This window comes from Stenotrophomonas sp. AB1(2024) (genome assembly GCF_037482345.1).
GTDB lineage: Bacteria > Pseudomonadota > Gammaproteobacteria > Xanthomonadales > Xanthomonadaceae > Stenotrophomonas.
In genome coordinates this window covers 3,483,178-3,598,520 of record NZ_JBBHKO020000001.1, presented here as the reverse complement: position 1 = coordinate 3,598,520, position 115,343 = coordinate 3,483,178, and the positions used below count along the sequence as shown (strand labels likewise).

Annotated in this window: 99 protein-coding genes (2 of these 99 only partly in view); 52 read left to right on the top strand and 47 right to left on the bottom strand. The window is 66.5% G+C overall.

What is annotated here, in order from left to right:
• The 5 genes from smc to WIX41_RS16120 all read right to left on the bottom strand — a co-directional run.
• Positions 1-2,056: the 5' portion of a chromosome segregation protein SMC gene (gene smc / locus WIX41_RS16140; RefSeq protein ID WP_339449204.1), read on the bottom strand. Its footprint begins 1,448 nt before the window's first position; only the first 2,056 of its 3,504 coding nucleotides appear in the window; its start codon is at positions 2,054-2,056; its stop codon lies beyond the left edge, outside the window.
• A gap of 262 nt (positions 2,057-2,318) precedes the next feature.
• Positions 2,319-2,768, bottom strand: a complete 450-nt coding sequence (gene rplI, locus WIX41_RS16135) for a 50S ribosomal protein L9 (protein WP_339449202.1) — start codon at positions 2,766-2,768, stop codon at positions 2,319-2,321.
• A 151-nt stretch (positions 2,769-2,919) separates the two neighbouring features.
• On the bottom strand, positions 2,920-3,150 hold the full coding sequence (gene rpsR / locus WIX41_RS16130; protein WP_002804494.1) for a 30S ribosomal protein S18: 231 nt from the start codon (positions 3,148-3,150) through the stop codon (positions 2,920-2,922).
• An 11-nt stretch (positions 3,151-3,161) separates the two neighbouring features.
• Entirely contained in the window at positions 3,162-3,599 is a 438-nt protein-coding gene (gene rpsF / locus WIX41_RS16125) for a 30S ribosomal protein S6 (protein WP_339449200.1), read from the bottom strand.
• Between the two features lie 154 nt (positions 3,600-3,753).
• On the bottom strand, positions 3,754-4,092 hold the full coding sequence (locus WIX41_RS16120) for a HesB/IscA family protein (RefSeq protein WP_339449198.1): 339 nt from the start codon (positions 4,090-4,092) through the stop codon (positions 3,754-3,756).
• Between the two features lie 129 nt (positions 4,093-4,221).
• On the opposite strand from WIX41_RS16120, the gene asnS reads away from it, so the two are divergent.
• From asnS to WIX41_RS16065, 11 genes are all read left to right on the top strand, one after another.
• Entirely contained in the window at positions 4,222-5,616 is a 1,395-nt protein-coding gene (asnS, locus tag WIX41_RS16115) for an asparagine--tRNA ligase (protein WP_339449196.1), read from the top strand.
• A 22-nt stretch (positions 5,617-5,638) separates the two neighbouring features.
• Positions 5,639-5,944 carry a hypothetical protein gene (locus WIX41_RS16110; RefSeq protein WP_093532547.1) on the top strand — a complete coding sequence of 102 codons (306 nt, stop codon included), beginning with the start codon at positions 5,639-5,641 and terminating at the stop codon, positions 5,942-5,944.
• Positions 5,941-6,255, top strand: coding sequence for a hypothetical protein (locus tag WIX41_RS16105; protein WP_339449193.1), 315 nt, complete (start codon positions 5,941-5,943; stop codon positions 6,253-6,255). Before WIX41_RS16110 ends, WIX41_RS16105 begins: the two co-directional genes overlap by 4 nt.
• Before the next feature lie 7 nt (positions 6,256-6,262).
• Entirely contained in the window at positions 6,263-6,967 is a 705-nt protein-coding gene (locus WIX41_RS16100) for an FMN-binding negative transcriptional regulator (RefSeq protein ID WP_339449192.1), read from the top strand.
• Entirely contained in the window at positions 6,964-7,626 is a 663-nt protein-coding gene (gene can / locus WIX41_RS16095) for a carbonate dehydratase (RefSeq protein WP_339449191.1), read from the top strand. The genes WIX41_RS16100 and can overlap by 4 nt, the downstream gene beginning before the upstream one ends.
• Positions 7,627-7,647: 21 nt before the next feature.
• Positions 7,648-8,160, top strand: a complete 513-nt coding sequence (locus WIX41_RS16090; protein WP_339449189.1) for a 3-hydroxyanthranilate 3,4-dioxygenase — start codon at positions 7,648-7,650, stop codon at positions 8,158-8,160.
• A gap of 120 nt (positions 8,161-8,280) precedes the next feature.
• The gene (kynU, locus tag WIX41_RS16085; RefSeq protein WP_339449187.1) at positions 8,281-9,558 is read left to right on the top strand and encodes a kynureninase; all 1,278 of its coding nucleotides are present in this window, start codon (positions 8,281-8,283) and stop codon (positions 9,556-9,558) included.
• A gap of 32 nt (positions 9,559-9,590) precedes the next feature.
• Positions 9,591-10,958 carry an FAD-dependent oxidoreductase gene (locus WIX41_RS16080; protein ID WP_339449185.1) on the top strand — a complete coding sequence of 456 codons (1,368 nt, stop codon included), beginning with the start codon at positions 9,591-9,593 and terminating at the stop codon, positions 10,956-10,958.
• Complete coding sequence (gene sbcB, locus WIX41_RS16075; protein ID WP_339449183.1) at positions 10,958-12,397, top strand: exodeoxyribonuclease I; 1,440 nt, start codon at positions 10,958-10,960, stop codon at positions 12,395-12,397. Before WIX41_RS16080 ends, sbcB begins: the two co-directional genes overlap by 1 nt.
• Positions 12,394-13,080 (top strand): DUF2461 domain-containing protein, encoded by a 687-nt coding sequence (locus WIX41_RS16070; protein ID WP_339449181.1) that lies wholly within the window; start codon positions 12,394-12,396, stop codon positions 13,078-13,080. Before sbcB ends, WIX41_RS16070 begins: the two co-directional genes overlap by 4 nt.
• A gap of 133 nt (positions 13,081-13,213) precedes the next feature.
• Positions 13,214-13,753: a DUF2939 domain-containing protein gene (locus tag WIX41_RS16065; RefSeq protein WP_339449179.1), complete on the top strand. Its 540-nt coding sequence runs from the start codon at positions 13,214-13,216 to the stop codon at positions 13,751-13,753.
• A 155-nt stretch (positions 13,754-13,908) separates the two neighbouring features.
• Here the strand turns inward: WIX41_RS16065 and WIX41_RS16060 are convergent, their stop codons facing one another.
• The 3 genes from WIX41_RS16060 to WIX41_RS16050 all read right to left on the bottom strand — a co-directional run bounded on the left by WIX41_RS16060 (position 13,909) and on the right by WIX41_RS16050 (position 20,845).
• Positions 13,909-14,853, bottom strand: coding sequence for a 5'-nucleotidase (locus WIX41_RS16060; RefSeq protein WP_339449177.1), 945 nt, complete (start codon positions 14,851-14,853; stop codon positions 13,909-13,911).
• 16 nt (positions 14,854-14,869) lie between these two features.
• The gene (locus WIX41_RS16055) at positions 14,870-15,646 is read right to left on the bottom strand and encodes an NAD kinase (protein ID WP_339449175.1); all 777 of its coding nucleotides are present in this window, start codon (positions 15,644-15,646) and stop codon (positions 14,870-14,872) included.
• 252 nt (positions 15,647-15,898) lie between these two features.
• Complete coding sequence (locus tag WIX41_RS16050; protein ID WP_339449173.1) at positions 15,899-20,845, bottom strand: NAD-glutamate dehydrogenase; 4,947 nt, start codon at positions 20,843-20,845, stop codon at positions 15,899-15,901.
• Between the two features lie 294 nt (positions 20,846-21,139).
• On the opposite strand from WIX41_RS16050, the gene WIX41_RS16045 reads away from it, so the two are divergent.
• The 3 genes from WIX41_RS16045 to WIX41_RS16035 are packed head-to-tail and all read left to right on the top strand — an operon-like array spanning position 21,140 to position 26,256.
• A complete protein-coding gene (locus WIX41_RS16045) occupies positions 21,140-21,799 on the top strand; it encodes a TetR/AcrR family transcriptional regulator (RefSeq protein ID WP_339449171.1) in 660 nt (219 codons plus the stop codon).
• On the top strand, positions 21,799-23,070 hold the full coding sequence (locus WIX41_RS16040) for an efflux RND transporter periplasmic adaptor subunit (RefSeq protein ID WP_339449169.1): 1,272 nt from the start codon (positions 21,799-21,801) through the stop codon (positions 23,068-23,070). Before WIX41_RS16045 ends, WIX41_RS16040 begins: the two co-directional genes overlap by 1 nt.
• Positions 23,071-23,085: 15 nt before the next feature.
• Entirely contained in the window at positions 23,086-26,256 is a 3,171-nt protein-coding gene (locus WIX41_RS16035; RefSeq protein WP_339449167.1) for a multidrug efflux RND transporter permease subunit, read from the top strand.
• A 251-nt stretch (positions 26,257-26,507) separates the two neighbouring features.
• Here WIX41_RS16035 and WIX41_RS16030 read toward each other — a convergent pair whose 3' ends face one another.
• Positions 26,508-27,656 (bottom strand): acyl-CoA dehydrogenase family protein, encoded by a 1,149-nt coding sequence (locus tag WIX41_RS16030; protein WP_339449166.1) that lies wholly within the window; start codon positions 27,654-27,656, stop codon positions 26,508-26,510.
• A gap of 147 nt (positions 27,657-27,803) precedes the next feature.
• Here WIX41_RS16030 and WIX41_RS16025 point away from each other — a divergent pair, with 147 nt between their 5' ends.
• From WIX41_RS16025 to metH, 3 genes are read left to right on the top strand one after another with little or no spacing between them, the layout of a single operon-like run.
• Positions 27,804-28,733: an ArsR/SmtB family transcription factor gene (locus WIX41_RS16025; RefSeq protein ID WP_339449165.1), complete on the top strand. Its 930-nt coding sequence runs from the start codon at positions 27,804-27,806 to the stop codon at positions 28,731-28,733.
• 9 nt (positions 28,734-28,742) lie between these two features.
• The gene (locus WIX41_RS16020; RefSeq protein WP_409187420.1) at positions 28,743-29,825 is read left to right on the top strand and encodes a homocysteine S-methyltransferase family protein; all 1,083 of its coding nucleotides are present in this window, start codon (positions 28,743-28,745) and stop codon (positions 29,823-29,825) included.
• Complete coding sequence (metH, locus tag WIX41_RS16015; RefSeq protein WP_339449164.1) at positions 29,822-32,506, top strand: methionine synthase; 2,685 nt, start codon at positions 29,822-29,824, stop codon at positions 32,504-32,506. The genes WIX41_RS16020 and metH overlap by 4 nt, the downstream gene beginning before the upstream one ends.
• A gap of 295 nt (positions 32,507-32,801) precedes the next feature.
• Here the strand turns inward: metH and WIX41_RS16010 are convergent, their stop codons facing one another.
• The 6 genes from WIX41_RS16010 to WIX41_RS15985 all read right to left on the bottom strand — a co-directional run bounded on the left by WIX41_RS16010 (position 32,802) and on the right by WIX41_RS15985 (position 38,939).
• On the bottom strand, positions 32,802-34,859 hold the full coding sequence (locus WIX41_RS16010) for an acyltransferase family protein (protein WP_339449162.1): 2,058 nt from the start codon (positions 34,857-34,859) through the stop codon (positions 32,802-32,804).
• 62 nt (positions 34,860-34,921) lie between these two features.
• Complete coding sequence (locus tag WIX41_RS16005; RefSeq protein WP_339449161.1) at positions 34,922-35,647, bottom strand: DUF2058 domain-containing protein; 726 nt, start codon at positions 35,645-35,647, stop codon at positions 34,922-34,924.
• A gap of 13 nt (positions 35,648-35,660) precedes the next feature.
• Positions 35,661-35,900 carry a SlyX family protein gene (locus WIX41_RS16000; protein WP_068852947.1) on the bottom strand — a complete coding sequence of 80 codons (240 nt, stop codon included), beginning with the start codon at positions 35,898-35,900 and terminating at the stop codon, positions 35,661-35,663.
• On the bottom strand, positions 35,893-37,242 hold the full coding sequence (locus WIX41_RS15995; RefSeq protein ID WP_339449157.1) for a UDP-glucose dehydrogenase family protein: 1,350 nt from the start codon (positions 37,240-37,242) through the stop codon (positions 35,893-35,895). The genes WIX41_RS16000 and WIX41_RS15995 overlap by 8 nt, the downstream gene beginning before the upstream one ends.
• A gap of 23 nt (positions 37,243-37,265) precedes the next feature.
• On the bottom strand, positions 37,266-38,246 hold the full coding sequence (locus WIX41_RS15990) for an FKBP-type peptidyl-prolyl cis-trans isomerase (RefSeq protein WP_339449155.1): 981 nt from the start codon (positions 38,244-38,246) through the stop codon (positions 37,266-37,268).
• Between the two features lie 84 nt (positions 38,247-38,330).
• Entirely contained in the window at positions 38,331-38,939 is a 609-nt protein-coding gene (locus WIX41_RS15985; RefSeq protein ID WP_339449153.1) for a glutathione peroxidase, read from the bottom strand.
• Between WIX41_RS15985 and WIX41_RS15980 the strand changes: the two genes are divergently transcribed.
• The 7 genes from WIX41_RS15980 (at position 38,938) to WIX41_RS15950 (ending at position 43,832) form a co-directional block, all read left to right on the top strand.
• Positions 38,938-39,534 (top strand): hypothetical protein, encoded by a 597-nt coding sequence (locus tag WIX41_RS15980; protein ID WP_339449152.1) that lies wholly within the window; start codon positions 38,938-38,940, stop codon positions 39,532-39,534. The genes WIX41_RS15985 and WIX41_RS15980 overlap by 2 nt on opposite strands.
• Positions 39,535-39,536: 2 nt before the next feature.
• Positions 39,537-39,899: a GntR family transcriptional regulator gene (locus WIX41_RS15975; protein ID WP_070209529.1), complete on the top strand. Its 363-nt coding sequence runs from the start codon at positions 39,537-39,539 to the stop codon at positions 39,897-39,899.
• Complete coding sequence (locus WIX41_RS15970; protein ID WP_339449147.1) at positions 39,896-40,771, top strand: ABC transporter ATP-binding protein; 876 nt, start codon at positions 39,896-39,898, stop codon at positions 40,769-40,771. The genes WIX41_RS15975 and WIX41_RS15970 overlap by 4 nt, the downstream gene beginning before the upstream one ends.
• Positions 40,768-41,799 carry an ABC-2 transporter permease gene (locus tag WIX41_RS15965; RefSeq protein ID WP_339449145.1) on the top strand — a complete coding sequence of 344 codons (1,032 nt, stop codon included), beginning with the start codon at positions 40,768-40,770 and terminating at the stop codon, positions 41,797-41,799. The genes WIX41_RS15970 and WIX41_RS15965 overlap by 4 nt, the downstream gene beginning before the upstream one ends.
• Before the next feature lie 26 nt (positions 41,800-41,825).
• Positions 41,826-42,713, top strand: a complete 888-nt coding sequence (locus tag WIX41_RS15960) for a GIN domain-containing protein (protein ID WP_339449143.1) — start codon at positions 41,826-41,828, stop codon at positions 42,711-42,713.
• Positions 42,714-42,726: 13 nt separating this feature from the next.
• Positions 42,727-43,314 carry a DUF2884 family protein gene (locus tag WIX41_RS15955; protein WP_339449142.1) on the top strand — a complete coding sequence of 196 codons (588 nt, stop codon included), beginning with the start codon at positions 42,727-42,729 and terminating at the stop codon, positions 43,312-43,314.
• A 92-nt stretch (positions 43,315-43,406) separates the two neighbouring features.
• Complete coding sequence (locus WIX41_RS15950; RefSeq protein WP_339449140.1) at positions 43,407-43,832, top strand: hypothetical protein; 426 nt, start codon at positions 43,407-43,409, stop codon at positions 43,830-43,832.
• 202 nt (positions 43,833-44,034) lie between these two features.
• On the opposite strand, the gene WIX41_RS15945 is transcribed toward WIX41_RS15950, so the two are convergent.
• Positions 44,035-45,441, bottom strand: coding sequence for a class II fumarate hydratase (locus tag WIX41_RS15945; protein WP_339449138.1), 1,407 nt, complete (start codon positions 45,439-45,441; stop codon positions 44,035-44,037).
• Between the two features lie 263 nt (positions 45,442-45,704).
• Here WIX41_RS15945 and WIX41_RS15940 point away from each other — a divergent pair, with 263 nt between their 5' ends.
• From WIX41_RS15940 to lpdA, 7 genes are all read left to right on the top strand, one after another.
• On the top strand, positions 45,705-47,039 hold the full coding sequence (locus tag WIX41_RS15940; protein ID WP_339449136.1) for a hemolysin family protein: 1,335 nt from the start codon (positions 45,705-45,707) through the stop codon (positions 47,037-47,039).
• Positions 47,040-47,075: 36 nt separating this feature from the next.
• Entirely contained in the window at positions 47,076-48,443 is a 1,368-nt protein-coding gene (gene purB, locus WIX41_RS15935) for an adenylosuccinate lyase (protein ID WP_339449134.1), read from the top strand.
• A 224-nt stretch (positions 48,444-48,667) separates the two neighbouring features.
• Positions 48,668-50,098, top strand: a complete 1,431-nt coding sequence (locus WIX41_RS15930; protein WP_339449132.1) for a cupin domain-containing protein — start codon at positions 48,668-48,670, stop codon at positions 50,096-50,098.
• Position 50,099: 1 nt separating this feature from the next.
• Complete coding sequence (locus WIX41_RS15925) at positions 50,100-51,008, top strand: GNAT family N-acetyltransferase (RefSeq protein WP_339449130.1); 909 nt, start codon at positions 50,100-50,102, stop codon at positions 51,006-51,008.
• Positions 51,009-51,192: 184 nt separating this feature from the next.
• Positions 51,193-54,024, top strand: coding sequence for a 2-oxoglutarate dehydrogenase E1 component (locus tag WIX41_RS15920; RefSeq protein ID WP_339449128.1), 2,832 nt, complete (start codon positions 51,193-51,195; stop codon positions 54,022-54,024).
• A gap of 41 nt (positions 54,025-54,065) precedes the next feature.
• A complete protein-coding gene (gene sucB / locus WIX41_RS15915; protein WP_339449126.1) occupies positions 54,066-55,265 on the top strand; it encodes a dihydrolipoyllysine-residue succinyltransferase in 1,200 nt (399 codons plus the stop codon).
• Positions 55,266-55,325: 60 nt separating this feature from the next.
• Positions 55,326-56,762, top strand: a complete 1,437-nt coding sequence (gene lpdA, locus WIX41_RS15910) for a dihydrolipoyl dehydrogenase (protein WP_339449124.1) — start codon at positions 55,326-55,328, stop codon at positions 56,760-56,762.
• A gap of 146 nt (positions 56,763-56,908) precedes the next feature.
• Here lpdA and WIX41_RS15905 read toward each other — a convergent pair whose 3' ends face one another.
• From WIX41_RS15905 to WIX41_RS15875, 7 genes are all read right to left on the bottom strand, one after another.
• Positions 56,909-57,124 (bottom strand): hypothetical protein, encoded by a 216-nt coding sequence (locus WIX41_RS15905; RefSeq protein ID WP_339449122.1) that lies wholly within the window; start codon positions 57,122-57,124, stop codon positions 56,909-56,911.
• A gap of 197 nt (positions 57,125-57,321) precedes the next feature.
• Positions 57,322-58,746, bottom strand: a complete 1,425-nt coding sequence (locus tag WIX41_RS15900; RefSeq protein ID WP_339449120.1) for a replicative DNA helicase — start codon at positions 58,744-58,746, stop codon at positions 57,322-57,324.
• 203 nt (positions 58,747-58,949) lie between these two features.
• A complete protein-coding gene (locus tag WIX41_RS15895; RefSeq protein WP_339449119.1) occupies positions 58,950-59,510 on the bottom strand; it encodes an NADPH-dependent FMN reductase in 561 nt (186 codons plus the stop codon).
• 154 nt (positions 59,511-59,664) lie between these two features.
• Positions 59,665-61,608 (bottom strand): asparagine synthase (glutamine-hydrolyzing), encoded by a 1,944-nt coding sequence (gene asnB, locus WIX41_RS15890; RefSeq protein WP_339449118.1) that lies wholly within the window; start codon positions 61,606-61,608, stop codon positions 59,665-59,667.
• A 3-nt stretch (positions 61,609-61,611) separates the two neighbouring features.
• Positions 61,612-63,891, bottom strand: coding sequence for a thiamine pyrophosphate-dependent enzyme (locus WIX41_RS15885; RefSeq protein ID WP_339449117.1), 2,280 nt, complete (start codon positions 63,889-63,891; stop codon positions 61,612-61,614).
• 90 nt (positions 63,892-63,981) lie between these two features.
• A complete protein-coding gene (locus WIX41_RS15880) occupies positions 63,982-64,524 on the bottom strand; it encodes a GNAT family N-acetyltransferase (RefSeq protein WP_339449116.1) in 543 nt (180 codons plus the stop codon).
• Between the two features lie 114 nt (positions 64,525-64,638).
• Entirely contained in the window at positions 64,639-65,463 is an 825-nt protein-coding gene (locus tag WIX41_RS15875) for a glycine zipper 2TM domain-containing protein (RefSeq protein WP_339449115.1), read from the bottom strand.
• A 161-nt stretch (positions 65,464-65,624) separates the two neighbouring features.
• On the opposite strand from WIX41_RS15875, the gene WIX41_RS15870 reads away from it, so the two are divergent.
• Together WIX41_RS15870 and WIX41_RS15865 are read left to right on the top strand one after the other, a co-directional pair.
• Entirely contained in the window at positions 65,625-65,846 is a 222-nt protein-coding gene (locus WIX41_RS15870) for a DUF6116 family protein (RefSeq protein WP_339449114.1), read from the top strand.
• A complete protein-coding gene (locus WIX41_RS15865; RefSeq protein WP_339449113.1) occupies positions 65,843-66,607 on the top strand; it encodes a TatD family hydrolase in 765 nt (254 codons plus the stop codon). The genes WIX41_RS15870 and WIX41_RS15865 overlap by 4 nt, the downstream gene beginning before the upstream one ends.
• Before the next feature lie 66 nt (positions 66,608-66,673).
• Here the strand turns inward: WIX41_RS15865 and WIX41_RS15860 are convergent, their stop codons facing one another.
• Positions 66,674-67,474 (bottom strand): tRNA threonylcarbamoyladenosine dehydratase, encoded by an 801-nt coding sequence (locus WIX41_RS15860; protein ID WP_339449112.1) that lies wholly within the window; start codon positions 67,472-67,474, stop codon positions 66,674-66,676.
• 94 nt (positions 67,475-67,568) lie between these two features.
• Between WIX41_RS15860 and WIX41_RS15855 the strand changes: the two genes are divergently transcribed.
• A complete protein-coding gene (locus WIX41_RS15855; RefSeq protein ID WP_339449110.1) occupies positions 67,569-68,006 on the top strand; it encodes a hypothetical protein in 438 nt (145 codons plus the stop codon).
• A 121-nt stretch (positions 68,007-68,127) separates the two neighbouring features.
• Entirely contained in the window at positions 68,128-68,613 is a 486-nt protein-coding gene (locus WIX41_RS15850; protein ID WP_339449108.1) for a glycine zipper 2TM domain-containing protein, read from the top strand.
• 75 nt (positions 68,614-68,688) lie between these two features.
• Here the strand turns inward: WIX41_RS15850 and WIX41_RS15845 are convergent, their stop codons facing one another.
• Positions 68,689-68,901 carry a cold-shock protein gene (locus tag WIX41_RS15845; RefSeq protein WP_339449106.1) on the bottom strand — a complete coding sequence of 71 codons (213 nt, stop codon included), beginning with the start codon at positions 68,899-68,901 and terminating at the stop codon, positions 68,689-68,691.
• Between the two features lie 235 nt (positions 68,902-69,136).
• Here WIX41_RS15845 and WIX41_RS15840 point away from each other — a divergent pair, with 235 nt between their 5' ends.
• Together WIX41_RS15840 and WIX41_RS15835 are read left to right on the top strand one after the other, a co-directional pair.
• Positions 69,137-69,622, top strand: coding sequence for a DUF456 domain-containing protein (locus WIX41_RS15840; RefSeq protein WP_339449104.1), 486 nt, complete (start codon positions 69,137-69,139; stop codon positions 69,620-69,622).
• Between the two features lie 145 nt (positions 69,623-69,767).
• Entirely contained in the window at positions 69,768-70,928 is a 1,161-nt protein-coding gene (locus tag WIX41_RS15835) for a phospholipase A (RefSeq protein ID WP_339449102.1), read from the top strand.
• A gap of 102 nt (positions 70,929-71,030) precedes the next feature.
• Here WIX41_RS15835 and WIX41_RS15830 read toward each other — a convergent pair whose 3' ends face one another.
• Entirely contained in the window at positions 71,031-71,666 is a 636-nt protein-coding gene (locus WIX41_RS15830) for a glutathione S-transferase family protein (protein WP_339449100.1), read from the bottom strand.
• A 138-nt stretch (positions 71,667-71,804) separates the two neighbouring features.
• Complete coding sequence (locus tag WIX41_RS15825) at positions 71,805-73,322, bottom strand: fumarate hydratase (protein ID WP_339449098.1); 1,518 nt, start codon at positions 73,320-73,322, stop codon at positions 71,805-71,807.
• Positions 73,323-73,544: 222 nt separating this feature from the next.
• Here WIX41_RS15825 and WIX41_RS15820 point away from each other — a divergent pair, with 222 nt between their 5' ends.
• The 3 genes from WIX41_RS15820 to WIX41_RS15810 all read left to right on the top strand — a co-directional run bounded on the left by WIX41_RS15820 (position 73,545) and on the right by WIX41_RS15810 (position 76,930).
• Positions 73,545-73,988 (top strand): carboxymuconolactone decarboxylase family protein, encoded by a 444-nt coding sequence (locus WIX41_RS15820; RefSeq protein WP_313346165.1) that lies wholly within the window; start codon positions 73,545-73,547, stop codon positions 73,986-73,988.
• Positions 73,989-74,153: 165 nt separating this feature from the next.
• Positions 74,154-76,025, top strand: a complete 1,872-nt coding sequence (locus WIX41_RS15815) for an ABC transporter ATP-binding protein (RefSeq protein ID WP_339449090.1) — start codon at positions 74,154-74,156, stop codon at positions 76,023-76,025.
• Positions 76,026-76,150: 125 nt separating this feature from the next.
• On the top strand, positions 76,151-76,930 hold the full coding sequence (locus WIX41_RS15810; RefSeq protein WP_339449088.1) for a ferredoxin--NADP reductase: 780 nt from the start codon (positions 76,151-76,153) through the stop codon (positions 76,928-76,930).
• Between the two features lie 94 nt (positions 76,931-77,024).
• Here WIX41_RS15810 and WIX41_RS15805 read toward each other — a convergent pair whose 3' ends face one another.
• Entirely contained in the window at positions 77,025-77,510 is a 486-nt protein-coding gene (locus WIX41_RS15805) for a glutathione peroxidase (RefSeq protein ID WP_339449086.1), read from the bottom strand.
• A gap of 295 nt (positions 77,511-77,805) precedes the next feature.
• Here WIX41_RS15805 and WIX41_RS15800 point away from each other — a divergent pair, with 295 nt between their 5' ends.
• A complete protein-coding gene (locus tag WIX41_RS15800; protein ID WP_339449084.1) occupies positions 77,806-79,971 on the top strand; it encodes a M3 family metallopeptidase in 2,166 nt (721 codons plus the stop codon).
• Positions 79,972-80,122: 151 nt separating this feature from the next.
• Here WIX41_RS15800 and cfa read toward each other — a convergent pair whose 3' ends face one another.
• From cfa to WIX41_RS15785, 3 genes are all read right to left on the bottom strand, one after another.
• Positions 80,123-81,241, bottom strand: coding sequence for a cyclopropane fatty acyl phospholipid synthase (cfa, locus tag WIX41_RS15795; RefSeq protein ID WP_339449082.1), 1,119 nt, complete (start codon positions 81,239-81,241; stop codon positions 80,123-80,125).
• Between the two features lie 12 nt (positions 81,242-81,253).
• Positions 81,254-82,117: a DUF3298 and DUF4163 domain-containing protein gene (locus WIX41_RS15790; protein ID WP_339449080.1), complete on the bottom strand. Its 864-nt coding sequence runs from the start codon at positions 82,115-82,117 to the stop codon at positions 81,254-81,256.
• Positions 82,118-82,179: 62 nt separating this feature from the next.
• The gene (locus tag WIX41_RS15785; protein ID WP_339449078.1) at positions 82,180-82,479 is read right to left on the bottom strand and encodes a GNAT family N-acetyltransferase; all 300 of its coding nucleotides are present in this window, start codon (positions 82,477-82,479) and stop codon (positions 82,180-82,182) included.
• Positions 82,480-82,753: 274 nt separating this feature from the next.
• Between WIX41_RS15785 and WIX41_RS15780 the strand changes: the two genes are divergently transcribed.
• Entirely contained in the window at positions 82,754-82,930 is a 177-nt protein-coding gene (locus tag WIX41_RS15780; RefSeq protein ID WP_184126639.1) for a hypothetical protein, read from the top strand.
• A gap of 19 nt (positions 82,931-82,949) precedes the next feature.
• Here WIX41_RS15780 and WIX41_RS15775 read toward each other — a convergent pair whose 3' ends face one another.
• Together WIX41_RS15775 and WIX41_RS15770 are read right to left on the bottom strand one after the other, a co-directional pair.
• Positions 82,950-83,573, bottom strand: coding sequence for a rhomboid family intramembrane serine protease (locus WIX41_RS15775; protein ID WP_339449075.1), 624 nt, complete (start codon positions 83,571-83,573; stop codon positions 82,950-82,952).
• 8 nt (positions 83,574-83,581) lie between these two features.
• Positions 83,582-85,144, bottom strand: coding sequence for an oligopeptide:H+ symporter (locus tag WIX41_RS15770; RefSeq protein WP_339449073.1), 1,563 nt, complete (start codon positions 85,142-85,144; stop codon positions 83,582-83,584).
• Between the two features lie 164 nt (positions 85,145-85,308).
• On the opposite strand from WIX41_RS15770, the gene WIX41_RS15765 reads away from it, so the two are divergent.
• Entirely contained in the window at positions 85,309-86,154 is an 846-nt protein-coding gene (locus WIX41_RS15765; RefSeq protein WP_339449071.1) for an endonuclease/exonuclease/phosphatase family protein, read from the top strand.
• A 142-nt stretch (positions 86,155-86,296) separates the two neighbouring features.
• Here WIX41_RS15765 and WIX41_RS15760 read toward each other — a convergent pair whose 3' ends face one another.
• Positions 86,297-86,908, bottom strand: a complete 612-nt coding sequence (locus tag WIX41_RS15760) for a superoxide dismutase (RefSeq protein WP_339449069.1) — start codon at positions 86,906-86,908, stop codon at positions 86,297-86,299.
• A 181-nt stretch (positions 86,909-87,089) separates the two neighbouring features.
• Between WIX41_RS15760 and WIX41_RS15755 the strand changes: the two genes are divergently transcribed.
• Positions 87,090-87,569, top strand: a complete 480-nt coding sequence (locus WIX41_RS15755; RefSeq protein WP_339449067.1) for a ribonuclease domain-containing protein — start codon at positions 87,090-87,092, stop codon at positions 87,567-87,569.
• The gene (locus tag WIX41_RS15750; RefSeq protein ID WP_339449066.1) at positions 87,566-87,979 is read left to right on the top strand and encodes a barstar family protein; all 414 of its coding nucleotides are present in this window, start codon (positions 87,566-87,568) and stop codon (positions 87,977-87,979) included. The genes WIX41_RS15755 and WIX41_RS15750 overlap by 4 nt, the downstream gene beginning before the upstream one ends.
• 121 nt (positions 87,980-88,100) lie before the next feature.
• On the opposite strand, the gene WIX41_RS15745 is transcribed toward WIX41_RS15750, so the two are convergent.
• Both WIX41_RS15745 and WIX41_RS15740 read right to left on the bottom strand, forming a co-directional pair.
• Positions 88,101-89,867, bottom strand: coding sequence for a hypothetical protein (locus WIX41_RS15745; RefSeq protein WP_339449065.1), 1,767 nt, complete (start codon positions 89,865-89,867; stop codon positions 88,101-88,103).
• 9 nt (positions 89,868-89,876) lie between these two features.
• On the bottom strand, positions 89,877-90,476 hold the full coding sequence (locus tag WIX41_RS15740; protein ID WP_339449064.1) for an NfuA family Fe-S biogenesis protein: 600 nt from the start codon (positions 90,474-90,476) through the stop codon (positions 89,877-89,879).
• Between the two features lie 91 nt (positions 90,477-90,567).
• Here WIX41_RS15740 and WIX41_RS15735 point away from each other — a divergent pair, with 91 nt between their 5' ends.
• The 3 genes from WIX41_RS15735 (at position 90,568) to zupT (ending at position 92,291) form a co-directional block, all read left to right on the top strand.
• Positions 90,568-90,909 (top strand): 4a-hydroxytetrahydrobiopterin dehydratase, encoded by a 342-nt coding sequence (locus WIX41_RS15735; protein WP_339449063.1) that lies wholly within the window; start codon positions 90,568-90,570, stop codon positions 90,907-90,909.
• Between the two features lie 5 nt (positions 90,910-90,914).
• Complete coding sequence (locus WIX41_RS15730) at positions 90,915-91,346, top strand: energy transducer TonB (protein WP_339449062.1); 432 nt, start codon at positions 90,915-90,917, stop codon at positions 91,344-91,346.
• Between the two features lie 135 nt (positions 91,347-91,481).
• Positions 91,482-92,291, top strand: coding sequence for a zinc transporter ZupT (gene zupT / locus WIX41_RS15725; protein WP_339449061.1), 810 nt, complete (start codon positions 91,482-91,484; stop codon positions 92,289-92,291).
• Positions 92,292-92,807: 516 nt separating this feature from the next.
• Here the strand turns inward: zupT and WIX41_RS15720 are convergent.
• Positions 92,808-93,785 (bottom strand): RluA family pseudouridine synthase, encoded by a 978-nt coding sequence (locus WIX41_RS15720; RefSeq protein ID WP_339449060.1) that lies wholly within the window; start codon positions 93,783-93,785, stop codon positions 92,808-92,810.
• A 403-nt stretch (positions 93,786-94,188) separates the two neighbouring features.
• On the opposite strand from WIX41_RS15720, the gene rne reads away from it, so the two are divergent.
• Complete coding sequence (rne, locus tag WIX41_RS15715; protein ID WP_339449059.1) at positions 94,189-97,533, top strand: ribonuclease E; 3,345 nt, start codon at positions 94,189-94,191, stop codon at positions 97,531-97,533.
• 307 nt (positions 97,534-97,840) lie between these two features.
• On the opposite strand, the gene WIX41_RS15710 is transcribed toward rne, so the two are convergent.
• From WIX41_RS15710 to WIX41_RS15665, 10 genes are all read right to left on the bottom strand, one after another.
• The gene (locus WIX41_RS15710) at positions 97,841-98,683 is read right to left on the bottom strand and encodes an endonuclease/exonuclease/phosphatase family protein (RefSeq protein WP_339449058.1); all 843 of its coding nucleotides are present in this window, start codon (positions 98,681-98,683) and stop codon (positions 97,841-97,843) included.
• On the bottom strand, positions 98,680-101,814 hold the full coding sequence (locus tag WIX41_RS15705) for a discoidin domain-containing protein (protein ID WP_339449056.1): 3,135 nt from the start codon (positions 101,812-101,814) through the stop codon (positions 98,680-98,682). The genes WIX41_RS15710 and WIX41_RS15705 overlap by 4 nt, the downstream gene beginning before the upstream one ends.
• Before the next feature lie 47 nt (positions 101,815-101,861).
• Positions 101,862-102,698 (bottom strand): carbohydrate ABC transporter permease, encoded by an 837-nt coding sequence (locus WIX41_RS15700; protein WP_339449054.1) that lies wholly within the window; start codon positions 102,696-102,698, stop codon positions 101,862-101,864.
• A complete protein-coding gene (locus WIX41_RS15695; protein WP_068853081.1) occupies positions 102,695-103,576 on the bottom strand; it encodes a carbohydrate ABC transporter permease in 882 nt (293 codons plus the stop codon). The genes WIX41_RS15700 and WIX41_RS15695 overlap by 4 nt, the downstream gene beginning before the upstream one ends.
• Positions 103,573-104,859: a sugar ABC transporter substrate-binding protein gene (locus WIX41_RS15690; protein ID WP_409187519.1), complete on the bottom strand. Its 1,287-nt coding sequence runs from the start codon at positions 104,857-104,859 to the stop codon at positions 103,573-103,575. Before WIX41_RS15690 ends, WIX41_RS15695 begins: the two co-directional genes overlap by 4 nt.
• A gap of 42 nt (positions 104,860-104,901) precedes the next feature.
• Complete coding sequence (locus WIX41_RS15685) at positions 104,902-106,515, bottom strand: glucoamylase family protein (protein ID WP_339449049.1); 1,614 nt, start codon at positions 106,513-106,515, stop codon at positions 104,902-104,904.
• A gap of 156 nt (positions 106,516-106,671) precedes the next feature.
• Entirely contained in the window at positions 106,672-109,731 is a 3,060-nt protein-coding gene (locus tag WIX41_RS15680) for a TonB-dependent receptor (protein WP_339449048.1), read from the bottom strand.
• 93 nt (positions 109,732-109,824) lie between these two features.
• A complete protein-coding gene (locus WIX41_RS15675; RefSeq protein ID WP_409187419.1) occupies positions 109,825-110,889 on the bottom strand; it encodes a LacI family DNA-binding transcriptional regulator in 1,065 nt (354 codons plus the stop codon).
• Positions 110,890-111,037: 148 nt separating this feature from the next.
• On the bottom strand, positions 111,038-111,307 hold the full coding sequence (locus tag WIX41_RS15670) for a BolA family protein (protein WP_339449044.1): 270 nt from the start codon (positions 111,305-111,307) through the stop codon (positions 111,038-111,040).
• On the bottom strand, positions 111,304-111,603 hold the full coding sequence (locus WIX41_RS15665) for a YciI family protein (protein ID WP_339449042.1): 300 nt from the start codon (positions 111,601-111,603) through the stop codon (positions 111,304-111,306). The genes WIX41_RS15670 and WIX41_RS15665 overlap by 4 nt, the downstream gene beginning before the upstream one ends.
• A gap of 353 nt (positions 111,604-111,956) precedes the next feature.
• Between WIX41_RS15665 and WIX41_RS15660 the strand changes: the two genes are divergently transcribed.
• The 3 genes in view from WIX41_RS15660 to WIX41_RS15650 are tightly spaced (at most 15 nt apart) and all read left to right on the top strand, a layout consistent with a single transcriptional unit that may run on beyond the window.
• Positions 111,957-112,862, top strand: a complete 906-nt coding sequence (locus WIX41_RS15660) for a segregation and condensation protein A (protein ID WP_339449040.1) — start codon at positions 111,957-111,959, stop codon at positions 112,860-112,862.
• A gap of 15 nt (positions 112,863-112,877) precedes the next feature.
• Complete coding sequence (gene scpB, locus WIX41_RS15655; protein ID WP_339449038.1) at positions 112,878-113,915, top strand: SMC-Scp complex subunit ScpB; 1,038 nt, start codon at positions 112,878-112,880, stop codon at positions 113,913-113,915.
• A protein-coding gene (locus WIX41_RS15650) for a pseudouridine synthase (RefSeq protein ID WP_339449036.1) crosses the window boundary here: on the top strand, positions 113,908-115,343 show its 5' portion. 298 nt of this gene lie beyond the right edge of the window; the window shows 1,436 of its 1,734 coding nt (coding positions 1-1,436); the start codon lies at positions 113,908-113,910; its stop codon lies off the right edge, out of view. The genes scpB and WIX41_RS15650 overlap by 8 nt, the downstream gene beginning before the upstream one ends.

Here is a 115,343-nt window from a genome sequence, read left to right as displayed (position 1 = left end):
CACGGAATCCGGCCAGGCGGGTTTCCAGCTCGCCTTCGCGCTCCTGCAGGGTATCGATCTGTTCGCGCAGGCTGACGATTTCGCGTTCGCGCAGCAGCGCGCCCTGCTTGGCCGCGCCGGAGCGCGACACGCGCACCCAGCCCTCGCCCAGGCGTTCGCCGCCGCGGGTGATGACCGAGTCGCCCTCGCCCAGCGTGGCCTGCAATGCACGCGCCTGCTCCAGGTCCTCGGCGGCATGCAGGCGGGCCAGCAGGCGGCGGATGGCGGTGGGGCCCTGCACTTTGGCGGCCAGCGAGGTCGGGGCGACCTGCAGTGGGCTCTGGTCGGCCGAGACCAGCGCAATGCGCCCGTCGCCCAACTCGGCCAGTGCGCCGACCAGACTTTCCGGGGCGTCGACCAGCACGCCTTCGATCAGCTGGCCCAGCGCGCTTTCCACGGCGTTTTCCCAACCGTTTTCAACCGTCAGGCGTTCACCGACACGCGCGCCCGAATCCAGCCCGTGCTGCTTGAGCCAGGCCACGGCGGCCCCCTGCTCCTGGCCCAGCGCCGCCTGCTGCAGTGTTTCCAGCGAGGACAGCCGGCCGCGCGCGGCCTGGGCCTGCTTGCGGATGTCGGCCAGTTCGGTCTGGCCGGTGCGCTGACGGTCCTGCAGGCCGGCCACGGCCTCTTTGCGGGCTTCCACCTGCTCGGTCAGGCCGTCCAACGAGGCCTTCTGGGTCTCATGCTGGAGCTGCAGTTCCTCAAATACTTCGGCCAGTGCATCCAGGTCCAGCCCGGTGCGCTCGCCGCTCAGCGCTTCACGGCGGCGATCGGCTTCCAGCACCTGGCGGTCGAGATAGTCGACGCGGGTGCGCTCGACTTCACCGGCGCGCGAGGCTTCGGAGGTGCTGCGGGTATGCGCTTCCCAACGCGCCTGCCAGTCGGCCAGCCTGGCCTCGGCGTCGCGCAGGGATTCCTGCTTGATCTCGTTTTCTTCCTGCAGCTGTTCCAGTTGCGGTTCGGCCAACTCCACCGCTTCGCGCAGGACCGTCAACCTGGCTTCGTCGCCGCTGATGTGCTGGCCCAGTTCGGACAGGGCCTGGCGGGTTTCATCGCGGGCCTTGTTCAGGCGCTGCGACATTTCACGCTGGTGCTGGATCTGCTGCTCCAACCGGGCCAGGGTGCTGCCGACCTGGTAGACCTCGGCCTGGGCGGTGCTCAGGGCATCGGCGGCCTCTTCGCGGCGCACGCGGCTGGTTTCGATGCGGGCTTCGGCGTCGCGCTGTTCGGCGATGAACTGCTGCAGACGGGTTTCTTCCTGGGACAGCGCTTCACGCAGGCCGCCCAGGCGGGTATCGAGGTTGCGGAACTCCAGCGCCTTCCACTCGGCATCCTTGACCCGGCGTTCTTCCTGCAGGCCCTGGTACTGCTCGGCCTGGCGGGCCTGGCGCTTGAGGTGTTCGAGCTGCTTGCCGATTTCCTCGCGCAGGTCGCCCAGGCGGTCCAGGTTCTCGCGGGTGTGGCGGATGCGGGTTTCGGTTTCCTTGCGGCGTTCCTTGTATTTGGAGATGCCGGCGGCTTCTTCCAGGTACACGCGCAGGTCTTCGGGGCGGGCTTCGATGATCTGGCTGATCATGCCCTGTTCGATGATGGAGTAACTGCGCGGGCCCAGGCCGGTGCCGAGGAACAGGTCGGTGATGTCGCGGCGGCGGCACTTGGTGCCGTTGAGGTAATAGTTGCTGCTGCCGTCGCGGCTGACGGTCCGCTTGACCGAAATTTCGTTGAACGAAGCGTATTCGCCGGAAATGGCGTGGTCGGTATTGTCGAAAATCAGTTCGACGGTCGCCTGGGACACGGGCTTGCGTGCGGACGAGCCGGAGAAAATGACGTCGGTCAGCGAATCGCCACGCAGGCGGCTGGCCGAACTTTCGCCCATGACCCAGCGTACGGCATCGATGATGTTGGACTTGCCACAACCATTGGGCCCGACCACGCCGGTCATGTTGGTGGGCAGATGCAGGGTGGTGGGATCAACAAACGACTTGAAGCCGGAGAGCTTGATCGTGGACAGACGCATGGCGTGGTGGGCTTCCGGACAGTCGCGATAGGCCGAGTATAACGGGGCGGGTGTTCCACGGGCGTCTGTTGCCAGCCGGAGAGCCTTTGCTAGACCGAGGCACCAACGCCGTAGAGCCGGGCTCTGCCCGGCTCTACGGCGTTATCGCCAGGCGTTCCCAAGGCCGGCCAACGGCCGGCGCTACCGGGGTGTCAGACGCCAGAAACAAAAACGGGCGCCCTTGCGGGCACCCGTTTCAGCGATTCCGGCCTTGCGGCTGGGATCAGGCTTCGGCTTCCACCACCACCTTGACGGTGGTTTCGACGTCGGCGTGCAGGTGGATGGTCACCTCGTACTCGCCCACGTTGCGGAAGGCGCCTTCGCCCAGGATCACTTCGCTCTTTTCCAGCGGCAGGCCGGCCTTGGTGAAGGCTTCGGCGATGTCACGCGGGCCAACCGAACCGAACAGCTTGCCTTCGGTCGATGCATTGGCGGCCACGGTGACGCTCTTGCCTTCCAGCGCAGCCTTGCGGGCTTCGGCGTCGGCCAGGATCGAGTCAGCCTTGGCCTGGTACTCAGCGCGCTTGGCTTCGAACTCGGCCACGTTGGCGGCGCTGGCCGGAACGGCCTTGCCGGTCGGGACGAGGAAGTTGCGGCCGTAGCCCGGCTTCACGTCGACCTGGTCGCCCAGACCGCCGAGGTTGGTGACCTTCTGAAGAAGAATCAGCTTCATGGTGTTGCTCCAGTATGTGTATTCGTTAGCGAGGCAGGCCCCGCAGCGTTTGGCTGTCCGAATATCCGAACGGTAGACCCGGCACCGCCCGCTGCCACAAGGCGCGGGCGGTGGGGTCCACGAAAGCGGCGACCGGGGTCGCCGGCTTTCATCAGACGTCGTGGTTGTCGGTGTACGGAATCAGGGCCAGGAAACGGGCGCGCTTGACGGCCGTTGCCAGCTGGCGCTGGTACTTCGACTTGGTACCGGTCACGCGGCTCGGCACGATCTTGCCGTTCTCGGTGAGGTACTGGCGCAGGGTGTTGAGATCCTTGTAGTCGATCTCCTTCACACCTTCGGCCGTGAACTTGCAGAACTTGCGGCGACGGAAGAACTTGGACATGTCAGTGCTCCTTAAGCGGCCGAAGCGGCGTCTTCGCCGGCATCGTTGTCAGCGGCGGGGGTGGTTTCGCCTTCTTCGTCATCACGACGACGACGCTCACCACGCTCGGGCTTGTCGCCCTTCTCGTCCTTGCTCTTCATGATCAGCGACTGCTCGGTGTCGGCTTCGTCACGCTTGATGACGAGGTTGCGCAGCACGGCGTCGTTGAAACGGAAGCTTTCGGTCAGTTCGTGCAGCACGGCCTGGTCAACTTCGATGTTGAGCATGACGTAGTGGGCCTTCACCAGGTTCTGGATCGGGTAGGCCAGCTGACGGCGGCCCCAGTCTTCCAGACGGTGGATGGTGCCGTTGCCCGCTTCGACCAGCGCCTTGTAGCGCTCGATCATCGCCGGGACCTGCTCGCTCTGGTCCGGGTGGACCATGAACACGATTTCGTAATGACGACTCATGTGTTTTTACCTTTCGGATGTGGCCCTTGGGGGCCGGACAGCCCCCCGCAGGTGAACGCGGTGGGGCAAGGGTCCTGCCAGGAATCGGGCAGGAAGCCGCGCATTATCGCAGCAGAAGGGGTTCCGGGCAAGCCGGCGGCACCAGAAGCCGGAGTCAGGCCTTGTCGGCCTCGGTGGTGAAGCTCTCGCCGCAGCCGCACTCGGCGGTGGCGTTGGGGTTCCTGAACGTGAAGGTCTCGCTCAGGCCCTGTTTGCCGAAGTCGATTTCGGTGCCGTCGACCAGGGCCAGGCTGTCAGCATCGACGTAGATGCGCACCCCGGCCTGCTCGAACACGGTATCGCCGGGGCGCTGGTCGCGGGCCAGGTCGGTGATGTGGCCCCAGCCCGAACAGCCGGTGCGGGTCACGCCGAAGCGCAGGCCCAGGGCACCCGGGGTCTGGGCCACGAACTTCTGGACACGGGTGAAGGCAACAGGGGTAAGGGTGACAGCCATGACGGACGACTCCAGCGGATCGGACACATTATAGGTCTACGGCCCAGTCAGAAATGCCTCGCAAGCAGAACGCTGCAACCGTTAAACTCCTCGTTCAGAGATCGAGTCGATCAATAGAGGATTCAAGTCATGACGGTGGTCAGCGTTGAACATGCGCTTGCCGGGAAGATCCCGGAAGGCGGCGAGGCAACAGTACGGGGCTGGGTACGTACGGTGCGCGGGTCTGCGGCGCTTGCCTTCGTCAATGTCACCGATGGCTCCTGCTTCGCCCCCATCCAGGTGGTGGCCAATGACACCCTGGGCAACTTCGACGACGTGAAGGCGCTGACCCCGGGCTGCTCGGTCATCGCCCGCGGCACCCTGGTCAAATCCCAGGGCAAGGGCCAGTCCTTCGAGATCCAGGCCAGCAGCATCGAGATCGTCGGCCTGGTCGAAGACCCGCTGACCTACCCGATCCAGCCCAAGCCGATGAGCGCCGAGTTCCTGCGCGAAGTGGCGCACCTGCGCCCGCGCACCAACCTGTTCGGCGCGGTCACCCGCATCCGCAACTGCCTGGCCCAGGCCGTGCACCGGTTCTTCCACCAGAACGGGTTCAACTGGATCAGCACCCCGATCATCACCACCTCCGACGCCGAAGGCGCCGGGCAGATGTTCCGCGTCTCCACGCTGGACATGGTGAACCTGCCGCGCACCGCGCAGGGCGAGGTCGATTTCAGCCGCGATTTCTTCGGCAAGGAAACCTTCCTGACCGTGTCCGGCCAGCTCAACGTGGAGGCTTACTGCCTGGCGTTGAGCAAGGTGTACACCTTCGGCCCGACCTTCCGCGCCGAGAATTCCAACACCACCCGCCACCTGGCGGAGTTCTGGATGATCGAGCCGGAAATCGCCTTCGCCGACCTGGCCGAAGATGCGCGCCTGGCCGAGCAGTTCCTGAAGTACCTGTTCCGCGCGGTGCTCGACGAGCGCGGCGACGACCTGGCCTTCCTGGCCGAGCGCGTGGACAAGAACGCGATCCAGAAGCTGGAAGACTTCATCAACGCGCCGTTCGAGCAGATCGACTACAGCGAAGCGGTGAAGCTGCTGCAGAACTCGGGCAAGAAGTTCGACTTCCCGGTCGAATGGGGCCTGGACCTGCAGACCGAGCACGAGCGCTGGCTGACCGAAGAACACATCGGCCGCCCGGTGGTGGTGACCAACTACCCCGAGCACATCAAGGCCTTCTACATGCGCCTGAATGACGACGGCAAGACCGTTGCCGCGATGGACGTGCTGGCCCCGGGCATCGGCGAGATCATCGGTGGCAGCCAGCGCGAAGAGCGCCTGGACGTGCTGGACGCGCGCATGGCGCAGTTCGGCCTGGACCCGGCGCACTACGGCTGGTACCGCGATTTCCGCCGCTACGGTTCGGTGCCGCACGCCGGTTTCGGGCTGGGCTTCGAGCGCCTGGTGGTCTACGTGTGCGGGCTGGGCAACATCCGCGACGCGATCCCCTACCCGCGCGCGCCAGGCAGCGCCGAGTTCTGATTCTTCCCACGGAGGCCCATCCATGACCCTGTTCTTCGCGCTGTGCTTCGTCGGCGTGGCGATCGCCGGGTTCAGTGCCTTCGTGATCTTCTGGCCGCTGACGCTGGTGCATATCCGCGACCGCCACCCTGCCCTGGCCGACCGCTTTGGCAGCGGCGCCTTCCTGCGCCCGGATGCGCTGCGCTGGCTGCTCGGCCGCGATTACCGCGACACCCCCGACCGCTCGCTGTCGGGGCTGGCCACGCCGGCCTGGCTGTCGCTGCTCACCCTGCTGGCCGGATTGGGCATGGCCGCCCTGCTCTGGCTGCTTTCGATGGTACTGACATGAACGACATCACCGCCCACCACGACCAGTGGTTCCTCGCCAGCCTGGGCAACACGCTGATCTGGGCGCGCCTGCGGGTCCGTCCGGGCGGTACCGCCGAAGTGCTCGACAGCGACGGCAACACGCTCAGCTACGACAGCGAAGACACCGCCCGTTCGCAGCTGTTCGACGCCGAGTTCGTCGCCTTCGACGGTCTGGACGAGGAAGACGCCATGGAACGCGGCTTCACCCTGCACGAAGTGAGCCCGCCGCAGGCCGACAGCGATGACGCGCTGCGCGGCCGCATGGTGGTCAGCCTCGGCGCGCGCGCCTGAGCCGACGATGTTCGTCCCGGCCGACTTCGTTGAGACCGACCTGGCCTGGCTGGACCGGCTGCTGGCCCGCGATGCGTTCGTCACCGTGGTCACCACCGGCAGCGACGGCCTGCCACAGGTCACCCTGCTGCCGGTGGTCTACCAGCGCGACGGTGAGGACATCCTGATCGAAGGGCACTGGGCCCGGCCCAACCCGCAGGCCGGCCACGCCGGCCCGGCACTGGTGCTGGTGCACGGCCCGCACGGCTATGTGTCGCCGGGCTGGTACCCGGACAACGCCGCACGGAGCGGCGTTGAACAGCCGAAGGCTGGCCCGCAGGGTGAGCCCCAGGGAGGGGGCGAATACAAGCAAGGGGCTGCCCGCGTGCCGACCTGGAACTACGCGGCCGCCGAACTGCGCGGCACCCTGGAACCGGTGACCGATCCGGAGGCCCTGATCGACATGCTGGACCGGCTCAGCGCCAAGTACGAAGCGCAGGTCGGCGGCGACTGGGCGCTGCTGCCGATCGAGCCGCGCCAGCGGCGCATGCTCGCCGGCATCATCGGTTTCCGTTTCCGCGCCCAGCAGGTACAGATCAAGCTCAAGCTCAGCCAGAACCATCCCGAGGCCAACCAGCACGGCGTGATCGACGCGCTGTCGGCGCTCGATTCCCCACCTTCGCATGAGCTGGCGCAGTGGATGCGCTGGAAACAAGGGACACCGCAACCATGAAAGACATCCACAAGCTGCTGCAGAACAACCGCGACTGGGCCGACCGGATCGAACAGGAAGACCCCGAGTTCTTCCACCAGCTGGCCACGCAGCAGCACCCGGAATACCTGTGGATCGGCTGTTCCGATTCGCGCGTGCCGGCCAACCAGATCATCGGCATGGCACCGGGCGAGGTGTTCGTGCACCGCAACGTGGCCAACGTGGTGGTGCACACCGACCTCAACTGCCTGAGCGTGATCCAGTACGCGGTGGACCAGCTGAAGGTGAAGCACATCCTGATCGTGGGCCACTATGGCTGCGGCGGCGTGCATGCCAGCCTCCACAACACCCGCGTGGGCCTGGCCGACAACTGGCTGCGCCATGTCGGCGACGTGGCGCAGAAGCATGCCGCCATCATGGATGCCATCGAGGAGCCGGAACTGAAGCACGCGCGGCTGTGCGAGCTGAACGTGATCGAGCAGGTGGTCAACGCCTGCCGCTCGACCATCGTGCAGGACGCCTGGGCGCGTGGCCAGAAGCTGATGGTGCATGGCTGGGTGTACAGCCTGAAGGACGGCCGGGTGCGCGAAATGGGCATCGACGTGGGCCGGCCGGAAGACCTGCAGGCGGCCTACGAGCAGGCGCTGTCCCATGTGCCGCGCCGCGGCAAGCGCGACTGACCTTTTCCCACGGATACGCCCATGCTCGCTTCGCCCATCAATCTGCTGGCCTGGATCGACGAGAACCGCCACCTGCTCAAGCCGCCGGTGGGCAACAAGATGATCGAGAACGGCGACTTCATCGTGATGGTGGTGGGCGGCCCGAACAGCCGCACCGACTTCCATTACGACGAAGGCCCGGAGTGGTTCTACCAGCTCGAAGGCGAAATGGTGCTGAAGGTCCAGGAAGACGGCGCGGTGCGCGACATTCCGATCCGTGCCGGGGAGATTTTCCTGCTGCCGGGCAAGGTGCCGCACTCGCCACGCCGCCCACCCGGTGGCGTCGGGCTGGTGGTCGAGCGCAAGCGCCTGGCGCACGAGCGCGACGGCGTGATGTGGTTCTGCGAGCGCTGCAACCACAAGCTGTACGAGGTGTATTTCACCCTCGAAAACATCGAGACCGACCTGCCCGAGGTGTTCAAGGAATACCAGGCCTCGCTGGACCTGCGCACGTGCGACGCGTGCGGACATGTGGACCCGTTGCCGGCCGCCTGATTCGGACCCCAAACGGGCATCCGACGCCACACCCTGTCGTTTTCACCCTCTATGTCGGATTCATCCCATAGGCCAAACACATGGATAGACTGTCTATTCACAGACAGCCTCTATCGCCCCATGTCCGAGCTCCTCAGCCGCACCCATGCCACCGCCCTGGACGCCGCCGACCCGCTGCGTGCCCTGCGCGGGGAATTCGTCTTCCCACAGCACAACCACCGCGACCAGACCTACTTCGTAGGCAATTCGCTGGGCCTGCAGCCGCGCGGGGCCAAGGCCGCCGTGCAGGAGGTCATGGATAAATGGGGCGCGCTGGCCGTGGAAGGCCACTTCACCGGGGAAACCCAGTGGCTGGGCTACCACCGGCTGGTCAACGCGCAGCTGGCACGGGTGGCAGGCGCCCTGCCCAGCGAAGTGGTCGCCATGAACACGCTGAGCGTGAACCTGCACCTGATGATGGTCAGCTTCTACCGGCCCACGGCCGGGCGCCCGGTGATCCTGATGGAAGCCGGCGCGTTCCCGACCGACCGCCATGCGGTCGAATCGCAGGTCCGCTTCCACGGCTTCGACCCGGCCACCGACCTGGTCGAGGTACAGCCCGACGAGCCCAACGGCACGATCTCGCTGGCCGCGATCGAACGCGCCATCGCCGAACACGGCCCGCGCCTGGCGCTGGTGCTGTGGCCGGGCGTGCAGTACCGCAGCGGCCAGGTGTTCGACCTGGACGCCATCACCCGCATGGCCCGCCTGCAGGGTGCCCGGGTCGGCTTTGACCTGGCCCATTCGGTCGGCAACGTGCCGCTGCAGCTGCACGACATCGCGCCCGATTTCGCGGTCTGGTGCCACTACAAGTACCTCAACAGCGGCCCCGGCGCCGTGGCCGGCTGCTTCGTGCACGAACGCCACCACCGCGACGCCAGCCTGCCGCGCTTCGCCGGCTGGTGGGGCCACGAGGAAGCCACCCGTTTCAAGATGGCACCCCAGTTCGTACCGGCGGTGGGCGCCGAAGGCTGGCAGCTCAGCAATCCGCCGGTGCTCGGCCTGGCCCCGCTGCGCGCCGCGCTTGACGTGATCGACAAAGCCGGCGGCATCCAGGCACTTCGCGACAAGTCGCTGCAGCTCACCGGCCTGCTCGATGCGCTGGTCCGCGCCCGCCTGCCGGGCGTGCTCGAGGTGCTCACCCCGAGCGAACCCGAACGCCGTGGCTGCCAGCTTTCGCTGCGCGTGGTGGCCGGTCGCGAACGCGGCCGCAACCTGTTCGAGTACCTGCAGACGGTGGGTGTGCTCGGCGACTGGCGCGAACCCGATGTGATCCGCATCTCGCCTACCCCGTTGTACAACCGCTACCTTGACCTGCACCACTTCGTCGAGGAAGTGGAATCCTGGGCCGGCCTGTAAGCCGCCCTCCCCCCTTCCTGCGCGGAACCGCCTTGATCGCTACCCCCCATCGCTCCCTGAGCATCATCGGCGCTGGCCTGGCCGGCTCCCTGTTGGCCATCCTGCTGTCCCGCCAGGGTTGGCGGATCACCCTGTACGAACGCCGCGGCGATCCGCGCATCAGCGATTACGAGTCGGGCCGCTCGATCAACCTGGCCCTGGCCGAACGCGGCCGCAACGCGCTGCGCCAGGCCGGGGTCGAAGACGCGGTGATGGCCAAGGCCGTCATGATGCGCGGGCGCATGGTGCACCCGCGCCAGGGCGAGCCACAGTTGCAGCGTTATGGCCGCGACGACAGCGAAGTGATCTGGTCCATCCACCGCAAGGACCTCAACACCACGCTGCTGCAGCTGGCCGAAGATGCCGGTGCGCAGGTCCACTTCCACCGCCGCCTGCACACCGTGGATTTCGATGCCGGCTACGCCCGCTTCATCGACGACCGCGACGACCATCCGCACGATATCCGTTTCGATACGCTGATCGGCGCCGACGGTGCCGGCTCGGCGCTGCGCGCGGCGATGAACCGCAAGCACCCGCTGGATGAGCGCATCGAGTTCCTCGATCACTCCTACAAGGAGCTGGAAATCCCGCCCACCGATGAGGGCGGCTTCCGGATAGAGGCCAATGCCCTGCATATCTGGCCGCGCGGCAACTACATGTGCATCGCGCTGCCCAATGACCAGGGCACCTTCACCGTCACCCTGTTCCTGCCCAACGAAGGCAACCCCAGCTTCGCCACCACCACCAGCGGCGCCGAAGCCGAGGCGCTGTTCGCGCGCGACTTCCCCGATGCGCTGGCGCTGATTCCGAACCTGCACCGCGACTGGGAAGAACACCCACCTGGCCTGCTCGGTACCCTCCACCTGCGCCAGTGGCACCTGCAGGGCCGCGCGGTACTGCTCGGTGATGCCGCCCACGCGATGGTGCCGTTCCACGGCCAGGGCATGAACTGCGCCTTTGAAGACTGCGTGGCACTGGCCCGGCACCTGCTTGAACAGGATTCGCTGGCAGAGGCGTTCGCCGCGTTTGAAGCCGAGCGCAAGCCCAATGCCGAAGCGATCCAGCAGATGGCATTGGAAAACTACCTGGAAATGCGCGACCGCGTGGCCGACCCGGCCTTCCTGCTGCAACGCGAGCTGGAGCAGCAGCTGCAGGCGCGCTGGCCCACCCGCTTCGTGCCGCATTACACCATGGTCACCTTCCTGCACACGCCATATGCCGTGGCGCTGGAGCGTACCGGGCTGCAGCGCTGCATCCTGGAGGAGGCCACCGCCGGCCACGACAGCCTGGAGCACATCGACTGGGCTGCGCTGGAACAGGTGGTACACGCGCAGCTGACCGTGCTGGAGGGCGCGCACTGATGGCCGACAGCTTCCTGTTCTACGACCTGGAAACCTTCGGCCAGGACCCGCGCCGCACCCGTATCGCGCAGTTCGCCGCGATCCGCACCGATGCCGACCTGAACATGATCGACGAACCGGTGAGCTTCCATGTCAAGCCGGCCGACGACCTGCTGCCCTCGCCGATCGCTACGCTGATCACCGGCATCACCCCGCAGCAAGCGCTGGCCGAAGGGGTCAGCGAAGCCGAGGCGTTTTCGCGGATCAACGAGCTGATGGCGCGCCCCGGCACCTGCACCCTGGGCTACAACACGCTGCGCTTCGACGACGAATTCGTGCGCTACGGTCTGTTCCGCAATTTCTTCGATCCCTACGAGCGCGAGTGGCGCAACGGCAACTCGCGCTGGGACCTGCTGGACATGCTGCGGCTGGTGCACGCGTTGCGCCCGGACGGCATCGTCTGGCCGCAGCGCGAGGACGGCGCGACCTCCTTCAAGCTCGAACACCTGGCGCTGGCCAATGATGTACGCCAGGGCGATGCGCATGAAGCGCTGTCCGACGTACACGCCACCATCGGCATGGCGCGCCTGTTCAAGCAGGCCCAGCCACGGCTGTGGGACTACGCCCTGAAGCTGCGCGACAAGCGCTTCGTCGGCACCCTGCTCGATGTGGACGCGATGCAGCCGGTGCTGCACATCTCCATGCGCTACCCGGCCCAGCGCATGTGCGCCGCGCCGGTGCTGCCGATCGCACGGCACCCCTACATCAACAACCGGGTCATCGCGCTCGATCTGGAAGGCGACATCGACGGCCTGCTGGCCCTGCCGGCGGAAACGCTGGCCGCGCGCCTGTATACCCGTGCCGCCGACCTGGCCGAAGGCGAGCAGCGCGTGCCGCTCAAGGAAGTGCACTTGAACAAGGTGCCGGCGCTGGTGGCCTGGAACCACCTGCGCCCGGCCGACCATGCCCGGCTGGGCATCGACGTGGCCGCCCTGGAAGCCAACGCCGCGCGCATACGTGCTGCGGGCCCGGCACTGATCGAAAAGGTACGCCAGGTCTACGGCGGCGAGCGCTTGGCCACCGTCAGCGACGTGGATGCCTCGCTCTACGACGGCTTCCTCGCCGACGGCGACAAGGCGTTGATGACGCGCCTGCGCACCAGCCCGCCGGCCGAGCTGGCCAGCTTCGCCGAACGGCTGAAAGACCCGCGCATGCCGGAGCTGCTGTTCCGCTACCGCGCGCGCAATCATCCGCAGACGCTGGATGCCGGCGAACGCGGGCACTGGAACGACTACCGCCGGCAGCGCCTGCTCGGCGGTGCGGCGCTGGGTGAACAGAGCTTGCCCGACTACCGTGCACAACTGGAGATGTTGGCGGCCGAACATGCCGCCGACCCGGCCAAACTCGCCCTGCTGCAGCACCTGCGCGACTGGGGCACCGATCTGGAGCAGAGCCTGTGAGCACCTACTTCACTCCCGCCAGCTTCACCTTCCTGCGTGGCCTGGCGCGCAACAACGACAAGACCTGGTTCAACGAGCACAAGCCGAAGTACGAGGAACATGTACGGCAGCCGTTCCTGCAGCTGATCAGCGACCTGCAGCCGGACCTGGCCGCGGTGAGCGGGCACTTCCGCGCCGACCCGCGCGGCGTGGGTGGGTCGCTGTTCCGTATCTACCGCGATGCGCGCTTCTCCAACGACAAGTCGCCGTACAAGACCTGGCAGGGCGCGCGGCTGTTCCATGAGCGGCGCAAGCAGGTGCCGGCGCCGTCGTTCTACATCCACCTGCAGCCGGGCGGGAGCTTCGTCGGGGCCGGTCTGTGGCACCCGGAGCCGGCCACCCAGCGCAAGGTGCGCCACTTCATCGTGGACAACCCCGGTGCCTGGAAGGCAGCGGCGCATGCGCCGGCGCTGCGCAGGAAGTTCGATTTCGAGGAAAGCGAGAAGCTGGTGCGGGCGCCGCGTGGGTTCGAGCCGGATTTCGAGTTCATCGATGATCTCAAGCACCGCAACTGGGTGTTCTGGCGTTCGCTGGACGATGCCACCATGACCGGGCCGAAGCTGCGGCAGACGCTGGCCAAGGACCTGGTGGCGCTGGGGCCGTTTGTTGATTATCTGTGTGCTGCGTTGGATCTGGAGTTCTGATGCGCACGGTAGCGCCGGCCGTTGGCCGGCTGTCGGGAACGCCTGGGCCGGCCAACGGCCGGCGCTACCGGTGTCCGGCCTGCACCTGCGTCGCTCTACCCCGCCTTGACGCGGGCTGCGGCAAGCTGGTGCCATGAAAAAACTGCTTCTGCTGCTGGGACTGGTCGTGGTGCTGTTGGCGGGCTGGCTGGTCAGCGGGCCCTATGTGACCCTGCGTGGGCTTGCCGGGGCGATCGAGCAGCGCAACACCTCGACACTGGACCGCTACGTGGACTTCCCGATGCTGCGCGCCAACCTGCGCGCGCAGCTGGATGATTACGTGGTGCGTCGCGCCGGGCCGGACGTGCAGTCCAACCTGGTCGGTGCGCTGTTGTTGACCGCCGGGCAGAAGCTCAGCGGCACGGCGGTGGATGCGATGGTCACGCCGACCGGGATCGGCGCGTTGATGGAAGGCCATACGCTGTGGAAGCGGGCCAGCAACGACCTGGAAAGCAGTGACACGTTTGCCGCACCGAAGGCGGCGCGGCCGTTTGAGGGCGCCACCCACCGCTTCGAGTCGCTGTCGCGGTTCACCGCGACCACGCAGACCGCGCAGGGGCCGGTGGTATTCGTGCTGCAGCGGCATGGGCTGCGCTGGAAGCTGGTCAACATCGAGCTGCCACTGGATCGGTAGCGCCGCAGAGAACGGCAGGAGCCGTTCTCAACGTCGCCACCGCGACGGCCCGAAGGGCGGCCGCCAGGACGGCGGCCGTAACGTTGGCCGGCCCTCGGTATCGCCTGGGCCGGCCAACGGCCGGCGCTACCGGCGAGGTGCGGTGCCGCCACTGATCAATCGTTGGCTACGCCGTGCGGCACGTGACCCGCCGCCACATTGAGGTGCTGGCGGGCGCTGTCGATGTTGTGCTGCGAATCGTCGAAGAAGATGTCCGCGCCGAAGGCCTCCAGGAACGGCCCTTTGTGCCGGCCGCCCAGGAACAGCGCCTCGTCCAGGCGCACGCCCCATTCGCGCAGAGTGCGGATCACCCGCTCATGCGCCGGGGCCGAACGCGCGGTGACCAGCGCGGTACGGATCGGCGCATCCTCGCCCGACGGGAACACCGCCTGCAGGGTATGCAGGGCCGACAGGAAGTTGCGGAACGGCCCACCACTGAGCGGCTCGCGCGCGTTTTCGCGCTCATGCCGGCCGAACGCCTCCACGCCCTGCTCGCGCGAGATGCGCTCGCTCTCATCGCCGAAGATCACCGCGTCACCGTCGAAGGCGATGCGCAGCTGGCCCAGCGGCTTGCTCATGTCGACCGTTTCGGCCGCAGCGAGGGTCTCGCCGGGCGGCTTGGGCAGGATCGTGGCCGCAGCGATGCCATGGCGCAGCGCACGCCGCACCGATTCGGGGTTGGCCGACAGGAACAGGTCGGTGCCGAACGGCTTCACGTACGGCCAGGTCGGCTCGCCGGCGGTGAACGTGGCGCGGATGATGCCCAGGCCGTAATGCTGGATGGAATTGAAGATGCGCAGACCGGTATCGGCCGAGTTGCGCGACAGCAGGATGACCTCCACCCGCGGCGATTCCGGCGACTGGCCCTGGTTGAGGGCCAGCAGCTTGCGTACCACCGGGAACGCCACGCCCGGGCGCAGCACATCGTCTTCGTGCTTGCGCTGGTACTCGGCATAGGCGTCCACGCCTTCGGCCTCGAACAGCGCATGGCCCTCTTCCAGGTCGAACAGGGCGCGCGAGGTCACGGCTACGGTCAGCAAGCGGGGGGTGTTGTCGCCCATGGGAGTCAGCCATCCTTCAAAACATGAACTGTTCGCTGAGGATCCGGTCTTCCAGGTTGTGTTCCGGATCGAACAGCAGGGTCACCCGGCGCTCGCGCGACTCGCGGATGGTCACTTCGACCACGTCGCGGGTCTCATGCGAATCGGCAGTCACGCTGACCGGGCGCTTGTAGGGGTCGAGCACGCGGAAGCGCACTTCGGTGTCGGCCTTGAGGATCGCACCGCGCCAGCGTCGCGGCCGATACGGGGCCAGCGGGGTCAGGGCGATGGTATGCGAGCCCAGCGGCAGGATCGGGCCGTGCGCGGAATAGTTGTAGGCGGTGCTGCCGGCCGGTGTCGCCACCAGCACGCCATCGCCGATCAGCTCGGCCACCCGCTCCTGCCCATTGAGGTCCACCCCGATGTGCGCGGCCTGTCGGGTCTGGCGCAGCAGGGAGACGTCGTTGTAGGCCAGCGAGCCGGTGGTGGTACCCGATTCGGTCAGCGCCAGCATTTCCAGCGGGCGCAGGTTGGCCGGTTCGGCCACCGCCAGGCGCGCCGGCAGGTCGCCATCGTCCTCGCGGTACTGGTTCATCAGGAAGCCCACCGTGCCCAGCTTCATCCCGAACACCGGCCGCCCCAGCGCGCCGTGGCGGTGCAGGGTCTGCAGCATGAAACCGTCGCCGCCCAGCGGGCACAGCACATCGGCCTGTTCCGGTGCATGGTCGCCATAGCGCGCCACCATCGCCGCACGGGCAAGCTGGGCCGCTTCGGTGTTGCTGGCCAGGAAGGCGATGCGGGGGGTATCGCTCATGTGGGGATCCGGTGGAGGGCTTACGGTTGAAGCATAACCGGGTGCGTGTTTGGGTGGTTGCGTTTTGGTCGCTAAAGGCAGCGTCTTGTTTCGTACGTGCAGGGGCGGCCGCCGGGCAGCCCCCATACATGGTCGTGTGCGGTGGGAAAGAGCAGCCGGGCAGAGCCCGGCTCTACCGCAGCGCATGCCACCTGGCAGCTAAAAAAAGGCCCCGCCGAAGCGGGGCCTTTCGTCAAACACTATCTCACGCGCTTACGCGCCGTGGGCGGCCAGCTGGCCCAGGCGCTGTACCGCCACCGATACCGTGGGGTAGTCGAGCGTCTTCTGCTCGGCCAGTTCCTGCAGCATCGACAGGGTGAAGCGCAGGCTGCTGTCGTCACGGCCGATCCATGCGGCGACCTTGGCTTCGGCACTGCCCCCCTTCATCGACAGCACCTGGGCAGCCAGGTTGCGGTGATGGGCGGCCAGCTCGTCGCGCAGCACGCCACGGGCCACGGCGTGCCAGCGGCCGTTGACCTCCAGCGCGTCGATCTGCTCGAACAGCCACGGCAGTTGCAGCGCGTCGCCCAGGCGGAAGTGGACCTTGGACACGTCCACCGGCTTGAGCTTGCGGGTACGCGCCAGTTCGATGATGTCGAACGCCGGTTCCAGGAACTGCAGCTCGGACAACTGCTGCGCCAGTGCAGGCGGCAGGCCCTTCTCCTTCCACTCCTGCACGCTGGCCTCGTACGCCGGGCGCTGCGCGTCCGGCAGCACGCCCGACGCGACACGGATGTCGTTGAACGGGGCCTGGTAGCGGTTCACCGCCTCGGTGATGCCCGGCATCGCGCCGGGGCGGAACAGCAGCCAGCGCACGAACGAACGCTGCAGCTTCCAGATCACTTCCAGCGCATCGATCTGCACCGACTCCGGCAGGGTGCCGTCGAGCGCATCGATCTGCGCCCACAGCGCCCGCGCATCCAGCGTTTCACGGCTGATGGTGTAGGCCTTGGCGACCTCGGCGATGCTGCGGCCGGTGTCTTCCTGCATGCGCATCAGGAACGTGGCGCCCATGCGGTTGATGGTCTGGTTGGTCACGGCCGTGGCGATGATTTCGCGCTTCAGGCGGTGACGCTCCATCGCATCGGCATACTTCTTCTGCAGCGGCGTCGGGAAGTAACGCAGCAGTTCCTTGGACAGGTACGGATCTTCCGGGATGTCCGATTCCAGCAGCTGCTGGAACGCCACCAGCTTGGAATACGACAACAGCACCGACAGCTCCGGACGGGTCAGCCCCTGGCCACGCGCCTTGCGCGCCGACAGCTCGGCATCGGTCGGCAGGAACTCGATCTGGCGATCCAGCAGACCCTGCTTTTCCAGCGTGCGGATGAAATGCTGCTTGGAACCCAGACGCTTGACCGCCATCCGCTCCATCAGGCTCAGGGCCTGGTTCTGGCGGTAGTTGTCGTTGAGCACCAGGTCGGCCACTTCGTCGGTCATCGACGCCAGCAGCTTGTTGCGTGCCTCCACGGTCAACTTCTTGGCCCGCACCACATCGTTGAGCAGGATCTTGATGTTGACTTCGTGATCGGAGGTGTCCACACCGGCCGAGTTGTCGATGAAGTCGGTATTGAGCAGCACGCCGGCCTGGGCGGCTTCGATGCGGCCCAGCTGGGTCATGCCCAGGTTGCCGCCCTCGCCCACCACCTTGCAGCGCAGGTCGCCACCGTTGACGCGCAGTGCGTTGTTGGCGCGGTCGCCCACGTCGCTGTGCTGCTCGGTGGCGGCCTTGACGTAGGTACCGATGCCGCCGTTCCACAGCAGGTCCACCGGCGCCTTGAGGATGGCGCTCATCAGGTCGTTGGGCGACAGCGCCTTGACGTTCTCCTCCAGGCCCAGCGCTTCGCGCACCTGCGGAGTGATCTCGATCGACTTCAGGGTACGCGGATGGATGCCGCCGCCCTTGCTGATCAGCTTGGCGTCATAGTCGGCCCAGCTGGACCGCGGCACGGTGAACAGGCGCTCACGCTCGATGAACGAGGTGGCCGCATCCGGGTTCGGGTCCAGGAAGATGTGGCGGTGGTCGAACGCCGCAACCAGGCGGATGTGGCGCGACAGCAGCATGCCGTTGCCGAACACGTCGCCGGACATGTCGCCGACACCCGCCGTGGTGAAGTCCTGGCTCTGGCTGTCACGGCCCAGCGCACGGAAGTGGCGCTTGACCGACTCCCACGCACCGCGCGCGGTGATGCCCATGCCCTTGTGGTCGTAACCGACCGAACCACCGGAAGCGAACGCATCGCCCATCCAGAAGCCGTGATCGATGGCCAGGCCATTGGCGATGTCGGAGAAGGTCGCGGTGCCCTTGTCGGCCGCCACCACCAGGTACGGGTCGTCCATGTCGTGGCGGACCACGTCCACCGGCGGCACGATCTTGTTGTTGACGATGTTGTCGGTGATGTCCAGCAGGCCCTGGATGAACAGCTTGTAGCAGGCCACGCCGTTGGCGAACACCGCATCGCGGTCGCCGCTGGCCGGCGGGGTCTTGGCGAAGAAGCCGCCCTTGGCACCGACCGGCACGATCACCGTGTTCTTGACCATCTGCGCCTTGACCAGGCCCAGCACTTCGGTACGGAAGTCTTCGCGACGGTCCGACCAGCGCAGGCCGCCACGGGCGACCGCGCCGAAGCGCAGGTGGGTACCTTCCACGCGCGGGCCGTACACGAAGATTTCGCGGTACGGGCGCGGTTTGGGCAGGTCCGGCACCAGCGCCGAATCGAACTTGAAGCTGATCACGTGGCCGGGGCGGCCCTGCGCATCGGTCTGGTAGTAGCTGGTGCGCAGGGTGGCGTCGATCACGCCCATGAAGCTGCGCAGGATGCGGTCTTCGTCCAGGCTGGAGACGCGGTCCATCAGCTTGACCAGTGCGTCGCGCGCGGCGTCCATCTGCGCCTTGCGGTCACCCTTGCGGGCATCGACCACGGTCTTGATGACCTTCAGGGTGGCCTCGTCGCCACCGGCCAGCACGGTCAGGTGCGCGCGCAGGTCGGCCTGGCCTTCGGCGATGGCGTCCTTGTCCTCATGCCCGGTGGCCGGGTCGAAGCGGGCTTCGAACAGCTCCACCAGCAGGCGCGCCAGCAGCGGGTAACGGGTGAAGGTGGCTTCGACGTAGGCCTGCGAGAACGGCACGCCGGTCTGCAGCAGGTACTTGCAGTAGCCGCGCAGCATGGCGACCTGGCGCCAGTGCAGGCCGGCGGCCAGCACCAGGCGGTTGAAGCCGTCGTTCTCGGCGTCGCCGTGCCAGACGCGGGCGAAGGTTTCACCGAAGGCGGCATCGGCGGCAGCGGCGTCGATCGCCCCGGCCAGCGATTCCACTTCGAAGTCCTGCACGTACACCGGTGCGTTGTCGACGCTGAGGCGGTACGGGCGCTCGGCGATCACGCGCAGGCCCATGTTTTCCATCATCGGCAGCGCGTCCGACAGCGGAATGTCGTCCAGCTGGCGGTACAGCTTCAGGCGCAGGCCATCGCCCTCTTCGCGATGCACGGCCTGCAGGCTCAGGCGCAGGTCGTCCGGGCCGGTCAGCGCGTCGAGCTGGCTGACGTCGTTGGCCGCGATCTCGGTGCTGGAATCTTCGATGTAACCGGCCGGCAACGCCTTGCCGATGCGGGCGGCGATACGCAGGCCTTCGCTTTCACCGTGGCGGGCCACCAGCGCTTCGCGCAGGTCGTCCTGCCAGTTGCGCAGCACCTGGGCCAGCTTCTTCTCCAGCGCGCTGGTATCCACTTCCAGGGTCTGGCCAGCCTTCGGGCGCACGATCAGGTGCACCTGGGCCAGCGGCGATTCGCCCAGCACCACAGAGCTGTCCACGTATTCGCCCTGAAGCGCGTCCTTGAGCATCGCTTCGATGCGCAGGCGCACGTCGGTGTTGAAACGCTCGCGCGGCAGGTAGACCAGTGCGGAGATGAAACGACTGTACTTGTCGCGGCGCAGGAACAGGCGGCTGCGCACGCGCTCCTGCAGGCCCAGCACGCCGATGGCGGTGCGGTACAGCTCTTCCTCGCTGGACTGGAACAGCTCTTCGCGCGGCAGGGTTTCCAGGATGTGGCGCAGCGCCTTGCCGCTGTGGCTGGCCGCGGCCAGCCCCGACTTGCTCATCACGTATTCGTGGCGCTGGCGCACCAGCGGGATTTCCCACGGACGGCGGTTGTAGGCGCTGGAGGTGAACAGGCCCAGGAAGCGCTGTTCGCCGATGATCTTGCCCTTGGCGTCGAATTCCAGCACGCCGATGTAATCCATGTAGCCGGCGCGGTGCACGCGCGAACGCGCGTTGGTCTTGGTCAGGATCAGCGCGTCCTTCAACCCGGAGGTGGCATTGAGGCCCTGCGCGGCCAGCGTCTTGACCGGGCGCGCGGCGGACTTGTCCTTGCCGCGCATCAGGCCCAGGCCGGTGTCGTTCAAGGGCGCCAGCACGTCTTCCTTGCCCTGCTTCTCCACGCGGTATTCGCGGTAGCCGAAGAAGGTGAAGTGGTTTTCGGCGGCCCAGCGCAGGAACGCCTGGGCCTCGCTGCGCGAGGCATCATCGACCGGCAGCTGGCGCGTGCCCAGGTCGTCGGCCAGGGCCAGCGCCTTGCTGCGCATGGCATCCCAGTCGCCCACGATGGCACGCACTTCCTCCAGCGCCTTGACGATGGCCTGCTCGACATCGGCCATGGCCTCGGCCGGCTGGCGGTCGATTTCCAGCAGCATCACCGATTCGGTGGTGCCTTCGCCCACGGTCGTCAGCTTGCCGGCCTTGTCGCGGGTGAAGCGGACCACCGGGTGGCCCAGCACGTGCACGCCCACGCCATGTTCGGCCAGGGTCATGGTCACGGTGTCGACCAGGAACGGCATGTCGTCGTTGACGATCTGCAGCACGGTGTGCGCCGATTCCCAGCCGTTGGCCTTCATGGTCGGGTTGAACACGCGCACGTTGGCCTTGCCGGCCTTGCGCACGCGGGCGAATTCGAGGGTGTCGCCGGCCAGTGCGGCCCACTCTTCTGCGGTGTGGTGCGGGAACTCGTCCGCTTCCATGCGCTTGTAGAAGTCTGCGGCGAACGCCACTGCCTCGGCCTGCCCGGCCGCCGGGTAACGCTTGCGCAAGGCCGTGTACACCGGTTCCAGCGAGAAGCCCACTGGCGAAACAGTCTGCGTATCGGCTGGTTTGGTCGTTTTTTTCACGGTCTTGGCTGCTGTTTTTTGCGGTTTCATGGCAGAGCGGTGCGTGTTGCCCAGTTGGGAAAATGAAATTGTAGCCCTCCCGCATGAAAACGCCTTGCTGCAGGACGGAATAAGGCATTTCGGGTTGGGTGGCGTTTACATCGCATCCAACCAGTGCGCCGTAGTACGGATGCGCGATCCACCTCACAGTGGAGACCAGCATCGGCAACGCACGTGGCAGTGTGACTACACCCGGGCCGACAGTGCCAAAAGCAACCCTTCTCCAATTCTGAACTGGACGGTATAGTCCACCGCGTGAACTCCCCCGCCCCTGCCGCCGCCTTCCTGGATGCGCGCGATCATCGCGTGTTCGATGCCGTGCGCGATCTGATGGCCACCCAGGGCATGCAGCTCAGCATGGAATCGGTGGCCCAGCAGGCTGGCTGTTCCAAGCAGACCCTCTACAGCCGCTATGGCAGCAAGCAGGAACTGCTGCGCCGCGCGCTGCAACGTCACCTGTGCCGGGCCACCGCCGGACTGCGTGCACTGGAGGGCGATGACCTGCGCGGCTGCCTGCTGCAGTTCGCGTTGGACTACCTGGACCACTGCAACGAACCGCACGTGGCCCAGGCCTGCCGGCTGATCGCGGCCGAGTCGGCCCAGTTTCCCGACGAAGCCCGCGCCCTGTACCGGGATGGCGCGGGCGCGCTTGTTATTCACATTGCTGAATGGATCCAGTTGCGCATCCGCGATGGCCTGCTCCGGCATGACGACCCGCACTTCATGGCCGAGCTGCTATTGAGCATGATCGCGGGACAGGATTTCGAAAAGCAGCGCTTTCATACCCCCCATCGTGTCGACGCCTCGCAGCGGCGCCGGTGGGCCGAGTTTTCCGTGGACAGTTTCCTGCGCGCGTTCGCTGCGCCTGAGGCGATCCGCTCACCGCATTCAAACCAACACCGGAGTTTCTCCTGATGATCGCCCCACTCCGCACCCTCGCCCTGACGTGCGCTGTCGCCGTAGCGTTGACCGCCTGCAAGAAGCCGGAACAACAGACGCCCCCGCCACCGGAAGTGGGCGTGATCGAAGCCAAGGCCGGCACCCTGCCGCTGCAGCGTGAGCTGGTGGGCCGCCTGTCGCCGTACCGCAGCGCCGATGTGCGCGCCCGCGTACCGGGCGTGCTGCTCAAGCGCGTCTACCAGGAAGGCCAGGATGTCAGGCAGGGCCAGGTGCTGTTCCTGATCGACCCGGCGCCACTGCAGGCAGCGTTGAATGCCTCGCAGGCCGAACTGGCGTCTGCCCAGGCCACCTATGCCAACGCCAAGGCCGCTGCCGCGCGTGCCCGTTCGCTGGCCCCGCAGAAGTTCGTCTCCAAATCCGACCTGGACGCGGCCGAAGCCACCGAACGCACTGCCGCCGCCGCTGTGCAGCAGGCCCAGGCCTCGCTGGCGAACGCGAAAATCAACCTCGGTTACGCCCAGGTCACCTCGCCCATCGCCGGCCGCGCCGGCAAGCAGCAGGTCACCGAAGGCGCGCTGGTCGGCCAGGCCGATATCACCCTGCTGACCACCGTTGACCAGCTGGACCCGCTGTTCGTCAACTTCTCGATGAGCTCGGACGAGCTGACCCAGCTGCGCCGGGCGCAGGCCAATGGTGCGGTGTCGCTGAGCGGCGACGGCAAGTCCACCGTGCAGGTGAAACTGGCCGACGGCACCCTCTACGACCAGCCGGGCACGCTGGATTACTCCTCGGCCGTGGTCGACCCGGCCACCGGCGCGGTAACCCTGCGCGCGGTCCTGCCCAACCCGCAGAAGATCCTGCTGCCGGGCGCCTTCGTCAGTTTCCAGGCCGTCCTGGGCGAGCGGAAGAACGCCTTCCTGGTGCCGTTGCAGGCACTGCAGCGCGATACCACCGGCGGCTATGTGATGGTGGTGGGCAAAGATGGCAAGGTGGTGCGCAGGAACGTAGTCACCGAAGGCCAGCAGGGCAGCAGCTGGCTGATCAGCAGCGGCCTGCAGCAAGGCGACCAGGTGATCGTGGCGGGCGTGCAGAAGGTCAAGGAAGGCGCGCCGGCCTCGGCCAAGCCGTGGACCCCGACGACCGCCAACGGCAACGGCGCCGCCCCGGCTGGCGCCACCCCTGCCGCCGGCAACGCACCTGCCGCGCAGGCCGATGCCGCCGCGGCTGCCGATCCGGCCGCCAAGCCCTCCGATGGCGCTCCGGCTGCCGAACCGACCAAGCAATAACGGGAACCCTCCGTCATGCCTAAATTTTTCATTGAACACCCGGTATTCGCCTGGGTGGTCGCGATCCTGATCTCGCTTGCGGGCGTGATCTCGATCCTGGGTCTGGGCGTGGAGTCCTACCCGAGCATCGCACCCCCGCAGGTGACGGTGAGCGCCACCTATCCCGGCGCCAGCGCCGACACCACCGAAAAGTCGGTCACCCAGGTGATCGAGCAGCAGCTGACCGGTATCGATCACCTGCTGTACTTCAGCTCTTCGTCGGCCTCCAACGGCCGGGCGAGCATCACCCTGACCTTCGAAACCGGTACCGACGCGGACATCGCGCAGGTGCAGGTGCAGAACAAGGTCTCGCTGGCCACGCCGCGCCTGCCCACCGAAGTGACCCAGCAGGGCGTGGTGGTGGCCAAGGCCAACGCCGGCTTCCTGATGGTGGTGGCGCTGCAGTCGGACACTGAAGCGATCACCCGCGATGCGCTCAACGACATCGTCGGTTCGCGCGTGCTCGACCAGATCTCGCGCATCCCCGGCGTGGGCAGCACCCAGCAGTTCGGTTCCGAGTACGCCATGAACATCTGGCTCAACCCGGAACGCATGCAGGGCTTCAACCTCTCGGCCAGCCAGGTGCTGGCGGCGATCAAGGCCCAGAACGTGCAGTTCGCGGCCGGTTCGCTGGGTTCCGATCCCTCGCCGGCAGGCCACTACTTCACCGCCACCGTGTCGGCCGAAGGCCGCTTCAGCTCGCCGGACCAGTTCGAGAACATCATCCTGCGCGCCAATGCCGACGGCTCGCGCGTGCTGCTCAAGGACGTCGCGCGCATCGCCTTTGGCGCCAACAACTACGGCTTCGATACGCAGTACAACGGCAAACCGACGGGCGCCTTCGCGATCCAGCTGCTGCCCGGCGCCAACGCCCTGAACGTGGCCAACGCGGTCACCGCGAAGATGGACGAACTGGCGTCCACCTTCCCGACCGGCGTAAGCTGGTTCTCGCCGTACGACAGCACCACGTTCGTGAAGATCTCGATCGAGGAAGTGGTCAAGACCCTGGTCGAAGCCATCGTGCTGGTCTTCCTGGTGATGCTGATCTTCCTGCAGAACTTCCGCGCCACCCTGATCCCGACGCTGGTCATCCCGGTCGCCCTGCTGGGCACCTTCCTGGGCATGAGCATCATCGGCTTCACCATCAACCAGCTGACCCTGTTTGCAATGGTGCTGGCAATCGGCATCGTGGTCGATGACGCGATCGTGGTGATCGAGAACGTCGAACGCATCATGACCGAGGAGAAGCTGCCGCCCAAGGCCGCCACCCAGAAGGCCATGACCCAGATCACCGGTGCGGTGGTGGCCATCACCGTGGTGCTGGCGGCGGTGTTCATTCCGTCTGCGCTGCAGGGCGGTGCCGCAGGCGAGATCTACAAACAGTTCGCGCTCACCATCGCCATCGCGATGGCGTTCTCGGCGTTCCTGGCGCTGGGCTTCACTCCGGCGCTGTGCGCGACCTTCCTCAAGGCCACGCACGGTGAACCGAACATCGTCTACCGCACGTTCAACAAGTACTACGACAAAGTCAGCGGTACCTACGTGGGCCACATCACCTCGGCGGTGAAGCATGCGCCGCGCTGGATGATCCTGTTCGTGGTGCTGACCGTGCTGTGCGGCTTCCTGTTCACCCGCATGCCGGGCAGCTTCCTGCCGGAAGAAGACCAGGGCTACGCGCTGGCGATCGTGCAGCTGCCGCCGGGCTCGACCAAGGCGCAGACCAATGCGACCTTCGCCCAGATGCGCGGCATCCTGGAAAAGCAGGATGGCTTCGAAGGCATGCTGCAGGTGGCCGGTTTCAGCTTCGTCGGTTCGGGCGAGAACGTGGGCATGGGCTTCATCCGGCTCAAACCGTGGGCGGACCGTGACATCACCGTTCCAGAGTTCATCCAGAACATGAACGGTGCGTTCTACGGCATCAAGGAAGCGCAGATCTTCGTGGTCAACCTTCCGACGGTGCAGGGCCTGGGCCAGTTCGGCGGCTTCGACATGTGGCTGCAGGACCGTGGTGGTGCCGGCTTCGAACAGCTCACGCAGGCGCGCAACATCCTGCTGGGCAAGGCGGCCGAGGAGACGGAACTGCTCACCGGCGTGCGTCCGAACGGGTTGGAAAACGCACCCCAGCTGCAGCTGCACGTGGACCGCGTGCAGGCGCAGACGATGGGGCTGTCGGTGTCGGACGTGTACAGCACCATCCAGCTGATGCTGGCCCCGGTATATGTGAACGACTTCTTCTACCAGGGCCGCATCAAGCGCGTGACCATGCAGGCCGATGGTCCGTTCCGCACCGGTGCCGAGTCGTTGAACAGCTTCTACACGCCCAGCTCCCTGCAGACCAACGCCGACGGTACCCCGGCGATGATTCCGCTGAGCACGGTGGTGAAGTCCGAATGGGTGTCGGCACCGCCGTCGCTGAGCCGCTACAACGGCTATTCGGCGATCAACATCGTCGGTTCGCAGGCCCCGGGCCGCAGTTCGGGCGAGGCGATGCAGGCCATGGAGCGGATCGTGCAGGACGACCTGCCGGCCGGCTTCGGCTACGACTGGTCCGGCATGTCCTACCAGGAAATCCTGGCGGGCAACGCCGCCACGCTGCTGTTGGTGCTGTCCATCGTGGTGGTGTTCCTGTGCCTTGCCGCACTGTATGAGAGCTGGTCGATCCCGGTAGCGGTGCTGCTGGTGGTGCCGTTGGGCGTGCTGGGTGCGCTGTCGTTCTCGCTGGCCCGTGGCCTGCCCAACGACCTGTACTTCAAGATCGGCCTGATCACGGTCATTGGTCTTGCGGCGAAGAATGCGATCCTGATCGTGGAGTTCGCGGTGGAGCAGCGTGCGGCCGGCAAGAACCTGCGCGATGCGACGATTGAAGCCTCGCGCCTGCGCTTCCGCCCGATCCTGATGACCTCGTTCGCGTTCATCATGGGCGTGATCCCGATGGCGATCTCCACCGGTGCCGGCGCCAACGCGCGTCACGCGATCGGTACCGGCGTGATCGGCGGCATGGTGTTCGCCACCTTCCTGGGCCTGCTGATGATCCCGGTGTTCTTCGTGGTGGTCCGCCGCATGCTGGGCGACAAGCTGGACGAACCGTCCAAGGAGTTCCTGGAACGCCAGAGCGAAGCCAACGCAGCGCATCGTCCGGATCGTTGATCTGGCGATAGGTGACCACCGTTGGTGGTCACCCTGAAACGCAGAAGGCCCCGGAGCGATCCGGGGCCTTTTTTTCTGCAATCGCACGCTTTCCGTGTCGCTGGGCGCTGCCCGGCTGCTGACGCATTTGTGCGAACAGCCTGTGGCTGAGACGATCTCTGGCTAGGCGGGCCGGGGCGGGTTTGCAGGGGCAATGCAATCGGGGCCCATGAGGGGCCCCGATGCTTTGCTCTGTGCGGCGAGAATCCGCCTCAGCGCAGGCCGGTTTCGTTGCGGGCAATGACCAGGCGCTGGATTTCCGAGGTGCCTTCGTAGATCTCGGTGATCTTGGCATCACGGAAGTAACGCTCCAGCGGCATTTCCTTCGAATAGCCCATGCCACCGTGGATCTGCACCGCCTGGTGGGTGATCCACATCGCTGCTTCCGAGGCGGTCAGCTTGGCGATGGCCGCTTCGTTGCTGAAGCGCCTGCCCTGGCCCTTCACCCATGCCGCGCGCAGCGTCAGCAGCAGGGCGGCGTCCAGCTTGCACTTCATGTCGGCGATCTTGGCCTGGGTCATCTGGAACGTGCCAATAGCCGCGCCGAAGGCCTTGCGGTCCTTCACGTACTCGATCGTGGCCTCGTACGCGGCACGCGCGATGCCGATGGCCTGCGAGGCGATGCCGATGCGGCCGGCGTCCAGCACACCCATCGCGATCTTGAAGCCTTCGCCTTCCTTGCCCACCACGTCTTCGGCAGCAGCCACGTAATCCTGGAACTCGATTTCGCAGGTGGCCGAGGCGCGGATGCCCAGCTTCGGCTCGGTCTTGCCGCGGTGGAAGCCCGCCTTGTCGGTGTCGATCATGAACGCGGTGATGCCACGCGCGCCCTGGTCCGGGGCGGTCATGGCGAACAGCACGATGTACTTGGCCACCGGGCCGGAGGTGATCCAGCTCTTCTTGCCGTTGATCACGTACGTGCCGTCAGCCTGCTTGACCGCGCGGCAGCGCATGGCCGTGGCGTCCGAACCGGACTGCGGCTCGGTCAGGGCAAACGCACCGATGGCCTCGCCCTCGGCGATGGCGCGCACGTACTTCTGCTTCTGTGCCTCGCTGCCATGGGTCAGGATGCCGTTGCAGAACAGCGAATTGTTGACTGACATGATGGTCGAATGCGCGGCGTCGCCGGCGGCAACCTCCACCATCGCCAGCACATAGGCGATCGGGTCCATGCCCGCGCCGCCGTATTCGGCCGGCACTTCGATGCCCATCAGGCCGTTCTCGCCCAGCAGGCGGATGTTTTCCAGCGGGAACTCGCCGGTACGGTCATGATGTTCGGCGCTCGGTGCGATCTTTTCCTGCGCGATGCGACGCGCGACATCCTGCAGCATCAGCTGCTCTTCGGTGAAACTGAAATCCACAAAACCCTCCCAGGAACAATGTCGATATGGCCGCGCAGGGCGCGTCCAAGGTGCGGCGATTGTACCGGGGGCCGGCCAATCCCGGCTGACTTGACCGGGAAGCTGCCGGAGACGAAAATATCTCTATATCGCGATAGGTAGATATTTATGGATCTCGAGGACTGGTCGGTCCGGCTGAAAGTGTTCGCCGACGCCACCCGCGTGCGCCTGCTGGCGCTGCTGGAACAGGAAGAACTCACCGTGGCCGAGCTGTCGGCCATCACCACCCTGGCCCAGCCACGGGTGTCGACCCACCTGGCCCGGCTCAAGGAGGCCGGCCTGGTGCGCGACCGCCGCGCCGGCGTGTCGGCGTACTACCGCTTCGACGATGCCGCGCTGGACCCGGCGCAGCGCGCATTGTGGCATGCCCTGAGCACCGGCAGCGACGACCCGCTGCTGCGCCAGGATGCTGAGCGCGTGGCCGCCGTGCTGGCCAGCCGCGCCGCCGACCAGAACTGGGCCGACAGCGTGGCCGGCGACATGGAGCGCCATTACTCGCCCGGCCGCACCTGGGAGGCGCTGGCGCGCACCGCGCTGCCGCTGCTGGAAACCGGCGACGTGCTGGATATCGCCTCCGGCGACGGCGTACTGGCTGAACTGGTGGCCCCGCACGCCAAGCGCTACGTCTGCATCGACACCAGCGCCCGCGTGGTGGCCGCCGCCAGCGAGCGCCTGCGCCGCCTGGCCAACGTGGAAGTGCGCGAAGGCGACATGCATGCCCTGCCCTTCAAGGACCGCAGCTTCGACCTGGTGGTGCAGATGCATGCGCTGACCTACGCCGCCAAGCCGGCCCAGGCCGTGGCCGAAGGTGCGCGCGTGCTGCGCTCCGGCGGCCGCCTGCTGCTGTGCAGCCTGGCCCGCCACGAACACAAGGCGGCGGTCGAGGCCTACGGCCACGTCAACCTGGGCTTTTCGGACAAGGAACTGCGCAGGTTCGCCGAGAAGGCCGGGCTGGTGGTGTCCAGCCTGGAAACGGTGACCCGCGAAAAACGCCCTCCGCATTTTGAAGTCATTTCGCTGATTGCCAGCAAGCCCTGAGGTTGCCCCGTGACGTCCCTGCCCTGGCTGCACCCCGATCGTGTCCGCGCCCTGGAAGATGCGCTGGCGCGGCGCATCCTGATCATCGACGGCGCGATGGGCACCATGATCCAGCGCCATGGGCTGGAGGAACACGATTATCGCGGCGAACGCTTCGCCGGAGGGTTCGACAGCGCCCACCGGCCCGGTTGCGGGCACGGCACCGATGCAGCCCGCCCGGCGGGCCATGACCTGAAGGGCAACAACGACCTGTTGCTGTTGACCCGCCCCGAGGTCATCGCCGACATTCACACCGCCTACCTGCAGGCCGGTGCCGACCTGATCGAAACCAACACCTTCAACGCCACGTCGGTGAGCCAGGCCGATTACCACCTGGAGCACCTGGTGTACGAGCTGAACAAGGCCGGCGCTGCGGTCGCGCGGGCGTGCTGCGACGCCGTCGAGGCCACCACGCCGGACAAACCGCGTTTCGTGATCGGGGTACTGGGGCCGACCAGCCGCACCGCCTCGATCAGCCCGGACGTGAACGATCCCGGCTTCCGCAACACCAGTTTCGACGCGCTGCGCGACACCTACCGCGAGGCCATCGACGGCTTGATCGACGGTGGCGCCGACACCCTGATGGTCGAAACCATCTTCGACACGCTCAACGCCAAGGCGGCATTGTTCGCCATCGAAGAAGCCTTCGATGCGCGCGGCGCGCGCCTGCCGATCATGATCTCCGGCACCATCACCGATGCCTCCGGGCGCACCCTGTCGGGGCAGACCGCCGAAGCCTTCTACGCCTCGGTGGCGCACAGCCGGCCGCTGTCGGTGGGGCTGAACTGCGCACTGGGCGCCAGCGACATGCGCCCGCACGTGGAAACGCTGTCGATCGTGGCCGACTGCCGGGTCAGCGCGCACCCCAACGCGGGCCTGCCCAACGCGTTCGGCGAGTACGACGAAACCCCCGAGGAGATGGCCACCACGCTGCGCGAATTCGCCAGTGCCGGGCTGCTCAATCTGGTCGGCGGCTGCTGCGGCACCTCGCCCGCACATATCCAGGCCATCGCCGAGGCCGTGGCCGAACTGCCGCCGAGGGCCGTGCAATGAACGAGCCGCTGCACACCCGCCTGTCCGGACTGGAACCGCTGGTCATCACCCCGGACCTGCTGTTCGTCAACATCGGCGAGCGCACCAACGTCACCGGCAGCGCGCAGTTCCGCAAGCTGGTCAAGGAAGAGCGCTACGAAGAGGCGGTGGAAGTGGCGCGGCAACAGGTCGCCAGCGGCGCGCAGATCCTCGATGTGAACATGGACGAAGGCCTGATCGATTCCGAGAAGGCGATGGCGCGCTACCTCAACCTGATCATGTCCGAGCCGGACATCGCGCGCATCCCGGTGATGGTCGATTCGTCCAAGTGGAGCGTGATCGAAGCCGGCCTGAAATGCCTGCAGGGCAAGAGCGTGGTCAACTCGATCTCGCTCAAGGAAGGCGAGGCGCTGTTCATCGAACACGCGCGCAAGGTGCTGCGCTACGGCGCGGCGGCGGTGGTGATGGCGTTCGACGAGCAGGGCCAGGCCGATACCTGCGCGCGCAAGGTGGAAATCTGCACCCGCGCCTATCGGATCCTGGTGGACCAGGTGGGTTTCCCGCCGCAGGACATCATCTTCGACCCGAACATCTTCGCCGTGGCCACCGGCATCGAAGAGCACGACAACTACGCGGTGGACTTCATCGAAGCCACCCGCATCATCAAGCGCACGCTGCCGCACTGCCATGTGTCCGGCGGCGTGTCCAACGTGTCGTTCTCGTTCCGTGGCAACGAAACGGTGCGCCAGGCCATCCACGCCGTGTTCCTGTACCACGCCATCGCAGCGGGCATGGACATGGGCATCGTCAACGCCGGCGCCATGCCGATCTACGACGACCTGGATGCCGAGCTGCGTGAGCGCGTCGAGGACGTGATCCTCAACCGCCGCCCCGATGGCACCGAACGCCTGCTGGAGATCGCCGAGCGCTACAAGGGCAAGAAGGGCGAGATCAAGGGCGAGGACCTGGCCTGGCGCGAAAAGCCGATCGACGCGCGCCTGGCGCATGCGCTGGTGCACGGCCTGGATGCCTGGGTAGAAGCCGATACCGAAGAAGCGCGGATCCGTTCGAGCCGCCCGCTGGACGTGATCGAAGGCCCGTTGATGGACGGCATGAACGTGGTCGGCGACCTGTTCGGCGCCGGCAAGATGTTCCTGCCGCAGGTGGTGAAGTCCGCGCGCGTGATGAAGAAGGCAGTGGCCTACCTGCTGCCCTTCATCGAAGCCGAAAAGGCGCGCAGCGGCGATACCGCCAAGAGCAACGGCAAGATCATCATGGCCACGGTGAAGGGCGATGTGCACGACATCGGCAAGAACATCGTCGGCGTGGTGCTGGCCTGCAACAACTTCGAGGTGATCGACCTGGGCGTGATGGTGCCGGCGCAGAAGATCCTGGACGCGGCCCGCGCCGAGAACGCCGACATCATCGGCCTGTCCGGGCTGATCACCCCGTCGCTGGAAGAAATGAGCCACGTGGCCCGCGAGATGGAACGGCAGGGCTTCACGCTGCCGCTGATGATCGGCGGCGCCACCACCTCGCGCGCGCACACCGCGCTGAAGATCGACCCGCACTACAAGGCCCCCACCGTGTGGGTGAAGGATGCCTCGCGCGCCGTGGGTGTGGCCCAGTCGCTGATTTCCAGCGAACTGCGCACCGCCTTCGTGGCTGCCAACGAAGCCGACTACGCCGACATCCGCCAGCGCCACCGCAACCGCGGCGATGCCAAGCGCCTGGTGACCCTGGCCAAGGCCCGCGCGCAGCGCTTCGACGGTGGCTGGGCGCAGTACCAGCCGCCGGCCCCACGCAAGCCGGGCCTGCACGTGCTGGACGACTACCCGCTGTCCGACCTGGTCGAGGTGATCGACTGGACGCCGTTTTTCCAGGCCTGGGAACTGGCCGGCAAGTACCCGGCCATCCTCACCGATGAGATCGTCGGCCCCCAGGCCAGCGAGCTGTATCGCGATGCCCGCGCGATGCTGGGCCGCATCGTCGACGAGCGTTGGCTGACCGCAAAAGCGGTGTTCGGGCTGTGGCCGGCCAACAGCGTGGGCGACGATGTGCACCTGACCACCGATGACGGCCCGGCCGTGCTTCACTTCCTGCGCCAGCAGGTGGACAAGCCGGTGGAGCGCCCGGACTTCTGCCTGGCCGATTTCATCGCCCCGGCCGACAGCGGCCGGCAGGACTGGATCGGCGCGTTCGCGGTCACCGCCGGCATCGGCATCGACCCGCACGTGGCGCGCTTCGAGGCCGACCATGACGACTACAACGCGATCCTGCTCAAGGCACTGGCCGACCGCCTGGCCGAGGCACTGGCCGAGCGCCTGCACCAGCACGTACGCACGGATTACTGGGGCTACCAGCCGGACGAAACCCTGGACAACCAAGCACTCATCGCCGAGCAGTACAGCGGCATCCGCCCGGCCCCGGGCTACCCCGCCTGCCCCGAACACAGCGAGAAGGCCACGCTGTTCCGGCTGCTGGATGCCGAGCGCAACGCGGACATGCAGCTGACCGAGAGCTTTGCGATGCTGCCGACGGCGGCGGTTTCCGGGTACTACTTCAGCCACCCGCAGAGCCAGTACTTCGTGGTCGGCCGGGTGACCCGCGAACAGGTCAGCGACTACGCCAAGCGCAAGGGCGTGGACCGCGCCCAGGCAGAGCGCTGGCTGGCCTCCAACCTGGATTACGATCCGGAATGACGGCAGGTACCGCAGGGGGCCCGCCATCGGTGGGCGTCGGTACGCGCGACCCCTCCACCTCTGCACCCAGGCCCGTCAACAGCTTGCTGAATGCAGGGCGGGACCTGATCCTTTCCTCGTAAACCACCCGGCCGCTGGCATCCTCCCCGGCGACCTGGAATACCTGCTTGGCCAGATCCACGGCCAAGCGCACAAAAGCTGGCGTAACCTTGTTCATGGCTCGTCCCTCACTGTTGGTGGCTATAGGTTGCCACCATGGCGCCCAGACGCCTCGGCGAGGGGCGAGTCCATCCAATTACCGACCCTCCACCTGCAGGTGTTGGCGGAATGCGGGCAACAATACCCGGTTGCCGTAGCCGCTCAGGTGGTCGGCGTCGAAATACAGCGGCTTGCCGTCTGCGTCGGGTTGGCACACCTCTCCCGGACACAAGATCGGCAATGGATCCCACACGCTCGCACCCGGCAGCGCGGCGGCGACCTGGCGCAGACTGTCCAGCACCGGCGCACGCATCGCGTCCACTTCCTCACGCGGAATCTGCATGCCGTTGACGCAGATCGGGTTGCGCCGGTTGAACGCATCCGAGCAACGGTACGGCGGCGCCGGCAACACTGGTTTGGGCGCTTCCAGCATGATCCGCACGCCGCGTTCGGCCAATGGGCGAAGCTGTTCGATCGCCGCCACTACTTCCGCTGCGCGACCTTCCACCGCTGCCGGACCGGCGAGATCGGCCTTGACCTGCGCGGCATCGAACAACTGATACTGCTCGGCCAGGCGCGGAATGCGCAGCCCCGGCAGGAACAGCACGTCACCGGCACGTGCGGTGGCCTGGATATCCTCCAGTACATTGCGGGTGTACGCCTCGCAGGCCGGGTTCGGCCCACGCCACGCCTGCATGCCGGCCAGCGCGCAGCCGCCACTGCCGTACAGGCGCACCTGGCCGCCGTCCTGCACTACCTTGCGGCGCAGCAGCTCGTTGTAGACCAAGGCGTGCGAATCGCCGGCAACGAACAGCACGTTGGCCGCGCCGCTGCCGCCCGGACAGTCGCCCCGCTGCAACAGCCGCGCCTGGCCACCCGTGACCGGAATGCTCGATTCCACGACGCGGCAATCGGGCACCTCCTTCTTCAGCCCCTTCGCATACGGGTACCAGTCCAGCGGATGGCGGCTGACCGTGCTCAACGAAATGTGCCGCTGCTGCTTGACCAGCGCCGACTGCAGGCCGGCGCCCAGCACCAGCACCGCCAGCCCCAGCAGCACCCAGCGTCCGTTGGTCCGCGGGCCGCGCGCACCATGCCGCAGCGGCTGCTCCATCCAGCGCCAGGACAACCATGCCAGCACGAACACGAGCGCCACGGCGCAGGCACCTGTCAACAGCGTTTCCAGCCCCACGGTCCAGCGGAACAGCACGAATACCGGCCAATGCCACAGGTACAGCGAGTACGACAGCTTGCCCACCCAGACCATCGGCGTACTGGCCAGCGCGCGTCCGGTCCAGCCTTGCCGATGCCGCTGCAGCAGGCCCAGCAGCAGCATGGTGGACACCACCGGCCACAGCCCGTCCGGCCATGGCGAATGGCCCGGCCGCGCCGCCCACAACCCGTAGCCCAGCGCCGCAACCGCCAGCAACAGCAGCGGCGAACGCCAGGACAGGCCACGCGTGACCGGCCCGGCGTCGAAACGGCCGGCCAGGGTCATCACCTGGTACAGCAGCACACCGGCGCCGAGCTGCCAGAAACGCGTGGTGGTCACATAGAACGCCTGGATTTCCTGCCCGCCCTGCCCAACCAGCCGCAGCGCGTAGGCCAACGAGGCAACGGTGGCCAGGGCAAACAGCCCAAGCGAGAGCGCGCGTGCGCGCCCACCGCACGACCATGCCAGGAACAGCAGCGGGAACAGCAGGTAGAACTGCTCCTCCACGCCCAGCGACCAGGTGTGGGTATACGGATTGAATTCGGTGCGCGGCGAGAAGTAATCATTGCCGGTGCTGGCCAGCACCCAGTTGCTGAGCCCGAAGAACGCGCGGCGCCCGGTCTTGTCGCTGGTTTCGCTGAGCCAGGATTCGGGAATGAACAGCGCGCTGAGCAGCGCGGTGATCAACAGGCACACCACCAGCGCCGGCACGATGCGGCGGATGCGGCGCGCATAGAAACGGAGCAGGCCCTGCCAGCCACCCATCACCGGCAGGCGATCGACCGAGGCGCTGACCACGAAGCCGGAAATCACGAAGAACACATCCACGCCGGTGAAGCCACCGGGCAGCCAGCTCGCCTTGAGGTGGTACAGGATCACCGACAGCACGGCGACGGCGCGCAGGCCGTCGATGTGCGGAACGTAGGTTTGTCGCAACTGCATTTCCTGCATGCACACTCCATTGCCCGGCGTGACGCTGCGCGCCACGCCGGCCTGCCTACCGCTTACCAGACCAGGTCGTCGGGCACCTGGTACGCCGGATCGGCGTACGGGTCGTCTTCGGTCGGTGCGTTCGGGTCCACGCGCAGCGCCACGGCCGGGGCAAAGATCGCCTCCGCTTCGGCCAGCACCGCCGCCGTCACCAGCAGGTAGCGGCCAGTGCTCTGCAGCACGCCCAGCTCACCGGCGTTGAGTTGGCGCAGCTGGTCGGCGGTGACGTAGATGCGCTTGATCTTGCCGCCGTACGGGAAGTGCCGCGCGATGTCGGCCGCTTCATCGTTGAGCGCCTTGTCCTTGAGCAACTCATCGAGCTTGACCTTGGCTTCGCGGCGCACGCGCGCCTCTTCCTGCTTCAGGCGCTCGGCTTCGATCCGGTCGTCCTTTTCCTTCTGCGCGCGGATCGCGTAGGCCTTGGCCAGGTCGATGTCCTCGCGCGAGCGCGGTTTGCCCTGACCGGGGTTCTGACCCTGGCCGGGGCGCGCGTTGCCAGCGGGGCGGGCGCCGCCACCCGGGCGGCCCTTGCCCTGCGGACCGCGGCGGGCGTCGCCCTCGCGGGGCGGGCGCTGGCCATCGCGCGGTGCACGTGCGCCCTCACCGGCCTTGGCCGGCGGACGGGCGCCGTGTGGCGTGTTGTGGGGCCGGCCATCACGGCGGGCGTCGGGCTTGCGTTCGGGCTTGGGCGCGGCTTTGAATCCAAGGCCCAGCAGCTGGTCGCGGAGGGTATCGCTCATGACGTGTGGTCGATCAGTAGTGCGGGGGCGGCGGTTCTTCGCCCGAATCGGAATACAACGCGTTGCGGACCTTGCCCAGGTCCTCCAGCAGCAGGCGGGTCAGGTCCGCGTTGCGGCTGCCCTCGATGCGGGCGTCGGCCAGGGCTTCACTCAGCTCGGCCAATGCCTGTTCCTGGAAGGACACACGCATTTCAAGTTCGACCAGGCGCGCTTCCAGCGCCTGCTCACGCGCGGTGGGGGTGGAATCATGCATGCAGCGAACGTCCCCGGCCAATGCCGTAGTAGGCCAGGCCCGCAGCTTCGATCTCCTGCGGGTCGTACAGATTGCGACCGTCGAACACGACGGCGTCCTTCAGCGTTTCGCGCAGGTGGACGAAATCCGGGCTGCGGAACTGCTTCCATTCGGTGACCACCACCAGCGCATCGGCACCGTCCAGCGCCTCGTTGGCGCTGTCGCAGAACACCAGGTCGTCGCGCTCGCCGAAAATGCGGCGCGCCTCGTCGGTGGCTTCCGGATCGTAGGCGCGGACGGTGGCGCCGCCCTCCCACAGCTGCGCCAGCAGGCGGCGGCTGGACGCTTCGCGCATGTCGTCGGTGTTCGGCTTGAAGGCAAGGCCCCACACCGCAAAGGTGCGGCCGCGCACGCCCTCATCCTCGCCACGGTCGTAGTGGCGCTGGATCAGCTGGAACAAGTGGCCCTTCTGCGCATCGTTGACCGCTTCGACCGCATTGAGCAGCTTGGGCTCATGCCCATACTGCTGCGCGGTGCGGGCCAGCGCCTGCACATCCTTGGGAAAACACGAGCCGCCGTAACCGGCGCCCGGATAGATGAAATGCCAGCCGATGCGCGGATCCGAGCCGATGCCCTGGCGGACCTGTTCGACATCGGCACCGACCTTCTCGGCGATGTTGGCGATTTCATTCATGAACGAAATCTTGGTCGCCAGCATGGCGTTGGCGGCGTACTTGGTCAGTTCGGCCGAACGCACGTCCATTTCCACCACGCGGTCGTGGTTGCGGTTGAATGGTGCGTACAGGCGGCGCATCAGCGCCACCGCGTCGGGATTGGCCGCGCCGATCACGATGCGGTCCGGCCGCATGCAGTCGGCGACCGCATCGCCCTCTTTCAGGAATTCGGGGTTGGAGACCACATCAAAGGCGATCTCCTCGCCGCGCCCGGCCAGTACCTCGGCAATAGTCGCGCGGACCTTGTCGGCCGTGCCTACCGGCACGGTCGACTTGTTCACCACCACGGTCGGCACACGCATGTGCCGGCCGATGGTGCGGGCCACGGCCAGCACGTACTGCAGGTCGGCACTGCCGTCCTCGTCCGGTGGCGTGCCCACGGCAATGAAGATCACCTGGCCATGCGCGATCGCAGACGCGGCGTCGGTGGTGAAAGCCAGCCGCGATGCGGCATGGTTGGCCTTGACCATCGGCTCCAGGCCCGGTTCGTAGATCGGGATGACCCCTTGGTTGAGGCCGTCGACCTTGGCCTGGTCGATATCGACGCAGACCACCTGGTGGCCGACGTCGGCCAGGCAGGTACCGGTGACCAGACCGACGTAGCCGGTGCCGAAGATTGAGACGCGCATGTCCGTGGTAACTCCAGTTCCGTTTACGGAACGATGCCCAGCAGTTCGACGTCGAAGGTCAGCGTCGCGTTCGGACCGATCGGGCCGCCCGGCGTGCCCTGCTCGCCGTAGGCCAGCTCGCCCGGGATCCAGAAGCGGTACTTGGAACCGACCGGCATCAGCGACACACCTTCCGACCAGCCCTTGACGACCTGGTCCAGGCCGAACTCGATCGGCTGGCCGCGGGTGTAGCTGCTGTCGAACACGGTGCCGTCCAGCAGCTTGCCTTCGTAGTTGACCTTGACCTTGCTGTTCGGGAACGGGCGTTCGCCGGAGCCGGCACGGATCACCTGGTACTGCAGGCCCGACGCGGTGGTCACCACGCCCGGCACGGTCTTGTTCCTGGCCAGGAAATCATTGCCGGCGCGGCGGTTGGTCTCACCCTGGGCCGCGGCCTTGGCCTGCATTTCCGCCTGCTGGGCGGCCATGAAGCCTTCCATCGTGGCCTGGGCCTGCTCGGCGGTCATCTTCGGGGTGCCCTTGGCGAACGCGGTCTGCACGGCGTCAAACAGCGCATCCAGGTCCAGATGGTCCTTCAGCGGCGTCAGCGACGGGCCCACGGCATAGCTGCCCAGCATCAGGCCGACCTTTTCACGGTCCACCTTCGGCGCCGGGGTGCCCGGAGCCACGCCCGGAACCGGCTGGCCGGCCTTGACGGCCATGGCCATGCGCAGCGCCTGGTCGGTATTCTGGGCCTCTTCCTGGCTGATCAGCGGCTGCTTGCCTTCGAAGGCATTGGTCACCGCACGACGCAGGGCGGCGATGTCGATCTGGTCGGCGATCGGTTCGAAGGACTTGGCCACGTCCATACCAATGGCGTAACCGACTTTTTCACGCTGGGAGGTCAAAGCAGAAGTCTCCTTGGCGGCCGCGCCTGCGGCCGGTTGTTGCGACATCACGGTACCGGTGGCACCCATCGCCAGAATCAGAACCGACGCCGCGGCGCCGCGCATTCCCATCTTCATTCGCTGCTTTCCTGGAAGTGACTGGACGCCGACGTCGGCGCGAAAGCGATCATTGTCGCACGCACGTGCGAGATGTCGAGGATGTCAGCGCTTTGCGGGCGCGACGGACAGCTCGCGTTCGATTGCGGCGACCAATGCCGGATCATCGGGCTTGATCTTGCTGGGGAACTGCGCGACCACCCGGCCATCGCGCGCCAGCAGGTATTTATGGAAGTTCCAGCCCGGCGCCACACCCGTGGCCGCCGTCAGCCGCTGATACAGCGGCGTGGCCTCCGCGCCGGTGACCTGCACCTTCTGGAACATCGGGAATTTCACGCCATAGGTAAGGGTGCAGAACTCCTGGATCTCTTTCTCGCTGCCCGGCTCCTGGCCCTTGAAGTCGTTGGACGGGAAGCCCAACACCGAGAAGCCGCGCGCGGCGTACCTGGTCTGCAGCGTCTCCAGGGCCTCGTACTGCGGGGTGAAGCCACACTTGCTGGCGGTATTGACCACCAGCAGGACCTTGCCGCCGTACTGCTTCTCGAGATTGACCTCGGCCTTGCCGGCCAGCGGCCGGTAGTTGAGGTCGAGCAGATCGGCGGCCTGGGCGGTGCCGGCACCCAGCAACCCGGCCAGCAGCAGTCCACTGCCCCAGCGACGGGTGCGCGCCCGGGTGGCGTGGAACGGGGACCGCACGGGCTGGGACTGGGGCATGGAAAACTCCGGTAAAGGTGCTGGAAACCCTGTCATGCAGGGGCAGGCGGACTATATCACCGGGGGTTTTCGGCGGGCGTTCAAGCTGTACCAACCAACGGTTGGCACCTACCGTGTGGGGATTTCCAGGCGATTGACGCACGTGGCCATCACGCCGCTGAATGCTCGCGGACCGGATCCGCTGCGTTGCCACAACATTTATTGCTGTGATATCAATGAGTTGACCACCGCATTCAGGTCCTGCAATGCCCCTGCCATCAGTTGGGGCGTGTCGGGTATTGCACTTGGCCGTGTCGGTGTTATAGTTGCATACAACACCAGTCACCTGATGCAGGGGAAGCCCATGAACCGCATGCGCCACCACTCCGCCAAAGCTCTCACGGCCGCGTCCGCGCTGCTGCTGCTGGGCTGGTTCAGCATCCCCGCCGGTGACCGTGGCAGCGATACCGCCACCGGTGCGCTTGAAAGCCCGCAGGACGCAGGCGTCATCAAGGCAGGGACCGCCGACGGCGCCCCCACGCCTCCCCGCCGGCTGCACAGCTCACTGTCCATGCCTTACTTCTCATTCGCACAGTCGCTGAACCCACGGAGCTGACCATGAGCGATATCCAATGGAGCGATGGTGCTCCGATCTACCGTCAGCTGAAAGAACGCGTGATTGCCATGATGCTCGACAGCATCATCAAGCCCGGCGACGCGCTGCCTTCGGTTCGACAGGTGGCCGCCGAGTACCAGCTCAATCCCATCACCGTGTCGCGCGCCTACCAGGAACTGGCCGATGAAGGCCTGGTCGAGAAGCGCCGCGGCCTGGGCATGTTCATGACCGAAGAAGCGGCCACGCAGCTGCGCAGCAGCGAACGCGACCGGTTCCTCAATGAAGAATGGCCGCTGGTCCTGGAGCGCATCCAGCGCCTGGGCCTGCACCTCGACGAATTGCTGCCCCAGGGGAAATCCTCATGAATGCCGTTGCTAGTGATGTCGTCATTTCCGCTCGTGGCCTGCGCAAGGCCTATAAGTCGACCCTCGCGCTGGACAACACCAGCTTCACCATCGCCCCGGGCCGGATCACCGGCCTGATCGGCCCCAACGGCGCGGGCAAGACCACCCTGCTCAAGGCACTGCTGGGTCTGACTCCGGTGCAAGGCGAGCTGAGCGTGCTTGGGCTGGACCCGACCGTGCAGCGCAACGCATTGATGAACGATGTGTGCTTCATCGCCGACGTGGCGGTGCTGCCGCGCTGGATGAAGGTGCGCGAGGCGATCGATTTCGTGGCCGGGGTGCACCCGCGCTTCGACCGTGTCCGCTGCGAACGCTTCCTGGCCTCCACCAAACTGCAGCCGCGGCAGCGCGTGCGCGAACTGTCCAAGGGCATGATCGTGCAGCTGCACCTGGCGCTGGTGATGGCCATCGACGCCAAGGTGCTGGTGCTGGACGAGCCCACCCTGGGCCTGGACATCCTGTACCGCAAGGAGTTCTACCAGCGCCTGCTGGAAGACTATTTCGACGAACAGAAGACGATCATCGTGACCACCCACCAGGTGGAAGAGATCGAACACATCCTTACCGACGTGATGTTCATCCGCGACGGCCGCATCGTGCTCACCACCGACATGGAAGACGTCGGCGAGCGCTACACCGAAGTGCTGGTGTCGGCCGAAACGCTGGAAGCGGCGCGTGCGCTCAAGCCGATCGACGAGCGCAGCCTGCCGTTCGGCAAGACCGTGCTGCTGTTTGATGGGGTGCCGCGCGCCCAGCTCACGCCGCTTGGCGAAATCCGCAGCCCGGGGCTGGCGGATCTGTTCGTGGCCATCATGAAGGGAACCTACGCATGAACACCGTCCACTTCCACCCCATCAGCAAGGCCAGCACGTTCAAGTGGCTGCTCAAGCGCGAATACTGGGAAAACCGCGGCGGGTTCCTGTGGGCACCGTTGATTGCCGGCGGCATTTCGCTGGTGATGAGCCTGATCGGCATCCTGCTCGGCCTGTGGGGCCTGCGCCGCGCGGCCGAGAGCGGCGACCTGCACATCGACAACACCAACATCAACGTCAACGGCCTGGACCTGAAGCTGCTGACCGCCAACATGGATGCCAAGGGCATGGCCGACCTGGGCAACGCCCTGGATGCCACCCTGGTACTGAGCTCGCTGTGGCCGTTCGTGGTGCTGGCCTTCGTGGTGTTCTTCTACTGCCTGGGTGCGCTGTACGACGACCGCCGCGACCGCAGCATCCTGTTCTGGAAGTCGCTGCCGCTGTCGGACACCCAGACCGTGCTGTCCAAGGCGCTGAGCGCGCTGTTGGTCGCCCCGCTCATTGCCGTGGTGGCCTCGGTGCTGACCATGTTCGGCTTCATGTTGATCCTCTCGGTGGTGGTGCTGGCCCACGGCGGCAATCCGCTGACCCTGATCTGGGGCCCGGCCAGCCCGCTGGCTTTCGTGGCCAGCCACCTGTCCTGGCTGCCGGTGTACCTGCTGTGGGCGCTGCCGACCGTGGGCTGGTTGCTGATGTGGTCGGCCTGGGCAAAGTCCAAGCCGTTCCTGTGGGCGGTGATGCTGCCGCTGTTCGCCGGCATCATCGTCAGCACCACCCACGTGATGGAGCTGTTCAACATGACCAGCGGCTGGTTCTGGCAGCACATCGTCGGCCGCCTGCTGCTGGGCACGCTGCCGGGCAGCGACCTGTTCTACCGCACCGACCAGTTGCAGTCGGTGATGCGCGACAGCGACAACGTGGCCGCCGCCCTGTCGCCGGCCAGCCAGCTGGCCGCGCTGGGCCTGCCCGAGCTGTGGATCGGCGCTGCTGCCGGTGCCGTGTTCATCATCATCGCCATCCGCCTGCGCCGCCGCGCCGGCGAAATCTGACCCTGCTCCCCTCGAGGACCCTGCCCATGATCCGCAATCTAGCCATCGCTTCCCTGCTGTTGCTGCCGCTGACCGCACTGGCCGATGAGCCGCAGTGCAAGTTCAACGCCCCGCGCGATCTCAAGCTCGACGTGGCCGGTGCCAAGGCGATCGTGTTCGAGGTCAACCAGCACGACCTGGTGCTGCAGGCCGGCCCGGGCGCTGCCCAGCTCGGCGGCCGTGCCTGCGCCTCCAATGCCGACTGGCTGAGCCAACTGACCGTGACCCAGCAGAAGGTCGGCGACAAACTGGTGGTGAAGCTGCAGCGCGAAAACCAGGGGCTGAACTGGAACATGGGCGGCAACAGCTACGCCTACCTGGACCTGCGCGGCACCATCCCGGCCAACGTGCTGGTGCAGATGAAGGTGGGCTCGGGCGATGCCAGCGTGACCGGCGCGCATTCGCTCAGCGCCGATGTCGGCTCGGGCGACATCACGCTGCGCGACATCAAGGGCCTGGTCACCGCAGCGATCGGCTCGGGCGATGTCGAGCTCGACGGCGCCGGCGCACTGAACCTGCTGTCGATCGGCTCGGGCGATTTCACCGCCCGCAACCTGCATGGCAACGCCGCAGTCGGCACGATCGGCTCGGGCGACCTGACCCTGGACGGCGTGGCCGGCAATGTCGACATCAAAACGGTCGGTTCGGGCGATGTGGACCTGCGCCAGGTCAAGGGCAACGTGAGCCTGGGCAACATCGGCTCGGGCGATTTCGAAGCACGCGGCGTCGGTGGCAACGTCAAGGTGGAGCGTCATGGTTCGGGCGATGTCACGGTCCGCGATGTGGGCGGCGACCTGACGGTGGCCAACAGCGGCAGCGGCGACATCAACCACAGCGACGTGCGCGGCAAGGTGCAGCTGCCGCGCGGCAAATAATGGGAGCCTCACCATGAACATGCGACTGCTGCTCCCTACCCTGCTGTTGTGCCTGCCGTTGGCTGCCTGCAGCAACGCCGATTCCAACAGGACCGACCCGGCCACCGGCAAGCCGGTGGTGGATGCCGGTTCAATCGGCGAAAAGGTGAAAGCTGCCACCGACAAGGCGCGCGTGGAGATCGCCAAGGGCAACATCAAGATTTCCAACGACCAGTCCGACAAGGCCGAGATCACCCCGCAGGGCGACCTGCTGATCAACGGCACTGCGGTGACCATCGACGCCCAGCAACGGGCGCTGCTGCTGGACTACCGCAAGCAGGTGGAGGCGCTGGCCGGCGCGGGCATGGACATCGGCGTGGCCGGTGCCAGCCTGGGCGTGAAGGCCGCCGGCGAAGCCCTGCGCGGGGTGTTTTCCGGCGACACCCAGGGCATCGAGGAGCGGGTGAACGCCGAAGCGGCCAAGATCGAAGCCAGCGCCAAGCAGCTGTGCGAGCTGCTGCCGACGATGATGGCCAGGCAGCAGGCACTGGCGGCGGCGCTTCCGGCATTCAAGCCGTACGCCACCATGGACCAGAGCGACATCGACGACTGCCACAGCTGAGCCCACGGCACCTGCGGCATACGGTCGCAGGCAGGCCCGCTGCACGGGGGGAGGGCTACACTAGCCCTCCCCTTTTTTGTGCACTGCCGGCCATGAAGAAGCTGTACCTCCTGCTGTTGGCCCTGTTCTGCCTTGCCGCCACCGGCTGCGACCAGGAATACCGCAACCACCGCGCCGAGCGCGGCAAGCCCAAGATCACCGTCAGCGACGGCATGGTCACCGTGCGCCGCGCGCCAGCGCCGAACATCATCGTGCTGCCCAACGGCCACATGAAGATCGACGAAATCGAGGTCCCGCTCAACGACAGCCAGCATGCGCTGCTGCAGCAGATGTTCGGCCAGCTGCAGGTGTTGCGCCAGAACACCCTCACCGACGCGCCCTACGACCCGGACAAACGCGCGGTGAAGATCCAGGTGCCGCCGGGCATGCAGCCGATCCCGCCGGACCTGGTCACGCGTGTTCCGCAGTTCAAGGATTACACCGAGACGTTCGACAATTTGATGGCGGATCGGCGGTAAGCGCCCACGTCCACGTCAAACGCAAAAGCTCTGGCCTGCAGGATTCTGCGCGCAGGGCCGGCGGGTGCGGGGGTACGGGGGGCGCCGTGAACCCCCCTCCGGGGCCCGGAGGGCGGTTTACGGCGTGTCCCGTAAGGGGCTGCCCGACGGCCGCCCCGCTCGCAGAGATGGAAACGCTGCTGTTAGCTGTAGCCTTTAGCTTTTAACCACCACCACCAGCATGAATGCCGCCAGCAGTAAGCGCCGCCGGATCCAGCAACCGGCGCAGCTCGGCTTCGCTCAAACCACTGTCTTCCTTGGCCACGTCCAGCACCGGGCGCTGCTCCTTGTAGGCGCGCTTGGCGATGGCCGCGGCCTTTTCGTAACCGATGATCGGATTCAACGCCGTCACCAGGATGGGATTGCGGCCCAGCGCTTCGCGTACCCGGTCCTCGCGCACCTTCAGCCCGACGATGGCCGTGTCGGCCAGCAGTCGCGAAATATTGGAGAGCAGGCCGATGCCATCCAGCAGGTTTGCCGCGATCAGCGGCAGCGTCACGTTCAACTGGAAGTTGCCCGTCTGCCCCGCCACCGTGATCGCCGTGTGGTGCCCGATCACCTGCGCGCACACCATCACCGTCGCTTCGGGAATCACCGGATTGACCTTGCCCGGCATGATCGAACTGCCTGGCTGCAGCGCCGGCAGCTCGATCTCGCCCAGGCCCGCCAGCGGACCGGCATTCATCCAGCGCAGGTCGTTGGCGATCTTGATCAGCGCCACCGCCAGCGCGTTGAGCTGGCCGGACAGCTCCACCGCATCGTCCTGCGCCGCCAGCCCCTCGAACTTGTTTTCCGCACTGTCAAAGCGCACCCCGGTCTGCTGCTTCAGGCGCTTGGCCACCCGCTCGCCAAAGCGCGGGTCGGCGTTGATGCCCGTGCCGATCGCCGTGCCGCCCAGTGGCAGCCGGCGCAGCCGCTTCAGACTGTCTTCCAGCCGCTCCTGCGCCGACGACAACTGCGCCGACCACGTACCGAATTCCTGCTCAAAGGTCAGCGGCATCGCATCCATCAAATGCGTGCGGCCAGTCTTGACCACCTTGCGCAGCGCGCGCCCGCGCTTGTCGATCGTTTTGCGCAGGTGCACCAGCGCCGGCAGCAGCTGTTCCTGCACGCCCAGCAACGCCGACACGCGCAGTGCCGTCGGGATCACATCGTTCGAACTCTGGCCCTGGTTGACGTGGTCGTTGGGGTGCACCGTGGTCTTGCCCGCCTTGCCCGCACGGTTGGCCAGCGTGGCGATCACCTCGTTGGCATTCATGTTCGACGAGGTACCCGACCCGGTCTGGTAGATGTCGATCGGGAAGTGCGCGTCGTGGCGGCCTTCAGCCACTTCACCGGCCGCGCTTTCAATCGCCTTGGCGATGTTCTTCGGCAGGTGGCCCAGCTCGGCGTTGACCGCAGCTGCGGCGCCTTTCACCAGACCCAGCGCGCGGATGAACCCGCGCGGCATGCGCTGGCCCGACACCGGGAAATTGTCCACCGCGCGCTGCGTCTGCGCGCCCCACAGCGCATCTGCAGGTACCTGCAGTTCGCCCATGCTGTCGTGCTCGGTCCTGAAACCCTTGCTCATTGCGTCACTCCGCGATTCTTTCAGTGGGGAAAGGGAACGGCGGCTGGCAACGGGCCTTCATTCCCTGGCTGGCGGCTGCGATCACGATACTCCCAAGCGGGAATGAATCCCAACGGCAGCACGCTTCGGCTAGACTCGAAATTCGTGTTCATTCAGGCATCACCACTTTCCATGGGCGACGACCCGCACTGTAGTCCCTCGCACGCCGCGTCCGCGGCCCGCTTTTCCGCCGTCACCTGCAGCGCGCTGCGCCGGGGCCGGCCATGATCGTCGGCAACCTGCTGCTCCTGCTGCTGGCCCTGTTCCTGGTCGTACTCAACGGCTTCTTCGTGGCCGCCGAGTTCGCCCTGGTCAAACTGCGCCACACCCAGGCCGTCGGCCTGGCCGCCAAGCACGGCTGGCGCGGCCGCCTGCTGCTCAACGTGCATTCGCACCTCGATGCCTACCTCTCGGCCTGCCAGCTCGGCATCACCCTGTCCTCGCTGGGCTTGGGCTGGGTCGGTGAACCGGCGTTCGCGCACCTGCTGCAGCCGCTGTTCGATGCGCTGGGCATGGGCCCGGAAGGCGCACGCCTGACCGCCTTCATCATCGCCTTCAGCCTGATCTCGTTCCTGCACATCGTGCTCGGCGAACTGGCGCCGAAGTCCATGGCGATCCGCCGCCCCGAAGCCATGTCGCTGTGGACCGCCGCGCCGCTGTACCTGTTCTACTGGGCCATGTTCCCGGCGATCTGGCTGCTCAACCACAGCGCCAACGCGCTGTTGCGGCTGGCCGGCTGGGGCGATGTGGAGCACACCTCGCACCGCTACTCACGCGAGGAACTCAAGCTCATCGTCGCGCGCCAGCAGCCCGGCGCCGACGCGCCCGACCAGGACCTGACCCTGATGAGCCACGCGCTGGAGCTGCCCGAGCTGGTGGCCGGCGACCTGATGCGCCCGCGCGAACACATGCGCGTGTTCCGCCAGGGCATGGGCCTGGCCGAGGTGATGGCCGAATTCGCCGAAAGCCGCTACAGCCGCTACCCGTGGTTCGACGTCGACGGCGAGGAAGTGCTGGGCATCCTGCACATGAAGGACCTGCTGGTGGAGATCGCCCGCGGCCATCCCACCGACGACCTGCGCGCCCTGCTCCGCCCGGCCAACCTGATCGCGCTGGAAACCCCGGTCACCGCCGTGCTCGAACGCTTCCGCACCGGCACCACGCACATGGCGCTGTGCGTGGAGGAACACGGCCGCATCCTGGGCTATTTCACCCTGGAAGACCTGCTGGAAGTGGTGGTGGGCGACATCGAGGACGAGTACCCGCACGTGGTCAAGGACGCCCCTACCCGCGGCGCCGACGGCACCCTGCTGGTGGCCGGCTCCACCTCCATCTTCCGGCTGGAGCGCCTGCTCGGCCGCGACCTGGCCGCCCCCGAGCACCTCAACTCGGTCGGCGGGCTGATCGTGCACCAGCTCCAGCGCCTGCCCGAGGAAGGCGAAGCGGTGCGCATCGACGGCCAGCTGTTCACCGTCAAGCGCATGGCCGGACACCGTATCCAGGCCGTGACCGTACGCCTGGCGCCCGAAGAGGCCGACGAGGACCCCGGCGCAGCGTAGAATGACGGCCCCCGCCGTCATTGCCCTGCGACCGCCATGTCCGAATTCGCCCTGCTCGCCCTGTCCCCGCTCGATGGCCGCTATGCCGGCAAGGTCGACGCGCTGCGTCCGATCTTCTCCGAATACGGCCTGATCAAGGCCCGCGTGAAGGTCGAAGTGGAGTGGCTGCTGGCCCTGGCCAACGAACCAGGCATTGCCGAGCTGGCGCCGTTCCCGGCCGCCGCGACCGCCCGCCTGCGCGCGCTGGCCGATGATTTCGCCCCGGCCCATGCCGCCCGGGTGAAGGAAATCGAGCGCACCACCAACCACGACGTCAAGGCCGTGGAGTACTTCATCAAGGAACAGCTCAAGGATGACGCCGAGCTGGCCCCGGCCCTGGAATTCGTGCATTTCGCCTGCACCAGCGAAGACATCAACAACCTCAGCTACGGCCTGATGCTGGAAGAGGCCCGCCGCACCGTGCTGCTGCCGTCGCTGGACGACATCGCCGCCCGCCTGCGCGCCCTGGCCCATGCCCAGGCCGAACAGCCCATGCTGTCGCGCACCCACGGCCAGACCGCCTCGCCCACCACCCTGGGCAAGGAAGTGGCCAACGTGGTCGCCCGCCTGGAGCGCCAGCGCCGCCAGATCGCTGCCGTCGAACTGACCGGCAAGATCAACGGCGCGGTCGGCAACTACAACGCCCACGCCATCGCCTACCCGGACGTGGACTGGCCGGCCTTCGCCAAGCGCTTCGTGGAAAGCCTGGGCCTGGTGTTCAACCCCTACACCACCCAGATCGAGCCGCACGACAACATCGCCGAGATCGGCGACGCCGCACGCCGCGCCAACATCATCCTGATCGACCTGGCCCGCGACATCTGGGGCTACATCTCGCTGGGTTACTTCAAGCAGAAGCTCAAGGAAGGCGAAGTCGGCTCCTCGACCATGCCGCACAAGGTCAACCCGATCGACTTCGAGAACGCCGAAGGCAACTTCGGCATCGCCAACGCCCTGTTCGAGCATTTCAGCGCCAAACTGCCGATCAGCCGCTGGCAGCGCGACCTGACCGACTCCACCGTGCTGCGCGCGGTGGGCACCGCCTTCGGCCACAGCCAGGTGGCGCTGGACTCGCTGGCCAAGGGCCTGGGCAAGCTGACCGTGAACCCCGAGCGCCTCAACGCCGACCTGGATGCGTCGTGGGAAGTGCTGGCCGAAGCCGTGCAGACCGTGATGCGCCGTTACGGCCTGCCCAACCCCTACGAACAGCTCAAGGCCCTGACCCGTGGCCAGGGCATCACCGCCGACTCCATGAAGGCCTTCGTCGAATCGCTGGACCTGCCGGAAGATGCGAAGCAGGGCCTGCGCGAGCTGACCCCAGGTGGGTATATCGGCCTGGCCGCCGATCTGGCCAAGGCGATCTGATCGCGTTGATCAGGCAGTGACCCCGGACGGGGCGCCGGAATATCCGGTGCCCCGTTTTTCGTTTGGCGCCGCGTGGGCCGACCAACGGTCGGCGCTACCGGGGGCACGCGCGACAGTGCGGCGCAGGTGCAGATCCTGTTCAACCAGCGGACAATGGCGAGACGAGCGCGCGCTTCGTCCGCTGCGCCAATCGCATTCCGTCTACACGCTTCAAGGATTCCCCCATGGCCATCCGCAAGACCAAAACCCCCGTCATCGAAGTCCAGGCCCGCCCCGGCCTGCCGCTGGGCATGCCCGCCGCCACCTTCCTGCGCGACTACTGGCAGAAGCGCCCGCTGCTGATCCGCGGCGCCTTCCCCGATTTTGAAACCCCGCTCCAGCCCGAAGACCTGGCCGGCCTGGCCTGCGAGGAAACCGCCCTCGCCCGCCTCATCACCCATGACCGCGCCACCGACGGCTGGACCGTGCGCAGCGGCCCGTTCCAGGAAGAAGAATTCCCCGGCATGCCCGACCACGACTGGACCCTGCTGGTCCAGGACGTGGACAAGTGGGACCCGGATGTACGCGCCCTGATCGGCCACTTCGACTTCCTGCCGCGCTGGCGCATGGACGATGTGATGATCAGCTTCGCCGCCACCGGCGGCTCGGTCGGCGCCCATGTCGACCAGTACGACGTGTTCCTGCTGCAGGCTTATGGACACCGCCGCTGGCAGATCGACGCCAGCGAATCCACCAAGGGCAAGCGCCCGCCGCTGGAATTCCGCGACGACGTCGAGCTCAAGCTGCTGCGCCGCTTCAAACCCACCCACGACTGGGTGCTCGAACCCGGCGACATGCTGTACCTGCCGCCCCAAGTGCCGCACAACGGCGTGGCCGAAGACCCCTGCCTGACCTTCTCCTTCGGCATGCGCGCCCCGGCCTCGGCCGAGCTGATCAGCGACTACCTGGACACCCTGATCATGGATGCCGACGAGGCCATCCGTTACCAGGACCCGGACCTGAAGGTGCCCGAAGACCCCAACGAAATCGATGCCGTGGCCATGGGCCGCGTGGTCCAGGCGCTCAACGCCATCCGCATGAACGACCCGGACCGTCTTGGCGACTGGTTCGGCCGCTTCATCACCACCTACCGCGCCGCCGGTGACGTGGTCGCCTCCGGCGAGGCCCTGCCCCGCGAAGAGATCGAAGCCGCCCTGGCCGAAGGCATCGAACTGGGCCGCCATCCCTGGGCCCGCCTGGCCTGGCGCCGGGCCAAGCGTGGCGCCAGCCTGTACTGCAGCGGCCTGGAATTTGCCCTGCCGGTGAAGGATGCCCAGGCCCTGGCCGCCGCCGAACAGGTCGGTGCCGGCCTGTACCAGAAGCTCTCGGCCAAGGGCCGCGACGCCCTGCATGAACTGGTGGCCGGCGGCTACTATCAGTTGCTCGACGGCGACGCATTCGACGACGAAGACGACTACGCCGACGAAGAGGTAGCCGAATACGAAATCATCGACGCCACCGAAACGGTCGACGTCGTCGAGGATGAAGACGTCGAAGCCAACGTGCACGAAGTGACCATCCACGAAGACGGCGTCGAAGTGATCGTTGATTTCGACGACACCGATGACAGCGACGACCCGGCCGTCGGCACCCCCGACGGCGGCGCCGGCTCCTGACATGGCAGGGCCCGGCATCCAGGTCGAGGTGGTCGATTACCCCGGCCACCGGGCCCTGCTGCACCAGGTCCGCCACACCGTGTTCGTCGACGAACAACGGGTGCCGGCCGAGCTGGAGATCGATGCACTGGATCCGCTCAGCGTGCACGTGCTGGCCCGCGACGCGCAGGGCCAGCCGATAGGCGCCGGCCGGTTGACCCCGGATGGCCGGATCGGGCGCATGGCGGTGCTGGCCAGCGTGCGCAGCCAGGGCGTGGGCGAACAGCTGCTGCTGGCCCTGGTCGACGCAGCCCGCCAGCGCGGCTGGCGCGAAATCACCCTGCACGCCCAGCTGCCGGCCCGTGCGTTCTACGCCCGCCAGGGCTTCCTGCCGCATGGCGCGCTGTTCGAGGAAGCCGGCATCGCCCACCAGCACATGCGCCGCGTGCTGGACGGGGCGGTGAACATCGACAACGCCGATGAGGCGGTGGCCATCACTACCGCCCTGGTCCACCGCGCCCGCCGCCAGCTGTGGATCCACAGCCGCGTGCTCGACCCAGGGCTGCTGGACGCCCCGCCGGTACTGGAGGCGCTGCGGCGCTTGGCCACGGCCCGCCACGACAAGCAGGTCAACCTGATCGTCCACGATGCCGCCGCCATCGCCCAGGCCGGTTCTCCCCTGCTCGGCCTGGTCCAACGCCTGCCCACGGCGTTCCGGGTACGCCAGGTCACCGACCCGATCGACCGTGCCCTGGCCTCGGCCTGCCTGCTCAACGATGCCGGCGACTACTACTTTCGTCTGAGCGGCCTGCGTTCCGACGGCGAAGCCGGGCTTTCGCTGCCGGCACGTTCGCGGCCGTTGCAGGACGGTTTGCAGCGCGTATGGGAACGTTCGCGCGATTGCAGCGAACTGCGCGCGCTCGGCCTCTAGCCCCTTTCCCGGTCCCGAACCTGTCTGGGAATGACACCACGGCCCCGCCGCAGGCCGTTCCGGTGCCCCTTCCTGTCTCGATGGGGGTACAATTTGGACCGTTAGATACCGCCCGTGCAGGGCTATTCATTTTCCCTGCCGGATCATCGAAGCCTTACCCCACAAGCGAATCCGACCCTCCATCGTGGACAATCAACTGAAGCAGTTTGCGCAGTCTTCGCAGCTCGCCGGCGGCAACGCCTCCTATATCGAGGATCTGTACGAGCAGTACCTCGTTTCTCCGGACAGTGTCGATCCCAAATGGAAGACCTACTTCGACGGCTTCAAGGGCCGCGAAGCCGGTGACATTCCGCACTCGGCCGTCATCGCCCATATCGCCGACGCCGCCAAAAACGCCGTCAAGGGCGGCGGCAACTCCGGTGCCGGCGACGAACGCGAACGCAATGTCGGTCGCCTGATCACGGCGTACCGGTCGCGCGGCCACCTGGATGCGCGCCTCGACCCGCTGGGCCTGGCCCAGGCCGTCAACTCGCCGGACCTCGGCCTGCCGTTCCACAGCCTGTCCGAAGGCGACCTCAACGCCGAGTTCAGCACCGGCGGTGTCGGTGGCCAGCCGCGCATGAAACTGCGCGACCTGTTCGAGCGCCTGAAGAAGACCTACACCGGCTCGATCGGTGCGGAATTCATGCACATCTCCGAGGTCGAGCAGCGCCAGTGGATCTACCAGCGCCTGGAACTGGCCGGTGGCAACTACAGCCTGGACGCCGCTACCCAGCGCCGCACGCTGGAGCGCCTGACCGCCGCCGAAGGCCTGGAACGCTACCTGCACACCAAGTACGTTGGCCAGAAGCGCTTCTCGCTGGAAGGCGGCGATTCGCTGATCCCGATGATGGACACCATCATCCGTGACGCCGGCAAGGATGGCGTCAAGGACGTGGTGGTGGGCATGGCCCACCGCGGCCGCCTCAACGTGCTGGTCAATACCCTGGGCAAGAACCCGCGCAAGCTGTTCGACGAATTCGAAGGCAAGTTCGAGCACGACGAGCACGCCTCGGCCGGCGATGTGAAGTACCACATGGGCTTCTCGGCCGACGTGGCCACCGACGGTGGCCCGGTCCACCTGGCGCTGGCGTTCAACCCGTCGCACCTGGAAATCGCCGACCCGGTCGTGGCCGGTTCCGTGCGTTCGCGCCAGGAGCGCCGCAAGGATACCGCGCGCAAGCAGGTCATGCCGATCCTGATCCACGGCGACGCGGCCTTCTCCGGCCAGGGCGTGGTCATGGAACTGTTCCAGATGTCGCAGGCCCGCGGCTTCGCCGTCGGTGGCACCGTGCACATCGTGGTGAACAACCAGGTCGGCTTCACCACCTCGAACCCGGAAGACACCCGCTCGACCCGTTATGCCACCGACGTGGCCAAGATGATCGCCGCGCCCGTGCTGCACGTGAACGGTGACGATCCCGAAGCGGTGGTGTTTGTTGCGAAGCTGGCCTTCGAGTTCCGCCAGAAGTTCGCCAAGGACGTGGTCATCGACCTGATGTGCTACCGCCGTTGGGGCCACAACGAGGCCGACGAGCCGGCCATCACCCAGCCGCTGATGTACCAGGTGATCCGCAAGCACCAGACCACCCGCGAGCTGTACGCCGCGCAGCTGGAACAGGCGGGCGTGATCGCCGTCGGTGCCGGCAAGGCGATGGTCGATGCCTACCGCGAGAAGCTGGACGCCGGTGAAGTCACCACCGAACTGGCCAAGGTCGAAAAGACCCCGCCGAGCAGCGCGCTGTTCGTCGATTGGCCCAAGCTGCTGGAAGGCAAGCTGTCCGATCCGGTCTCCACCAAGGTGGACCCGGCCAGGCTGAAGCAGCTGGCCAACCTGATCAACACCGTGCCGGCCGAAGTGGAACTGCATTCGCGCGTATCCAAGGTGTACGACGACCGCCGCAAGATGGCGGCCGGCGACATCCCGGGCGACTGGGGCTTTGCCGAAAACCTGGCCTACGCCACCCTGCTCGACGAAGGCCATGCACTGCGCCTGGTCGGCCAGGACGTGGGCCGCGGTACGTTCACCCACCGCCACGCGATCCTGCACGACCAGAAGACCGACAGCTACTACCTGCCGCTGCGGCAGCTGGTGGATTCGCCGGAAAAGGCCACCATCATCGATTCTCTGCTCAGCGAAGAAGCGGTGATGGCCTATGAGTACGGGTTCTCCACCACCGATCCCAACACCCTGTGCATCTGGGAAGGCCAGTTCGGCGATTTCGCCAACGGCGCCCAGGTGGTGATCGACCAGTTCATCGCTGCCGGCGAAGCCAAGTGGGGCCGTATCACCGGCCTGACCCTGCTGCTGCCGCACGGTTATGAAGGGCAAGGCCCGGAACACAGCTCGGCGCGCCTGGAGCGCTTCCTGCAGCTGTGCGCGCTGGAGAACATGCTGGTGGTGGTGCCCTCCACCCCGGCGCAGGCCTTCCACATGCTGCGTCGCCAGCTGCACCTGACCACCCGCAAGCCGCTGGTGGTGATGTCGCCCAAGTCGCTGCTGCGCCACAAGCTGGCCGTGTCGAGCCTGGACGAGCTGGCCAACGGCGAATTCCAGCACCTGATCGGCGATGCCAAGGCAGACGCGAAGAAGGTCAAGCGCGTGGTGCTGTGCTCGGGCAAGGTCTACTACGACCTGCTGGAAGACCAGACCAGGCGCGGCCAGGACGACGTGGCCATCATCCGCGTGGAACAGCTGTACCCGTTCCCGCGCGCGCTGCTGGCGGCCGAACTGAAGAAGTACGGCAAGGCCACCGACGTGGTGTGGACGCAGGAAGAACCGCAGAACCAGGGTGCGTGGTACCAGATCCGCCACCACCTGCAGTTCTGCCTGGCCGATGGCCAGAGCCTGCACTACGCCGGTCGCGCCCGTTCGGCCTCGCCGGCTGCCGGTCACATGGCCGACCACATCATCGAACAGCAGAAGCTGGTCGCCGATGCACTGGTCAACCCGTTCAACGACGCGGTCGCTGAATAACTTTCCCTCATTCCAGAAAAGACAAACCAGGAAGCCCCCGCATGGCCACCGAAGTCAAAGCCCCGGTACTGCCCGAATCCGTCGCCGACGGCACCATCGCCACCTGGCACAAGAAGGTCGGCGACGCCGTCAAGCGTGACGAAAACCTGCTCGACCTGGAAACCGACAAGGTCGTGCTGGAAGTGCCGTCGCCGGTTGATGGCGTGCTGAAGGAAATCAAGTTCGAGGTGGGTGCCACGGTGACCTCCAGCCAGGTCGTGGCGGTCATCGAGGAAGGCGCCGTCGCCGCGGCCCCGGCCCCGGCTGCTGAAGCCAAGCCGGCTGCTGCTCCGGCGGCTGCCGCTGCTCCGGCCGCCGCTGCCGCGCCGGCCCCGGCGTCGAAGTCCGCTGCCGATGCCCTGCCCCCGGGTGCGCGCTTCACCGCCATCACCGAAGGCGTGAACCCGGCTGATGTTGACGGCACCGGCCGTCGCGGCGCGGTGACCAAGGAAGACATCGTCAACTTCGCCCGCAACGGCGGCGCCGGCAAGGCCGGTGGCGCACGTCCGGAAGAACGCGTGCCGATGACCCGCATCCGCAAGCGCATCGCCGAGCGCCTGATGGAGTCCAAGAACTCCACCGCCATGCTGACCACCTTCAACGAAGTCGACCTGTCCAAGGTGTCGGCCGCGCGCAAGGACCTGCAGGACGAGTTCGTCAAGGCGCACGGCATCAAGCTGGGCTTCATGAGCTTCTTCGTGAAGGCCGCCGCCAACGCGCTGCAGCGCTTCCCGCTGGTCAACGCCTCGATCGACGGCGAAGACATCATCTACCACGGCTACTCGGACATCTCCATCGCGGTCTCGACCGAGAAGGGCCTGGTCACGCCGGTGCTGCGCAACGTCGAGCGCATGTCGTTCGCCGACATCGAAAAGACCATTGCCGACTACGCCAAGAAGGCCCGTGACGGCAAGCTGAGCCTGGAAGAACTGCAGGGCGGCACGTTCACCGTGACCAACGGCGGCACCTTCGGTTCGCTGCTGTCCACCCCGATCATCAACCCGCCGCAGAGCGCCATCCTGGGCATGCACGCCATCAAGGAGCGTCCGATCGCCCAGAACGGCCAGGTCGTGATCGCGCCGATGATGTACCTGGCGATGTCCTACGACCACCGCATCATCGATGGCAAGGATTCGGTGCAGTTCCTGGTGGACATCAAGAACCAGCTGGAAAACCCGGGCCGCATGCTGTTCGGCCTGTAAGACCTCCCGCCCCTCCGCGCCTGCGCGGAGGGGTTCTGGTAAAGCATCAAGGAATTTTCAATGGCTGAACAATTCGACGTTGTCGTCATCGGTGCCGGTCCGGCCGGCTATCACGCCGCCATCCGCGCCGCGCAGCTGGGTCTGAAGACCGCCTGCATCGACGCCGCCCTGGGCAAGGATGGCAAGCCGGCGCTCGGCGGTACCTGCCTGCGCGTGGGCTGCATTCCGTCCAAGGCGCTGCTGGACTCCTCGCGCCAGTTCTGGAACATGAGCCACATCTTTGGCGACCACGGCATCAGCTTCAAGGACGCCAAGATGGACGTCGAGGCGATGGTTGGCCGCAAGGACAAGATCGTCAAGCAGTTCACCGGCGGCATCGGCATGCTGTTCAAGGCCAACAAGGTCGCGCCGTACTACGGTTTCGGTGAACTGCAGCCGGGCAATGTGGTCAAGGTCACCCAGCACGACGGTTCGATCGTCGAGCTCAAGGGCACCAACGTGATCATCGCCGCCGGTTCGGACTCGATCGAACTGCCGTTTGCGAAGTTCGACGGCGAGACCATCGTCGACAACGTCGGCGGCCTGGACTTCACCGAAGTGCCGGCCCGCCTGGCGGTAATCGGCGCCGGCGTGATCGGTCTGGAACTGGGCAGCGTGTGGAAGCGCCTGGGTTCGGAAGTGACCATCCTGGAGGCGCTGCCGGACTTCCTGGCCGCCGCCGATGCCGAAGTGGCCAAGGTCGCCGCCAAGGAATTCAAGAAGCAGGGCCTGGACATCCGCCTGGGTGCCAAGGTCTCCAAGGCCGAGGTGACCGGCAAGGGCAAGAAGAAGGAAGTTGCCCTGACCTACACCGACGCCGAAGGCGAAAAGAGCCTGGTGGTGGACAAGCTGCTGGTGGCCGTGGGCCGCCGCGCCGCGACCAAGGGCCTGCTGGCCGAAGGTACCGGCGTCAAGATCAACGAGCGTGGCCAGATCGAAGTGGACGACCACTGCCACACCGGCGTCAACGGTGTGTGGGCGGTCGGCGACTGCGTGCGCGGCCCGATGCTGGCGCACAAGGGCTTCGAGGAAGGCATCGCGGTGGCCGAACTGATCGCGGGCCTGCCGGGCCACGTCAACTTCGACACCATTCCGTGGGTCATCTACACCGAGCCGGAGCTGGCCTGGGTGGGCAAGACCGAGCAGCAGCTGAAGGCCGAAGGCATTCCGTACAAGGCCGGCAGCTTCCCGTTCGCCGCCAACGGCCGTGCCGTGGCCATGATCGAGCCGTCCGGCTTCGTCAAGGTGCTGGCCCACGCTGAAACCGACCGCATCCTGGGCATGCACCTGGTCGGCGCCAACGTGTCCGAGCTGGTCCACGAAGGCGTGCTGACCATGGAGTTCAGTGGTTCGGCCGACGACCTGGCCCGCATCTGCCACGCCCACCCGTCCCTGTCGGAAGTCGTCCACGACGCCGCCATGGCCGTGAGCAAGCGCGCGATCCACAAGGCCAACTGACCGGCCTTGGCGTGATGCAACGAAAAACCCCGCCTCGGCGGGGTTTTTTTGTGGATCTTGCAACGTGCCGACCTGCGGTCGGCACAACAGCCGGGCAGAGCCCGGCACTATACGTAGAGCCGGGCTCTGCCCGGCTGCGTGTGAAATCACGCGGTCGCCGTCCTTCCGCCGCCCAGCAATCTGGCAGGCAACATCAACACCGCGCCCAGGAACGTGAACAGGGCCGAGAAGGTGATGCCGACCAGGCGGAACGGCAGGCTCAGCAGCCACACGAACGGCCAGGCCAGCAGGGCCAGGATCGCCAGCGGCCAGCACAGCACGAACAGCAGGCACCACACACCAAGCGCGAACAGGGTCTTCATGACGGGTCTCCGTTGGCGGCACCCTGCCGCCCTGGGACCACCATCGCGCCCTGGCCGGGCGCAGTGCAACGGGTTTGCGACGAAACCCGCCATACGGCGACGAAACTCGTAGCGCCGACCGTTGGCCGGCCCCGTGAACCCATCAGCACCGCCTGGGCCGGCCAACGGCCGGCGCTACCCTCGTAACGTTTTCGACGTTACTCGAATGAACCGACCGAATCGTGCGAGAGGTTGTCGAAGCGGGTGTACTCGCCGAAGAACTTGAGCTTGCACGAGCCGGTGGGGCCGCCTCGGTGCTTGCCGATGATGATCTCGGCCAGGCCCTTGTCCGGGGAGTTTTCCTTGTTGTAGTAGTCATCGCGGTAGATGAACACGATCATGTCCGCGTCCTGCTCGATTGCGCCGGATTCGCGAAGGTCGGCCATCACCGGACGCTTGTCGGTTCGCGTTTCCAGCGAGCGGTTGAGCTGCGACAGCGCGATCACCGGCACGTTCAGTTCCTTGGCCAGGCCCTTGAGCGAACGCGAGATTTCCGAGATTTCGGTCGCACGGTTCTCGCTGTTGCCCGGCACGCTCATCAGCTGCAGGTAGTCGATCACGATCAGGCCCAGGTCGTGCTCGCGCTTGAGGCGGCGGCACTTGGAGCGCAGGATCTCCGGCGACACGCCCGGCGTATCGTCGATGAAGATCTTGGTTTCCTTCAGCATGCGGATCGCGCCGGTGACCCGGCTCCAGTCTTCGTCTTCCAGCTGGCCGGTACGCAGGCGCTGGGCGTTGATGCGACCGTTGGACGAAATAAGGCGCATCGCCAGCTGCGAGGCCGACATTTCCATCGAAAACACCGCCACGCCCTTCTTGGACTTGATGGCGGCGTATTCGGCGATGTTCAGCGCCAAGGTGGTCTTGCCCATGGCCGGGCGCGCGGCCAGGATGATCAGGTCGGTCGGCTGCAGGCCGGCGGTCATCGCGTCGAAATCGGCGTAGCCGGTCGGCAGGCCGGTGATGTTGCCGCCGTTCTCGAAGCGGTTGCGCAGCTCTTCGAAGGCATCCTTCAGCGCGCCGGGCATCGCCACGAAATCGGTGCGGCCGCGCGCGCCCTGCTCGGCGATCGCGAACACGGATTTTTCCGCCGCCGACAGCAGCTCGCTGCTCTCGCGGCCCTCGGGCTGGAAACCATCGTTGACGATGTCGGTGCCGACCTGGATCAACTGCCGCAGCACCGCCTTGTCGCGCACGATCTCGGCATAGGCCGAGATGTTGGCCGCCGACGGCGTGGTGCTGGCCAGTTCGATCAGGTAGGCGCCATCGCCGACCAGTTCCATCTTGCCCTGCGATTCGAACCACTCGCCCAGGGTCACCGCGTCGAACGGGCGGTCGCGTTCTGACAGCTCGCGGATCGCGCGGTAGATGGTCTGGTGGTCGCGCCGGTAGAAGTCGGTTTCGGTCAGCTGGTCGTTGATCCGGTCGTAACTTTCCGGGGCCAGCATCAACCCGCCCAGCACCGCCTGTTCGGCTTCGATCGAATGCGGTGGCACGCGCAGCGCGTCGATGCGCATCTCGTCGCGATCATAGCGGTCACCGCGATCTTTGCGGTCGGAACGGAAGCCGGAGCGGGCGGACATGAGGGGGTGTTCTTCCTGCGTGTGAGGCGTGGGACATGGTAGGCACGCGGTGCCCGCCGCAGCCACGGATAAACCTGTGGATAAGCAGTGGATGAGCTGGGCATACCGGGTCGTACCGGCAGCATCGGCCTGGGCCGTCGCAAAACGTGCGACAGGCGCCGTTGCGGCGCCCGTCGTGGGACATTATCGCAGAACCATCCGGCTCAATGCTGACCGCCGTGGGTGGCGATCCAGGCCAGGAACTTATCGACGAAACCCTGCAGGAAGTCGCGGGTGCCTTCATTGCTGATGCTGCCCTGCCCGTCGATCAGGCCTTCCTTGAAATGAATGAACGCCTCGGGTTGACCGAGTACCGGCATGTCCAGGTAGGCCAGGATGTTGCGCAGGTGCTGCTGGGCCAGCGCAGTGCCGATCACGCCGATCGAGGTACCGATCACCGCCGCCGGCTTGCCGGCGAAGGCGCTGTGGCCGTAGGGGCGCGAGCCCAGGTCGATGGCGTTCTTGAGCACGCCCGGTACCGAGCGGTTGTATTCGGGGGTGACGAACAGCACCGCGTCGGCCTTGCGGATCTGCTCTTTCAGGCGCAGGCCCTCGGCCGGATAGGCCTTGTCGAAGTCCTGGTTGTACAGCGGCAGGTCGCCGATCTGCACGTACTCGAAGCGGGCCCTGCCGGCGGCCAGCCTCTCCAGCGCATGGGCCAGGGCCTGGTTGTGCGAGCCGGTGCGCAGGCTGCCGACGAGCACGGCGATGGTGGGGGTTGCCATGGGGTGTCTCCGGTAAAGGAAAACCCAGCCTAGGCGTCTCCGCCGTTGTGGGCGGTGAAGGTGGGTCGCGCAGCCACGCAGGGCGTGGCTCTACCGCTTGGCCGGACGATGGCGGCGTAGAGCCACGCCCTGCGTGGCTGCGCGGTACCGACGATCAGGCGTTCACAACCGCCGCCCGCACCTGCTTCCAATGCGCCTGCCAGGCCTGGAACATCAGCACGTTCCACAGGTGGGTATGCCACTTGCGCTCACCCTGCTGGAACTGCTTCCACAGGGGGACAATGGCATCCACATGGAATACCCCTTCGGCCTGCAACCGCGCCGGATCCAGCAGTTCATCGGCCCAGCCGCGCAGGTCGCCCTTCAACCACGCGCTGACGGGCGCGCCAAAACCACGCTTGGGCCGGTGCACCATGTCCTGCGGCACGTAATGGCCCAGCACCCGTTTCAGCAGGTACTTGCTCACCCCATCGCGCTGCTTCATCGACAGCGGCAGCGACCAGGCGAACTCGGCCACGCGCCAATCCAGCAACGGCGCGCGCGCTTCCAGGCTGACCGCCATGCTGGTGCGGTCCACCTTGCACAGCAGGTCGTCGGGCAGGTAAGTGCTGAAATCGGCCAGCATCATCGCGTCGGCCGGCGAGCCGGCGCCGTGCAGCGGATCGGCCAGGTCATAGAAACTGCCCACCCCGCGCGCGCCGATCACCGCCGACACCGGGTCGCGCCAACGCGAGATGCGGTTGCGGTACACGTCGCCGATCCCGCGCGCGCCGGTTTCGGCCAGCAGCGCGGCCAGCCCGCCGGTGCGCGAGGCCTCGCCCTGGGTGTGTGAGTGGGCAGCCATCCAGCGCCGCAGCGGGGCCGGTACCCGGCCCAGCAGCGTCCAGTTGCGCAGCGCACGCTGGTAGCGGCTGTAGCCGAAGAACAGCTCGTCGCCGCCATCGCCGGACAACGCCACGGTCACCGCGCTGCGCGCCAGCCGCGCCACCAGCGCAGTGGGCACCTGAGAGGCATCGGCAAATGGCTCGTCGAACATCGCCGGCAGCCCGGGCACCACCGCCAGCGCATCGGCACCGCTCACATACAATTCGGTGTGATCGGTGCCCAGGTGGCTGGCCAGCGCCTTGGCCAACGGCGCCTCGTCGTGGTCCGAGCCCTCGAAGCCGATGCTGAAACTGTGGATAGGCGTGGACGACTGCGACTGCATCAACGCGGCCACCACCGACGAATCGGTGCCGCCGGAGAGGAATACGCCCACTGGCACGTCAGCCACCATGCGCAGCCCGACCGCATCGCGCAGCAATGCATCGAGCTGGTTTTCGGCGTCGTCGTCGCTGCCCACGAACGGCAAGGCGAGCGCCTGCTGCATGCGATCGCGCGCGTTCCAGAACGGCAGCTGCTGCTGGTCGGGACGGTGCGCGGCCGCACCGGCCGCCACCGCCGCGGCATCCAGGCGCAGCACCCGGCCCGGCATCAACTTGAAGCAGCGTTCGTGGATGCAGTGCGGGGCGGGAATGTAGTCCAGCCGCATCAGCAGGGTCAGCGCATCGCGGTCGATATCGTTGTCGAACGCCGGGTGCTGCCACAACGCCTTGAGTTCAGAGCCGAACACCAACGCGTCGCCGGCCCAGCCGTAGTACAGCGGCTTCTTGCCGACCCGGTCGCGGGCCAGCCACAGGCATTGCTCGGCACGGTCCCACAGGGCGATGGCAAACATGCCATTGGCACGCTGCAGGGTCTCGTCCAGGCCCCAGGCCACGAATGCGGCCAGCAGCACTTCGGTATCGGAATGGCCACGGAAGCTGTGGCCGCGTTCTTCCAGCTCCAGCCGCAGCGCGGCGAAGTTGTAGACCTCGCCGTTGTAGGCCAGTACGTAGCGGCCATCATCGGACGCCATCGGCTGGTGGCCCAGCGGCGACAGGTCCAGGATGCTCAGCCGGCGGTGCGCCAGCGCAATGCCGTTGGCCGCATCGGCCCACACCCCGCTGTCATCCGGCCCACGGTGCACCAGGGCATCGCCCATGCGGCGCGCCTGCTGTTCCAACGCGGCCTGCTCCCGTATGGGGGCGGCCAGCAACATTCCTGCCAGTCCACACATGCGTCAATGGTCCTGCGCCAACACCCGCGCGGCGCTTGTTACCGCATTGTCGCTTGGAAGCACGCACATTGCTGCCCCTGCCAGTGGCGTATAGGTATCGGCCCCGCACACGCGCTGCAGCGGCAGGTGGCCCAGGCCGGCCTCGACCAGCGCGGTGATCACGCCTTCGCCCACCCCGGCGCTGTGCCGACCCTCGTCCACCACCAGCACCCGCCGCGCGTCGGCGGCCTGTTCGGCGATGAAGCCGGCGTTGAGCGGTACCAGCCAGCGCAGGTCGACCACGCGCACCTGCCAGCCCTGCTCGGCTTCGATGGTGCGCGCCGCACGCAGGCTCATCGGCACACCGTTGCCGTAGGTGAAGATCACCAGGTCGTTGGCCTCCGCTGCGTACACGCGCCCTTCGCCCAGTACCAGCGCCTGGTCCGGCGCCGGGTACGGGAACAGCCACTGGCCATCGCCCGGTGCATGCAGGTCTTTGGTCATGTACAGCGCAATGGGTTCCAGGAACACCGCTACCCGCCCATCGACCTGCGCCAGTGCCGCCAGCGTGCGCAGCATCATTGCCGCATCGTCGCCGCGCGAGGCGCAGCCCACCACCAGCCCGGGGATGTCGCGCAGGGCGGCGATGGAGTTGTCGTTGTGGAAATGGCCGCCGAAGCCCTTCTGGTAGCCCAGCCCGGCAATGCGCACCAGCATCGGGTTGCGGTACTGGTCGTTGGAGAAGAACTGCAGCGAACAGGCCTCTCCGCGCAGCTGGTCGGCAGCGTTGTGCAGGTAGGCCAGGTACTGGATTTCCGGAATCGGCAGCATGCCCAGGTTGGCCAGGCCCTGGGCCATGCCCAGGATCATGGTTTCATCCAGCAGGGTGTTGAACACCCGGCGCGGACCGAACGCCTTCAGCAGGCCCTTGCTGACCGTGTACACCCCACCCTTCTGTGCGACATCCTCGCCAAACAGCAGCGACGAGGGGTACTTGCACAGCAGGTCGTGCAGCGCCTGGTTGATCTGGATCGCCAAATGGCGCGGTGGTTGCCGTTCGGGCAGTTGCTCCACACTGCCGAAGGCCGCCTCGCGCGCCTCCGCCGCTGGCGTGCGACAGGCTTCGGCAAGCACCGCCGCCGGTGTGTACGGGGCCAACGGCGCCATGATCTCGGCCAGCGCGCCCAGCTTGGGCCGCTGGTCGGCGGCCTCGGCTGCAGCGAAACAGCGCGCGCGCATGGCTTCGTAGCGCTCCAGCACCGCGGGCACCGTCATCCAGCCCGATTCCAATGCGATCTGTGCCGAACGCAGCAGCGGGTCGGTCGCTTCTATCGCGCACAGCTCCTGCAGCGGCCGCCACTCGATCTCGAAATCGGTACCGGCGTGCCCCATCAGGCGGGTGGTGCGCAGGTGCAGGAAGGTCGGCCGCCGGGTGCTGCGGCAATGGTCCAGCGCGCGTTGGACCTGCGCATGGCCAGTGGCCAGGTCCAGGCCGTCGGCGAAGAAGTAGTCCAGCCCGGGGCGGCGGCTGAAGCTGTCGGCGATCCAGCCTTCGGGCGTCTTCACCGAAATGCCGATGCCGTTGTCTTCGCAGACGAACAGCACCGGTGCCGGCAGCCGTTGGTAGGCCGCCCAGGCGGCGGTGTTGAAGGCAGTCTGGGCGGTGGCGTGGTTGGCCGAGGCATCGCCGAACGAGCAGATCACGATGCTGTCGTCGGGAATCGGCAGCCGGTGGCCGATGCGCCGCGCGGTTTCGATCGCCATCGCCGTGCCCAGCGCCTTGGGCAGGTGCGAGGCGATGGTGGAGGTCTGCGGCAGCACCCACAACGGCTTGCTGCCCCACACCTTGTGGCGGCCACCGCTGGCTGGGTCGTCGCAGCTGGCGGCAAACGACAGCGCCGCGTCCATCACCGGGTCCATGCCGGGCAGCTGGCGGAAGCGCTCGGCCATGAACGCGCCGGAGCGGTAGTGCAGGAACGCCGGATCGGTATGCCGCGCCGCCCGCGCCACCAGCGCATTGCCCTCGTGCCCGGACGAACCGATGGTGTAGAAAACCTTGTTCTGCACCCGCAGCACGCGCGCCATCAGGTCCAGGTGGCGGCTGGCCAGCTGCGACTCGAACAGCGCGTCAAAGCCTTGCGCGTCCAGGCTGCTGCCGGGAAGGATGGGCTCGGCCGGCGCGGGTCGCTGGCGCGCGTCGCCGTGCCACTGACGGACATACTCGATGAAATTGACGTCGCAGATCTCAGCCCGGTTGAGGGCCTTCATGCGTGCGGGAATCGGATCGGGAACCACGGCAACCATGCACACCCTCCAGCAGAGCCGAACGGACGACCGGGCCGAGCATCGCCGCAACCGGCGCCGCTTGCCAAGCGCAGGTGCACAAAAGAGCGCCTAGCTCCCCCGTGATTTCCACTGGTGCCGCGACTGGCCCCAGATCTCGACCGGTTTGCCGTCGTGCGGCGGCGGCAGCTCGCCCACCCGCAGCAGCGTGCTGCCCAGCTTGCGCGCAACCACCCGCGAATTCTCGTTGGCTGCGTCGATGGTGTGGATCACCTCGTCCCAACCGAGCGTGTCGAACGCCCAGTCGATCGCGGCAACCGCCGCCTCCGGCGCATACCCCCTGCCCCAGCTGGCGGCGCGGATGCTCCAGCCCACTTCGGTCCCCGGCCAGTCCAGCGGCTGCCACGGCCCCATGCGGCCCACCCATTCGCCGCTGCTCTTCTCGATCACCGAGAACATCGAGAACCCATACAGGTGCCAACTGCCCGCCAGGCAGCTGAAACTGCGCCAGGCCTGGGATGGCGCCTGCACGCCGCCCAGGTGCTGCATCACCTGCGGATCGGTGCAGAAGGCCAGGAAGGCCTCGAAGTCCTCCGCGCGCGGCGGGCGCAGGATCAGCCGGTCGGTTTCAAGGCGCAGGTCGAAAATGCTCATGCCGATGTCCGGTGGGTAAGCCAGGATCGATCTTCGCAGAACCGAACAGGCCGGCAAAATGCCGGCCTGTTGAGGGTTGCCGGGCAGAGCCCGGCACTACGTTGTTGATGGGGATTACCGTGCGGTGGTATCCAGCGCGGCGGTCTGGGTGACCAGCTGGCCGTCGACCACCGGCAGGCGGTCGCTGCTGGGCTTGTTGGCCATCTTGACGGTCTTTTCGACGCCGTCGTAGCGGTAGGTCACGTTGTAGCCGGTGACGTTGTTGGTGGTGCCCATGGCGATGCGGTTGCCCGGCTTGCTGGCCATGCGCATGGTGCCGGTGGTGCCGTCTTCATTGCGGTAGGTCACGTTGTAGCCGGTGACCTTGGTCGATTCGGAGGTGGCCGTTTCGGTGTGGCACTGGCGCTCGGTGCGGTTGACCACACGGCCACCGACGTGGCGCTTGTCCACCTGGTTGCCGATCACGCCGCCAGCGACAGCGCCGGCTGCGGTGGCGGCCTTGCGGCCGTTGCCGCCGCCCACCTGGTTGCCCAGCAGCCCACCGATGACCGCGCCGGCCACGGTGCCGCCGACGTTGCCATCGCGCTCGGGCAGGCGTTCCTGCACCACCACGTCATTGCAGACTTCGTGCGGGGTCTGGGTAGTGGAGGTCTCACGCACCGGTTCGGTGCCGATCACGGTCGCGTAGGCCTTTTCCTTCTGGGTCAGCGGATCGACCTTGACCACGTCGGCGTATTCCAGGCGGCCAGCCGTGTCCACGGCCACTTCGTCCGTGGCCGCGCCGTCGTCGGCCAGCGGCGTGGTGTCCAGGCTGGGGCGGGTCTGCGCGGCGGTAACCGGATCGGCGGAATTACCGCTTTTCATGAAGGCGGCGGTGGCGATGCCACCGACCAGCAGGGCGCCTGCGGCGACCAGGACAGTAGTAGTTGTGCTTTTCATATCCGACTCCCTGCGGACGATCCGCAACGTTCTTGATTTGGATTCCAGCATGCGTTCCCTGAACGGTATCTCCACATGACGTTTACGTCTTGCTTGCCCATTCAGGTTCTGTCATCGAAGTGCTCATGATAGCGTTTACACCACCTGTCGAGGAGAGTGCGATGCCCGGTCCCCTGCTGCTGCCAGTCATGACGTGGGCGCGCGGACTGCGCTACCCTACGCTGTTCAAGATCACCGCCGCATTGTTCGCAGTGACGCTGTTCATTCCAGACCCTGTCCCGTTCGTGGATGAAATCCTGTTCGGGCTCGGCACGCTGCTGCTGGCCAACTGGAAGCGTCGCAGCGACACCCTGCCACCCCGCCTGGACCAGCGCGACGCGTGAGCCTGATCGACAGCCACTGCCACCTGGATGCGGACGAGTTCGACCACGACCGCGCCCTGGTGATCGCGCGCGCGCAGGTGGCGGGGGTACGCACCCAGGTGGTGCCCGCGGTGACCGCAGCCAGCTGGCCCAAGCTGCGCGACACCTGCCGGCTCGCCGACGGGCTGTACCCGGCCTACGGGCTGCACCCGATGTTCCTGGACCAGCACCGCCCCGGGCACCTGGAACAGCTGCGCGAGTGGATCGCCCGCGAGCACCCCTGTGCGGTAGGCGAATGCGGGCTGGATTTCTTCGTGGAAGGACTGGATGCCGAACAGCAGCAGCTCTATTTCGACGGGCAGCTGCGGATCGCGCGGGAGTTCGACCTGCCGGTGATCGTGCACGCACGGCGCGCGGTGGATGCGGTGATTGCGGCGATCAGGCAGGTTGGTGGCCTGCGCGGAGTGATCCACAGTTTTCCGGGCAGCCCGGAGCAGGCCGCGCAGTTGCACAAGCTCGGTTTCCTGGTGGGGCTGGGCGGGCCGCTGACCTATGACCATGCCCAGCGCCTGCAACGGCTGGTGGCGCAACTGCCACTGGAGCAGTTGCTGCTGGAAACCGATGCGCCGGACCAGCCGGATGCGGGCATTCGTGGGCGGCGCAATGAGCCGGCGCGGTTGGCGGTGATTGCAGAAACCGTGGCGCGGTTGCGCGCTGAATCGGTGGAGGAGATAGCCGAGCAGACGTCAGCCAACGCACGCAGGCTGTTCGGGCTCCCGTAGAGCCACGCCCTGCGTGGCTGCGGGGTGTCCGGCGAAGAGCAGCCACGCAGGGCGTGGCTCTACGCGTCATTCCCGCATGTTTCTCTTCTTGAGCAGCATCTCCAGCGCCTTGCCCACCGCCGCGAACGCGAATGCGCCGGTGATGTGCGTGGCCGCACCCAGCCCGGCGCCGCAATCCAGCTTGAGCGCTGCATCGGCCCCCAGCTGCGGGCGCACGCCGCACACGCTGCCATCGGCCTGCGGGTACTTCACGTTCTCCAGCGAGTACACCGCAGGCACGCCGAAATAACGCGAGGCGTTCTTCGGGAAGTTGAAATCGCTGCGCAGCTTCTTGCGGATCAGCGCGAGCATCGCATCATGCTCGGTACGCGACACGTCGCGGATGCGCACCAGGGTCGGATCGGTGCGGCCACCGGCCGCGCCCACGGTGAGGATCGGGAGTTTGCGGCGGCGGCACCAGGCAATGGTTTCCACCTTGACCCGGAAGCTGTCGCAGGCATCGATGACCAGATCGAAATCGCGGTCGAGCAGCTCGACCATGTTCGACACCGTCAAGAAGGAGGCAATTGCGTCAACTTCGATGTCGGGATTGATCGCGCGGCAGCGCTCGGCCATTGCCTCGGCCTTGTTGCGCCCGTACTGCCCGGCCAGCGCCGGCAGCTGGCGATTGGTGTTGGAGACACAGATGTCGTCAGCATCGATCAGGGTCAGGTGGCCCACCGCCGTGCGGGCCAACGCTTCCACCACCCACGAGCCCACCCCGCCCATGCCGACCACCGCCACCCGGCGCTGCGACAGCTGGTCTACGGTGCCCACCCCATACAACCGGTCGATGCCGGCAAAGCGTTCGCGCAATACGTCGTTCATGCCGCCTATTTTAGACGGCCCGGCGTCCGCCACGTACGCACGGCGTGTGCCCGGGGGTAGGATGCAGCGAGCCACCTACAAGGAAGCCATGCCCATGAACAGCCCTGCCCCTGTCCGTCGCCCGTCTGCTGCTTACCGCTATCTATTGGTTGCCGGGCTGGGCCTGGTGGTCGGCCTGGTCGCCACGGTGATGGTGTCGCGGGCAATCCAGGCCCGCAAGGATCCCTTCCCCGGCAGCCTGATGCACGTGATGGAACGGCAGGTGGGCCTGCTTCGGGATGCGCAGGCGCAGAACCGCTGCAGCCTGGCCGACAGCGTGCCGCGCCTGCAGACGCTGCGCTCACTGTCCAACGACCTGGACCTGGCCTTTCCGGACCTGAAGGACAGTGCGCAGTTCCAGCAGCACGCCAGCGGCCTGCGCGCCACGCTCAACACCGCGCTGGCCGCGCCGCCGACCGACTGCGTGGCCATGGGCCAGCTGGTCGAGAAGATCCAGACCGACTGCAAGGCCTGCCACCAGGACTTCCGCTGATTCATCTGGCAGCCACGAAGCGGGCACCGGATTGGCACACTGTTCACGTAGCACACGACACGATCTGCGCCATGCGTACCAGACGCATTCTCGACCATCCCTTCTGGCCAGGAGAACCACCATGAAGATCCAACTGATTGCCGCCGCTGCCGTTGCCACCGTTGCGCTGGCCGGCTGCGCAACCACCTCACCTGGCTATGGCGGTGGCGGTTACAACACTGGCTACGGCAACAGCGGTGGCGGTTACAACGACAACCGCTGCGCCGACTGCGGCATCGTGACCCGGATCAACCAGGTCGCCTCCGGCCGCACCGCACCCAGCGCGACCGGCGCCATCCTCGGCGGCCTCGTCGGCGCCGTGGCCGGCCATGAGATCTCCGACCACACCGGCGGCAGCAAGGGCAACCAGAACATCGCCGCTGCCGCGGGCGCGGTGGGGGGTGCGCTGGCCGGCAACCAGATCCAGAAGAACGTGACCAGCGACACCTTCGACATCACCGTGCGCATGGACGATGGCCGCACCGTGGTGGTCAACCAGCGCGACCTGGGCGGGATCCGCGAAAACACCTACGTGCGCGTGGTCAACGGCCGGGTGGTCCTGCGCTGATCGGCGCGCCGGCCCATGCAGCAACAAAGAAGGCCCGCTTGCGCGGGCCTTCTTCTGTTCCGCACCTGCCGGAACTCAGATCGGCTCGACAGCGTCGGCCTGCAGGCCCTTCTGGCCCTGCACGACAACGAAGTTCACCTTCTGACCTTCCTTCAGGCTCTTGAAGCCCTGGGACTGGATCGCGCGGAAATGCACGAACACGTCCTCACCGTTCTCACGGCTGATGAAGCCAAAGCCCTTGGCGTCATTGAACCACTTCACGGTACCGGTCTCACGATTCTCAGCCATCTCACTAACTCCCTGGGTATCTCTGCTATGTCGTTGGTTACGCCTTGGCGGGCGGCTGACAGCAAGGGGGAAGCGAGGTGCATCGATGGAGCGGATCGAAGATCTACCATCATCAGGCCACGATCCACGGTGACCTTGCCAAGCTCAGCGTCTGCAACTTAACCCGGGCAAAATGAAAAATCAACTATCCCAATTCCCATATGTCAATACCAAATAAGCGACCATACTGACTGGAATGGACTCTTCATTCATCTTTCACATCATCGCTGTCCTGCTGGTCCTGGTCGGCATCGCCGGGATCATCCTGCCGGCCCTGCCGGGCATCCCACTGGTGTTTGCCGGCCTGCTGGTGGCGGCCTGGGCCGACGGCTTCGTCCATGTCGGCTGGGTGCCCTTGACCGTGCTCGGGCTGCTCACCCTGGCCTCGTTCGCGGTGGACGTGCTGGCCACCGTGGTCGGGGCCAAGCGGGTCGGCGCCAGCCGCAAGGCACTGTGGGGCACCTTCATCGGCAGCATCGTCGGCCTGTTCTTCATGCCGATCGGTCTGTTTGCGGGGCCGCTGGCCGGCGCGTTGCTGGGGGAATACTGGCACACCCGCGAGCTGGGCCGTTCGACCAAGGTCGGCCTGGCCACCTGGCTCGGCATCCTGCTCGGTTTCGCGCTCAAGCTGGCCCTGGTGATCGCCATGCTGGGCATTTTCGCGTTCGCCTGGTTCTTCTGAGCCTGGCCGGCTTCACGTCGCGCGCACGGGGAACACCGGCATAAACGCGCTGACCGGCCCGTGTGCGTGTTACCCGCCGCGCTGGCAGGAACGACGGACAGCGGCCACACTGTCCCTGTTCACCTTTTCTGACGGCCTGCCCCCCATGACCACCCTGCGCCCACGCTCAGCCTTGTTCTCCGCCCTGGCCCTGGCCACGGCAAGCATGCCGCTGGCCGCGCAGGAGGCCGCGCCCACCCCGGCCTCGCCTGAAGCGTGCGCACTGGTCGGCACCGACGCCGCTCGCCTGGCCTGTTACGACACGTTGTTCCGGCCCACGGTGAAAACCACCCAGGCCGCCGATGCCGCCGCCACCGCGGCCAAACAGGAACGCCGTGAAGAGCGCCAGGCCGCGCGCGCACCGGACGCTCCGGCCACCGAACGGGTCAAGCAGCGCCTGGGCGAGGTCTTCAAGAACGATGGGCACGATCCGGCGCTGGCCAATGCCGGCAAGGGTTCGTTGCTGGACAGCCGTTGGGAGCTGGCGCAGGACTCCAAACTGGGCGCCTTCCAGCTGCGCGCCTACAAGCCGGTGTACCTGCTGCCGGCGTTCTGGACCAGCGACAAAAACCAGATGCCGCAGTCGCCCAATCCGGACAATACGGTGACCACGCCGCAGCAGCTGGACAGCAATGAGCTGAAGTTCCAGCTCAGCTTCAAGACCAAGGTCTGGGAGAACGTGTTCGGCGACAACGGCGACGTCTGGGCCGGCTACACGCAGAGCTCGCGCTGGCAGGCCTACAACGCCGACAATTCACGCCCATTCCGCGAGACCAATTACGAGCCGGAGATCATGATGGTCTTCCGCAACGGGTATTCCATCGGCGGCTGGCGCGGTCGCATGAGCGGAATCAGCCTCAACCACATGTCCAACGGCCGCGCCGATCCGCTGTCGCGCAGCTGGAACCGGGTGATCGCCACCATCGGCCTGGACCGCGAGAACTGGGCGCTGGTACTGCGTCCGTGGTACCGCGTGCCCGAAGACCGCGAAGACGACAACAACCCGGACATCGAGGATTACATGGGCCGCGGTGACGCCACCCTGACCTGGAACCGCAACGGCCACGAGGTTTCGCTGATGGCGCGGCATTCGCTGCGCGGTGGCGATCGTTCGCATGGGGCGCTGCAGTTGGATTACGGATTCCCGATCAGCAATCTGCTGCGCGGCCATGTGCAGATTTTCGACGGGTATGGCGAGAGCATGATCGATTACAACCACAAGGCGACGTATGTGGGTGTCGGCGTGTCCCTACTGGAGTGGTATTGATAGGTAGAGCCACGCCCTGCGTGGCTGGAACGGTGATGATTCCACGCTCAGCCACGCAGGGCGTGGCTCTACGCCCGTTGCGGGATCGCGTAGTGCCACGTGTCACCGCCAATCGGTGATGCCTTCGCGGCGGTAGACCTCGGCGAAGGCCGGGCGTGCCTTCAGCCGTTCGGCGTAGGCCTTGAGCTCCGGCCATGTGTCGCTTGGCCGGGGCATGTTGCGTGACCAGCGCATCAGCATCACCAGCATGAAATCGACCACGCTGATGCGGTCGCCCAGCACGTACGGGCCGGCCTGCTGCAGGTGCTCGGCGAAGCGTGCCCAGCCCGCTTCCAGCTGCTGCCGCGCTCCGTCGCGCACCGCCACGACGTTCGCCGCGCCGGCCACTTCATCGGCATAGAACCAGGCACGGTAGGCCGACTGCAGGGTGTTGGCGCACCAGAACATCCAGCGGTAGGCCTGCGCGCGTTCGGCGCTACCCGGTGCCGGCAGCAGCCCGGCCTGCGGGTGCAGGTCGGCCAGGTGCAGCGCGATGGCGGCCGCCTCGGTCAGCACCTGGCCCCCCATGACCAGCGTGGGCACGCGGCCGGCCGGATTGAGTGCGAGGTAATCGGCCGATTTCTGCTCGCGGGTGTCGAAATCGAGCAGCACCAGCTTGTGCTCGATGCCCAGTTCGATCAGCAGCCAGTGCACCACCAGCGAGGCGGTGCTGGAGGAGCCATACAAGGTCGTTGTCATCGGCGCGATACCTGTGTGGAAGCAGGTCCGGATTATCGCCGAACCGCGCACCGGCAGCGCCGGCCGTTGGCCGGCCCAGGCGGTCCCGAAGGCCGGCCAACGGCCGGCGCTACCGGAACTGCACGTGCAGGCGCGGCCTCAGGCCACCACCACCGGAATCTTTCCGATGCGGGCCTGCCATTCGCGCGGGCCGGTGATATGCACCGATTCGCCGGTGGAATCCACCGCCACGGTCACCGGCATGTCCTGCACGGTGAATTCGTAGATCGCTTCCATGCCCAGGTCGGCAAAACCCACCACCCTGGCCGCCTTGATCGCCTTGGAGACCAGGTAGGCCGAACCGCCCACCGCCATCAGGTAGGCCGACTTGTTGTCGCGGATCGCCTCGATCGCCGCCGGGCCGCGTTCGGCCTTGCCGACCATGCCCAGCAGGCCGGTCTGTTCCAGCACCTGGCGGGTGAACTTGTCCATGCGGGTAGCGGTGGTCGGGCCGGCCGGGCCCACCACTTCGTCGCGCACCGGATCGACCGGGCCCACGTAGTAGATGAAACGGCCCTTGAGGTCGACCGGCAGCGGCTCGCCCTTGTTGAGCATGTCCACCATGCGCTTGTGCGCGGCATCGCGGCCGGTCAGCAGCTTGCCGTTGAGCAGCAGGGTCTGGCCCGGCTTCCAGCTGGCCACGTCTTCCGGGGTGATCGTGTCCAGGTCGACGCGGGTGCCCTTGGAGGCGTCATAGGTGATCTGCGGCCAGTCTTCCAGCGACGGCGGGTCCAGCATCACCGGGCCGCTGCCATCCAGGGTGAAGTGGGCGTGGCGGGTGGCGGCGCAGTTGGGGATCATCGCCACCGGCAGGTTGGCCGCGTGGGTCGGGAAGTCCTTGACCTTGATGTCCAGCACCGTGGTCAGGCCGCCCAGGCCCTGCGCGCCGATGCCCAGCGCGTTGACCTTCTCGTACAGCTCCAGGCGCAGCTCTTCGGCGCGGTTGGAGGCGCCGCGGGCCTTGAGCTCGTTGATGTCGATCGGCTCCATCAGCGATTCCTTGGCCAGCAGCATCGCCTTTTCGGCGGTACCGCCGATGCCGATGCCCAGCATGCCCGGCGGGCACCAGCCGGCGCCCATGGTCGGCACGGTCTTGAGCACCCAGTCGACGATGGAATCGGACGGGTTGAGCATGGCGAACTTGCTCTTGGCTTCCGAGCCGCCCCCCTTGGCCGCCACGATCACCTCGACGGTATCGCCCGGCACCACCTTGACGTTGACCACGCCCGGCGTGTTGTCCTTCGTATTGGTACGCTTGCCGGCCGGGTCGGCCAGCACCGAGGCGCGCAGCTTGTTGTCCGGGTGGTTGTAGGCACGGCGCACGCCTTCGTTGGCCATGTCTTCCACGCCCATGGTGGCGTCGTCCCAGCGCACGTTCATGCCGATTTCCAGGAACACGGTGACGATGCCGGTGTCCTGGCAGATCGGCCGGTGGCCCTCGGCGCACATCCGTGAGTTGATCAGGATCTGGGCCATCGCTTCCTTCGCGGCCGGCGACTCCTCGCGCTCGTAGGCGGCGGTGAGGCTCTTGATGTAGTCGACCGGGTGGTAGTACGAGATGTACTGCAGCGCGTCGGCGATGGACTGGATGAGGTCTTCCTGCTTGATCGATGTCACGTAATGCTCGCTTGCTCGGGGCTGGCGGGGGGTTAGCCCGTCATTTTACCCCTTCGTGCGGAGGTGGCGGGGTTTGCGGGTGATCCGGTACCGCCTGGGCCGGCCAACGGCCGGCGCTACCGCCCCTGTCGGCGTTATCGGGCATTACAGGCTGTCACAGGTCGGTATGCTGGGCCGTCTAACTTGTGAAGGTGGCCGCTCCGGTCGCCGTGGAGTGTTCCGATGTCCGCTTCGCCCCGTGTTCCCTATACCCGCCTGGCCGCCGATGCCTTCAAGGGCCTGCTGGCCACCAGCAAGGCCGTGCATGACAGCTCGATCGACCCCACCCTGATGGAGCTGGTGTTCCTGCGCGTGTCGCAGATCAACGGCTGCGGCTACTGCATGGACATGCATGGCACCGCGCTGCGCAAGGGCGGGATCGAGCCGCGCAAGCTGGACACCCTGCCCGCGTGGCATGAGAGCCGTTTTTTTGATGACCGCGAAAAGGCCGCGCTTGGCTGGGCCGAAGCCCTGACCCGGCTCAGCACCGCCGCACCGTCCGATGCCGCGTTCGATGCGCTGGCGCCGCATTTCGATGAAAAGGGCATCAGCGATCTGAGCATGGGCATTGCCGTGATCAATGCCTGGAACCGCCTGGGCGCAGGACTTCTGCCGCCACTGCCGTAACGAAGCATCACCCGGTAGCGCCGGCCGTTGGCCGGCTCTCATGAACATTGCAACGCGTGCATGGGCCGGCCAACGTTATGCCCGCCGTCCTGGCGGGCCCCCTTCAGGCCGGCGCTACCGATCACGAACGGGATTGTCACGCGCTCCCCGGGCACAATGTCGGCCATGCCCGCCTCCCCCGCTGCCGGCGCGCCCGGCCAGAAGAACCCCAGCCTGCGCGAACGCTTCAACGCGATGCGCAACCTGCCCCCGTTCCTGCGCCAGGTCTGGCAGACCAGTCCGGCGCTGGCCACCGCCAGCCTGGGCCTGCGCGTCATCCGCGCCTTGTTGCCGGTGGCGATGCTGTATGTGGGCAAGCTCATCATCGATGCCGCATTGCTGCTGAGCCGGCACGAAGCCGGCTTCCCACCGTTCGATGAAGCGTTGTACAGCGGCCTGCTCAATCCGCTGCTGGGCCTGCTGGCGCTGGAATTCGGCCTGGCCATCGCCTCGGACCTGCTCGGCCGCATCGTCAGTTACGCCGACACGCTGCTGTCGGAGCTGTTCACCAACGTCACCAGCGTGCGCCTGATGGAACACGCCGCCGAACTGGACCTGGAGGACTTCGAGGACCCGGACCTGCAGGACAAGCTGGACCGCGCCCGGCGCCAGACCATGGGCCGGATGAACCTGATGAGCCAGCTGTTCGGCCAGGTGCAGGACGCCATCACCGTGGCCAGCCTGGCGGTGGGCCTGCTGATGTACGCGCCGTGGCTGATCCTGCTGCTGGGGGTGGCGCTGGTGCCGGCGTTCATCGGCGAATCGCACTTCAACGCGGCCGGCTACAGCCTCAACTTCCAGTGGACGCCCGAACGCCGGCAGCTGGATTACCTGCGCCAGATCGGCGCCAGCGTGGAAACCGCCAAGGAGGTGAAGATCTTCAACCTCCACCGCTTCCTGATCGACCGCTACCGGTTCCTGGCCGAAAAGTTCTTCCGCGCCAATCGTGCACTGGCTCGAAAACGCGCGTTCTGGGGCACGCTGCTGGCCGCACTGGGCACGCTCGGCTACTACACCGCCTATGCCTACATCGCCTGGCGCACCGTGCGCGGCGATTTCTCCATTGGCGACCTCACCTTCCTGGCCGGCAGCTTCCTGCGCCTGCGCCAACTGCTGGAGGGCCTGCTGATCGGCTTTTCGCAGGTCGCCAGCCAGGCGCTGTACCTGGACGACCTGTTCTCGTTCTTCCAGATCCAGCCGGAGATCCATTCGCGCCCCGATGCGGTGCCGGTGCCCCAGCCGATCCGCCAGGGCTTCGTGTTCGAGAATGTCGGCTTCCAGTACCCCGATGCGGAACGCTGGGCGGTGCGGCACCTTGATTTCGAGCTGCGCGCCGGTGAAGTGCTGGCCCTGGTCGGCGAGAACGGCGCGGGCAAGACCACGCTGGTGAAGCTGCTGGCGCGGCTGTACGACCCCGATGAAGGGCGCATCCTGCTCGATGGCCGCGACCTGCGCGACTACGACCTGGACGATCTGCGCGCCAACATGGGGGTGATCTTCCAGGATTTCGTCCGCTACAACCTCAGTGCCGGCGAGAACATCGGGGTGGGCCTGGTCGAGGCGATGACCGACGATGCGCGCATCCGCGACGCTGCGCGCCGGGGCATGGCCGAGGATGTCATTGCCGGGCTGCCCCATGGCTACGAGCAGCTGATCGGGCGCCGCTTCAAGCAGGGCGTGGACCTGTCTGGTGGGCAGTGGCAGAAGATCGCCATTGCCCGGGCCTACATGCGCGATGCGCAGGTGATGATCCTGGACGAACCCACCGCCGCGCTCGATGCCCGTGCCGAATTCGAGGTGTTCCAGCGCTTCAAGGAACTGTCCGACAACCGAACGGCCGTGCTGATCTCGCACCGGTTCTCCTCGGTGCGCATGGCCGACCGGATTCTGGTGCTGGCCGAGGGTCGTCTGGAGGCCAGCGGCACCCATGCCGAGCTGATAGCGCAGGGTGGGCGGTATGCGGAACTGTTCGAGCTGCAGGCGGCCGGCTACCGGTGAAGCGGCCGGGCAGAGCCCGGCGCTACGACGTAGAGCGGGGCTCTGCCCCGCTGCCCGGCAGTCAATGAGAATTCATCTCATCTGCGTTAGAATGGCCGCGACAACGCAGATCAGACCCCCTCCCCATGTCTTCCGCTTTCGGCGCCGAAACGGTGCTTGAGGTCCGTCACTGGACCGACGCCTACTTCAGCTTCACCACGACCCGCGACAGCGGTTTCCGCTTCGAGAACGGCCAGTTCGTGATGATCGGCCTGGAAACCGACGCGCGGCCGCTGCTGCGCGCCTATTCCATCGCCAGCGCGAACTGGGAAGAGAACCTGGAGTTCTTCAGCATCAAGGTGCAGGACGGTCCGCTGACCTCGCGCCTGCAGCACATCAAGCCGGGCGACAAGGTGCTGGTCGGCAGGAAGCCCACCGGCACCCTGCTGATCAGCGACCTGCACCCGGGCAGACACCTGTACCTGCTGGGCACCGGCACCGGCCTGGCGCCATGGCTGTCGGTGATCAAGGACCCGGAAACCTACGAGCGTTTCGACAAGGTGATCCTCACCCACGGCGTGCGCTACGAAAAGGACCTGGCCTACCGCGACCTGTTCGAAAAGGAACTGCGCGAGCACGAATTCCTGGGCGGGATGATCGGCGACAAGCTGCTCTACTACCCGGCCGTGACCCGCGAACCGTTCCCGAACCAGGGCCGGTTGACCTCGCTGATGGAAAGCGGCGAGATGCAGCGCACCCTGGGGCTGCCCGAACTGAGCCCGGAAAACGACCGCGCCATGATCTGCGGCAGCCCGCAGATGCTGGCCGACCTGCGCAGCGTGCTGGACGCCCGCGGCTTCCAGACCTCACCGCGCATCGGCACGCCGGGGCATTACGTGTTCGAGCGCGCGTTCGTCGAGAAATAACCGCAGCCGGGCCGTGGCCCGGCGCACCGGCGTAGAGCCACGCCCTGCGTGGCTGCTCTTGGTCGGGCACCGCGAAGCCACGCAGGGCGTGGCGCTACGGATTCAATGCCTGTTCGATATCGCCGCGCAGGTTCTCCGGCTTGTCGGTCGGCGCATAACGTTCGCGCACCTGGCCATCGCGGCCGATCAGGAACTTGCTGAAGTTCCATTTGATCGCGCCGATGCCGAGCAGGCCGGTCTTCTCGGCCTTCAGCCACTTCCACAACGGGTGGGCGTTGTCACCGTTGACCTCGATCTTCTCCGACAGCGGGAAGTCCACGCCGTAGGTCAGTTTGCAGAAACTGGCGATCTCCTCTGCGTTGCCCGGCTCCTGGTGACCGAACTGGTCGCAGGGGAAGCCGATCACTACCAGGCCGCGCTCGCGGTAGGTGCGCCAGAGCTCTTCCAGGCCCTCGTACTGCGGGGTGAAGCCGCATTTGCTGGCCACGTTGACCAGCAGCAGGGGCTTGCCGCGGTACTGGTCCAGCGACTGTGGCTGGCCGTCCAGGCCCACGAACGAGAAATCGAATGCGGTGGTCATGGCAGTGCTCCAGGGAGGGGTATGGGCATTGTAGAGCCGCGCTGAGAGACCGGTGGGCGCCAGTTCGATGAACGCGTCGCCACGCGCCCCAATCCTACGGCATGGGCACGGAACATGGCTCTGATGCGTGGCTGCTCTTCGTCGGGCACCGCGCAGCCACGCAGGGCGTGGCTCTACGCCGGATGCGGATATCCCCGGCGCGGCCGCATGCCCCCGCCGCACATGCCTTTCGACACAAGCCCCGGCCCCTCACCCCGGGTTAACCTCGGGCGCCTGTCTTATCGGAGATTTCCCCTTGACCACCCGTCTTGCGCTTGCCGTCGCCGTGACCCTCGGCCTTGCCCTGCCCGCCTACTCTGCCGTTGCCGCCGCCCCTGCGGCCAGCACCGCCCAGCAGGCCAACCCGTTCTTCGCCGACAGCCCCCTGCCGCTGCACTACCCGCAGTTCGACAGGATCAAGGACAGCGACTTCGCCCCCGCCTTTGATGCCGGCATGGCCCAGCAGCTGAAGGAAGTGGAGGCCATTGCCAACAACAGGGCCAAGCCGACCTTCGACAACACGCTCATCGCCCTGGAAAAGAGCGGTGACACCCTGGACCGCGCCACCACCGTGTTCTTCAGCCTGGTCGGCGCCGACACCAACGATGCGCGCAAGAAGCTGCAGGCCGACTACTCGGCGAAGTTCGCCGCGCACAGCGATGCGATCGCGCTGAACGGCAAGCTGTTCGCCCGCATCCAGGCCCTGTATGACACCCGTACCCAGCTCGGCCTGGATGCCGAAGGCGTGCGCCTGGTCGAGAAGTACTACGAAAGCTACGTGCGCGCCGGCGCCAAGCTCAACGAAGCCGACAAGACCAAGCTCAAGGAAATGAACGCCGAGCTGGCCAACCTGGGCACGAAGTTCAGCCAGAACGTGCAGAACGAAGTGAACGCCTCGGCGGTGATCGTCGACGACGTCAAACTGCTCGACGGCCTGTCGGCCGAACAGATCGCCGCCGCCGCCGAAGCCGCCAAGGCACGCAAGCTGGACGGCAAGTACGTCATCGCCCTGCTCAACACCACCGGCCAGCCGCCGCTGACCAACCTGGCCAACCGCGACCTGCGCAAGAAGATCTACGACGCATCGGTCACCCGTGGCAGCCGCGGTGGCGAGTTCGACAACACCGGGCTGGTCGCGCGCATCATGCAGCTGCGCGCCGACAAGGCCAAGCTGATGGGCTTTGACAACTTCGCCGCCTACAACCTGACCAACCAGACCGCCAAGACCCCCGAAGCGGTCAATGCCATGCTGGGCCAGCTGGCCCCGGCCGCAGTGGCCAACGCCAAGCGCGAAGCAGCCGACCTGCAGGCGATGATCGACAAGGAACAGAAGGCTGCCGGCAAGCCGACCTTCCAGCTGGAAGCGTGGGACTGGGCCTACTACAGCGAAAAGGTGCGCCAGGCCAAGTACAACTTCGACGAATCCCAGCTCAAGCCCTACTTCGAGCTGAAGAACGTACTGGAAAACGGCGTGTTCTTCGCCGCCAACCAGGAATACGGTCTGACCTTCAAGCAGCGCACCGACCTGCCGGTGTACCACGACGACGTGACCGTCTACGACGTGTTCGATGCCGACGGCAGCCAGCTGGCGATCTTCATCTTCGACCCGTACGCGCGCGCGTCCAAGCGTGGCGGTGCGTGGATGAACTCCTACGTATCGCAGTCCGCGCTGACCGGCTTCAAGCCGGTGGTGGCCAACCACCTCAACATTCCCAAGCCGCCGGCCGGCCAGCCGACCCTGCTGACCTGGGATGAAGTGACCACCACCTTCCACGAATTCGGCCATGCCCTGCACGGCATGTTCTCGAACGTGAAATACCCCTACTTCTCGGGCACCTCGGTGCCGCGCGACTTCGTCGAGTTCCCCTCGCAGGTCAACGAGATGTGGTCGGACAACCCGCTCATCCTGAAGAACTACGCCAAGCACTACCAGGACGGCACCGCCATGCCGCAGGCGCTGCTGGACAAGGTGATTGCCGCAGCCAAGTTCAACCAGGGCTTTGCCACCACCGAGTACCTGGGTGCGGCCATGCTGGACCAGCGCTGGCACCAGATCGGCCCGGACCAGGTGCCGGCCGCCAAGGACGTGATGGCCTTCGAGCGCGCCGCGCTGGAGAAGGACGGCATCTACTACGCGCCGGTGCCGCCGCGCTACAAGACCCCGTACTTCAGCCACATCATGGGCGGTTACTCGGCCGGCTACTACGCCTACATCTGGTCCGAAGTGCTCGATGCCAACACCCAGAAGTGGTTCCGCGAGAACGGCGGCCTGAGCCGCAAGAACGGCGACCATTTCCGCCAAACCCTGTTGTCCAAGGGTGGCAGCGTGGATGCGATGCAGCTGTTCCGCGATTTCGCCGGCCACGAGCCGCAGATCGAGCCGCTGCTGGAAAAGCGTGGGCTGGTTCCGGAAACGAAATAATTCCAACCGCCTGGAAGACGAACCGCCCGGCATTGCCGGGCGGTTTTTTTTCGCCCGGCCGATCCTGGCACCAAAAGCCGTAGAGCCACGCCCTGCGTGGCTGCGGGTTTCCGAACGACGTTCCAGCCACGCAGGGCGTGGCGCTACGCCGTTACCGCGGTGCGATGTAGCCGCCCGGCACCCCGTTCGGCGACAGCACCAGCTGCCACAACTGGGCGTGCCTGCAGCGGAAACTGGCCATCGAGCCGGCCAGGTAGAACCGCCACATGCGCTTGAAACGTTCGTCGTAGCGCTGCCGGTCCAGCTGCGGCCAGGCCGCTTCCACGTTGCTGCGCCAGGCCTGCAGCGTGCGGTCGTAGTCAGCGCCGAAACTGTGCCAGTCCTCCAGCACGAACAGCCCCTCGTACGCGGCAGTGATCTGCGCGGCCGAGGGCAGCATCGAATTGGGAAAGATGTAGCGCGCAATCCATGGGTCGGTGCGGTGTCGCGAGAGATTGCTGCCGATGCTGTGCAGCAGGAACAGCCCATCCGGCGCCAGGCAGCGCCGCGCCATCTCGAAGTAGCTGCGATAGTTCTTGTCGCCTACATGCTCGAACATGCCCACCGACAGGATCGCGTCGAAGGTTTCTTCAACGTCGTGGTAATCCTGCAGGCGGATCTCGATCGGCAATCCCGCGCAAAGCTGGCGGGCATGGTCGGCCTGTTCCTGCGAAATGGTGATGCCCACCCCGGATACGCCGTAGCGTTCGGCGGCAAACTTCAGTGCCTCGCCCCAGCCGCAACCAATATCCAGCACACGCTGGCCCGGACGCAACCCGAGCTTGTGGCAGATCAGGTCGAGCTTGGCTTCCTGTGCGGTGTCCAGATCGCCTGCCCCGGTCCAGTACGCACAGCTGTAGACCAGTCGCTTGCCGAGCATCGCGTGGTACAGGTCATTGCCAAGATCGTAATGGCGACGGCCCACCTCAAGGTTGCCGCCGCCAGCCTGCAGGTTGAACAGCCGCGCCTTCAGCGCGTCGCCCAGCTCGCGCCAGCCGTGCACGCGTTCGTCAAGATGCGCCTGCATCAGGTGCAGCAGGAACCCATCCAGCGAAGCGGCATCCCACAGCCCGTCCATGTAGCTCTCGCCCAGCCCGAGCGAGCCCTGCGCGATCACGCGGGCGTAGAAATGCGGATCGTGCACGCGGATGTCGTGCGGACGGTCACCGTCGACGGTGACGTCCGCCTCGTGCAGCAACTCGATCACCCGCCGTTGCAGCCCCACGTCCATGGTCGCCCCCTGCTAGCCCTTGGCGAACAGCCCGGCATAGGCCGGGGCTACATGCGGCGCCAGCACGGCGGCGGGCACATCCACGGTCTGGGTGCCATCCGAATACGGTCCCACCTGGTAAGGCGGAAACACGAAACGCACGGCGGTGATCAGCCCGTTGGGATCGGTCATCGGCTGGAACTGGCTGAAGTTCCCGGCGCTGGCCCCGGTGCCGTCGGCAATCATCCGGCTGGCACTGCGCAGGGATTCCTGCAGCTGGCCCGGCTCCATGTCCTCGCTGCTCAACCGGGTGGCCACGCGCTCCTTCAGCTGGTCGGCGATGTAATCGCTGACCACCGCCCAACCCTTGCCGTCGGCCATCAGCTTGTCGGCAGTCAGCATCTGCTGCTGTTCGGGCAGCCAGACGAAACGGGCCACCAGCGGCTCACCATGGGCGCCGCCGGTATAGCGGCTGCCCTCGGCACTGATCACCAGCAGCTGCGGCGTCTCCAGCACCTTCTCGAAGCTCAGTGACAGCTCGTAGGGCATGGTCGGCTTGTCATTGCCCAGCCCGTCCACCGCCTGCTGCAGTTCACTGCGCGCGGCCGTGGCGTAATCCGACAGCGCCTTGGCCAGACCGGGGAAGCGGTTCACGTCCTGCGGGTAGCTGATGCCCACCACCGCCTGCGGGGTGTTCTCGATCACATCACGCAGCTCCAGCGGCGCCTCGACGGTGGCCTGCGGCGAGGTCGTGTCCGGCGGCTGCGCGGCGGCCGGGCTGTCTGCCGGGGCGACAGCGGTATCCGCGTCGCGTCGGCAGCCGGTCAGCAGTACCAGCCCCACAGCCAACGCCAGCGTGCCGGTACGCAGCGCACGGCGGTTTCCTGCGATGTTCATTGCAATCCTCTTGTTGAAACCCAGCATGATGATCCTTCGTCCGTGAAAAAAGCTTGTGCCTGCTACGCCAGCAGGTCCTGGTATTCGGCGTGCCGCTCGAAAAACTGTTCGGCGTATGCGCACTTCGGCACGACCTTGAGCTGTTTGTCGCGTGCGTACCGCAGAGCGACCTTGGTCAACTCCCCGGCGATGCCGCGGCCGCCGATGGCCTCAGGCACCTCGGTATGGGTAATGACCATCCGCCTGCGCTGGATCTGGTAGTCCAGCAGGGCCAGGTACCCCTGGATCCGGGCCTGGAACCGGTGGTGGGCCAGATCGTGCTCCACCTCGTACGCCAATCCGGGCGGGGTGACCGAAGCCATGGCGGGTGTCTCCTGCGGCGACTGTCGCGATAGTGCGCAGCGTAGCGCCATGATCGCGTGAAGCCTTAACAGGGGCAACAGGCGACGCATTTGGTCACATCACGCCGCGCCCCGCCACGCGCCCGGTTATCGCCGCGTCGGCAGGAATCCGCTTTTTGGGGGCTTTGGCTAAAGTCCCCCCGATTCAAGCCGATATCGGTATCGGACAGGTCGCAAAAGCTGGCACGGCTTTTGCGATACCTGACTGCCCCATCCGTGTCCCAAGGAGCTTCACATGGACCATGCACCCGATTTCACCCAGCCCGGCGACGCAGACAGCTCGCTGCTGGAAGGCCTGTTCCAGCTGGCCCTGAACGGCCAGACCCAAGGCTCGGAGTTCGATCTGATCGACCACGAAGTCTACGCGCGGCTGCTCAGCACCTACGGTACCGACCAGCGTTTCGCCGCGTGATTGAGGCACCGGGCGGCGTCTAGCCGCCCAGGCTGAAGCGCGGGTTGCTCAACTCGCGCAGGAAGTGCTCGAAGATCGCCGGGCGCATTGCCAGCATGAAGATCACGCCGAACGCGGCACCGGCCAGGTGCGCGCTGTGGTTGATCCGGTCACCGCCCCTGCGATCCATCCAGATGCTGTAGCCCACGTAGAACGCCGCATAGATGATCGCCGGCGCCGGGATGAAGAACACGAAGATGACGGTCCACGGGCTGAGCAGGATGAAGGCGAACAGCACCGCCGACACCGCGCCCGACGCGCCCAGGCTCAGGTAGTTCGGGTTCTTCTGGTTCTTCAGGTAGCTGGGCAGGATCGACACCACCAGCGCGCCCAGGTAGAACGCCGGGTAGGTCAGGTAGTTGCCGGTCAGGCCCACCATCACCGTTTCGATGTGTCCGCCGAAGAAGAACAGCGTGATCATGTTGAAGGCCAGGTGCGCCAGGTCCGCGTGGATGAACCCGTAGGTCACCAGGCGGTCGTACTGGCGCTTGCGGTCCACCGCCGGTGGCCACAGGATCAGGCGGTCGGCCAGTGCGCGGTTCTTGAACGCCACCCACGACACAATGACGGTGATGGCGATCAGCAGCAGGTTGACGGGGGTCATGGCGGTACTCAGGCAGCGCGGTAGTTGTCGACCATACGATAGCGCTTGGCATACCAACCGAAGGCCAACGCCGCCACGAAGGCGAATCCGGCGAAGAAGAACATCAGGAACGCGGCCTCGCTGAGCCCGGTACTGGCGATCTGGTGGGTCACCGTGTCGTTGCGCACCGCTGCGTTGGACAGCAGCACCCACAGGTTGCCGATGGTGGTGGTGAGGTTCCAGAAGCTCATCACCACACCCTTCATCGCCTGCGGCGCCTGGCTGTAGGCGAACTCCAGGCCGGTGGCCGAGACCAGCACCTCACCGAAGGTGAGCAGCGCGTAGGGCAGCATCTGCCAGAAGATGGACATCACGTTGCCGCCATCCATCATCACCTGGATGCCGCCGACCACGATCCAGGCCAGGCCGCTGAAGGCGATACCGGCGGTCATGCGGCGCAATGCGGTCGGCTCGAAGCCGAAGCGGCGCAGCGCCGGGTACAGCACCAGGTTGTTGAACGGAATCAGGATCATCACCAGCAGCGGATTCAGCGCCTGCATCTGCGAGGCGGTGAACCACGAGGGCATGGCCATCTGCTGGCCCTGCAGCACCCAGGTGGAGGCCTTCTGGTCGAACAGCGAGAAGAACGGCGTGGTGAGCGCGAAGATCACCAGCACGCGCAGCACCGAACGTACGCCTTCCACGGCCTCGGCCGGGTGCACGGCGCGGGCGCGGTCGAGCTGGATCCAGGTACCGCCGCCCACGCCGGCCAGTACCAGCACCAGCGCGATGCACAGGCAGATCACGATGCCGAGGCTGCCCACCAGGCCCATCGAGGCCACCGCCAGCACCGCGCCCAGGATGGCCAGGGTGCGGCCCGGACGGCCCTTGCCCGGCACCTGCGCCGACAGCGCGGTACGCACCACGTTGCCGAACGAATGCGGGTCCTTGGGCGGCAGCGGCACCAGCACGTAGCGCTTGCGGCCCAGCCAGAACACGAAGGTGGCCACGAACATCAGGATGCCGGGGATGCCGAACGCCCACTGCGGGCCCAGGTTCTTCAATGCCAGCGGAATCAGCAGCGAGGCGAACAGCGAGCCGAAATTGATGATCCAGTAGAACGCGTCGAATACGATCTTGGCCAGGTGCTTGTTGCTCTGGTCGAACTGGTCGCCCATGAACGAGGCCACCAGCGGCTTGATGCCACCGGCGCCCAGCGCGATCAGGCCCAGGCCGAGGAAGAAGCCCTCGCGGCTGTTCTCGAACAGCGCCAGGCAGGCGTGGCCGGCGCAGTAGATCAGGCTGAACCAGAGAATGGTGTGGTACTTGCCGAAGAACTTGTCGGCCAGCCAGCCGCCGAGCAGCGGGAAGAAGTACACGCCGATCATGAAGCTGTGCATGATGTCCTTGGCCTCGCCGGCCCGGCCATCGGCGGTGATCTCCTGCAGCAGCAGCGAGGTGATCAGGAACTGCACCAGGATGTTGCGCATCCCATAGAAGCTGAACCGCTCGCAGGCCTCATTGCCGATGATGTACGGAATCTGGCGCGGCAGGGATCCCTTGCCAGCGCTGGCGGCTGCGGTCGTGCTCATTCTATGGGGCTGTCCTGCGGGTTCAAAGGGCGCAAGGTTACCGGAAGGGCCGCGGCCGCGCACGTTGCGCTGGTACGTGACAACACCCGCGCGCAATGGCAGGCAGTGCCTGTCTGCTGACGGAAGTCACGGCACGTCCACGACTCAAGCGTAAACTTATCGTTATGCGCCTCCTCCCCACGGTTGTCGCAGGACGCTGGCACGGCTGGTTCCTGCTGTTGTTGTTGACCGCCCCCGCTGTGCCGGCCGATGCCCGGCAGAGCGAGGCACCGCCGCGCCTGCTGAAGGTCGCCACGCTGGAGCTGCCGGCCGTGGACGAGGCCCAATGGGAACGGCGCCGGGACCAGCTGCTGCAGGTGTTGGAAGGCCTGCAGCCGGACGTGATCGCGGTGCATCGGGTAGTGCAGACCAAGGGCGGCAACCCGGCCTGCTGGCTGGCCATCCGCCTGCGCTACAGCTGCGATTTCGTCACCGCCGACCCGCCCAGCCAGCCATTGCGCCATGGCAGCGCCATGCTGAGCCGGCTGCCGGTGGTCGAAGACGGGGTCACCCTGCTCCACCCGCCGGGCCAGTTCAGCGCAGCCGGCATGCTGCGGGTAAAGCTGCAGGAGGAGCAGATCAACATCTATGTGGCGCAACTGCGCCCGGATCCGGACGAAGCCCAGGTGCGCCAGCACCAGACCAACGACCTGATGACCTGGGTCGGCGCCACTTCGGACGGCCTGCCCTCCTTGATCGCCGGCGATTTCTCTGCCGATACCGACGAACTGGTGCGCAGTTCGCCCGGTTTCCAGCCGGCGCGCAAGAACCCCGGCGAACGCGTGGACCCGCCTTCAGTGGCTGCCGCCGCCAGCGGCCATGGTCTGGACGTGCTGTTCCAGGTGAGCCATTTTGCCGGCCAGGGCCTGCAGCCGTTGAAGTTGCCGGCACTGGAAGGCACCGACATCGGCGCCCTGCGCCTGGGCATCATCGCCACCCTGCGGCTACAAGGCGATGCGGAAACGAGGTAGCCGCATCACCCGGTAGCGCCGGCCGTTGGCCGGCCCTCGCATGACCGGACATCGCCTGGGCCGGCCAACGGCCGGCGCTACCGACAAACAAAAGGCCGGGCTTTTGGCCCGGCCTTTTCCAATCTGCAGATCGCCGCTTGAATCAGGCGATGGCTTCCTGGTAACGACGCTCGACTTCCTGCCAGTCGACCACCTTGAAGAACGCGCCGATGTAGTCCGGGCGACGGTTCTGGTACTTCAGGTAGTACGCGTGTTCCCACACGTCCAGGCCCAGGATCGGCGTGTTGCCCTCCATCAGCGGGCTGTCCTGGTTGCCACTGCTTTCCACCACGATCTTCTTGTCCGGGGTGACGCTCAGCCACGCCCAGCCGCTGCCGAAACGGGTCAGCGCTGCCTTGGTGAAGAGCTCCTTGAACTTCTCGAAACCACCCAGCTGGGCATCGATCGCCTGGGCGACGTCGCCCTTCGGGTTGCCACCGCCATTGGGCGACATCACGGTCCAGAACAGCGAGTGGTTGGCATGACCGCCACCGTTGTTGCGCACCGGGGTCTGCAGGTTCTCCGGCAGCGACTTGGTCTTCTTTACCAGATCTTCAACCGGCAGGTCGGCGTACTCAGTGCCTTCCAGCGCTGCGTTGACGTTGTTGATGTAGGTCTGATGATGCTTGGTGTGATGGATTTCCATCGTTTCCGCGTCGATATGCGGCTCGAGCGCGTCATAGGCGTAAGACAGCTTGGGGAGGGTATAGGCCATGTGGATCTCCTGGTAGCTCACTCGCCCGGCGAAGACCGGGCGTTGCGAAGTCGATGATGGGGATGGCCGCCAAGCTTACCAAGCCCTACGTAAAGGAAACTTCGTTGGGGGCGCTCCTCCAGATGCGCTCAGGGGATGTCGACGTTACATTAACCTCGTCCCCCGCACACTCGACCTTCACATGCGCAAACCTCTACTGCTGCTCGTTGCCATTGTCCTGCTGGTCGGCGGTCTCTTCGCCATCAAGGAAGCCCAGCACGCCCCGGCCCCGCAGTTCGCTCCGTCTCTGACCCAGCCGGCTGCCGACGTTGCACCCGCCAACGGCGCCCCGGCCAACCCCGGCGCGACCGCACAGCGATCGCACGACGCGCTGCCTGCCTTCCTGCCTGCGGAAGCGCGCCAGACCATCGTCCTGATCCAGCGCGGCGGCCCCTATCCGCACCGCCAGGACGGCGGCGTCTTCAGCAACCGCGAACAGCGCCTGCCCGACCGACCGCGCGGCTACTACCGCGAATACACCGTGGACACGCCGGGTGCCGGCAACCGGGGCGCGCGTCGCATCGTGACCGGCGGCAATCCGCCGACCGGTTGGTTCTACACCGACGACCACTACGAAACCTTCCGCAGTTTCGAGGTCCCACCTGCCGGGAGCTGGCAATGAACCACGATGGATTCGAATTGGGCCTGGACGATATCAACAACGCTGGCGTGTATTCGGTCACCAACGACGACATTGCGCCGCTGTCGGCCGCGATGCGCGATGCCGGGCTGCGGGTGGCCACGATTGATCTTCAAGGGTGCATCGACAAGCGCACCTTGGTTGCACGCATTGCCGCGCAGCTGGATTTCCCACAGACGTTTGGTGGCAACTGGGACGCGCTGTTGGACTGCCTTCGCGACCTGTCGTGGCTGCAGGCCAACGGCTATGCGTTGTTCTTCAGTGACGCCGATGGCTTGAAGGCGGGCGCGGAAAAGGATTTTGAAACGCTGCTGGATGTGCTGGACGATGCCAGCACGTCGTGGGGCAAGGACGACGTACCGTTCTGGGCGTTTGTCGCGCTGCGCGATTGAACAACCCGCAGCACGGCGCCCACAATCGGTAGCGCCGGCCGTTGGCCGGCCCACGCGGTGCTGATGGAGATCATGAGGGCCGGCCAACGGCCGGCGCTACCCGCCGATGATGGCTTCGCCATCATCGGCTGCCGTTGTCGTCCTGTAGTTCCTTCTTGAACGGGATGTCCGGCGGCGGGCGCGCTACCGCCGGCTGGTCCTGCATGTTGGGGTCGGTCAGGCCGCAGCCGCCGCCGAACTGCAGGAGAGAGACCACGCAGGAGATTTTCGAGCTGGTGCCGGGGATGGGAATTTCCACGGCCTTGATGCCCTTGCGTACCCATTCGGCCAGCAGCGATTCGTTCGGTGCCCAGTACTTGTCGAACGAGGTCGGCGTGTAGTCGTACGGCGGGCGCTTCAGCCACGTGCCGGATTGGGCAATGCGTTCGCGGCTCCAGCCATCGTTCTCGCCACCGGGCGCGCCGCGTGTGCTGTCGCCGCTGCCGCCCTGGTCGGGCACGCGCACGCTGCCGTCGGCATTGAACAGTCCATCGCCGGTGCGGCCGGCGCCCTGGTTGGCCTGGGCACCACTGCGTTCACCGGCGCGGTTGCTGTCGGCTGCGCCCCAGTCGTCGCCGCGTGCAGGCGTGGCCCAGTTGCCGGGTGTGGCCGACGGACGCGCGGCAGGCGTAGTGGCGGGTGCCGGACTCGAGGCCGTGCTGCGGCTGGGCGCGGACTGGCTTGCCGTGCTCGGGCCTGGCGCGGCCGACGGGGTGGACGCTGCGGTCGACGGCGTTGCCGCAGCCGGTGCCGGGCGCGCCGAAGCGTTGGGGACGGCGCGTTCCCGCACCGTCACCTCCGGGCTGCGCCCGGGCACGTTCACCTCACGCTGGGGCACGGGCGCGACCGTCACGGACACCGACGGCGTCGGCGTCACTTCGCGTTCGCGCACCTGCACATCACGTTGCGGCACGTTGACCTCGACCCGTGGCCCCGGCGTGGGCACCGGCGGCGTGGGCGCGTTGACCACAGTGACCTCGCGCTCGCGTACAACCAGTTCCGGCGTGCGCACCTGTGGCTGCGCCGGCCTGACGGTCGGGGCGACCACGGGCGGGGTCGGCGCTTCCACCACCTCGACGGTGCGTTCGCGTACCTGCACCTCGGGCGCATCGCGCGGAATCACCCGCACTTCGGTGCGCGGCACACTGGTGGGGGGCACCACGAAATCGGTGGTGGCTTCGGCAACGTCGGTGGCCTGGATGGGTTGCTCCACGGCCGTGGGCGCCGGCGCTGGCGGTGTCGGCGTGGGTTCCACGCTGGCGACAGGTTCCGGCGCGGACGCAGGCGTCGGCGGTTGCGGGGCGGTTGCCGCCGCCGGGCTCGGCCGCGACGCAGCTGGCGCGTCCTGGGAGGTCGCAGCAGCTGCTGCTGCGCTACCCGCGGCGGCGGCGGGTTCGCCGTCGCCACTGTCCTGCGGCGTGCCACCGCCCAGGAACTCCACCTGGATGCGCCCGCCATCGCCGCCCTGCTCCGGCTGCACGGGCGGGCGGACCAGCGCCACCCACAACAGCAGCAGCGCGAACATCACGTGCAGCAGCAGGCTGATCACCGCCGAGGTCCAGCGCATCCAGCGCTGGTCGCGCGGGGCCGGGTCCCAGGTCTGCCAGAGCAGTCGGCGAACCGACTGCACGAACCCCAGCGCCGGCAAACGGCCGGGCGAGCCCGGCAACGGCCGCTGGATCAGTTCGGCAATGACTTCCGAAGCGCGGAACGGGCGCGGCAACGGGGTCAGCGCGCGCAGCCACAGGCCCCACCCGTAGGGAAGGCCCGTGGTTTTTTCAACGATGCGCTTGTCCGGCTGGCGAGCCAGCAACCCGTTGAGGATCTCGTCAGCCCGGCGCAGTGTCACGCAGGACGATCAGGCAGCCGTGCCGCGGGGAATGTACGGCGCGTGACCGCTGTCATGGTCGGTCGCATCGCGTACCGCGGTGATGCCGGGCACGCGGCCCATCAGCGTTTTCTCGATGCCTTGCTTGAGGGTGACGTCGGCCATGCCGCAGCCCTGGCAGCCCCCCCCGAAGCGCAGCAGTACCACGCCATCGGCGGACACTTCCTGCACAGCGACTTTGCCGCCATGCGAGGCCAGCTGCGGATTGACTTCGTTTTCCACCACCCAATGCACCCGCTCGACCAGCGAGGCCGACTCGGCCGGGGCTTCGCCCTTGATCTTCGGCGCCTTGATGGTCAGCTGCTGGCCACCGGTGGCGTTGGTGACGATGTCGATGTCGGCGCCGTCCATCCATGCCACGCTGGTGGCGGCCACGTACAGGGTGAAGCCGTCGCAGTCCACCGCCCACTCGTCGCCAAGCAGGTCGGCCGGTTCGGCGAACTCCAGGCGGGCATCGGCGCGCGGGGTGCCAGGGTCCACCGCGCTCAGGCGCACGCCCATGCCGGGCACGGCTTCGCGCTCGATGAGCTTGCGGAAATAAGTCTGGGCAGTGTCGGAGATCTGGATCATGCGGCTATTCTAGCGGCTTACATGTTATGCGCTCATTCGGTTTATACACCGTCCGGCGCATTGTTCAGGCATACACGAGGTGGAGGATTCCATGGCCGACCTGATTCCGCTGGCGCAGGCCCGTTGCGTCCCGCGCAAGGGCAGCGACCACAAGCTGGGCGAAGCCCGGGTAGCCGAGCTGCTGCCGCAGATTCCCGGCTGGGAGCTGGCCGAGCAGGGCCAGGCCCTGACCCGGACCTTCCGCTTCGCCAACTACTACAAGACCATGGCGTTCGTGAACGCGCTGGCCTGGGTGGCCCATGCCGAGGACCACCACCCCGACCTGGGCGTGCATTACGACCGCGCCGTGGTGCGCTTCTCCACCCATGATGTGGGTGGGCTCAGCGAGAACGACTTCATCTGTGCAGCCAAGGCTTCGGGCCTGACGGAGTGAGTTTGATGAAAATGCCAAGAGCAGCCACGCAGGTCGTGGCTCTACAACTGCTGGTTGCTGCCAGCCTTGTCGGGTGCGGTGGGTCTTCGGAGCCGGCGGCGCCGGTTGCGGCGCCCACCGAGGTGGCGGCGGTGAAGACGCCGCCGCCGGTGTATCCCATTGAGCTTGCGTGCCAAGGCATCGGTGGGACCACCACGCTGAAGGTGGTGGTGGCAACCGACGGCAAGCCTGGGCAGATTCAGCTGGTGACCGGCAGCGGCAATGGCCAGCTCGACGAGCAGGCGAAGAAGGCGGTCGAGGGCTGGCAGTTCAAGGCCGCCACCCGCGCCGGCCAGGCCGTGCCCACCACCATCCAGGTGCCGGTGAGCTTCAACCCGCCGCAGCCCAAGCCGGATGAGTGCTTCGCCGTGGAAGAGCGGCTGCGCCGCGGCGGCTGATCGCGGCCTCGCGCCAGCACACGCCAGCCTCCATCCCCCTGATCGCCCCACCGCCCTGCCCGCCTCACGTCCACCCGGACGAGGCGGCGACGGGGCGGTCGTGGCGCGTTACCCGTGTAAAGGACGCCGTGGCGCATGCTGGAAATTACCAATGAAAACGTATGGGTTGCCCTGCTGGTGACCCTGGCGGCCGGCCTGGCCACCGGCCTGGGCAGCCTGATGGTGTTGTTCTCGCGCCGCCCCAACCCCCGCCTGCTGGCCTTCGGCCTGGCCTTTGCCGGCGGCGCGATGGTGTTCGTGTCGCTGACCGAGATCCTGACCAAAGCGATCGACTCGTTCACCCTGGCCTATGACGCGCGCACCGGGTACGCCTACGCCACCGCCGCCTTCCTGTGCGGGGTGCTGTTGATCGTGCTGATCGACCATCTGATCCCGAACCCGCACGAAAGCCTGGACAAGCAGGACCCGATGTTCCGGGAGAACAACAAGGCCTACATCAAGCGGGTGGGCCTGCTGACGGCGGTGGCGATCACCGCGCACAACTTCCCGGAGGGGCTGGCCACGTTCTTCGCGACGCTGGAAAGCCCATCGGTGGGCATGCCGCTGGCGTTCGCCATTGCCATCCACAATATCCCCGAGGGCATCGCGATCGCGGTGCCGGTGTATTTCGCGACCCAGAACAAGTTCTATGCGTTCGGCGCCAGCCTGTTGTCAGGCCTGGCCGAGCCGGTGGGCGCGGCGATCGGCTACGTGCTGTTGTCCGGGGTGCTCAACCACGCCACGTTCGGCTGGGTCTTCGGGTTGATTTCGGGTGTGATGGTGTTCCTGGCGCTCGATGAGCTGCTGCCAGCGGCCAAGCGCTACGCCAAAGGCCATGAGACGGTGTACGGGCTGGTGGCCGGCATGGCCAGCCTGGCGATCAGCCTGGTGCTGTTCAAGTGGTGATTGCGTGCGGGCGTGGCGTGGATGCCGTGGGCCGGCCAACGGCCGGCGCTACCGGATGCGGGTTGATTGATTCCAATCCCGATGGGCCTGCGACGGTTACCGGGCCTCTGGTTGGTTGATCCCGATCTGTGGACGTTACGTAGCGGTTCGTAGCCCCGGCCGTTGGCCGGACACCGCGCGCAGCGCGGCCCAAGTGTCCGGAGACGGTCACCCAACGATTGCCGCCACCACCCCGGCGTTTAGAAGTTCCGAAGCCGCCCGTCAGGCGTTCATGATCCCGGAACGAAGAGCAGCCGGCCAACGGCCGGCGCTACCGCTTCGGATCGTCTAAACGCCGGACGGAGTATCGGGGGCCGCATTCGGCCACCTCCTGACACTTGGGCCGCGCTGCGCGCGGTGTCCGGCCAACGGCCGGGGCTACGAATTCATATGGGCCCATTGGGATTGGGATCAATCAACCAAGGGCCGACGAATTTTTCCGGGCCCATCCGGGCCCGGATCAATCAACCAACAGTGTCACCCCAACCGGTTCAACACCTCGTTCAATTCATCCGCCAACGGCGCGTTGAGCAGGTACGGGGTCTTGCCGGCGTCCAGCGAGAATTCCAGCGAGGCGGCGTGCAGGAACAGGCGTTTCAGCCCGATCTGGTCACGAAGCCGCTTGTTGACGTCCGGATCGCCGTATTTGTCGTCACCTGCCACCGGATGACCCAGGTGCTGGGCATGCACGCGGATCTGGTGGGTACGGCCGGTTTCAATCCGCACTTCGCAGAACGAATGGCCGCCCCGGCGCTCCAGCACGCTGAAATGGCTCACCGACGCCTTGCCGATCGCATTGACCTGCACGTGGCGCTCTCCGCCCTGGCGCAGCCCTACGTGCAACGGCGCGTCCACGGTCATGGTGCCGTCGGGCATGCGCCCCACCAGCAGAGTCAGGTAGCGCTTGCGGATGCCGGCGCCGTGGTCTTCACGCAGCAGTGCCTGCAGCTCGCTCAGCGCCGAACGCTTCTTGGCCACGATCAGCAGGCCCGAGGTGTCCCGGTCCAGCCGGTGCACCAGCTCCAGGGTCTTGCCGGGGCGCAGCGCACGCAGGGTTTCGATGGCACCGAAGCTGATCCCGCTGCCGCCATGGCTGGCCACGCCGGAGGGCTTGTTCAGGGCCAGCAGGCGCTCATCTTCGTAGACGATCGCGTCTTCCAGCCGCTTCATGAACGCCGCCGGTGGGCCGGCTTTGTCTCCCTCCTCGGTGAGACGAACCGGTGGCACGCGCACTTCGTCGCCCTCCACCAGCTTGCGTTCGGCCTTGGCGCGGCCGCCGTTCACACGGACCTGGCCGCTGCGCACGAGTTTGTAGACCAGACTGCGTGGCGCACCCTTCAGCTGGCCGAGCAGGAAGTTGTCCAGGCGTTGCCCGGCGCGGTCGGCCGGGACAGTCAGGAGACGGACGCTGGTCTTGCCTTCAGCGGGTTTGGGGGACGGCACGGTATCGGTCATTGGCCTTTTATTCTGTTACACTCGGCGGGCGAGATAAGGGATTGATTTCGTTGGAAGTTGCTCTGGGCCAGAAGCCCGACTTCCCTCGATTCCGGCACAGTGCGCAGCCACCGCCCCCGGGGCGGCCATGTTAGCGGCTCACCGGCAGTCCCGGCCATCGCCGGATGCCTGACACGCGTCTGCGCTGAAAAAATGTCCCTGTGGCGCTCCAGCCTGGCTGAAAGCTGCCTCCGGCCCGCAACACCCAAACCAAAACAAATGAAGCGCTCCCGCGGCCTGCCGTGGTGTCGTAGCGCTGGAAGCCCAAGCCGCCCTCCCCGCGCATGCGCGATGGGCGTGCAAGCGTGACCAGAAGCGAAACCCCATGGCGTTCCGCGCGGTAGCAGCGCGCGAGGAACGCAATATGAAGCGAATGCTGATCAACGCCACGCAGGCTGAAGAGCTGCGGGTAGCCATCGTGGATGGCCAGACGCTGTACGACATCGACATCGAACAGCCGTCCAAGGAACAGAAGAAGTCGAACATCTACAAGGGCCGCATCACGCGCCTTGAACCGTCGCTGGAAGCGGCCTTCGTCGAATACGGCGGCGAACGCCACGGCTTCCTGCCGCTGAAGGAAATCTCCCGCGATTACTTCCAGGCCGGGGTCGACCCCAACAAGGCCGGCATCCGCGAACTGCTGCGTGAAGGACAGGAAGTGGTGGTACAGGTCGACAAGGAAGAACGTGGCAACAAGGGCGCTGCCCTGACCACGTTCATCTCCCTGGCCGGCCGCTACATGGTGCTGATGCCCAACTCGCCCACCGCCGGTGGCGTGTCGCGTCGCATCGAGGGCGAAGACCGCGCCGCGCTGAAGGAAGCGTTGGACAAGCTGGACATCCCCGACGACATGGGCGTGATCATCCGCACCGCCGGCGTCGGCCGCGATGCCGAAGAGCTGCAATGGGACCTGGACTATCTGCTCCAGGTCTGGAAGTCCATCGCCGAAGCGGCGCTGACCAAGCCGGCCCCGTTCCTGATCTACCAGGAATCGCGCCTGATCGTGCGCGCCCTGCGCGACTACCTGCGCGCCGATGTCGGCGAGATCCTGGTCGATACCGAGGAACTCTACGAAACCGCCCGCGAGTTCATGCAGCAGGTGATGCCGCAGACCCTGCGCAAGCTCAAGCATTACAAGGACGATATCCCGCTGTTCAACCGCTTCCAGATCGAATCGCAGATCGAAGGCGCGTATGAACGCAACGTGCGACTGCCCTCGGGCGGCTCGATCGTGGTCGACCAGACCGAAGCGCTGACCGCCATCGACGTGAACTCCTCGCGCGCCACCAAGGGCAGCGACATCGAGGACACCGCGTTCCAGACCAACCTGGAAGCGGCCGAAGAAGTGGCCCGCCAGCTGCGCCTGCGCGACCTGGGCGGCCTGGTGGTGATCGACTTCATCGACATGGCCTCCAACAAGCACCAGCGCGAAGTCGAGAACCGCCTGCAGAACGCGCTCAAGTACGACCGTGCGCGCGTGCAGCTGGGCCGCATTTCGCGCTTTGGCCTGATGGAAATGAGCCGCCAGCGCCTGCGCCCGAGCCTGGGCGAATCCAGCCAGATCGTCTGCCCGCGCTGCGACGGCCACGGCCGCATGCGCAGCGTGGAATCGCTGTCGCTGTCGATCATCCGCGTGGCTGAAGAGCATGCGATGAAGGAAAACACCGGGCAGGTGCTGGTCCAGGCCCCGGTCGAGATCGCCAACTACCTGCTCAACGAAAAGCGCAGCGCGCTGCGCGAGATCGAACAGCGCCATGACGCGCCGATCGTGATCGTGGCCGACGAGCAGCTGCACACCCCGCACTACGAAGTGACCCGCCTGCGCGAAAACGAAATGGGCGATGAAAGCGGCAAGCCGAGCTACCAGCGCGGCACCCCGCGCAAGCTGCCGGTGCATGCGCTGACCAAGGCGCAGCTGAACATTCCGGTCGCCCCGGCTGTCACCAACGTCAAGCACAGTTCGCCGGCCCCGGTCCGCGAAGCCGCCGAACCGGTGGCTGCTGCGCCGGCCCCGGTCGCTCCCGCCCCGGCTGCTGCTCCGACCGCCACCGGTGTGGTCGGCTGGCTCAAGCGCATCTTCGGTGGTGAACCGGCGCCGGCCGCCGCACCGCAGAACAACGCGCGCCCGGCCCAGGACGGCAACCGCAACGGCCGCAACAAGGACCGCAACGGCAAGGACCGCAACGGCCGCCGCGATGAGCGTGGCGAGCGTGGTCAGGGTCAGGGTCGCGGCAAGGACCGTCGTGATGACCGTGGCGAACGCGCCGGCAAGGGCGAGCGCCGCCAGGAGGTGGCCGCGCAGGCCGTCGCTCCCGCCGCAGGCCAGGCCCAGCAGGGCAAGCCGCGCAACGAGCAGCAACCCAAGGCCCCGCGCAATGAGCAGCAGCCGAAGCTGAACCAGAAGCAGAAGCCGCCGCGCCAGCAGAACGAGGGCGAAAAGCCCTCGCGCCAGCCGCAGACCGATGCCGCCAAGCCGGTGCAGACCGGCGCGACGGCCGCCGATGCCGCGCTGGCCGCCGCCGCCGCCGTGACCGTGGCCGACGCCGCGATCCCGGTCACCACCGCCCCGACCGTAGCCCCGGCAGCGAACCAGGCCCCGGCCGACGACAACCCGCTGATCGCGGTTGCGGTTGATGGCGAAGCCAGCGAGCACGGCGAAGCACCGGGCACCGGCGACGATGCCAGTGGCGAAGGCGCCTCGCGCCGTCGTCGTGGCCGCCGCGGTGGCCGCCGTCGTCGTCGTGGCAATGGCGAGCAGGCTGCAGGCAGCGAGGGGTTGAGCGATGACGCCGGTCTGGACGATGACGGCGACAATGACGACCAGGATGGCGATCAGGACGGTGACAACACCGCCCAGGCCGCCCGCCCTGCCGCCAGCAGCGAGCCGAACCCCGAGTTCGACTTCGATGACGACGGCACCGCACCGACCGCACCGGTCCAGGCCCCGCGCCCGGCCCCGGTGGCTGCCGTTGCCGCCGCCGCGCCGCTGGCCGTGGTCAGCAGCCCGGTGGTGACCGCCGGTCACGCCGAGGTCGCCCCGGCCCCGAAGGTCGAGCCGGCGGCAGAGCGCGCGCCGTCGTACACCGACCGCGTGCCCTTCGTCGAATCGCCTATGCCGGCGCCGGTCGCCCCGGCTCCGGTCGCGGTTGAAGCACCGGTTGCCCCGATCAGCGGGAAGCCGTCCGTGACCGAAGCACCGAAGGCGGTCGAGGCTCCGGCCGTGACGGAAACCCCGAAGGCTGTTGAAGCCCCGGTCGTGATCGAGGCACCGAAGACCGTTGAGGCCCCGGTTGTGACCGAAGCCCCGAAGGCTGTCGAAGCCCCGGTCGTCACGGAAGCACCGAAGCCGATCGAAACGCCCGTCGTGCCCCCGGCCCAGACCGCGCCCGCCGCGATCGAGACGCCGGTGGTCGAGCACAAGGGTCCGACCGAAGTCGGCCGCCCGGTGCAGACCAGCATGCTGGACGCGGTGGACGCCGTGCCAGCCGCTCCGGCCGCCCCGGCACCGGTGGCGCGCATGGAGCCGGTGGAGACCGCACCGGTCGTGCAGAACGGCCAGCTGTTCGGCAACGCCGCCAGCGACGCCGCACCGACCGATACCGCCGCCCAGGCCGCGCACGCAGAGGCACGCGAAGACATCCCGACCGATGAACTCGCCCCGGCCGAAGCCGCTGCCAAGGAAGAACAGGACAAGGCCGACAAGCCCTGATCCGACCCCCGTAGCGCCACGCCCTGCGTGGCTGGGAAGCAAAACGCAGACAGCGGCCTTCGGGCCGCTGTCTGCGTTTGGGGGTATCTGAAGGCCGACGACAACCAGACGACTCGCCGTTAACGCACTACCGCGCAAGGTCGAACGTGCGGGGGCGCACATTGAGGGATTGCCATGTCGTCTGTACCGGCGGCTGCTACCTGCTCGGTGCGGGCCACCACCGTCCGTACAGCCCGACGTTGCACTACTTCCTGGCACCGGACGCGCTCAGCCCGAAAGACCTTGCCCGGCGTAGAACCCCTCACGTTCACGGCGCGAACTGCAATCGGGTCCACACCCCGTAGTGGTCCGACGCCCAGCGGCCTTCGGCATACGGCTGGTCGAACAGCAGCCGCGCTTCGCGGGCGAGCAGCTTGTCCTGCTGGAAGAAGATGTGGTCGATGCGTGATGGCGCGTCGTAGTAATGGCGGTTCAATGTGCTGGCATGCGCCAGCTCATTGTTCACGTGCACGCTGCCGTAGCTGTCGCCGTAACGCTGGCGCAGCGCACTGAGGTCGCCTGCATCCACCCGCGCGTTGAAGTCCCCGGCAATCACCACCGGCGCATCATCGGAGGTGGTCGCGATGTACTTCAGCAGATCGGCCACCTGTTCGCCGCGGATGCGGCTGCCGCGGTCATCCGAACGCTCATTGAGATGGGTGGCATAGATGTTCACCGCCTGCCCGTCCACATCGATACGCAGGTGCGCAACGGTGCGATAATCGGTCAATGGCGCCAACAGGTGCGTGTTGCGCGCCAGCACCGGGCGCCGGGTCAACAGCGCATTCCCGAAGCGCTTGAAGCGCCCGGGCGGATCGGTGGACACGAACTGGTACTCGTATCCCAGCTTGCGCGCCAGCCACGCCGCCTGGTTGCGCACATACGGCTTCTGGATCACTTCCTGCAACGCGATCGCATCGGGCTGCAGCGCCGCCAGCTCGCGCAGGATCACCTGGCGCCGCCGCGGCCAGTCTTCGCGGTCATGGTGGAGGTTGAAGGTCACCATGCTCATCCCCTGCTCCACCGGCGCGGCTGCGCGCGCCGGCAGCACCGCCAGCGCGCAGGCCAGCAGCGCGCCGCGCATGCCCGCGCGCCATACGGCCCCGCTCATGGTGCCTTGCGTTCGGCACGACGCACCGAGGCCGGAATCTCCACTTCAACCTTGGCCGGCAGCTGGGTGATGCGCAGCTCGCCATTGAGCCACTGGGCCGGCTCACCGTTGATCCGGGTATCGCCCGGTTCACCGCTGTACGGCCACGGCAGGATCACCCCGCCCTGCGGCACCAGCAGGCCCGGCGCGATCTGCAGCGTGAGCAGTTTGTCACTACGGCTCAGCGTGTAGCTCAGCTGTCCGTTCGGCGTACGCAGCCCCTTCACGCCGACGCCTGCGCCTTCCAGCCAGCGGCTCGGTACACCGGCGGCCAGCACCAGGCTGTCGTCCACGTCGCGGTTGTAGGCAAACATGTCCAGTGCCGAGCGCACGAAGTCCGATGCCACCCAGGCGTGCGGCAGGTCGCCGACGAAGAACGGCTTGCGAGGGGTGTGCGAGACCACTTCGGCCCACTGGTTCCAGGCCTGCGGCGCGCGGTCCTTGAAGAAGAACTCGGTGGCCTGCCAGGCGCGGTCGCGCCAGCCCAGCCGCACGAACGCGGCCACGTTGCGCCACTCGTACGGCGTGTAATCCTTCCACTCGCGCTTGCCGTCGCGGCGCTCCTCGAACTGCTTCCAGTAGCGCTCGAAGGTGTTGTCCAGGTAGGGCTGCGGCAGCCGTCCCTGCTCGCCGCCCGGGGCCAGCGCGATGGTGGTGGAGGTCGCATCGAAATCACCCAGCTCGGCCGAACCGGGCAGGAAATCGATCTTGTGCAGCGCGGTGGCCGCCAGCAGCGAGGCCTGCAGGTCGTCACGGAACTGGTCGCGCGATTGGGCAATCTGCATCGCTTCCACCTTGCCCAGCGTGGTGGCGATGATCGCCGCGTCCTTGTACCCGCGCAGCGCCCAGAAGTTGTCCCAGTACGAATGCATCGGCTTGGCCGAATAGCCTTCGTGGCTGATCGACACCGGCATCATCCCGTAGAACGCCGGGTTGCGCGCCCGGTTTTCTTCCGTGCGCTCGCTCAGGCGCAGCTGTTCCATGTACTGGTAAGCGCCCTGCACGTGCGGCCACATCAGCTCCAGGAAGGTGCTGTCGCCGGTATAACGCCAGTACTCGGCGATGTTGAAGATCAGCTCGCCATGGCTGTCGTTCTCCGGGACCGGGTCGGCGCCGCGCGGATCCACGCAGCACGGCACCTTGCCGTTGTCGAACTGGTACGGCGCGTACCAGTTCACGTACTCGCGCACCGCATCGCTGCGGCCCATGCGCAGCAGGCCCTCGGAAATCATCGCACCATCGCGGATCCAGCTGCGCGAGTACGAGCGCGTGCCCGGCTGCAGGCTCGGCCCGATCCGTGAGATCAGCATGTGCGCCAATGCGGTGCGCAGGGTGTCGGCCAGCGGCTTGCCGGCCGCCGGCACCTGCAGCGATACCTGGTCCAGCTTGGTGCGCCACATCGAGGCGACCTGCTGCTGGGCCTTGTTGGCGTCGAAGTCCTTCGGCGTGGTCCACGCGCCGGTCTGCGGCAGCACGATGGCCACCTCGCGGCTCTGGCCCGGTTCCAGCCGCCAGCGGTACAGCAGCGCGCCCGAGGCCAGCCCGGTGGCATCGCGCACGTCCGTTGCGGTGGGCAGGTTGCCGCTGGCCAGGTGGGTAACCTCCAGCTTGCCGTCGAACGGGCTGGCGAACGCTGCATCCGGTGCCTGCACCGGGTACAGGCGCGGCGTGCCGTTGACCTCGACCTGGCCCGGCTCGATGTCCAGCGTGTCGATCCGGCTGACCCCGCCCACGGTGTTGAGGAACTGGCGCGGCGGATTCACCTGCCACGGGCGCACGGCCAGTGCCAGGGTGTAGTCGTGCGCCACCTTGTCCGGGTTGTGCAGCGTATAGCGGCCGACCAGCTGCGCCTGGTCCGGGCGGCCCTGGACGAAACCGGTGACCTTCAGCGCCGCCTGCGGGTGGCTCCAGTCGACACTGGCAATGGGCAGGTAATCGTCCTGCAACGACTGCCTGCTTTCCACATCGGCCCAGCTCAGCACCTTCTTGTCCACCACCACGAACGGCTCCACGCTGAAGCTGGCCTTGGCCACTTCCAGCGCGCCGTCCTCGCCGATCAGCGCCTGTTCGCGGCCGCCATCCAGGCCCAGCAGGGTCCAGTACGGCTGCTCGCCGCTGAAGCCGCGCGGCACGAAGCCCCGGGTCAGGTCGGCACCCACCGATTCGACGAAGTCGTTCGGCGTTGCCGCGAAATCCAGTGGCTTGATCGAAATATCGCGGATGCCGTATCGCCAGCTGCGCCCGTTCTTCAGGTCCAAGCGCAGGTAGCGGGCTTCGGTATCGGGCAAGGCCAACCAGTCGCGGTCGCCGCCACCACCGGCGGTGATCTCGCGCAGGGTGCGCCAGTCGCGGCCATCGGTCGAGGCACGCACCACGTAACGGGTGGCTTCCAGCCCCGGCAGCCACTGGATCACCGCACCGCCGAACTCACGCACGTTGTGCAGGTCCAGGCTGATGGTCTGCTCGGGCACGCCGCCGCTGATCCACACCGTATCGGCCTTGCCGTCGGCGATGCGGCTCTGCAGCGCGGTAGCGGTATCGGCGATCACCGACGGCACCAGCGCCGAGGTATCGGCCGGCGGCAGCGCCTGCAGGGTGAGCCGGTCGAAGCAGACCGTGCCGCGCCCGCCGACCTTGCTGTAAATGGTGAACTCCACCGCAGCACTGTTGCGCAGGGTCTTGTCCGGGTCCGGGCCCCAGGCCTTGTCGATCTGGCGCTGGCGGTACTGCACCGGCGTCCAGGTCCTGGGGAAGGCGTAGCCGGGGCGGTTGACCCACCACACGTTGTCGCCGCTGGCATCGATCAACTTGAACTGCAGGTCATTGCCGGGCGAATCGCCGCGCAGCTGGAAGCCGACCTGGTAGTTGTCCGGCCAGGTGATGGGCAGCTCGCGGCGGATCGCCACGTAGCCGGAGACGTCGTGGAAATCGTAGTCCACGCACAGCGCGCGACCACCGTTGGCGCCGGCCACGCTGCGCAGCGAACCGCTGACCTGGTCGGACACCACCAGCTTCCAGGGCGCCATGTCGTCGAAGCTGTCCAGGACCCTGGGCGCCGCCGGCACTGCCGGGGGCGCGGCAGGCGCCGCCATCGACCACACCAGACCCAGACCCAGAACCCCCGCGACAACGGCACCCTTCACCCTTTCACACTCCCCAGCAACAGACCTTGGATGTAATAGCGCTGCAGCACCAGGAACAGTGCCAGCACCGGAACCACCGTGACCACCGCGCCGGCCATCATCATTTCCACGTCCATGATGTGTTCGCGCGACAGCGTGGCCAGGGCAACCGGCAAAGTGTAGTGCTCCTGGTCGGTCAGCACGATCAACGGCCACATGAAATCGTTCCACGCGCCCATGAAGGTAAATATCGACAGGGTCACCAGCACCGGCTTGAGCATCGGCAGCACGATCTGGAAGAAGATGCGCAGCTCCCCTGCCCCGTCGATCCGTGCCGCTTCCAGCAGCTCATCGGGAATGGAGCGCGCGTACTGGCGCACCAGGAAGATGCCGAACACGCTGGCCAGCGCCGGCACGATCACCCCGCCGAAGCTGTTGACCAGGCCCAGCTGCTTCATCAGCAGGAACAGCGGCAGCATGGCCACCTGCGCCGGGATCACCAGCGCGGCCAGCAGCACCTGGAAGATGCGCTCGCGGCCGACGAAGCGCAGCTTGGCGAACGCATAGCCGGCCATGGTGTTGAGCAGCAGCGAACCCAGCGTGATCGCCAGCGACACGAACAGGCTGTTGACGAAGTTGTTGGCCATGCCGGTACGCGCGAACAGCTCGTGGTAGTTGTGGGTGGTCACCGACGAAGGCAGCAGCGGCGGCGGGAAATGCGCCGCTTCGCCGGTCGGCATGAACGACACCGACAGCATCCACAGCAGCGGCGCCAGGCTGACCGCGGCCAGCACCAGCAACCCGCCGTTCACCCACCACGCATGCCAGCGCGACTGGCCAATCTCACGACTCATACCAACTGCCTCTTGCGGCCGAAACGCAGCATCAGGCTGGTTACCGCCAGGATGATCAGGAACAGCAGGAACGCCACGGCCGACGCACGCCCCAGGTTCCACCACTTGAAGCCTTCCTCGAACATGAAATACAGCACGCTCACGGTGCTCTGCAGGGGGTCGCCACGGGTCATCACGTAGGGTTCGGCGAACAGCTGGAAGTAGCCGGACACGGTGATCACGCCCACCACCAGCAGCACCGGGCCGAGCATCGGCAGGGTGATGTGCAGGAACTGCTTCCAGCGCGAGGCGCCGTCGATGCGCGCGGCCTCGTAAAGGTCATGCGGGATCGCCTGCAGGCCGGCCAGGAAGATCACCATGTTGTAGCCGAAGTTCTTCCACACCGCGAACAGCATGATGGTGGGCATGGCCCAGTTCGGGTCGCCCAGCCAGTCGATCGGGCTGATCCCCAGATGGCCAAGGCCGTAGTTCACCAGCCCGTAGCTGGTATGGAACAGGTAGCGCCAGATCACCGCCACCGCCACCAGCGTGGTCACCACCGGGGCGAACAGCGCGGTGCGGAACAATGCCTTGAAGCGCGCGGCCGGCGCATTGAGCAGCATCGCCGCGCCCAGCGAGACGCCAATGGACATCGGCACGCCCACCACCACGAAGTAGGTGGTGTTCCACAGCGACTTCCAGAACATCGGGGTCTGCAGCAGGTCGATATAGTTGCCCAGGCCCACAAAGCGCAGGTTGCCGCCGTCGGCCAGCGCGTACAGGTCGAAATCGGTGATGCTCAGCGCCAGCGCGGAAAACACCGGCAGGCCGAAGAACACCCCGATCACCAGCAGGGACGGGCCCGCAAAGATCCAGCCGGCAAGCGAACGCTGCTTCACGGGCTCACCTCCGCTGCCGGTGCAGCAGCCCCTTCGGCCTGTGTCCGCTGTTCATGCATCCAGCGGCGTTTGGCCAGCACCTTGTCCACGCGGTCATCCAGTCGATTCACGGCTACATCCTGATCCAGCCCACCGCGCACCACCTGTTCGGTGACGATGCGCATTTCCTGCACGATCCGTTCCCACTCCAGCACCTTCGGGGTCGGCCGGACCCGCTCGAGCTGGTCGCGGAACGGCTGCGCCAGCGGGTCGTTGGCCAGCGACGGGTGCTCCCAGGTGCTGCGCCGGGGCGGCAGGTCGCCGATGATGGAATGGAAGCGCTGCTGGATATCCGGGCGCGACAGGAACTCGATCAGCTTCCACGACGCTTGCTTCTGCTGCGAACCCCGGAAGATCACCAGGCTGGTGCCACCGGCGATGCCGGCACCGGGGCCGTCCGGGCCCGGCAGCGCAGCCGTGCCCCACTTGCCTTCCAGTTCCTTGGGCTGCAGCTTCTTGAACTCGCGGATGTTCCAGGGGCCGGACAGGTAGAACACGTTGAAGCCCTTGAAGAACTCATCCCACACGTTGGAGATCTGGGTTTCGGACATGCGCGGCGCCCAGCCCTGGGCGAACATGTTTTCGTAGAACGCCAGCGTGCGGCGGAAGCCGGGGCTGCGGAAATTGCCACGGGTGTCGTGGTCGCGCAGCAGCGGATCCGGCTGCTGCAGGGCGAAGGACAGCTGCTGCTCGAACTCGTTGATCGGCATCAGCACCGCATAGCGGTCCGGGCCCTGCATCTTCTTGATCGCCGCCATCATGGTGTTCCACTCGTCCCAGGTGCGCGGCGGGTGGTCGAAGCCGGCCTTGGCCAGCAGGTCCTTGCGGTAATACAGCAGGCGCGTGTCCACGTACCACGGCACGCCGACCAGTTCGCCATTGATGACGTTGGTATCCCAGATGCCCTGGAAGTAGTCGGCCGGGTCCACCACCCTGGATTGGGCCACGAACGGCGCCAGCGGGGTCAGCGTGTTGAGTTCGGCGAACTCGGGAATCCAGGTGTTGCCCAGCTGGCATACATCCGGCAGGCCGTCGGCGGCGAATGCGGTAAGCAGCTTTTCATGCGCGGCCGTCCACGGGATGTTCTGCACATCGACATGGATGCCGGGGTTTTCGGCTTCGAATTCGCGGATCAGCTCGCTGACCACTTCGGCCTCGCGGCCCATCGCCCAGAAACGCACGGTCACCCCGTCCGCTTCCTTCCGGCAGGCACTCAACAACAGGCTGCCAGCAACCAGCAGCAGAACACTCACCCACAGCTTGGGGCGCGACGACAATGGCACTGCTTACTTCCCCTGGGGCTGGTTGCGGTTCGAATTGGAATTGTTCTTCTGTTCCTGCGCGGCGGCCGCGCGCGATTCGGCGATGCCGACCGCACGGGCCGAAGCGGCCTTCTCGTCCTTCTCCAGCGCCATCGGCTGGTCTTCGCCTTCCGGGGTGAGCCAGCCGCCGCTGAAACCGGCGCGCTCCAGGCCACGGCGGATGTGCGGGTTGTTCTTCATCGTGTCCCACACGAAATCGTTGCGGTAGTTGGCGATCATCGTCAGGATCGGGCCTTGGTCGATGCCGATGTAATCGCTGGCCACCCAGCCGCGGTCGGGCACGATGCGCCCGGTCTTGAGCGGAATGTCGAAGTTGAAGCTGGGGTTGAACGAATCCAGGAAGCCGTAGCTGGAATACAGGTAGTCGCCGTAGCGCTTGTGCATTTCCAGCGTGGCCGGAATCACTTCCTCGGGCGCGAACACCACCGAGGCGATCGCTGCGGTCGGGGCAATGGTGCCGTCGTCGAAGTTCTCGCGCAGGCCGGCGCCGCGCGAGGAGTAATGGCGGAACTGGCGCTGCTCGCCACGGAATTCCTGCGTGGTGTTCTGCGGGCCATCGCTGGCGGTCAGGCCCCACACATTCTCGCCGTATTCCTTCCACTGCATCGGGTTGGCGATGGCGTATTCGCGCTGAGCCAGCGCGGCCGAGCGGCTGTTGAGGAAGTAGGTGCTGCCGCGCTCGCGCATGTACGCGTCCTGGATGTCGCGGAAGTCGATCCAGACGTGGGTGTACTGGTGGCCGAACAGTGGGCCGAAGGCCAGGTATTCCTGGCCCTGGAACACGCCCCAGTCGTTGTCGTAGGTGCGCGTCCATACCGTCCACGCATCCGGGCTGACCGGATGGGTGGGCGAACCGAGTGCGAGGATGTAGACCATCATCGCCTCGTTGTAGCCCATCCAGTCATGGTCGATGAAGCCGCTCTCGGGGAACCAGCCCATCGAGATCAGCGGGGCGCGTTGCTGCAGCCACGGCCAGTCCACGCGCTTGTACAACGCGTCGGCAATGGCGCGGATCTCTTTTTCGCGCGGATCATCGCTGGTGTAATAGGACTGTGCGAACAGCACGCCCATCATCAGCAATGCGGTATCCACGCTCGACAGTTCCACCCAGCTGTCATAGCGGTGGCCCTGCTGCATGTCCAGGAAATGGTAGTAGAAGCCTTTGTAACCGCCCTTGCCGGTGCGCTGCGGGCCCATCGGCATGTCGCGGAAGAACTTCAGCGTGAGCAACGTGCGGTCCACCGCCTGGGTGCGACTCACCCAGCCGTTTTCCACGCCGATCGGATAGGCAGTCAGCGCGTAGCCCACCGAGGCGATGCTGGCGAACGGGCGCGACGGGTAGCGGTCCGGGGTGAGCCCGTTGAGTTCATTGGTGGTGTCCCAGAAGAACTGGAAGGTGCGGCGTTCGATATCGTCGAACAGCGGCGGCAGTTCCGGTTTCATCGGGCGTGGTGGTACGTCGGCCTCGACCAGGATGACCGGCGGCTTGGGTTTGGCCGGCGTTTCCTGCGCCTGCGGCTTGCAGCCGACCACGGCTGCCGCCATTACCGCCAGTGCCAATACGCGGGGAACCTTCATCGTGCCAACCCTCCAGAATCTGCGAATTCCAGGCCAGCATACCGGGCCGTGGAGTGAAATCGTTTACAGCTGAAACCCTTTAAAAACCGGTACTCCCCAGGCCGCATTGATACGCATGGCGTGTCAACGCGGCCTGGGGGACCGGCTGCATTTACATCAGAAGCGGAAGCCCACTTCTGCCTTCACCTGGCGCGGGGTACCGACGATATCGCCGGTCTCGTTGTAGCTGGCCAGCAGCCTGCCGTTGGACTTGGTGTAGTTGTAGTTGGAGAAGTTGTCGAAGTTGAACACGTTGATGATGTCGATACGCGCGTACAGCTCGGTATCGCCGGGCATCTTGAACGTCTTGGTCGCCTGCAGGTCCACCGAACGGTAGCCCCAGATCTTGCCACCGAGCAGGAAGCGGCCGTTGCCATCGGGCACGGCGGCGCCCGGCGTGGGCAGGTCGAAGCCGGTGGACTGCTGCACCGGGTACCAGTCGTTCACCGCGGTCGGGGTGGCCAGGGTGATCTTGCCGCCGAAGGTGATGTCCCAGAAGCCAGCATACGAACCGGTCAGCACGATGCGGTGGCGCGGTGCACCGTTGGAACGGATGGTCGGGTAATCGCCGATCACGCCGCGGTCGAATGCGTAATGCTCGTTGATGTCGCGGTTGTGGCGCGCGGTGGTCCAGGTGTAGGCGATGGAGGTGCCCCAGCCGCTTTCCTTGGTGAACGGCTTCTGCGCCGACAGCAGCACCTGCGTGGCACGGGTCTTGATGCCCTGCTGGCCGATGATCAGGCTGCCGAAGCCGGGGATGTTGCAGCTCCAGGCCTGGCTCAGGCCGGGCTCGGTGCCACCGCACAGGCGCGGGTCATCGAAGAACTGGCCGGTCGGGTAACGGTTGCCCAGGGTGAAGGCGAAGCCGTCATAGGTCAGCGTACGTGCGACGGTGGCGTCGGTCAGCCAGTCGCCGATCTGGTTGGACATGCCCAGGCTGAACTGGTCGGCGTACGGCGCCTTCAGGTTGTTGTTGAGCAGGTCCACTTCCAGGCCGGCATTGCTGGTGGAACCCACCAGGGCCTGCAGGTTGCCGATGCCGTTGAGCAGGTTCGGATCCCAGTCATAGCAGGCGGCCTGGCCGTTGAGGCAGGCGCCGGTGCCCGGGTTGCGGAAGTAGATGGTCGGCTGCGGCAGGGCCAGCTTGGTGGTTTCCAGCTGCAGGTAGTCGAACAGGTCGCGGTCGTAGGAACGGCCGGCACCACCGTGGATCACATGCTGCTCGTCGGCGTTGAGGTCATACGAGAAGCCCACGCGCGGCTGCCAGGCATTCTTGAATGCCTTGCGGTTGTGGCCATTGCTGATGTAGTCGTTGATGTTCAACCCGCTCGCTGCCAGCGAGTCGGCGTAGGTCTGGCCAGCGGCCGCGCGCGGATCCTGGCTGTAGATCGCCGCCACCACTTCCGGCGGGGTCACGAAGTCCAGGTAGCTCGGGTTCTTTTCGTAGTCCCAGCGCAGGCCCAGGTTCAACTGCAGGTGGTCGTTGACCTGCCAGTCGTCCTGGATGAACAGACCGATCTGCTTGACCTTCGAACGCACTTCGCCGGTCACGCCGGAAACGCCGGTAACCGGCTTCACGAACTGCGCCTTGTACGGAATGTCGGACGGGAAGTCCGCGTCGCCCAGGGTGTAGGTGAACTGCGGGTTGATCTCCTGCGCGTCGGAGGCGTACAGGTCGATTTCCTTGTACTTGGCGCCCATCTTGATGGTGTGGTCGCCAGCCCACTCGATGCCGTCCAGGGTCAGGTTGTCTTCGATCGACCAGCCCTTCTGGCCCTTCACCTGCGAATCCAGCGCCGAGGCACCGCCGATCTGCACCAGGGTGCGGTCGTCGGTACCGTCCGGCGCGGTGTAGACGTAACCGTTGCCGATGGTCAGCGGCACCGGGTTGTTGAACGAATCTTCGTGGGTGACCATCAGTTCGTTGTAGAACCGCTCACCGCTGTGGTTCCAGCGCAGTGCGTAACGACGGTCGGTGTTTTCGGTTTCCTTGCCGTGCGACGGCGCGGTCTGCCCACTGAACATCTGCTGGGTTTCGTCGCGGTCCTGGAAGGTCAGCTCGAGGCGATCGTTGTCGGTCACCTCCACGTCGATCTTGGCGAAGATCAGGTCCTGCTGGAAGGGCTGGCTGGCCGGGCCGAGCTGGGCGGCCGCATCGGCCGGCAGCAGGCCGACGCGGTCGGTCACCGAACCTTCCGGGGCGATGGTCACCGGCAGGTCGAAGCGCTTGGCTTCGTAGGTTACGAAGAAGTGTGCCTTGTCCTGCACGATCGGGCCGCCCAGGGCGAAGCCGTATTCCTTCTCGGCCGAGACTTCCTTGCTCTTGCCGTCCTGGCGTTCGGCCGGGGTCATGGCGCGCATGTCTTCGTCGGTGTAGCGGTAGAACACTTCACCCTTGAATTCATTGGTACCGGACTTGGTCGCTGCGGTCACCGCAGCGCTGGACACCTGCCCGTACTCGGCCTTGTAGTTGCCGCTGATGACCTTGTATTCGCCGATCGCCAGCTGCGGGAACGGGTTGCCGGCGCTGCCGGACTGGCCGGCCACGCCGCCGCCCTTGACGTAGCTCTTCTGGCCCACGCCGTCGATGTAGACGTTGGTGCCATCGGCATTGGTGGCACCGCCGCGCAACGAGGTGTTGCCCTTGGCATCGCGGGTGAAGATCATGCCCGGCACCGCGTCGGCGAACTCCAGGAAGTTGCGCGACACCTGCGGGGTGGTCTGGATCTGCTGCAGGCTCACCGTCTTGCCCACTTCAGAGGTACGCACTTCCTGCAGCAGGGTCGGCGCGATCACGTTGACGGTGTCGAGGTTGGTGGCATTGGCCGTACTGCCATTGGCCGGGGCGCCGCTGAAGTTCAGTGTCGCCGTCGAGGCCACGGTCACCGTCACCTTCTGGGTCTGGCCGTTGGCCACCACGTCATAGGTGCCCGGGTCCAGGCCCATCAGCGAGTAGCTGCCGTCGGCGCGGGTGCTGGCGCGGCGCACGGTGCCGCTGGCCACGTTGGTGGCGGTCACTTCGGTGCCGGCCTCGGCCTGGGCAACCTGGCCACGCAGCGAGGAGGTGGCCGACTGCGCCATCAGGGTCGGTGCAGCGCCCAGCAACAGGCAGCTGACCAGTGCGCTCGTCAGCAGGCGGCGAGCCGGCATGCGGGTGCGGTGATTGGAATACGTCATGTGAATCTCCGGGTGGTGGAGGCCGTCATTGCGGCCACCTGTCTTTTTTTGGATTGCGTGAATTACCGATACAGCGTTCAGCGGTCCAACGTGTCACGACCAACGGTCGTGACCTACCGCGTTCCGACCTTCGGTCGGAACGCTTGAATCACGCACGATCAGGCGCGGTACAAGTGTCTGCTTGTCACCGGCCGTTTCCGTGTTGTTGCCATCCATCAACTGCAACAGACGCGTCGCCGCCTTATCGCCAAGCTCGGCGATACTCACCTGCATCGTCGTCAACGAGGGGTGAACGAAACGCGCCAGGGGGATGTCATCGAAACCTGCCAGCGCCACATCGGCCGGCACGCGCACGCCGGCCTGCGCAAACGCATACAGGCAACCGAGCGCCATCATGTCGTTGGCCGCGAACACCGCATCGGGCAATGCACCGGCGGCCAGCAGCTCCCGCCCGGCGCGGTGGCCGGACGCTTCGTCGAAGTCGCCGGGCAACTCGATGCCTTCGGCGGCACTGCCGAACGCGGCCAGCGCATCGCGGAAACCACGCAGGCGTTCGCGTGCATCGAAGTTCAGCTCGGGGCCGCCGATGAAGGCGATGCGGCGGTGGCCAACCTCGAGCAGGTGTGCGGTCATCGCCATCGCACCGGCATGGTCATCGATGCTCAGCACCGGGTGGTCCTGCTCGGGCAGATACGTATTGATCAACACCGTGGGCAGCGACTGCGGCAGGTTGTCGGTGAGGAACCCCGGGCTTTCGGCATACGGGGACAGCACCAGCAGCCCATCCACCCGGCCGCGCATGGCACGCAGGGCCGCCCCCTGCTGCTCCTGGTCGCCGTGGTAGCTGGACACCAGCAGGTGCTGGCGGCGCGCGCGCGCCACCCCGTCGATGCCGCGCATCAGCTCGGAGAAGAATTCGCCATACAGGTCGGGAAGCACCACACCGATGGTGTTGGTGCGCCGGCTGCTCAGGCTGCGGGCCGCCGCATGCGGGGTGTAGCGCAGGCGCGCGGCCACCTCCAGCACCAGCTTGCGCACCGGTTCGGCGACGTTTTCATGGCCATTGAGCGCGCGCGACACCGTTGCCACAGAGACGCGGGCTTCGCGGGCGACATCCTTGATTGTGATGGCTGCCTTGTTCACTTCGCCGCCCTCCACGGCTTAGAGATCTGGGCTTGGCGCGAAATGTAAGCGTTTTCAATCCCGGATGTAAACACTACGTTAGGCAAATGTCGCACGGCGGTAACCTCGGGATGTCTTGGAGAGCGTGCCCCGGGACTCACCGGGACAAGGCGGGACAAGGGTTTCAGCCCTTTCTTGACGGCGCTTCGGCACGGATGGACAAAGCGTGGATATCGGTCTCCATCATCGTGCCCAAGGCCTGGTAGACGGCGCGGTGGCGCGCCAGCGGCAGCTTGCCTTCGAAGGCGGCGCTCACCACGTGGACATTGAAGTGCCCTCGCCCATCGCGCGCGCCTTCGTGGCCGGCGTGGCGGTGGCTGTCGTCCTCCACCTCCAGCCGTTCCGGGTCGAAGGCGGCCTGCAGGGCCGCACGGATGCGCTCGACCCGGTTCATGGCAGGACCTTCCGGAACGGGCGGACCTCGGTGCGCACATAGACGCCGGCGTCCACATAGGGATCGGCCGCCGCCCAGTCCTGGGCATCGGCGAGCGAATCAAACGCGGCAATCACCACGCTGCCGCTGAAGCCGGCCGGGCCGGGGTCTTCACTGTCGATGGCCGGGCACGGGCCGGCCAGCAGCAGCCGCCCTTGATCGCACAGGGCCTGCAGACGGGCCAGATGGGCCGGCCGGGCCGACAGGCGGGCGGCCAGCACATCGGTGCCGTCATAGCCTTCAATCACATACCACACGGGCAACTCCTGGGGTTCAGCTAAACAAACGTCGCGATTCTAGCCCGCCTCGCTGGACACTGCCGTTGTGAAGCCGTACTCTTGTCCACATTGCACGTGGCTGGATGCAGCAACCCTGTCGCTACAGGGCCCACTGCCCCACACCAGCACACGTAGACGACCTCCCGTAGTTCTGTCGCTGCTCCCTGTATCGACCCACGGTCGATACCTATCGGCAGCGCGAGCTGCTGCTGTTTGAAATGTGGCACCACGCCGGCACAGGCGTGTCATGGCTTGCGATCCTGCCGTCCGGGCGTTTCCGGTGCGGTTCCGGCGCAGCAAACTGGTCCGTTGCAATACCGACGTCAATTTTGATGACCTCTGAACTCGCGCTCGACGCGAACCCGCAAATCCGGCCGACCGCCCCTCAGCAGCAGGAAATGCCGCTGGCCGTGGTGCATGGTCAACCGGTCCTGCAGATTCCGCAGGACCTGTACATCCCGCCGGATGCACTGGAAGTCATCCTGGATGCCTTCGAAGGCCCCCTGGACCTGCTGCTGTACCTGATCCGCCGGCAGAACCTGGATATCCTGGATATCCCGGTGGCCGAGATCACCCGCCAATACGTCGAGTACATCAACGTCATGCAGGAGCTGCGCTTCGAACTGGCGGCCGAGTACCTGGTGATGGCGGCGATCCTGGCCGAAGTGAAGTCGCGGATGCTGCTGCCGCGGCCGCCCAGCATCGAGGGCGAGGAAGCCGACCCGCGCGCGGAACTGGTGCGCCGGCTGCAGGAGTACGAACGTTTCAAGCAGGCCGCCGAAGATATCGACGCCCTGCCCCGCCAGGACCGCGATACCAGCCTGGCCCATGCCTTCGTGCCCGACCGCGCGGCGATCAAGCTGCCGCCGCCGGTGGACCTGAAGGAAATGCTGATGGCGCTGCACGACGTGCTCAAGCGCGCCGAGCTGTTCACCGGGCACGCGATCAAGCGCGAAGCCCTGAGCGTCCGCCAGCGCATGGGCGACGTGCTGGGTCGTCTGGAAGACGGCAGGTTCTACCGGTTTGAAACGCTGTTCACCGCCGAAGAAGGCAAGCTGGGGGTGCTGGTCACCTTCCTGGCCCTGCTCGAACTGGCCAAGGAACAGCTGCTGGACATCGTCCAGGAAGCTCCGCTGGCGCCGATCTATGTCAAATCCCTGGCCGCCGGCAACACCAACGAACCGCTGCAGTTCAACAGCGAGTTCGACGACAACGACGCCGCCAACGACTCCGACTGAGCACCCGCCCCACGTATGGATCAACCGCTGATCAACCGTATTGTCGAAGGGGCGCTGCTGGCCTCCAGCCAGCCGCTGACCCTGGCCCAGCTGCAGGGCCTGTTCCCGGAAGAGGAGCCGGCGCCGCCGGGCAGCATCGAACGCGCGCTGGAACTGCTGCGCGAAGGCTGCGCCGGGCGCGGCGTGGAGCTGGTCGAGGTCGCCTCCGGCTTCCGCTTCCAGATCACCAACGAAGTCCACGGCTTCATCACCCGGCTGTGGACCGAGCGCAAGACCCGCTACACCCGTGCCACCCTGGAAACGCTGGCGCTGATCGCCTACCGCCAGCCGATCACCCGCGGCGAGATCGAACAGGTCCGTGGCGTGGCGGTCAGCAGCAACATCATCCAGGCCCTGGAAGAGCGCGAATGGATCCGCGTGATCGGCCACCGCGACGTGCCCGGCAAACCGGCGCTGTTCGGCACCACCAAGGGCTTCCTGGATTACTTCGGGCTCAAGCGCCTGGACGAACTGCCGCCGCTGTCCGAGCTGCGCGACCTGGGCGAACTGGAACCGCAGCTGCCGCTGGACAACGACGGCCAACTGGCCGGCCGGCTCGCCGCAGGTGTGGCGAGCCCGGAAGCCGAACAGGAAAGCGACGCCGCCAACGATGGCGACGGTGACACGAAGGACATTGGCGATATCGACAACGTAGAGCCAGGCCCTGCCTGGCTGAACGACCAGGGCACCGAACCGGAAGCGGAACCCGACCCCGACCCGGCCACTGCCCGCTCCGCCGCCCGCGCCGCCCTCATGGCGGCCCGACTGGCAGAACAGGACGCTGGGTCAGACAATAGCGACACCCCATCCCATGCGTCGCCGTCGCTCCCCGACGACGACGCGGATACGACCGCCAGCGATGGCGACCCCGATACCGCGCCGGGAACACGCGCGGCGTACCAGAACGAAACCGAAAACAACGCCGTCGCGAAGACGACCGTGGCTGTTGACGAAGCCGATCCCGAACCAGAGGCCGACGAAACCGTCGCCGGCCGGAGCCAAGTAAATGAGTGACACCCCCCGCAAGCTGTCGTTGAACAAGCTTTCGCTCAAGCGCGAAAACGAAACCGACCAGCCCAAGCTCGAAGAGCGCCTGCACAAGGTGCTGGCCCAGGCCGGCCTCGGTTCGCGCCGCGCGCTGGAACAGCGCATCGCCGACGGTCTGGTCAAGGTCAACGGCGAAGTCGCCCAGACCGGCCAGTCGATCAAGAGCGGCGACAAGGTTGAACTGGACGGCCGTGGCTTTGTCGCCACCGCGCTGACCGAAACCTCGCGCGTGCTGGCCTACAACAAGCCCGAAGGCGAAGTAACCACCCGCGAAGATCCCGAAGGCCGCCCGACCGTGTTCGAAGCGCTGCCGGCCCTGAAGGGTGCGCGCTGGATCGCCATCGGCCGCCTGGACATCAACACCACCGGCCTGCTGCTGGCGACCACCGACGGTGAGCTGGCCAATGCGATGATGCACCCCTCCTACGAGGTCGAGCGCGAATACGTCGTGCGCGTGCGCGCACCGGAAGGCGAAGAGAAGGTGCCCGACACCATCGTCGACCGCCTCACCCGTGGCGTGGCGCTGGAAGACGGCCCGGCCAAGTTCGACGAGATCGAACGCATCGGCGGCACCGATTCGCACGACTGGTTCCGCGTGGTCGTCAAGGAAGGCCGCAACCGCGAAGTGCGCCGCCTGTGGGAATCGCAGGGTTGCCAGGTCAGCCGCCTCAAGCGCACCCGCTACGGCAAGGTCTCCCTGCCGCGCGAACTGCTGCGCGGCCAGTCGGTGGAACTGCCGGCCAAGCAGGTGGAAGCGCTGCGCGCCGAACTGAAGCTGGAAGAAGGCGCCCCTTCGGCGCTGACCCTGCAGCCGGTGATCGGCCAGCGCCGCGCCGCCAAGACCACGGTGCGCGTGTCGCGCGAAGGTGGCCGTGGCAACGCTTACGTCAACGGCCACAACCAGGCCGATGAAGGCCGCGAGCTGCGTCGTTTCGACAACGTGCGCGAAGAGCGCGGCCGCGGTCGTGGCGGCAAGGGCGGCGGGTTCAAGGGTGGCCTGACCGTCACCGGTGAAGCGGCGGCCAAACAGTCGCAGCGCCCGTTCAAGCAGCGCCCCGACAAGGGCAACCGGGCACTGCCCGAAGGCAATCCGGCCGCGTTCCGCAGCTGGTACGTGCCCGATGGCGTGAGCACCGGCCCGAGCAACCACCGCAATGCGGGTCCGGGCGCAGCCCGTGGTCCCGGTGCGCGTGGTCCGGGTGCCGGCGCAGGCGCCGGTGGCCAGGGCCGTCCCTACGGCAAGCCGAAGGGTCCGGGCGGCGCAGGCGGCCAGGGCCGCGGCGGCTATGGTGAGCAGGGTCGTGGCGGTTTCGGTGGCGAAGGTCGCGGCGAAAGCCGTGGCGGCTACGCCGGCCAGGGCCGTCCGGCCGGCGCCGGTGCGGGCAACCGCAGCGG

Excerpts from the sequence above, each read along its gene's own strand:
- WIX41_RS16100 (WP_339449192.1), top strand. The coding sequence starts at position 6,263 with ATGTTCGTCCCGGCCGACTTCGTTGAGACCGACCTGGCCTGGCTGGAC.
- WIX41_RS15895 (WP_339449119.1), bottom strand. The coding sequence starts at position 59,510 with ATGGCAACCCCCACCATCGCCGTGCTCGTCGGCAGCCTGCGCACCGGC.
- WIX41_RS15870 (WP_339449114.1), top strand. The coding sequence starts at position 65,625 with ATGCCCGGTCCCCTGCTGCTGCCAGTCATGACGTGGGCGCGCGGACTG.
- WIX41_RS15670 (WP_339449044.1), bottom strand. The coding sequence starts at position 111,307 with ATGAACCGGGTCGAGCGCATCCGTGCGGCCCTGCAGGCCGCCTTCGAC.
- WIX41_RS15820 (WP_313346165.1), top strand. The coding sequence starts at position 73,545 with ATGTCCGCTTCGCCCCGTGTTCCCTATACCCGCCTGGCCGCCGATGCC.
- WIX41_RS15965 (WP_339449145.1), top strand. The coding sequence starts at position 40,768 with ATGAACACCGTCCACTTCCACCCCATCAGCAAGGCCAGCACGTTCAAG.
- zupT (WP_339449061.1), top strand. The coding sequence starts at position 91,482 with ATGCTGGAAATTACCAATGAAAACGTATGGGTTGCCCTGCTGGTGACC.
- WIX41_RS15860 (WP_339449112.1), bottom strand. The coding sequence starts at position 67,474 with ATGAACGACGTATTGCGCGAACGCTTTGCCGGCATCGACCGGTTGTAT.
- WIX41_RS16055 (WP_339449175.1), bottom strand. The coding sequence starts at position 15,646 with ATGAGCGATACCCCCCGCATCGCCTTCCTGGCCAGCAACACCGAAGCG.
- WIX41_RS15930 (WP_339449132.1), top strand. The coding sequence starts at position 48,668 with ATGGCCATCCGCAAGACCAAAACCCCCGTCATCGAAGTCCAGGCCCGC.
- WIX41_RS16090 (WP_339449189.1), top strand. The coding sequence starts at position 7,648 with ATGCTCGCTTCGCCCATCAATCTGCTGGCCTGGATCGACGAGAACCGC.
- WIX41_RS15765 (WP_339449071.1), top strand. The coding sequence starts at position 85,309 with ATGCGCCTCCTCCCCACGGTTGTCGCAGGACGCTGGCACGGCTGGTTC.
- WIX41_RS15790 (WP_339449080.1), bottom strand. The coding sequence starts at position 82,117 with ATGAACATCGCAGGAAACCGCCGTGCGCTGCGTACCGGCACGCTGGCG.
- WIX41_RS16120 (WP_339449198.1), bottom strand. The coding sequence starts at position 4,092 with ATGGCTGTCACCCTTACCCCTGTTGCCTTCACCCGTGTCCAGAAGTTC.
- rplI (WP_339449202.1), bottom strand. The coding sequence starts at position 2,768 with ATGAAGCTGATTCTTCTTCAGAAGGTCACCAACCTCGGCGGTCTGGGC.
- WIX41_RS16035 (WP_339449167.1), top strand. The coding sequence starts at position 23,086 with ATGCCTAAATTTTTCATTGAACACCCGGTATTCGCCTGGGTGGTCGCG.
- rne (WP_339449059.1), top strand. The coding sequence starts at position 94,189 with ATGAAGCGAATGCTGATCAACGCCACGCAGGCTGAAGAGCTGCGGGTA.
- WIX41_RS16010 (WP_339449162.1), bottom strand. The coding sequence starts at position 34,859 with ATGCAGTTGCGACAAACCTACGTTCCGCACATCGACGGCCTGCGCGCC.
- WIX41_RS16110 (WP_093532547.1), top strand. The coding sequence starts at position 5,639 with ATGACCCTGTTCTTCGCGCTGTGCTTCGTCGGCGTGGCGATCGCCGGG.
- WIX41_RS15760 (WP_339449069.1), bottom strand. The coding sequence starts at position 86,908 with ATGGCCTATACCCTCCCCAAGCTGTCTTACGCCTATGACGCGCTCGAG.
- metH (WP_339449164.1), top strand. The coding sequence starts at position 29,822 with ATGAACGAGCCGCTGCACACCCGCCTGTCCGGACTGGAACCGCTGGTC.
- WIX41_RS15835 (WP_339449102.1), top strand. The coding sequence starts at position 69,768 with ATGACCACCCTGCGCCCACGCTCAGCCTTGTTCTCCGCCCTGGCCCTG.
- WIX41_RS15955 (WP_339449142.1), top strand. The coding sequence starts at position 42,727 with ATGAACATGCGACTGCTGCTCCCTACCCTGCTGTTGTGCCTGCCGTTG.
- WIX41_RS15805 (WP_339449086.1), bottom strand. The coding sequence starts at position 77,510 with ATGACCACCGCATTCGATTTCTCGTTCGTGGGCCTGGACGGCCAGCCA.
- WIX41_RS15845 (WP_339449106.1), bottom strand. The coding sequence starts at position 68,901 with ATGGCTGAGAATCGTGAGACCGGTACCGTGAAGTGGTTCAATGACGCC.
- WIX41_RS15950 (WP_339449140.1), top strand. The coding sequence starts at position 43,407 with ATGAAGAAGCTGTACCTCCTGCTGTTGGCCCTGTTCTGCCTTGCCGCC.
- WIX41_RS15830 (WP_339449100.1), bottom strand. The coding sequence starts at position 71,666 with ATGACAACGACCTTGTATGGCTCCTCCAGCACCGCCTCGCTGGTGGTG.
- WIX41_RS15685 (WP_339449049.1), bottom strand. The coding sequence starts at position 106,515 with ATGAAGGTTCCCCGCGTATTGGCACTGGCGGTAATGGCGGCAGCCGTG.
- asnS (WP_339449196.1), top strand. The coding sequence starts at position 4,222 with ATGACGGTGGTCAGCGTTGAACATGCGCTTGCCGGGAAGATCCCGGAA.
- WIX41_RS15730 (WP_339449062.1), top strand. The coding sequence starts at position 90,915 with ATGAAAATGCCAAGAGCAGCCACGCAGGTCGTGGCTCTACAACTGCTG.
- WIX41_RS16040 (WP_339449169.1), top strand. The coding sequence starts at position 21,799 with ATGATCGCCCCACTCCGCACCCTCGCCCTGACGTGCGCTGTCGCCGTA.
- WIX41_RS15940 (WP_339449136.1), top strand. The coding sequence starts at position 45,705 with ATGATCGTCGGCAACCTGCTGCTCCTGCTGCTGGCCCTGTTCCTGGTC.
- WIX41_RS15710 (WP_339449058.1), bottom strand. The coding sequence starts at position 98,683 with ATGAGCGGGGCCGTATGGCGCGCGGGCATGCGCGGCGCGCTGCTGGCC.
- can (WP_339449191.1), top strand. The coding sequence starts at position 6,964 with ATGAAAGACATCCACAAGCTGCTGCAGAACAACCGCGACTGGGCCGAC.
- WIX41_RS15850 (WP_339449108.1), top strand. The coding sequence starts at position 68,128 with ATGAAGATCCAACTGATTGCCGCCGCTGCCGTTGCCACCGTTGCGCTG.
- WIX41_RS15840 (WP_339449104.1), top strand. The coding sequence starts at position 69,137 with ATGGACTCTTCATTCATCTTTCACATCATCGCTGTCCTGCTGGTCCTG.
- WIX41_RS16065 (WP_339449179.1), top strand. The coding sequence starts at position 13,214 with ATGAAAAAACTGCTTCTGCTGCTGGGACTGGTCGTGGTGCTGTTGGCG.
- WIX41_RS15900 (WP_339449120.1), bottom strand. The coding sequence starts at position 58,746 with ATGTCCGCCCGCTCCGGCTTCCGTTCCGACCGCAAAGATCGCGGTGAC.
- rpsF (WP_339449200.1), bottom strand. The coding sequence starts at position 3,599 with ATGAGTCGTCATTACGAAATCGTGTTCATGGTCCACCCGGACCAGAGC.
- WIX41_RS15775 (WP_339449075.1), bottom strand. The coding sequence starts at position 83,573 with ATGACCCCCGTCAACCTGCTGCTGATCGCCATCACCGTCATTGTGTCG.
- WIX41_RS15975 (WP_070209529.1), top strand. The coding sequence starts at position 39,537 with ATGAGCGATATCCAATGGAGCGATGGTGCTCCGATCTACCGTCAGCTG.
- WIX41_RS15785 (WP_339449078.1), bottom strand. The coding sequence starts at position 82,479 with ATGGCTTCGGTCACCCCGCCCGGATTGGCGTACGAGGTGGAGCACGAT.
- WIX41_RS15780 (WP_184126639.1), top strand. The coding sequence starts at position 82,754 with ATGGACCATGCACCCGATTTCACCCAGCCCGGCGACGCAGACAGCTCG.
- WIX41_RS16025 (WP_339449165.1), top strand. The coding sequence starts at position 27,804 with ATGGATCTCGAGGACTGGTCGGTCCGGCTGAAAGTGTTCGCCGACGCC.
- WIX41_RS15880 (WP_339449116.1), bottom strand. The coding sequence starts at position 64,524 with ATGAGCATTTTCGACCTGCGCCTTGAAACCGACCGGCTGATCCTGCGC.
- WIX41_RS15660 (WP_339449040.1), top strand. The coding sequence starts at position 111,957 with ATGACCTCTGAACTCGCGCTCGACGCGAACCCGCAAATCCGGCCGACC.
- WIX41_RS15980 (WP_339449152.1), top strand. The coding sequence starts at position 38,938 with ATGGAAAACTCCGGTAAAGGTGCTGGAAACCCTGTCATGCAGGGGCAG.
- WIX41_RS15815 (WP_339449090.1), top strand. The coding sequence starts at position 74,154 with ATGCCCGCCTCCCCCGCTGCCGGCGCGCCCGGCCAGAAGAACCCCAGC.
- WIX41_RS15740 (WP_339449064.1), bottom strand. The coding sequence starts at position 90,476 with ATGATCCAGATCTCCGACACTGCCCAGACTTATTTCCGCAAGCTCATC.
- WIX41_RS15985 (WP_339449153.1), bottom strand. The coding sequence starts at position 38,939 with ATGCCCCAGTCCCAGCCCGTGCGGTCCCCGTTCCACGCCACCCGGGCG.
- sbcB (WP_339449183.1), top strand. The coding sequence starts at position 10,958 with ATGGCCGACAGCTTCCTGTTCTACGACCTGGAAACCTTCGGCCAGGAC.
- WIX41_RS15720 (WP_339449060.1), bottom strand. The coding sequence starts at position 93,785 with ATGACCGATACCGTGCCGTCCCCCAAACCCGCTGAAGGCAAGACCAGC.
- rpsR (WP_002804494.1), bottom strand. The coding sequence starts at position 3,150 with ATGTCCAAGTTCTTCCGTCGCCGCAAGTTCTGCAAGTTCACGGCCGAA.
- WIX41_RS15855 (WP_339449110.1), top strand. The coding sequence starts at position 67,569 with ATGAACAGCCCTGCCCCTGTCCGTCGCCCGTCTGCTGCTTACCGCTAT.
- WIX41_RS16005 (WP_339449161.1), bottom strand. The coding sequence starts at position 35,647 with ATGAGCGATACCCTCCGCGACCAGCTGCTGGGCCTTGGATTCAAAGCC.
- WIX41_RS16105 (WP_339449193.1), top strand. The coding sequence starts at position 5,941 with ATGAACGACATCACCGCCCACCACGACCAGTGGTTCCTCGCCAGCCTG.
- WIX41_RS15905 (WP_339449122.1), bottom strand. The coding sequence starts at position 57,124 with ATGAAGACCCTGTTCGCGCTTGGTGTGTGGTGCCTGCTGTTCGTGCTG.
- WIX41_RS16060 (WP_339449177.1), bottom strand. The coding sequence starts at position 14,853 with ATGGGCGACAACACCCCCCGCTTGCTGACCGTAGCCGTGACCTCGCGC.
- WIX41_RS15770 (WP_339449073.1), bottom strand. The coding sequence starts at position 85,144 with ATGAGCACGACCGCAGCCGCCAGCGCTGGCAAGGGATCCCTGCCGCGC.
- WIX41_RS15885 (WP_339449117.1), bottom strand. The coding sequence starts at position 63,891 with ATGGTTGCCGTGGTTCCCGATCCGATTCCCGCACGCATGAAGGCCCTC.
- WIX41_RS15680 (WP_339449048.1), bottom strand. The coding sequence starts at position 109,731 with ATGACGTATTCCAATCACCGCACCCGCATGCCGGCTCGCCGCCTGCTG.
- purB (WP_339449134.1), top strand. The coding sequence starts at position 47,076 with ATGTCCGAATTCGCCCTGCTCGCCCTGTCCCCGCTCGATGGCCGCTAT.
- WIX41_RS15750 (WP_339449066.1), top strand. The coding sequence starts at position 87,566 with ATGAACCACGATGGATTCGAATTGGGCCTGGACGATATCAACAACGCT.
- WIX41_RS15990 (WP_339449155.1), bottom strand. The coding sequence starts at position 38,246 with ATGAAGATGGGAATGCGCGGCGCCGCGGCGTCGGTTCTGATTCTGGCG.
- WIX41_RS15995 (WP_339449157.1), bottom strand. The coding sequence starts at position 37,242 with ATGCGCGTCTCAATCTTCGGCACCGGCTACGTCGGTCTGGTCACCGGT.
- scpB (WP_339449038.1), top strand. The coding sequence starts at position 112,878 with ATGGATCAACCGCTGATCAACCGTATTGTCGAAGGGGCGCTGCTGGCC.
- WIX41_RS15960 (WP_339449143.1), top strand. The coding sequence starts at position 41,826 with ATGATCCGCAATCTAGCCATCGCTTCCCTGCTGTTGCTGCCGCTGACC.
- WIX41_RS15925 (WP_339449130.1), top strand. The coding sequence starts at position 50,100 with ATGGCAGGGCCCGGCATCCAGGTCGAGGTGGTCGATTACCCCGGCCAC.
- WIX41_RS15705 (WP_339449056.1), bottom strand. The coding sequence starts at position 101,814 with ATGGCGGCGCCTGCCGCGCCCCCGGCAGTGCCGGCGGCGCCCAGGGTC.
- WIX41_RS15945 (WP_339449138.1), bottom strand. The coding sequence starts at position 45,441 with ATGAGCAAGGGTTTCAGGACCGAGCACGACAGCATGGGCGAACTGCAG.
- asnB (WP_339449118.1), bottom strand. The coding sequence starts at position 61,608 with ATGTGTGGACTGGCAGGAATGTTGCTGGCCGCCCCCATACGGGAGCAG.
- WIX41_RS15700 (WP_339449054.1), bottom strand. The coding sequence starts at position 102,698 with ATGAGTCGTGAGATTGGCCAGTCGCGCTGGCATGCGTGGTGGGTGAAC.
- lpdA (WP_339449124.1), top strand. The coding sequence starts at position 55,326 with ATGGCTGAACAATTCGACGTTGTCGTCATCGGTGCCGGTCCGGCCGGC.
- WIX41_RS16000 (WP_068852947.1), bottom strand. The coding sequence starts at position 35,900 with ATGCATGATTCCACCCCCACCGCGCGTGAGCAGGCGCTGGAAGCGCGC.
- WIX41_RS15970 (WP_339449147.1), top strand. The coding sequence starts at position 39,896 with ATGAATGCCGTTGCTAGTGATGTCGTCATTTCCGCTCGTGGCCTGCGC.
- sucB (WP_339449126.1), top strand. The coding sequence starts at position 54,066 with ATGGCCACCGAAGTCAAAGCCCCGGTACTGCCCGAATCCGTCGCCGAC.
- kynU (WP_339449187.1), top strand. The coding sequence starts at position 8,281 with ATGTCCGAGCTCCTCAGCCGCACCCATGCCACCGCCCTGGACGCCGCC.
- cfa (WP_339449082.1), bottom strand. The coding sequence starts at position 81,241 with ATGGACGTGGGGCTGCAACGGCGGGTGATCGAGTTGCTGCACGAGGCG.
- WIX41_RS15810 (WP_339449088.1), top strand. The coding sequence starts at position 76,151 with ATGTCTTCCGCTTTCGGCGCCGAAACGGTGCTTGAGGTCCGTCACTGG.
- WIX41_RS15755 (WP_339449067.1), top strand. The coding sequence starts at position 87,090 with ATGCGCAAACCTCTACTGCTGCTCGTTGCCATTGTCCTGCTGGTCGGC.
- WIX41_RS15875 (WP_339449115.1), bottom strand. The coding sequence starts at position 65,463 with ATGAAAAGCACAACTACTACTGTCCTGGTCGCCGCAGGCGCCCTGCTG.
- WIX41_RS15735 (WP_339449063.1), top strand. The coding sequence starts at position 90,568 with ATGGCCGACCTGATTCCGCTGGCGCAGGCCCGTTGCGTCCCGCGCAAG.